At 55.8% G+C, this 113,359-nt stretch carries 114 protein-coding genes and 1 tRNA gene (1 of these 115 running past the window's edge); 72 read left to right on the forward strand and 43 right to left on the reverse strand.

Translation table 11 applies throughout. From position 1 onward, the window contains the following. Nucleotides 1-85, reverse strand: a tRNA-Ser gene (locus A1WC_RS28160). A gap of 268 nt (nt 86-353) precedes the next feature. Here A1WC_RS28160 and ghrA point away from each other — a divergent pair. The 6 genes from ghrA (at nt 354) to A1WC_RS16755 (ending at nt 4,621) form a co-directional block, all read left to right on the forward strand. Continuing rightward, nucleotides 354-1,292 (forward strand): glyoxylate/hydroxypyruvate reductase GhrA, encoded by a 939-nt coding sequence (ghrA, locus tag A1WC_RS16780; protein WP_016160610.1) that lies wholly within the window; start codon nt 354-356, stop codon nt 1,290-1,292. Nucleotides 1,293-1,380: 88 nt separating this feature from the next. Beyond that, nucleotides 1,381-2,118 carry a phosphatase gene (locus A1WC_RS16775; protein ID WP_008805956.1) on the forward strand — a complete coding sequence of 246 codons (738 nt, stop codon included), beginning with the start codon at nt 1,381-1,383 and terminating at the stop codon, nt 2,116-2,118. Nucleotides 2,119-2,140: 22 nt separating this feature from the next. After that, complete coding sequence (locus tag A1WC_RS16770) at nt 2,141-2,695, forward strand: TorD/DmsD family molecular chaperone (RefSeq protein WP_008805957.1); 555 nt, start codon at nt 2,141-2,143, stop codon at nt 2,693-2,695. A gap of 103 nt (nt 2,696-2,798) precedes the next feature. After that, complete coding sequence (locus tag A1WC_RS16765; protein WP_016160611.1) at nt 2,799-3,281, forward strand: DUF1097 domain-containing protein; 483 nt, start codon at nt 2,799-2,801, stop codon at nt 3,279-3,281. Nucleotides 3,282-3,433: 152 nt separating this feature from the next. Then, nucleotides 3,434-3,961 (forward strand): O-acetyl-ADP-ribose deacetylase, encoded by a 528-nt coding sequence (gene ymdB / locus A1WC_RS16760; RefSeq protein ID WP_008805959.1) that lies wholly within the window; start codon nt 3,434-3,436, stop codon nt 3,959-3,961. 66 nt (nt 3,962-4,027) lie between these two features. Continuing rightward, nucleotides 4,028-4,621, forward strand: coding sequence for a TetR/AcrR family transcriptional regulator (locus A1WC_RS16755; protein ID WP_012968582.1), 594 nt, complete (start codon nt 4,028-4,030; stop codon nt 4,619-4,621). A 34-nt stretch (nt 4,622-4,655) separates the two neighbouring features. Here A1WC_RS16755 and mdoC read toward each other — a convergent pair whose 3' ends face one another. Next, nucleotides 4,656-5,816 carry a glucans biosynthesis protein MdoC gene (gene mdoC / locus A1WC_RS16750; protein ID WP_012968581.1) on the reverse strand — a complete coding sequence of 387 codons (1,161 nt, stop codon included), beginning with the start codon at nt 5,814-5,816 and terminating at the stop codon, nt 4,656-4,658. A gap of 251 nt (nt 5,817-6,067) precedes the next feature. On the opposite strand from mdoC, the gene mdoG reads away from it, so the two are divergent. The 3 genes from mdoG to A1WC_RS16735 all read left to right on the forward strand — a co-directional run bounded on the left by mdoG (nt 6,068) and on the right by A1WC_RS16735 (nt 10,436). Next, the gene (mdoG, locus tag A1WC_RS16745; protein WP_012968580.1) at nt 6,068-7,621 is read left to right on the forward strand and encodes a glucans biosynthesis protein MdoG; all 1,554 of its coding nucleotides are present in this window, start codon (nt 6,068-6,070) and stop codon (nt 7,619-7,621) included. Then, the gene (gene mdoH, locus A1WC_RS16740; RefSeq protein WP_008805963.1) at nt 7,614-10,142 is read left to right on the forward strand and encodes a glucans biosynthesis glucosyltransferase MdoH; all 2,529 of its coding nucleotides are present in this window, start codon (nt 7,614-7,616) and stop codon (nt 10,140-10,142) included. Before mdoG ends, mdoH begins: the two co-directional genes overlap by 8 nt. 66 nt (nt 10,143-10,208) lie before the next feature. After that, nucleotides 10,209-10,436, forward strand: a complete 228-nt coding sequence (locus A1WC_RS16735) for a YceK/YidQ family lipoprotein (protein ID WP_008805964.1) — start codon at nt 10,209-10,211, stop codon at nt 10,434-10,436. On the opposite strand, the gene A1WC_RS16730 is transcribed toward A1WC_RS16735, so the two are convergent. The 3 genes from A1WC_RS16730 to A1WC_RS16720 all read right to left on the reverse strand — a co-directional run bounded on the left by A1WC_RS16730 (nt 10,437) and on the right by A1WC_RS16720 (nt 13,244). After that, nucleotides 10,437-10,823: a MysB family protein gene (locus A1WC_RS16730; protein WP_012542251.1), complete on the reverse strand. Its 387-nt coding sequence runs from the start codon at nt 10,821-10,823 to the stop codon at nt 10,437-10,439. It lies immediately after the preceding gene. 91 nt (nt 10,824-10,914) lie between these two features. Beyond that, a complete protein-coding gene (gene mdtG / locus A1WC_RS16725; RefSeq protein WP_008805966.1) occupies nt 10,915-12,153 on the reverse strand; it encodes a multidrug efflux MFS transporter MdtG in 1,239 nt (412 codons plus the stop codon). Nucleotides 12,154-12,323: 170 nt separating this feature from the next. Continuing rightward, entirely contained in the window at nt 12,324-13,244 is a 921-nt protein-coding gene (locus A1WC_RS16720; RefSeq protein ID WP_004140735.1) for a Kdo(2)-lipid IV(A) acyltransferase, read from the reverse strand. Between the two features lie 205 nt (nt 13,245-13,449). Here A1WC_RS16720 and A1WC_RS16715 point away from each other — a divergent pair, with 205 nt between their 5' ends. Further along, on the forward strand, nt 13,450-14,514 hold the full coding sequence (locus tag A1WC_RS16715; protein WP_008805967.1) for a rhodanese-related sulfurtransferase: 1,065 nt from the start codon (nt 13,450-13,452) through the stop codon (nt 14,512-14,514). On the opposite strand, the gene A1WC_RS25975 is transcribed toward A1WC_RS16715, so the two are convergent. The 7 genes from A1WC_RS25975 to mdtH form a co-directional block, all read right to left on the reverse strand. Then, nucleotides 14,500-14,613 carry a DUF2770 family protein gene (locus A1WC_RS25975; RefSeq protein ID WP_016160612.1) on the reverse strand — a complete coding sequence of 38 codons (114 nt, stop codon included), beginning with the start codon at nt 14,611-14,613 and terminating at the stop codon, nt 14,500-14,502. The two genes, A1WC_RS16715 and A1WC_RS25975, sit on opposite strands and share 15 nt — an antisense overlap. Before the next feature lie 72 nt (nt 14,614-14,685). After that, the gene (gene solA / locus A1WC_RS16710; protein WP_008805968.1) at nt 14,686-15,804 is read right to left on the reverse strand and encodes an N-methyl-L-tryptophan oxidase; all 1,119 of its coding nucleotides are present in this window, start codon (nt 15,802-15,804) and stop codon (nt 14,686-14,688) included. A gap of 126 nt (nt 15,805-15,930) precedes the next feature. Next, the gene (gene bssS / locus A1WC_RS16705; protein WP_008805969.1) at nt 15,931-16,185 is read right to left on the reverse strand and encodes a biofilm formation regulator BssS; all 255 of its coding nucleotides are present in this window, start codon (nt 16,183-16,185) and stop codon (nt 15,931-15,933) included. Between the two features lie 304 nt (nt 16,186-16,489). Next, the gene (gene dinI / locus A1WC_RS16700; RefSeq protein ID WP_002898994.1) at nt 16,490-16,741 is read right to left on the reverse strand and encodes a DNA damage-inducible protein I; all 252 of its coding nucleotides are present in this window, start codon (nt 16,739-16,741) and stop codon (nt 16,490-16,492) included. 73 nt (nt 16,742-16,814) lie between these two features. After that, complete coding sequence (gene pyrC, locus A1WC_RS16695; RefSeq protein WP_008805970.1) at nt 16,815-17,861, reverse strand: dihydroorotase; 1,047 nt, start codon at nt 17,859-17,861, stop codon at nt 16,815-16,817. A gap of 125 nt (nt 17,862-17,986) precedes the next feature. Further along, entirely contained in the window at nt 17,987-18,547 is a 561-nt protein-coding gene (locus A1WC_RS16690; RefSeq protein ID WP_012542249.1) for a lipoprotein, read from the reverse strand. A 115-nt stretch (nt 18,548-18,662) separates the two neighbouring features. Next, a complete protein-coding gene (gene mdtH / locus A1WC_RS16685; RefSeq protein WP_016160613.1) occupies nt 18,663-19,871 on the reverse strand; it encodes a multidrug efflux MFS transporter MdtH in 1,209 nt (402 codons plus the stop codon). Between the two features lie 228 nt (nt 19,872-20,099). On the opposite strand from mdtH, the gene rimJ reads away from it, so the two are divergent. The 4 genes from rimJ to murJ all read left to right on the forward strand — a co-directional run bounded on the left by rimJ (nt 20,100) and on the right by murJ (nt 23,920). Next, complete coding sequence (gene rimJ / locus A1WC_RS16680; protein WP_008805973.1) at nt 20,100-20,684, forward strand: ribosomal protein S5-alanine N-acetyltransferase; 585 nt, start codon at nt 20,100-20,102, stop codon at nt 20,682-20,684. A 9-nt stretch (nt 20,685-20,693) separates the two neighbouring features. After that, nucleotides 20,694-21,347, forward strand: a complete 654-nt coding sequence (locus tag A1WC_RS16675; RefSeq protein WP_012542247.1) for a YceH family protein — start codon at nt 20,694-20,696, stop codon at nt 21,345-21,347. A gap of 14 nt (nt 21,348-21,361) precedes the next feature. Next, nucleotides 21,362-22,273, forward strand: coding sequence for a Gfo/Idh/MocA family protein (locus A1WC_RS16670; RefSeq protein ID WP_155870612.1), 912 nt, complete (start codon nt 21,362-21,364; stop codon nt 22,271-22,273). 111 nt (nt 22,274-22,384) lie between these two features. Further along, the gene (gene murJ / locus A1WC_RS16665) at nt 22,385-23,920 is read left to right on the forward strand and encodes a murein biosynthesis integral membrane protein MurJ (RefSeq protein WP_008805976.1); all 1,536 of its coding nucleotides are present in this window, start codon (nt 22,385-22,387) and stop codon (nt 23,918-23,920) included. A 52-nt stretch (nt 23,921-23,972) separates the two neighbouring features. On the opposite strand, the gene A1WC_RS16660 is transcribed toward murJ, so the two are convergent. Beyond that, entirely contained in the window at nt 23,973-25,187 is a 1,215-nt protein-coding gene (locus A1WC_RS16660) for an MFS transporter (RefSeq protein ID WP_008805977.1), read from the reverse strand. A gap of 16 nt (nt 25,188-25,203) precedes the next feature. On the opposite strand from A1WC_RS16660, the gene A1WC_RS16655 reads away from it, so the two are divergent. Further along, nucleotides 25,204-26,232 (forward strand): LysR family transcriptional regulator, encoded by a 1,029-nt coding sequence (locus A1WC_RS16655; RefSeq protein WP_008805978.1) that lies wholly within the window; start codon nt 25,204-25,206, stop codon nt 26,230-26,232. Between the two features lie 38 nt (nt 26,233-26,270). Here the strand turns inward: A1WC_RS16655 and rne are convergent, their stop codons facing one another. Beyond that, nucleotides 26,271-29,498 (reverse strand): ribonuclease E, encoded by a 3,228-nt coding sequence (rne, locus tag A1WC_RS16650; protein ID WP_016160615.1) that lies wholly within the window; start codon nt 29,496-29,498, stop codon nt 26,271-26,273. 699 nt (nt 29,499-30,197) lie between these two features. Here rne and rluC point away from each other — a divergent pair. Then, nucleotides 30,198-31,151, forward strand: a complete 954-nt coding sequence (gene rluC / locus A1WC_RS16645) for a 23S rRNA pseudouridine(955/2504/2580) synthase RluC (RefSeq protein WP_012542245.1) — start codon at nt 30,198-30,200, stop codon at nt 31,149-31,151. A gap of 37 nt (nt 31,152-31,188) precedes the next feature. Here the strand turns inward: rluC and A1WC_RS16640 are convergent, their stop codons facing one another. After that, on the reverse strand, nt 31,189-31,773 hold the full coding sequence (locus tag A1WC_RS16640; protein ID WP_016160616.1) for a Maf family protein: 585 nt from the start codon (nt 31,771-31,773) through the stop codon (nt 31,189-31,191). A gap of 141 nt (nt 31,774-31,914) precedes the next feature. On the opposite strand from A1WC_RS16640, the gene yceD reads away from it, so the two are divergent. The 22 genes from yceD to A1WC_RS16530 all read left to right on the forward strand — a co-directional run bounded on the left by yceD (nt 31,915) and on the right by A1WC_RS16530 (nt 50,889). Then, nucleotides 31,915-32,436: a 23S rRNA accumulation protein YceD gene (yceD, locus tag A1WC_RS16635; protein ID WP_008805983.1), complete on the forward strand. Its 522-nt coding sequence runs from the start codon at nt 31,915-31,917 to the stop codon at nt 32,434-32,436. A gap of 16 nt (nt 32,437-32,452) precedes the next feature. After that, entirely contained in the window at nt 32,453-32,626 is a 174-nt protein-coding gene (gene rpmF / locus A1WC_RS16630; protein WP_000290724.1) for a 50S ribosomal protein L32, read from the forward strand. 203 nt (nt 32,627-32,829) lie between these two features. After that, entirely contained in the window at nt 32,830-33,927 is a 1,098-nt protein-coding gene (gene plsX / locus A1WC_RS16625) for a phosphate acyltransferase PlsX (protein WP_012542244.1), read from the forward strand. Between the two features lie 54 nt (nt 33,928-33,981). Then, nucleotides 33,982-34,935 (forward strand): beta-ketoacyl-ACP synthase III, encoded by a 954-nt coding sequence (locus A1WC_RS16620; protein WP_012968572.1) that lies wholly within the window; start codon nt 33,982-33,984, stop codon nt 34,933-34,935. A 15-nt stretch (nt 34,936-34,950) separates the two neighbouring features. Then, a complete protein-coding gene (gene fabD / locus A1WC_RS16615) occupies nt 34,951-35,880 on the forward strand; it encodes an ACP S-malonyltransferase (protein WP_012542242.1) in 930 nt (309 codons plus the stop codon). 12 nt (nt 35,881-35,892) lie between these two features. Continuing rightward, complete coding sequence (gene fabG, locus A1WC_RS16610; protein ID WP_002899294.1) at nt 35,893-36,627, forward strand: 3-oxoacyl-ACP reductase FabG; 735 nt, start codon at nt 35,893-35,895, stop codon at nt 36,625-36,627. A gap of 210 nt (nt 36,628-36,837) precedes the next feature. Beyond that, nucleotides 36,838-37,074: an acyl carrier protein gene (gene acpP, locus A1WC_RS16605; RefSeq protein ID WP_000103754.1), complete on the forward strand. Its 237-nt coding sequence runs from the start codon at nt 36,838-36,840 to the stop codon at nt 37,072-37,074. An 89-nt stretch (nt 37,075-37,163) separates the two neighbouring features. Beyond that, nucleotides 37,164-38,405, forward strand: a complete 1,242-nt coding sequence (fabF, locus tag A1WC_RS16600) for a beta-ketoacyl-ACP synthase II (RefSeq protein ID WP_012542241.1) — start codon at nt 37,164-37,166, stop codon at nt 38,403-38,405. Between the two features lie 125 nt (nt 38,406-38,530). Further along, nucleotides 38,531-39,340: an aminodeoxychorismate lyase gene (gene pabC, locus A1WC_RS16595; RefSeq protein WP_012542240.1), complete on the forward strand. Its 810-nt coding sequence runs from the start codon at nt 38,531-38,533 to the stop codon at nt 39,338-39,340. Nucleotide 39,341: 1 nt separating this feature from the next. Further along, on the forward strand, nt 39,342-40,364 hold the full coding sequence (yceG, locus tag A1WC_RS16590; RefSeq protein ID WP_016160617.1) for a cell division protein YceG: 1,023 nt from the start codon (nt 39,342-39,344) through the stop codon (nt 40,362-40,364). After that, nucleotides 40,354-40,995 carry a dTMP kinase gene (tmk, locus tag A1WC_RS16585; RefSeq protein ID WP_016160618.1) on the forward strand — a complete coding sequence of 214 codons (642 nt, stop codon included), beginning with the start codon at nt 40,354-40,356 and terminating at the stop codon, nt 40,993-40,995. The genes yceG and tmk overlap by 11 nt, the downstream gene beginning before the upstream one ends. Further along, nucleotides 40,992-41,996: a DNA polymerase III subunit delta' gene (holB, locus tag A1WC_RS16580; protein ID WP_012968571.1), complete on the forward strand. Its 1,005-nt coding sequence runs from the start codon at nt 40,992-40,994 to the stop codon at nt 41,994-41,996. The genes tmk and holB overlap by 4 nt, the downstream gene beginning before the upstream one ends. Before the next feature lie 10 nt (nt 41,997-42,006). Then, nucleotides 42,007-42,801, forward strand: a complete 795-nt coding sequence (locus tag A1WC_RS16575) for a metal-dependent hydrolase (protein WP_008805992.1) — start codon at nt 42,007-42,009, stop codon at nt 42,799-42,801. A gap of 296 nt (nt 42,802-43,097) precedes the next feature. Continuing rightward, on the forward strand, nt 43,098-44,531 hold the full coding sequence (ptsG, locus tag A1WC_RS16570) for a PTS glucose transporter subunit IIBC (protein WP_008805993.1): 1,434 nt from the start codon (nt 43,098-43,100) through the stop codon (nt 44,529-44,531). A 261-nt stretch (nt 44,532-44,792) separates the two neighbouring features. Then, nucleotides 44,793-45,149: a purine nucleoside phosphoramidase gene (hinT, locus tag A1WC_RS16565; RefSeq protein WP_004204571.1), complete on the forward strand. Its 357-nt coding sequence runs from the start codon at nt 44,793-44,795 to the stop codon at nt 45,147-45,149. 4 nt (nt 45,150-45,153) lie between these two features. Next, a complete protein-coding gene (locus tag A1WC_RS16560) occupies nt 45,154-45,528 on the forward strand; it encodes a YcfL family protein (RefSeq protein WP_002900683.1) in 375 nt (124 codons plus the stop codon). A 21-nt stretch (nt 45,529-45,549) separates the two neighbouring features. Beyond that, complete coding sequence (lpoB, locus tag A1WC_RS16555) at nt 45,550-46,188, forward strand: penicillin-binding protein activator LpoB (RefSeq protein WP_162493324.1); 639 nt, start codon at nt 45,550-45,552, stop codon at nt 46,186-46,188. Further along, nucleotides 46,169-46,996, forward strand: coding sequence for a thiamine kinase (gene thiK / locus A1WC_RS16550; RefSeq protein ID WP_016160619.1), 828 nt, complete (start codon nt 46,169-46,171; stop codon nt 46,994-46,996). Before lpoB ends, thiK begins: the two co-directional genes overlap by 20 nt. A gap of 23 nt (nt 46,997-47,019) precedes the next feature. Then, nucleotides 47,020-48,030: a beta-N-acetylhexosaminidase gene (nagZ, locus tag A1WC_RS16545; protein ID WP_162494430.1), complete on the forward strand. Its 1,011-nt coding sequence runs from the start codon at nt 47,020-47,022 to the stop codon at nt 48,028-48,030. 35 nt (nt 48,031-48,065) lie between these two features. Continuing rightward, a complete protein-coding gene (ycfP, locus tag A1WC_RS16540) occupies nt 48,066-48,608 on the forward strand; it encodes an alpha/beta hydrolase YcfP (protein ID WP_002900775.1) in 543 nt (180 codons plus the stop codon). A gap of 244 nt (nt 48,609-48,852) precedes the next feature. Then, on the forward strand, nt 48,853-50,157 hold the full coding sequence (locus A1WC_RS16535; RefSeq protein WP_008805997.1) for an NAD(P)/FAD-dependent oxidoreductase: 1,305 nt from the start codon (nt 48,853-48,855) through the stop codon (nt 50,155-50,157). Nucleotides 50,158-50,349: 192 nt separating this feature from the next. Continuing rightward, nucleotides 50,350-50,889 (forward strand): glycine zipper 2TM domain-containing protein, encoded by a 540-nt coding sequence (locus A1WC_RS16530; RefSeq protein ID WP_008805999.1) that lies wholly within the window; start codon nt 50,350-50,352, stop codon nt 50,887-50,889. 57 nt (nt 50,890-50,946) lie between these two features. Here the strand turns inward: A1WC_RS16530 and A1WC_RS16525 are convergent, their stop codons facing one another. Continuing rightward, nucleotides 50,947-53,136 carry a TonB-dependent siderophore receptor gene (locus tag A1WC_RS16525; RefSeq protein WP_012968568.1) on the reverse strand — a complete coding sequence of 730 codons (2,190 nt, stop codon included), beginning with the start codon at nt 53,134-53,136 and terminating at the stop codon, nt 50,947-50,949. A gap of 69 nt (nt 53,137-53,205) precedes the next feature. Between A1WC_RS16525 and A1WC_RS27860 the strand changes: the two genes are divergently transcribed. Further along, a complete protein-coding gene (locus A1WC_RS27860) occupies nt 53,206-53,328 on the forward strand; it encodes a hypothetical protein (RefSeq protein WP_012542233.1) in 123 nt (40 codons plus the stop codon). Between the two features lie 52 nt (nt 53,329-53,380). Here the strand turns inward: A1WC_RS27860 and A1WC_RS16520 are convergent, their stop codons facing one another. Together A1WC_RS16520 and A1WC_RS27865 are read right to left on the reverse strand one after the other, a co-directional pair. Beyond that, entirely contained in the window at nt 53,381-54,016 is a 636-nt protein-coding gene (locus tag A1WC_RS16520) for a TetR/AcrR family transcriptional regulator (RefSeq protein ID WP_008806001.1), read from the reverse strand. Beyond that, nucleotides 54,013-54,132, reverse strand: coding sequence for a hypothetical protein (locus A1WC_RS27865; protein ID WP_163613555.1), 120 nt, complete (start codon nt 54,130-54,132; stop codon nt 54,013-54,015). The genes A1WC_RS16520 and A1WC_RS27865 overlap by 4 nt, the downstream gene beginning before the upstream one ends. A gap of 133 nt (nt 54,133-54,265) precedes the next feature. Here A1WC_RS27865 and bhsA point away from each other — a divergent pair, with 133 nt between their 5' ends. Beyond that, nucleotides 54,266-54,523 carry a multiple stress resistance protein BhsA gene (gene bhsA, locus A1WC_RS16515; RefSeq protein ID WP_012542232.1) on the forward strand — a complete coding sequence of 86 codons (258 nt, stop codon included), beginning with the start codon at nt 54,266-54,268 and terminating at the stop codon, nt 54,521-54,523. A gap of 128 nt (nt 54,524-54,651) precedes the next feature. Here the strand turns inward: bhsA and ldtC are convergent, their stop codons facing one another. Together ldtC and mfd are read right to left on the reverse strand one after the other, a co-directional pair. Beyond that, nucleotides 54,652-55,611, reverse strand: coding sequence for a L,D-transpeptidase LdtC (ldtC, locus tag A1WC_RS16510; protein ID WP_012542231.1), 960 nt, complete (start codon nt 55,609-55,611; stop codon nt 54,652-54,654). A gap of 163 nt (nt 55,612-55,774) precedes the next feature. Further along, nucleotides 55,775-59,221, reverse strand: a complete 3,447-nt coding sequence (mfd, locus tag A1WC_RS16505; RefSeq protein ID WP_012542229.1) for a transcription-repair coupling factor — start codon at nt 59,219-59,221, stop codon at nt 55,775-55,777. Nucleotides 59,222-59,260: 39 nt separating this feature from the next. On the opposite strand from mfd, the gene A1WC_RS27870 reads away from it, so the two are divergent. The 7 genes from A1WC_RS27870 to A1WC_RS16475 all read left to right on the forward strand — a co-directional run bounded on the left by A1WC_RS27870 (nt 59,261) and on the right by A1WC_RS16475 (nt 64,903). Then, nucleotides 59,261-59,392 (forward strand): hypothetical protein, encoded by a 132-nt coding sequence (locus A1WC_RS27870; protein WP_172437978.1) that lies wholly within the window; start codon nt 59,261-59,263, stop codon nt 59,390-59,392. Nucleotides 59,393-59,525: 133 nt separating this feature from the next. Continuing rightward, nucleotides 59,526-60,725 (forward strand): lipoprotein-releasing ABC transporter permease subunit LolC, encoded by a 1,200-nt coding sequence (lolC, locus tag A1WC_RS16500; RefSeq protein WP_012542228.1) that lies wholly within the window; start codon nt 59,526-59,528, stop codon nt 60,723-60,725. Then, on the forward strand, nt 60,718-61,419 hold the full coding sequence (lolD, locus tag A1WC_RS16495) for a lipoprotein-releasing ABC transporter ATP-binding protein LolD (RefSeq protein WP_002900798.1): 702 nt from the start codon (nt 60,718-60,720) through the stop codon (nt 61,417-61,419). The genes lolC and lolD overlap by 8 nt, the downstream gene beginning before the upstream one ends. After that, nucleotides 61,419-62,663, forward strand: a complete 1,245-nt coding sequence (lolE, locus tag A1WC_RS16490; RefSeq protein WP_012542227.1) for a lipoprotein-releasing ABC transporter permease subunit LolE — start codon at nt 61,419-61,421, stop codon at nt 62,661-62,663. The genes lolD and lolE overlap by 1 nt, the downstream gene beginning before the upstream one ends. Before the next feature lie 48 nt (nt 62,664-62,711). Next, the gene (gene nagK, locus A1WC_RS16485; protein ID WP_008806006.1) at nt 62,712-63,623 is read left to right on the forward strand and encodes an N-acetylglucosamine kinase; all 912 of its coding nucleotides are present in this window, start codon (nt 62,712-62,714) and stop codon (nt 63,621-63,623) included. 14 nt (nt 63,624-63,637) lie between these two features. Then, the gene (cobB, locus tag A1WC_RS16480; RefSeq protein WP_008806007.1) at nt 63,638-64,468 is read left to right on the forward strand and encodes a Sir2 family NAD+-dependent deacetylase; all 831 of its coding nucleotides are present in this window, start codon (nt 63,638-63,640) and stop codon (nt 64,466-64,468) included. Between the two features lie 90 nt (nt 64,469-64,558). Then, nucleotides 64,559-64,903, forward strand: coding sequence for a hypothetical protein (locus A1WC_RS16475; RefSeq protein WP_008806008.1), 345 nt, complete (start codon nt 64,559-64,561; stop codon nt 64,901-64,903). A gap of 24 nt (nt 64,904-64,927) precedes the next feature. On the opposite strand, the gene A1WC_RS16470 is transcribed toward A1WC_RS16475, so the two are convergent. Together A1WC_RS16470 and A1WC_RS16465 are read right to left on the reverse strand one after the other, a co-directional pair. Next, nucleotides 64,928-65,890 (reverse strand): sugar-binding transcriptional regulator, encoded by a 963-nt coding sequence (locus tag A1WC_RS16470; protein WP_004140612.1) that lies wholly within the window; start codon nt 65,888-65,890, stop codon nt 64,928-64,930. A 35-nt stretch (nt 65,891-65,925) separates the two neighbouring features. Continuing rightward, the gene (locus tag A1WC_RS16465; protein ID WP_016160620.1) at nt 65,926-66,720 is read right to left on the reverse strand and encodes a triose-phosphate isomerase; all 795 of its coding nucleotides are present in this window, start codon (nt 66,718-66,720) and stop codon (nt 65,926-65,928) included. Between the two features lie 242 nt (nt 66,721-66,962). Here A1WC_RS16465 and pdxA point away from each other — a divergent pair, with 242 nt between their 5' ends. The 9 genes from pdxA (at nt 66,963) to A1WC_RS16420 (ending at nt 78,290) form a co-directional block, all read left to right on the forward strand. After that, nucleotides 66,963-67,970 (forward strand): 4-hydroxythreonine-4-phosphate dehydrogenase PdxA, encoded by a 1,008-nt coding sequence (gene pdxA, locus A1WC_RS16460; protein ID WP_016160621.1) that lies wholly within the window; start codon nt 66,963-66,965, stop codon nt 67,968-67,970. Between the two features lie 35 nt (nt 67,971-68,005). Then, nucleotides 68,006-69,724, forward strand: a complete 1,719-nt coding sequence (locus A1WC_RS16455) for a four-carbon acid sugar kinase family protein (protein ID WP_016160622.1) — start codon at nt 68,006-68,008, stop codon at nt 69,722-69,724. 92 nt (nt 69,725-69,816) lie between these two features. Then, nucleotides 69,817-70,836, forward strand: coding sequence for a 2-keto-3-deoxygluconate permease (locus A1WC_RS16450; protein WP_004204602.1), 1,020 nt, complete (start codon nt 69,817-69,819; stop codon nt 70,834-70,836). A 1-nt stretch (nt 70,837) separates the two neighbouring features. Beyond that, complete coding sequence (locus tag A1WC_RS16445) at nt 70,838-71,212, forward strand: PTS glucitol/sorbitol transporter subunit IIA (protein ID WP_016160623.1); 375 nt, start codon at nt 70,838-70,840, stop codon at nt 71,210-71,212. Between the two features lie 28 nt (nt 71,213-71,240). Beyond that, nucleotides 71,241-71,699, forward strand: coding sequence for an RpiB/LacA/LacB family sugar-phosphate isomerase (locus A1WC_RS16440; protein WP_016160624.1), 459 nt, complete (start codon nt 71,241-71,243; stop codon nt 71,697-71,699). Between the two features lie 30 nt (nt 71,700-71,729). Beyond that, nucleotides 71,730-72,680: a transaldolase gene (gene tal, locus A1WC_RS16435; protein WP_004147958.1), complete on the forward strand. Its 951-nt coding sequence runs from the start codon at nt 71,730-71,732 to the stop codon at nt 72,678-72,680. A gap of 19 nt (nt 72,681-72,699) precedes the next feature. Further along, the gene (tkt, locus tag A1WC_RS16430; RefSeq protein WP_012968561.1) at nt 72,700-74,703 is read left to right on the forward strand and encodes a transketolase; all 2,004 of its coding nucleotides are present in this window, start codon (nt 72,700-72,702) and stop codon (nt 74,701-74,703) included. Between the two features lie 237 nt (nt 74,704-74,940). Continuing rightward, the gene (locus A1WC_RS16425) at nt 74,941-76,569 is read left to right on the forward strand and encodes a long-chain fatty acid--CoA ligase (RefSeq protein WP_016160625.1); all 1,629 of its coding nucleotides are present in this window, start codon (nt 74,941-74,943) and stop codon (nt 76,567-76,569) included. Further along, the gene (locus A1WC_RS16420) at nt 76,566-78,290 is read left to right on the forward strand and encodes an aldehyde dehydrogenase family protein (protein ID WP_016160626.1); all 1,725 of its coding nucleotides are present in this window, start codon (nt 76,566-76,568) and stop codon (nt 78,288-78,290) included. Before A1WC_RS16425 ends, A1WC_RS16420 begins: the two co-directional genes overlap by 4 nt. 44 nt (nt 78,291-78,334) lie before the next feature. On the opposite strand, the gene potD is transcribed toward A1WC_RS16420, so the two are convergent. Genes potD through potA form a run of 4 tightly spaced genes read right to left on the reverse strand, consistent with a single transcriptional unit; the run spans nt 78,335 to nt 82,137 of the window. Further along, nucleotides 78,335-79,381, reverse strand: coding sequence for a spermidine/putrescine ABC transporter substrate-binding protein PotD (potD, locus tag A1WC_RS16415; RefSeq protein WP_016160627.1), 1,047 nt, complete (start codon nt 79,379-79,381; stop codon nt 78,335-78,337). Further along, entirely contained in the window at nt 79,378-80,163 is a 786-nt protein-coding gene (gene potC, locus A1WC_RS16410) for a spermidine/putrescine ABC transporter permease PotC (RefSeq protein ID WP_012542218.1), read from the reverse strand. The genes potD and potC overlap by 4 nt, the downstream gene beginning before the upstream one ends. Further along, complete coding sequence (gene potB, locus A1WC_RS16405) at nt 80,160-81,017, reverse strand: spermidine/putrescine ABC transporter permease PotB (protein ID WP_008806020.1); 858 nt, start codon at nt 81,015-81,017, stop codon at nt 80,160-80,162. Before potB ends, potC begins: the two co-directional genes overlap by 4 nt. Then, nucleotides 81,001-82,137, reverse strand: coding sequence for a spermidine/putrescine ABC transporter ATP-binding protein PotA (potA, locus tag A1WC_RS16400; protein ID WP_008806021.1), 1,137 nt, complete (start codon nt 82,135-82,137; stop codon nt 81,001-81,003). Before potA ends, potB begins: the two co-directional genes overlap by 17 nt. A 257-nt stretch (nt 82,138-82,394) precedes the next feature. Here potA and pepT point away from each other — a divergent pair, with 257 nt between their 5' ends. Continuing rightward, on the forward strand, nt 82,395-83,627 hold the full coding sequence (gene pepT / locus A1WC_RS16395; protein ID WP_016160629.1) for a peptidase T: 1,233 nt from the start codon (nt 82,395-82,397) through the stop codon (nt 83,625-83,627). Nucleotides 83,628-84,136: 509 nt separating this feature from the next. On the opposite strand, the gene A1WC_RS16390 is transcribed toward pepT, so the two are convergent. From A1WC_RS16390 to phoP, 3 genes are all read right to left on the reverse strand, one after another. Beyond that, complete coding sequence (locus A1WC_RS16390) at nt 84,137-85,258, reverse strand: cupin domain-containing protein (RefSeq protein WP_012542214.1); 1,122 nt, start codon at nt 85,256-85,258, stop codon at nt 84,137-84,139. A gap of 85 nt (nt 85,259-85,343) precedes the next feature. After that, the gene (phoQ, locus tag A1WC_RS16385) at nt 85,344-86,810 is read right to left on the reverse strand and encodes a two-component system sensor histidine kinase PhoQ (protein WP_008806025.1); all 1,467 of its coding nucleotides are present in this window, start codon (nt 86,808-86,810) and stop codon (nt 85,344-85,346) included. Then, complete coding sequence (phoP, locus tag A1WC_RS16380; RefSeq protein ID WP_004150807.1) at nt 86,810-87,481, reverse strand: two-component system response regulator PhoP; 672 nt, start codon at nt 87,479-87,481, stop codon at nt 86,810-86,812. Before phoP ends, phoQ begins: the two co-directional genes overlap by 1 nt. Nucleotides 87,482-87,764: 283 nt before the next feature. Here phoP and A1WC_RS16375 point away from each other — a divergent pair, with 283 nt between their 5' ends. Both A1WC_RS16375 and A1WC_RS16370 read left to right on the forward strand, forming a co-directional pair. Continuing rightward, nucleotides 87,765-88,571 (forward strand): AraC family transcriptional regulator, encoded by an 807-nt coding sequence (locus A1WC_RS16375; RefSeq protein ID WP_016160630.1) that lies wholly within the window; start codon nt 87,765-87,767, stop codon nt 88,569-88,571. An 83-nt stretch (nt 88,572-88,654) separates the two neighbouring features. Beyond that, complete coding sequence (locus A1WC_RS16370) at nt 88,655-89,017, forward strand: cupin domain-containing protein (protein WP_012542212.1); 363 nt, start codon at nt 88,655-88,657, stop codon at nt 89,015-89,017. A 54-nt stretch (nt 89,018-89,071) separates the two neighbouring features. Here A1WC_RS16370 and purB read toward each other — a convergent pair whose 3' ends face one another. From purB to rluE, 5 genes are read right to left on the reverse strand one after another with little or no spacing between them, the layout of a single operon-like run. Continuing rightward, nucleotides 89,072-90,442: an adenylosuccinate lyase gene (gene purB / locus A1WC_RS16365; RefSeq protein WP_012968556.1), complete on the reverse strand. Its 1,371-nt coding sequence runs from the start codon at nt 90,440-90,442 to the stop codon at nt 89,072-89,074. Nucleotides 90,443-90,445: 3 nt separating this feature from the next. Then, the gene (hflD, locus tag A1WC_RS16360) at nt 90,446-91,087 is read right to left on the reverse strand and encodes a high frequency lysogenization protein HflD (RefSeq protein WP_004140557.1); all 642 of its coding nucleotides are present in this window, start codon (nt 91,085-91,087) and stop codon (nt 90,446-90,448) included. 54 nt (nt 91,088-91,141) lie between these two features. Then, nucleotides 91,142-92,248: a tRNA 2-thiouridine(34) synthase MnmA gene (gene mnmA, locus A1WC_RS16355; protein WP_074386605.1), complete on the reverse strand. Its 1,107-nt coding sequence runs from the start codon at nt 92,246-92,248 to the stop codon at nt 91,142-91,144. A 56-nt stretch (nt 92,249-92,304) separates the two neighbouring features. Beyond that, nucleotides 92,305-92,763 carry an NUDIX hydrolase gene (locus A1WC_RS16350; protein WP_016160632.1) on the reverse strand — a complete coding sequence of 153 codons (459 nt, stop codon included), beginning with the start codon at nt 92,761-92,763 and terminating at the stop codon, nt 92,305-92,307. A gap of 16 nt (nt 92,764-92,779) precedes the next feature. Then, the gene (rluE, locus tag A1WC_RS16345) at nt 92,780-93,430 is read right to left on the reverse strand and encodes a 23S rRNA pseudouridine(2457) synthase RluE (RefSeq protein WP_016160633.1); all 651 of its coding nucleotides are present in this window, start codon (nt 93,428-93,430) and stop codon (nt 92,780-92,782) included. Between the two features lie 240 nt (nt 93,431-93,670). Here rluE and icd point away from each other — a divergent pair, with 240 nt between their 5' ends. Beyond that, nucleotides 93,671-94,921, forward strand: a complete 1,251-nt coding sequence (icd, locus tag A1WC_RS16340) for an NADP-dependent isocitrate dehydrogenase (RefSeq protein ID WP_008806032.1) — start codon at nt 93,671-93,673, stop codon at nt 94,919-94,921. Between the two features lie 117 nt (nt 94,922-95,038). Here the strand turns inward: icd and A1WC_RS16335 are convergent, their stop codons facing one another. The 7 genes from A1WC_RS16335 to A1WC_RS0124965 all read right to left on the reverse strand — a co-directional run bounded on the left by A1WC_RS16335 (nt 95,039) and on the right by A1WC_RS0124965 (nt 100,468). Next, nucleotides 95,039-96,166 (reverse strand): site-specific integrase, encoded by a 1,128-nt coding sequence (locus A1WC_RS16335; protein ID WP_014228877.1) that lies wholly within the window; start codon nt 96,164-96,166, stop codon nt 95,039-95,041. Further along, nucleotides 96,147-96,392 carry an excisionase gene (locus A1WC_RS0124960; protein WP_012542206.1) on the reverse strand — a complete coding sequence of 82 codons (246 nt, stop codon included), beginning with the start codon at nt 96,390-96,392 and terminating at the stop codon, nt 96,147-96,149. The genes A1WC_RS16335 and A1WC_RS0124960 overlap by 20 nt, the downstream gene beginning before the upstream one ends. Nucleotides 96,393-96,444: 52 nt before the next feature. Next, the gene (locus tag A1WC_RS16330) at nt 96,445-98,583 is read right to left on the reverse strand and encodes an exonuclease (protein WP_016160634.1); all 2,139 of its coding nucleotides are present in this window, start codon (nt 98,581-98,583) and stop codon (nt 96,445-96,447) included. 141 nt (nt 98,584-98,724) lie between these two features. After that, nucleotides 98,725-99,069, reverse strand: a complete 345-nt coding sequence (locus A1WC_RS16325) for an Rrf2 family transcriptional regulator (RefSeq protein WP_014228879.1) — start codon at nt 99,067-99,069, stop codon at nt 98,725-98,727. Between the two features lie 42 nt (nt 99,070-99,111). Further along, a complete protein-coding gene (locus A1WC_RS16320; RefSeq protein ID WP_016160636.1) occupies nt 99,112-99,306 on the reverse strand; it encodes a DUF1482 family protein in 195 nt (64 codons plus the stop codon). A gap of 420 nt (nt 99,307-99,726) precedes the next feature. Continuing rightward, nucleotides 99,727-99,849 carry a hypothetical protein gene (locus A1WC_RS28380; protein ID WP_016160637.1) on the reverse strand — a complete coding sequence of 41 codons (123 nt, stop codon included), beginning with the start codon at nt 99,847-99,849 and terminating at the stop codon, nt 99,727-99,729. A 274-nt stretch (nt 99,850-100,123) separates the two neighbouring features. Further along, nucleotides 100,124-100,468 carry a transcriptional regulator gene (locus A1WC_RS0124965; RefSeq protein ID WP_227550973.1) on the reverse strand — a complete coding sequence of 115 codons (345 nt, stop codon included), beginning with the start codon at nt 100,466-100,468 and terminating at the stop codon, nt 100,124-100,126. Nucleotides 100,469-100,648: 180 nt separating this feature from the next. Between A1WC_RS0124965 and A1WC_RS25995 the strand changes: the two genes are divergently transcribed. From A1WC_RS25995 to A1WC_RS16285, 12 genes are all read left to right on the forward strand, one after another. Next, nucleotides 100,649-100,870 carry a transcriptional regulator gene (locus A1WC_RS25995; RefSeq protein WP_032691151.1) on the forward strand — a complete coding sequence of 74 codons (222 nt, stop codon included), beginning with the start codon at nt 100,649-100,651 and terminating at the stop codon, nt 100,868-100,870. Nucleotides 100,871-100,872: 2 nt separating this feature from the next. Further along, a complete protein-coding gene (locus A1WC_RS16315) occupies nt 100,873-101,427 on the forward strand; it encodes a toxin YdaT family protein (protein ID WP_016160639.1) in 555 nt (184 codons plus the stop codon). Nucleotides 101,428-101,478: 51 nt separating this feature from the next. Further along, entirely contained in the window at nt 101,479-102,462 is a 984-nt protein-coding gene (locus tag A1WC_RS0124975) for a DnaT-like ssDNA-binding domain-containing protein (RefSeq protein WP_032691152.1), read from the forward strand. Continuing rightward, nucleotides 102,374-102,919 (forward strand): replication protein P, encoded by a 546-nt coding sequence (locus A1WC_RS0124980; protein ID WP_223849140.1) that lies wholly within the window; start codon nt 102,374-102,376, stop codon nt 102,917-102,919. The genes A1WC_RS0124975 and A1WC_RS0124980 overlap by 89 nt, the downstream gene beginning before the upstream one ends. 13 nt (nt 102,920-102,932) lie before the next feature. Further along, the gene (locus A1WC_RS16310; protein ID WP_016160641.1) at nt 102,933-103,373 is read left to right on the forward strand and encodes a PerC family transcriptional regulator; all 441 of its coding nucleotides are present in this window, start codon (nt 102,933-102,935) and stop codon (nt 103,371-103,373) included. Nucleotides 103,374-103,796: 423 nt separating this feature from the next. After that, nucleotides 103,797-107,267 (forward strand): hypothetical protein, encoded by a 3,471-nt coding sequence (locus tag A1WC_RS27440; RefSeq protein WP_016160642.1) that lies wholly within the window; start codon nt 103,797-103,799, stop codon nt 107,265-107,267. After that, nucleotides 107,264-108,130 carry a hypothetical protein gene (locus tag A1WC_RS16305; protein WP_016160643.1) on the forward strand — a complete coding sequence of 289 codons (867 nt, stop codon included), beginning with the start codon at nt 107,264-107,266 and terminating at the stop codon, nt 108,128-108,130. Before A1WC_RS27440 ends, A1WC_RS16305 begins: the two co-directional genes overlap by 4 nt. A 696-nt stretch (nt 108,131-108,826) precedes the next feature. Next, a complete protein-coding gene (locus A1WC_RS16300; protein WP_016160644.1) occupies nt 108,827-109,060 on the forward strand; it encodes a DinI family protein in 234 nt (77 codons plus the stop codon). 62 nt (nt 109,061-109,122) lie between these two features. After that, complete coding sequence (locus tag A1WC_RS26000; protein ID WP_071599446.1) at nt 109,123-109,362, forward strand: hypothetical protein; 240 nt, start codon at nt 109,123-109,125, stop codon at nt 109,360-109,362. Nucleotides 109,363-109,402: 40 nt separating this feature from the next. Continuing rightward, nucleotides 109,403-109,795: a hypothetical protein gene (locus tag A1WC_RS16295; protein WP_016160645.1), complete on the forward strand. Its 393-nt coding sequence runs from the start codon at nt 109,403-109,405 to the stop codon at nt 109,793-109,795. Nucleotides 109,796-109,994: 199 nt separating this feature from the next. Further along, entirely contained in the window at nt 109,995-111,026 is a 1,032-nt protein-coding gene (locus A1WC_RS16290; protein WP_016160646.1) for a DUF968 domain-containing protein, read from the forward strand. Nucleotides 111,027-111,042: 16 nt separating this feature from the next. After that, nucleotides 111,043-111,645: a hypothetical protein gene (locus A1WC_RS16285; protein ID WP_016160647.1), complete on the forward strand. Its 603-nt coding sequence runs from the start codon at nt 111,043-111,045 to the stop codon at nt 111,643-111,645. 236 nt (nt 111,646-111,881) lie between these two features. Here the strand turns inward: A1WC_RS16285 and A1WC_RS27445 are convergent, their stop codons facing one another. Together A1WC_RS27445 and A1WC_RS27450 are read right to left on the reverse strand one after the other, a co-directional pair. Then, entirely contained in the window at nt 111,882-112,091 is a 210-nt protein-coding gene (locus A1WC_RS27445; protein ID WP_142668895.1) for a hypothetical protein, read from the reverse strand. A gap of 1,125 nt (nt 112,092-113,216) precedes the next feature. Further along, nucleotides 113,217-113,359, reverse strand: the 3' end of a protein-coding gene (locus A1WC_RS27450; protein WP_064160814.1) for a hypothetical protein. 193 nt of this gene lie beyond the right edge of the window; only the last 143 of its 336 coding nucleotides appear in the window; its start codon lies beyond the right edge, outside the window; the stop codon is at nt 113,217-113,219.

Raw genomic sequence — 113,359 nt, forward strand, 5'->3', positions numbered from 1 at the left:
CGGTGAGGGGGGGATTCGAACCCCCGATACGTTGCCGTATACACACTTTCCAGGCGTGCTCCTTCAGCCACTCGGACACCTCACCATATTGTCTTTCCCGTTGTTGTCGGGAACGGGCGCTAATGTAGGGAAATACGTATCGCCCGTCAATCAACTTTTTGCAAAAAAAGCGCGTTTAGACAAACTTCGAGCAACTTGCTCCTTAAACGTGCGAAATCCGTTTTTTTTGTCGCCAGTGCCTTTTCCCTTTTCGCTCGGGGGAAATTTGTTATGCTGGCAAACCAATAGAAAACAATGAGTAAAATAAGACGCCAGCGTCAATCGGCCAAAGGCGTCTGCTATCAGGAGCCCCTATGGAGATTATTTTTTACCATCAGACCTTTGATACCCCATTCTGGATCCGTGAGCTGGAAAAACAGTTACCCGGGGCGCGGGTGCGCGAGTGGAAAGCGGGTGACAACCAGCCGGCGGACTATGCCCTGGTCTGGCATCCGCCGGTAGAGATGCTGCAGGGCCGGGCGCTGAAGGCCGTGTTTGCCCTCGGGGCGGGGGTAGATTCTATTCTCAGCAAGCTGCGTGACCATCCGGATATGCTGCCGCTGTCGATCCCGCTGTTTCGCCTCGAAGATACCGGTATGGGACGGCAGATGCAGGAGTATGCCGTGAGCCAGGTGCTGCACTGGTTCCGCCGCTTTGATGACTATCAGGCGCTGAAGCTGGCTTCCCGCTGGCAGCCGCAGCCCGAGTATCGCGCCGACGAATTCACTGTCGGGATTATGGGCGCCGGCGTGTTGGGGGCGAAGGTTGCGGAAAGTCTGCAACCCTGGGGGTTCCCGCTTCGCGTCTGGAGCCGTAGCCGCAAATCCTGGCCACAGGTACAGAGCTTCGCCGGTCAGGCCGAACTGGGCGAATTCCTGCAGGGCACTCGCGTGCTGATCAACCTGCTGCCGAATACCGCCGAAACTGCCGGTATTATTAACCAAACGCTGCTGGCGCAGTTGCCGGATGAGAGCTATGTCCTCAACCTTGCTCGCGGCGTGCATGTCGTTGAAGAGGATCTGCTGGCGGCGCTGAACAGCGGTAAGCTCAAAGGGGCGATGCTCGATGTCTTCAGTCGCGAACCGCTGCCGCAGGAGAGCCCGCTATGGGCCCATCCGCGGGTGGCCATGACCCCCCATGTGGCGGCAGTGACCCGTCCAATGGAAGCTATCACCTACATTGCGGAGACCATTAGCCGGCTTGAGCGAGGGGAACCGGTAAGCGGTCAGGTTGACCGCCAGCGCGGTTATTAAGACGAGAGAACCCCGCCACGGCGGGGTTTTTGCTAATCAATAGCCCGGTTTCCTGCTATTCTTGCGGCAAACAGAAGAGGAGAATGTGATGTATCCCGTTGACCTGCACATGCATACCGTCGCCAGCACCCACGCCTACAGCACCCTGCACGATTATATTGCGGAAGCAAAGCGTAAAGGGATCAAACTCTTCGCCATCACCGACCATGGCCCGGATATGGCAGATGCCCCGCACTACTGGCACTTCGTTAATATGCGCATCTGGCCCCGTCTGGTAGACGGGGTGGGGATCCTGCGCGGTATTGAGTCGAATATTAAAAATATCGAAGGTGAGATCGACTGCTCCGGGCCGATGTTAACCTCGCTTGATCTGATCATTGCCGGATTCCATGAGCCGGTGTTCCCGCCGCAGGATCGAGACACCCATACGCAGGCGATGATTGCCGCGATGGCCAGCGGTAAGGTGCATATGATTAGCCATCCGGGTAATCCGAAATTCCCGGTGGATATCCCGGCTATTGCCGAAGCGGCGGCCCGCTATCAGGTGGCGCTGGAGATTAATAACTCCTCTTTTATTTCATCGCGCGTGGGCAGTGAAGATAACTGTCGAGCTATCGCTGCGGCGGTGCGTGATGCCGGGGGATGGGTGGCGCTGGGCTCGGACTCTCACACTGCCTTTACCCTCGGGGAATTTACCGAATGCCGCAAGATCCTTGATGCGGTCGATTTCCCGGAGGAGAGGATCCTCAACGTTTCTCCGCGTCGCCTGCTCAACTTCCTCGAGTCGCGGGGCATGCCGGCGATCCCGGAATTTGCTGACCTTTAATTTGTATAACTGGAATAACTGAATGAACGAGTTTTCAATCCTCTGCCGCGTGCTGGGTTCGCTGTATTACCGTCAACCGCAGGACCCGCTGCTGGTGCCGCTGTTTACCCTGATCCGTGAGGGCAAACTGGCTGCCAGCTGGCCGCTTGAGCAGGATGAACTGCTGGCGCGTCTGCAGAAAAGCTGTGAGATGCAGTCCCTTGCGACGGACTATAATGCTCTGTTCGTCGGTGAAGCCTGCAGCGTGCCGCCGTACCGTAGCGCGTGGGTGGAGGGTTCCTCGGAAGCAGAAGTACGGGCTTTTATGAGTGAACACGGTATCCCGACAGGGGAAGGTCCGGCGGATCATCTCGGATCGCTGCTGTTGGCCGCCTCCTGGCTGGAGGATCATGCTACAGAAGACCAGAGCGAGACGCTGGAGCTCCTGTTTGCTGACTATATCCTGCCATGGTGCGGGACGATGCTGGGCAAAGTCGAAGCCCATGCGCACACGCCGTTCTGGCGCACCATGGCGCCATTGACCCGCGACGCCATCGCCGCGATGTGGGACGAGCTTCAGGAAGAAGATGAGCAATAATATGTGATGTTAATCACTATTTTAATGCAACTGAAATTAGGTTCATTCATATACTGTGCTTTAGATCTCATTCTTCCGGCGCGTATCTGCTAGGATACGCGCCATGAACATACTCTTCGCAATCGCATTAACGACGGGCATTCTCTCCGGAATTTGGGGATGGGTGGCGGTCGCTCTCGGCCTGCTGAGCTGGGCCGGTTTCCTCGGCTGTACGGCCTATTTCGCCTGCCCGCAGGGCGGTCTGAAAGGTCTGGCCATCTCCTCGTGCACGGTAATGAGCGGCGTGGTCTGGGCATTAGTGATTATCCACGGTAGCGCACTGGCCCCGCAGCTGCAGATCCTCAGCTATATGATGACCGGTATCGTCGCCTTCCTGATGTGCATTCAGGCGCGACAGACATTGCTGTCGTTTGTACCGGGCACCTTTATCGGCGCCTGCGCGACTTTTGCGGCAGACGGCGACTGGCGCCTGGTGGTGCCCTCCCTGGCGTTGGGTCTGGTTTTTGGCTATGCCATGAAGAATAGTGGCCTGTGGCTGGCGGCCCGCGCGGGCAAACATAAATTGTTCGCTAATGACAACGCCTGACTGGCGAAACAGCAGACTCAACAGGACCCTTAGGGTCCTGTTTTTTTTAGCTTCCCGTCGCCAGGGCTGAGGGATAATCTTGCTCCCGGGGGCGGGAATGCCCTAGTATCGGCAGAAAGCCGTATCCACGCGCTATGCCGACAGGAGGAGAAATGGCTGTTCAACCTGAGGTAATTCTCGGCGATATTACGACGCTTGAAGTCGATGTGATTGTTAATGCGGCAAACCCCTCGCTGCTGGGCGGCGGCGGGGTAGATGGCGCGATCCACCGGGCGGCCGGCCCGGCGCTGCTGGCGGCTTGCAAACAGGTATTGCAGCAGCAGGGCGAATGTCCTCCCGGTCACGCGGTGATCACTATTGCGGGCGATCTTCCCGCCAGCGCGGTGATCCACACCGTGGGCCCGGTCTGGCACGGCGGCGACCGCATGGAAGCGCAAACCCTGGCGGATGCTTACAAAAACAGTCTGCAGCTGGCCGCGGCAAACAACTATCGCTCCATTGCGTTTCCGGCGATCAGCACCGGCGTGTATGGCTATCCAAAAGAGGAAGCGGCGGAGATCGCCGTGCGCACCGTCACCGCGTTTCTCACTCGCTATAACCCCCTTGAGCGCGTCCTGTTCGTCTGTTTTGATGAGGAAACGGCGGCTATCTATCGCCGCCTGCTGGCGTCATACCCCTGATCCAGCAGAATAGGCTATGATAACCGCCGGTATTGACGGGAAAGATGGATAGCAGGAGGGAGCAGGGTGTCAGAAGGAAAAGTACAGCAGAAGCAGCAGGCGCGCCGCGCAGAGATCGTTGCCGCTGCGCAAAGGTGTTTTGCTGAAAAGGGGCTGCATGGCGCTTCCGTTGCCGATATTGCCCGCGAGGCGGGCCTGAGCGTTGGTCAGCTGTATCGTATTTTTGCCAGCAAAGAGGCGATTATCGAAGCGATTGTCAGCGAAATCGTCCACGCCAGGGTCGGGGAGATGATCGATGAGAACCACAATCTGGCGCGCAAAGCGGCGGTGCTGGCCGGCAGGATCCCGACGTCGGCAGCCACCAAAAGCGACAATTATCTGCTGATGGAGATCAACGCCGAAGCCTCGCGTAACCCACGCTTGCGCGAGATCCTGGTGCAGGCCGATCGGCGTTTGAAAGAGGAAGGAGGGCGTCTGTCGCAGCGCTACCATCCCGGGCTCAGCGATGCGCGACGCAATGCCGCATCAGAGCTCATCGCCGTTCTGACCGAGGGGGCCGCCTATCGCTGTGAGCTCAGCGCCTCGACCCCGGTCGATAAGGCAGATTTAGAAGCTCTGTATAATATGATTTTCGACCGGCTTTTTGACGAGCAGGCGTAATGCGACACGCCTGGCGTGCCGCACCCGCGGCAAATTAGCTGGCCGAAGCCGGGGTTTTGGCCGGTTTGTTCATCGGTTTACCGGAGAACAGGAAACGCAGCAGCGGAATGCGCAGATGAATTTCATACAGGATCAGCGCGATACCCACCACAAAAACCAGCCCGACAATAAAGCCTAAGGTATTGGACTTGATGGCCGGGGTGATCCACGCCCCGTACAGTAGCGTCAGCGGGTGGTGCACCAGGTAAATAAACAGCGAGGCATTGACGAAATAGGTCACGCGCGCTGACTGGAAGTTCAGCAGTCGATGGCCGAGCGAAAAGACCACATTGACCATCCACAGCCCCAACACCATAGTAATCACCGATTCGGTTTCATACATCCAGCCGTCGCCGGACCCATACTGCTGATTCAGTCGATAGGCGATAAACCCGAGCAGCGCTGCGGCGCAGCACCACGGCGATGGAGTGGTGAACATGGTCTTTAAGCGTGGGTTAATAAAGGTCTGCGCGCCCAGCACAAAGAAGGGCAGATAGAACAGCGTCTGCATCACCACAAAGTTAAACAGACCATTGCTCAGCAGGGGCGGATAGAGCAGGAACAAGGACCGGCGGATCAGCGCATAAAAGACCCCCAGCGCGAGGAAAATCATCGTCAGCTGGCCCATGGTGACAGTGTCACTGAAGGCGAGGCCGTGGCCAGCCGGACGGCGCGTCAGCCATTTAAACAGCACCACCCCCAGCGAGGTCAGCACCACCAGAACCAGTAAAAACCACAGGTGGGAAATGAGCTCCCAGGCCAGGGTATTAAATTTGTCGTACATCGAAAGGGTATGCCAGTTTTCCGCCTTGCCGTTGACGTATTGCAGCATAATAAATTGCGGCAGCGTCAGCAGTGGGATGGCGGTCAGCATCGGAATACCGACCCGTTCAACGCGCACTTTCCACCATTTTTTCAGCGGGTAGCGCAGGAACAGCATGTAGGAGAAATAGCCGGAGATGACGAAAAAGACCTGCATGCGAAAGGCATGGATGAAGTCATTAAACAGCGTCAACCACCACGAGGGTTCGGCGCTGTTGACATGCCAGCTGTGGCTGGAATAAATCAGCGAAATGTGGAAAGGGATCCCCAGCAGCATCAACCAGGCGCGGATGCTGTCGAAGAAATATTCACGCTGTACCGGAGTATTATTCATACGATTCACGACAATCTCAGATAATTCGTCTTATCACTCAAGGTGATAACGCTTACATTATCAGCAACCCTACATGAACTCGGGGTATCTGTCTCCAGGATAAGCACTCAAAGTGCAAACGGGACAGCGAACTGTTTATTCCCTGTGCCGCCAGGCTGAACAAAGCAGGGATTATGTTGTCGGATTGCCTGAGTTTCCATTAAAATAGATCGGATCGATTTAAGCACACAAAGGGGGAAGTGCTTACTTATATGAAACATAAACCACAGATGATGAAAATGCGTTGGTTAAGCGCAGCCGTAATGTTGTCCCTGTGTACTTCATCTGCATGGGCGTTTAGCATTGATGACGTTGCAAAAGAGGCCAAAACGTTAGCCGGGAAAGGCTATGAAGCGCCGAAGAGTAACCTGCCCTCCGCTTTCCGCGACATGAAATACGCGGACTACCAGCAAATTCAGTTTAATCACGATAAAGCTTACTGGAATAACCAGAAAACCCCATTCAAGCTTGAATTTTACCATCAGGGGATGTACTTCGACACGCCGGTGACCATCAATGAAGTGACGGCGACCAGCGTGCGCAAAATTAAATATAGTCCGGACTATTTCAACTTTGGTAACGTCCAGCACGATAAAGACACGGTGAAAGACCTCGGTTTCGCCGGCTTCAAAGTACTGTATCCGATCAACAGCAAAGATAAGAACGATGAAATCGTCAGCATGCTCGGTGCCAGCTACTTCCGCGTGCTGGGTCAGGGTCAGGTTTACGGTCTGTCCGCGCGTGGTCTGGCTATCGATACCGCGCTGCCGTCCGGCGAAGAGTTCCCGCGTTTTCGTGAGTTCTGGATCGAACGTCCAAAAGCCACTGACAAGCGTCTGACTATCTATGCGCTGCTGGATTCCCCACGGGCAACCGGCGCCTATCGCTTTGTCATCATGCCGGGACGCGACACCGTCGTGGACGTCCAGTCCAAAGTTTACCTGCGTGACAAAGTCGGCAAACTGGGTGTGGCGCCGCTGACCAGCATGTTCCTGTTCGGTTCCAACCAGCCTTCTCCGACGCTCAACTATCGTCCGGCGCTGCACGACTCCAATGGTCTGTCTATCCTGGCCGGTAACGGCGAGTGGATCTGGCGTCCGCTGAACAATCCGAAACACCTGGCTGTCAGCAGCTATGCGATGGAAAACCCGCAAGGGTTTGGCCTGCTGCAGCGCGGCCGTCAGTTCTCGCGCTTCGAGGATCTCGACGATCGTTATGACCTGCGTCCAAGCGCCTGGATCACCCCGAAAGGGGACTGGGGCAAAGGGAAAATCGAGCTGGTTGAAATTCCGACCAACGATGAAACGAACGATAACATCGTGACTTACTGGACGCCGGATCAGCTGCCGGAGCCGGGTAAGGAGATGAATTTCAAATACACCATCACCTTCAGCCGCGATGAAGACAAGCTGCATGCGCCAGATAACGCTTACGTTATGCAGACCCGCCGCTCTACCGGCGACGTGAAGCAGTCGAACCTGATCCGTCAGCCGGACGGTACGGTTGCCTTCATTGTCGACTTCACCGGCGCCGATATGAAGAAACTGCCAGCGGATACCCCGGTCGCTGCTCAGGCGAGCACCGGCGATAACGCGGAAATCGTTGAAAATACCGTGCGTTACAATCCAGTGACCAAAGGCTGGCGGATGATCCTGCGTTTGAAGGTCAAAGATCCGAAGAAAACGACGGAAATGCGTGCCGCACTGGTTAACGGTGATGACACGTTGAGCGAAACCTGGAGCTATCAGCTGCCTGCCAATGAATAAGATAACGAAGTACATTGACGCATTGCCGCTGTCGGACGCCGAAAAATCGGCGCTGCCGGACACCAGCCTGCAGGCCGTTCATCAGGCCCTGGATGACGAACATCAGACCTTCGCTCGCGAAGACGACTCTCCGCTGGGGTCGGTGAAGGCGCGTCTGGCGCACAGCTGGCCGGATTCGCTTTCTGGCGATCAACTGGTGAAGGATGACGAAGGTCGTACCCAGCTGCATGCTATGCCGAAAGCCAGGCGTTCCTCGATGATCCCGGACCCGTGGCGGACTAACCCGGTCGGCCGCTTCTGGGATCGTCTGCGCGGCCGCGATGTCACGCCGCGCTATCTCTCCCGCCTGACGCAAGAAGAGCGCGAGAGTGAGCAAAAATGGCGTACCGTCGGCACCATTCGTCGCTACATCCTGCTGCTGCTGACGCTGTCGCAGACCGTGGTGGCCACCTGGTATATGAAAACCATTCTGCCTTATCAGGGCTGGGCGCTGATCAACCCGGCCGACATGGTGGGGCAGAACCTGTGGATCTCGTTCATGCAGCTGCTGCCGTACGTGTTGCAGAGCGGCATTCTGATCCTCTTCGCGGTGCTGTTCTGCTGGGTTTCCGCCGGCTTCTGGACTGCGTTAATGGGCTTTCTGCAGCTGTTGATTGGCCGCGACAAGTACAGTATTTCCGCCTCGACGGTTGGTGACGAACCGTTGAACCCGGCGCACCGTACGGCGCTTATTATGCCGATCTGTAACGAAGACGTTGACCGCGTTTTCGCCGGGTTGCGGGCGACCTGGGAGTCGGTGAAAGCGACCGGTAACGCCGCTCATTTCGACGTCTATATTCTCAGCGACAGCTATAACCCCGATATCTGTGTGGCTGAGCAAAAGGCGTGGATGGAGCTGATTGCCGAAGTGCAGGGCGAAGGGCAGATTTTCTATCGTCGTCGCCGTCGTCGCGTGAAGCGTAAGAGCGGCAACATCGATGATTTCTGCCGCCGCTGGGGCAGCCAGTACAGCTATATGGTGGTGCTGGACGCAGACTCGGTGATGACCGGCGAGTGTCTGAGCAGCCTGGTGCGCCTGATGGAAGCGAACCCGAACGCCGGGATCATCCAGTCATCCCCGCGCGCTTCGGGCATGGACACGCTGTATGCGCGTTGCCAGCAGTTTGCCACCCGGGTGTACGGTCCGCTGTTTACGGCCGGTCTGCACTTCTGGCAGCTGGGGGAGTCCCACTACTGGGGACACAACGCCATTATCCGCGTGAAGCCGTTCATCGAGCACTGCGCGCTGGCGCCGCTGCCGGGCGAGGGTAACTTTGCCGGGTCGATTCTGTCGCACGACTTCGTCGAAGCCGCGCTAATGCGCCGTGCCGGCTGGGGGGTGTGGATTGCCTACGATCTGCCGGGCTCCTATGAGGAGCTGCCGCCGAACCTGCTGGACGAGCTGAAACGCGACCGTCGCTGGTGTCAGGGCAACCTGATGAACTTCCGCCTGTTCCTCGTCAGAGGGATGCACCCGGTTCACCGGGCGGTGTTCCTCACCGGCGTGATGTCGTACCTGTCGGCGCCGCTGTGGTTTATGTTCCTTGCCCTGTCGACGGCGTTGCAGGTGGTGCATGCCCTGACCGAGCCGCAGTACTTCCTGCAGCCGCGTCAGCTGTTCCCGGTGTGGCCGCAGTGGCGTCCGGAGCTGGCCATCGCGCTGTTCGCTTCGACCATGGTGCTGCTGTTCCTGCCGAAGCTGCTGAGTATTATTCTGGTGTGGTGTAAAGGGCCGAAAGAGTATGGCGGATTTATCCGCGTCACGCTTTCTCTGCTGCTGGAGGTCCTGTTCTCGGTCCTGCTGGCGCCGGTTCGCATGCTGTTCCACACCGTCTTCGTGGTCAGCGCCTTCCTCGGCTGGGAAGTGGTGTGGAATTCGCCGCAGCGTGATGATGACTCCACGCCGTGGGGAGAAGCCTTTATGCGTCACGGCTCGCAGCTGCTGCTGGGGCTGGTATGGGCAGTCGGAATGGCATGGCTGGATCTGCGCTTCCTGTTCTGGCTGGCGCCGATCGTCGTCTCGCTGATCCTGTCGCCGTTCGTGTCGGCGATCTCCAGCCGGGCGACCGTGGGCCTGCGCACCAAGCGCTGGAAGCTGTTCCTGATCCCGGAAGAGTATTCGCCGCCGCAGGTGCTCAAGGATACCGACGCGTACCTGACGCTGAACCGTCAGCGTTCACTGGACGATGGCTTTATGCACGCGGTATTCAATCCGTCGTTTAACGCCCTCGCCACGGCGATGGCCACCGCGCGCCACCGTCATGGTCATATCCTTGAGATCGCTCGCGAGCGCCACGTTGAGCAGGCGCTGAACGAAACGCCGGATAAGCTGAACCGCGATCGTCGACTGGTGCTGTTGAGCGACCCGGTGACCATGTCGCGTCTGCACTATCGCGTCTGGGCCGCGCCGGAGAAATATTCATCGTGGGTCAACGCGTATCAGCAGTTAGCGCTTAACCCGCTGGCGCTGAAAACGAAATAAGCCGTACGTAAAGGAAAATACCGGCAGCGATGCCGGTATTTTTTTATCTGAAACACGAGGTTGTGAATGCGAATATTATCGATCATTGCCATGGCGCTGCTGCTGAGCGGCTGCGGCAGCATTATCAGCCGGACGGTGCCCGGGCAGGGGCATGGCAATCAATATTACCCGGGCGTGCAGTGGGACGTTCGCGACTCGGCATGGCGCTATCTCACCGTTCTGGACCTTCCGTTCTCGCTTGTGTTCGATACGCTGCTGCTGCCGCTGGATGCCAGCCACGGGCCCTATAACTGATTAGCGCTCGTCCCACTCGTCGGCCGCCGTCTGTCCCTCTTCGGTGTCCAGCGAGGGCTCGAGCTGGAATTCGCCTTCATCCCACTCATGGAGGGTATTTTCCTCCAGCCACTCCTGGCGCAGCTCTATCTCATCATAATCCCCGTCGAAAACGCTCTGCGCAGCTTCGCCGCTGAGCATCGGTAAACATTCGCCTTGTTCGTCTTCGTCAGCAAAAAATTCGGCCTGCCAGGCGATATCGCCATCCTGCAGCACATACTTTTGAATATTAAGCTGCTCAACGTTAGCGCTCTCTTCATCGCTGTCAGGATTATTGGCGAGAAATTCTTCGCGTGCTGCATCAATAGCTTCTTCGAGCGTGGCATAGAACATCGAATCCTTTGGCATAGCGAATCTCCTGAGAAGAATATGAATTGAACACGATTCAATCTATAGAAGGCGGTAGCCAAAGCGTCAAGGGGCTGGGCCCCTCTGGACATTAATTTACTGAATGGCGGTCAGGCTGCGAGGCTTCCGCGGCAGGTCGGCGCAGGCTGAGGGTAGAATAAATGGCGTTAAAGAGCACCACGCCCGCGGTGACCAGGAATACCGCGCGGAAACCGTAGTTGGCGGACACCGAGGCGCCTATCAGGGGGCCGGTGACGTTGCCAATATCGCGGAACGACTGGTTATAGCTAAAGATACGCCCGGAGATCTGGCTGGTGGAATTATACACCAGCAGGGTTTGCACTGCCGGCAGCAGTGCCCCGTCTGCCGCGCCGAGCAGGAAACGCAGGATACCCAGCTGCAGTGGGGTCTGAACGAACGACATCGGGATCAGCAATAGCACAGAGATAATTAGCGCGACGATGAGGATCTTTTCCGGCCCGATACGATCCCCGAGCCTGCCCAGCCGCGGGGCGCTCATCAGCGCGGCTATTCCCGGCACCGAGGCGATCATCCCGCTAATAAAGGCGATGTTACTGACGTTGCCCGCGAGATCGCGCACGTAAAGCGTCAGAATCGGCGCAATGGAGCCGGTGGCCACCTGGATGATCAGCGAGGTCACAAACAGGCTGAGCACCAGCTTGGGATTCTGTAGCGAGGAGAAAACCTCTCTGGCGCTGAGCATCTCTTTTTTGGCGATCGGCACAAAATTTTCACGGATTAAAAACAGGGTAAACAGGAAGCAGATAAACAGCACCGCCGCGGTCATAAAGAAGACGGTGCGCAGGCCCCAGTGGTCGGCCAGGAAGCCACCCGCCAGCGGGCCGAGCAGGGCGCCGCTCACCGCGCCGGTTGACAGCGTGCCCAGCGCCCAGCCGCTTTTGTGGCGCGGGATCTGGGTGGCAATCAGGGCGTTGGCGTTGGGAATAAAGCCGCCCAGCAGGCCGAGCAGTGCGCGTAGCAGCAGAAACTGCCAGATATTCTGTGCCATCCCCATCAGCATCATCACTACGGACATTCCGAGGGCGGAACGCAGCAGCATAATTTTTCGTCCTTTGCGGTCAGCAAGACCGCCCCAGAACGGTGAGGCAATGGCGGAGAAGAGGAAGGTGATACTAAAGACCAGCCCGGACCACATGTTCAGCGCGCTATGCCCGGTGACCCCGAGCTGTTCGACATAGAGTGGCAGAAAGGGCATAACCAGACTGAAGGCGGCGCCCGTTAAAAAGCAGCCGAGCCAGGTCACGGTCAGATTTTGTTTCCAGTTAATAGGGGTATCAGCAGAGGACATAGGGTTCCACTGGCCTGCGCGGCAGGTCAAATTAAGAGAAAATATGAGCCTGCTAATTATGCGCCTGGGAAATAAATGCCGCAATGGAGGAGAGCTTTTAAAGCTAAAGCAGAGCCTTAAGCATGAGCGAGAAGCGCATTCCCGGCCACATGCGCGGCCGGGAAAAGGGATCAGTAGCGGGAGGGCATGCCCTCGGGGCGGGTTTTGAAGCGGCGGTGGAGCCACATATATTGTTCCGGGGCCATCATGATGCACTGCTCAACAATCTTGTTCATCCAGGCGGCCGTGGTTTCCGCGTCGTCCAGCGGCGGGGAACACTCTGGCGGCAGGATAATCAGTTCATAACCTTTACCATCCGGTTTGCGACGCGGGACGAAGGGGACGATACAGGCTTTGGACATTTTCGCCAGCATCCAGGTGCCGGAGGTGGTCGCCGCCTGGTCGACAGCGAACAGTGGGGCGAAGACGCTGGCGGTCGGACCGTAATCGTGATCCGGCGCATACCAGACCACTTCACCTTTTTTCAGCGCCCGGATCATCCCTTTCAGATCCTTACGGTCAATCATGTCCTTATTTGAGCGCAAGCGGCCCCATGTCTGCAGCCAGTCGATCACCGGGTTGTCGTTGGGGCGATAGACGCCAATTCCCGGCTCATTCATACCGAACATTCGCGCGCCCATCTCGAGGGTCAGGAAGTGAATACCGATCAGCAGAATGCCGCGCTGCTGCGCCTGCACATCGCGGATATGCTCAAAGCCGATGGTGTCGGTCCAGCGGGCGATACGACGAACCGGCCAGAACCAGGCCATCCCCGTCTCCATCAGTCCCATCCCCACCGATTCAAAGTTCATCACCACCATTCGGTGACGTTCCTGCTCGCTTTTCTCTGGGAAGCAGAGTTCAAGGTTGCGGTAGGCTATCTTCGCCCGACGCTTCATAAAGCGCATGGCCAGCCGGCCGATGGCATTTCCCAGGCGGTAAATCAGCGGATAGGGCAGTTGGACAACCAGCCACAGCAGGCCAATACCCAGCCACAGCAGCCAATAGCGCGGATGCAACAGCGCCGGAGAAAATTTAGGCAAATGAGTCATTTCATACCCGTATCAGTGAGCAACGTCTTATATTATCGCATTTTTTTACCGGCCAGCCAAAGGCGGCGACAGTCAGCTCGTTTTGTTAAGCGGGGCGCGACCGGGTGAGAGAAATGTAGCGTAAAATGTAGGGATGTAAATTAATTAGCTTTGCTATATCATGCCCGCCGTTTATTTCCTCATTTCTATGTCGAGCAGGTACACCATGCCAGTGTTACACAACCGCATTTCAAATGAGACGTTAAAGGCGCAAATGCTGGCTGAGACCGAGCCGCGCACGACGATCTCATTCTATAAATATTTCACCATTGTCGACCCACAAGCCACTCGCGATGCGTTATGGGTTGCCTTAACCCAGCTGAAGGTCTTTGGCCGTATTTATCTGGCCCGGGAAGGGATCAACGCGCAAATCAGCGTGCCGGAAAGCAACGTTGAAGCCCTGCGTGAGTTTCTGTATGGCTTCGATCCGGCGCTGGCGGGGCTGCGTTTCAATATCGCCCTTGAGGACGATGGGAAATCTTTCTGGGTTCTGCGCCTGAAAGTGCGCGACCGTATTGTCGCCGATGGCATCGACGATCCCTCTTTCGATGCCTCCAATGTTGGGGATTATCTCAAGGCGGCGGACGTCAATGCCATGCTTGACGATCCGGATGCGGTATTTATCGATATGCGTAACCACTATGAATATGAGGTGGGTCATTTCGAAAACGCGCTGGAGATCCCGGCGGATACCTTCCGCGACCAGCTGCCGAAAGCCGTGGAAATGATGCAGGACCACAAAGACAAGAAAATTGTTATGTATTGCACCGGCGGTATTCGCTGTGAAAAAGCCAGCGCCTGGATGAAGCATAACGGTTTCAATAAGGTCTGGCATATCGAGGGCGGGATTATTGAGTACGCCCGCCGCGCACGTGAGCAGGGGCTGCCGGTCCGTTTTATTGGCAAAAACTTTGTCTTTGATGAGAGGATGGGCGAGCGTATCTCCGATGACGTCATCGCGCACTGTCATCAGTGTGGCGCGCCGTGCGATACCCATACCAATTGCCTGAATGATGGCTGTCATCTGCTGTTTATTCAGTGCCCAAGCTGCGCTGAGAAGTTTGCCGGTTGCTGTAGCGAAGCGTGCATGGAAGAGCATAAGCTGCCGGAAGAGGAGCAGCGCAAACTGCGCGCCGGACGCGAAAACGGCAATAAAATCTTTAACAAATCGCGTGGCCGACTGAACACCAAACTCGGGATCCCCGAGCCGGAGTCGTCAGAAAAACCATAAACAGACGAGATCGATGATCGCCAGCAGCAACCACAGCGCAAGGTAGATCATAAAGTGCTCGCGCACGTTGTTAACCAGCATATTAAACAGGCGACGCATAACCGTTCTCAATGACTAACGGCCTCGACACAGAGGCCGTTTTTTTTCCGGCGGCAAGCGTGCCGCATTCCGTTATGAGCTAAAGCGCGCCAGTGAGAAAGGCGTCAGGTTAAAGGTCGACGTCTGTCCCTGGGCAAACTGACTGGCAATTTCTCCCAGCACCGGCGCAAACTTAAAGCCATGGCCGCTCAGACCGGTGATCAGCAGCGTGTCTGGTCTGCCAGGGAGCGTATCGATAATAAAATCTTCATCGACCGTGTTGTCATAGGTGCAGGAGGCGCCGTGCAGACAGCCGCCGATCCCGGGCAGGACGTTACGTAAAAACGGAAAGGATTCGGAACCATCGCTGGCGACAGCGCCAAACGCCGATCGCTCCTGCGGCGTGGAGACAGGCTGACCGCCGTTATGCTTGCCGATCTTCAGCTCGTTATCTTCCGCCGGGAAACCGTAGTATTGATCGCCGTTGGGTAGCTCGCCGGTGAATGCCGGGAAATGATTCTTGCTGCTGTAACGGCCATCGGCCTGGAACCAGGCAAAAACCTTACGTACCGGCTGGATGGGGAGGTCCGGAAGCAGGCGGGTGACCCAGGTACCGGCGCTAATCAGCAATTTCTTGCCGTGATATTCACCGTCAAGGGTATCAATGGTGACCCCGTCTGCATGGTGATGAATGGCTGATACCGGGCAGTTGAATAGCTGCGCGCAGCCAGCTTCCCGTGCCAGACGTATCCAGGTCTCGACAGCCAGCTCACTGCGCAGTACGCCGGACGCCGGTTCGAAAATCGCCCGATAGTCGTCGGGAAGGCGTATCTCCGGCCAGCGCTGCATGACGGCCTGAGCATCTAACTCTTCAACCTCAAGATCGAACGCCCTGGCGCTGGCGGCGACGTTGGCCAGGAAAGGAGAGCTGGCGGGGCCGAGGTTAATGACGCCGGTGCGTTCAAAAACGGCTTCGCCGCTGATTTCAGCCAGTTCATCCCACAGCTGCTGGGCGCGCAGCACCAGCGGAACATACTTTTCACCTTCGCCATAAGCGTGACGGATAAGACGGCTACTGCCATGATGGCTGCCCTCCTGATGGGGAGGTTGGTGGGCATCGGTCATCAGAACATTGAGTCCGGCACGACGCGCATAATAGCCAGCGGCAGCGCCGACCGATCCGCTGCCGATAATGATAAGATCGTATTGCATGGTGAGTTCCGGGTAATTGCCTTATTAGCAGGGTAATTAACTCCCTGCGCTTATACAAGCCCGAAAATAATTCAGGCACCCGCAGGTGCCTGTTAAGACTATTGTTTAGTCATTCCCCGTATCGCGTTAATGTCGGCGGTACTCGTTTTCCTGGTATTCGCCAGATTCAATCTTCGCAATGCCTGCTTCCAGGATTGAAATAAATTGACGTGCGACGTCCGTCGTTAGCCATAGCGTCTGGCCAATTTCAGCATCATGACTGTTTTCTTGAGTGGGGTTCTGGTAGTGCAGGCGCAACATCAGCGCATCGTAGCTATCAACGGTGCTGATGTCCCATCCAACGAGGGGATGGGTCTGAATGACTTCATTATTTTTTTCCATCATAACCCCTTATTCATATGTTAAAAGACAACAATTCTCGAGGTTTAATGCATGTTTTTTGAAGCAAGTTAATTATATCAGGGATCAAGAATAAACTCGAGAAATTAAATGAAAGGCAGCATGATTTTCTTGTTTTCGCCGCTTTTTTACGCAAGATAAGCGCGGGAAATGGCCATTTTAGCCGATATTAAACAGAATAATCAGGAATATTCTGAACAAGAGGCGGGGAGAAAAAAGCCGGGGCGACCCGGCAAAGAAAAGCACAATGAGGGAGCAAACCAGAGTAACTGGATCCCGCCATGCTTCAGGAGAGATCGTGGACAAACCAGTCGTCCGCGCTTTCCCAGGTTTCCTGCAGGATTTCGCTTATCCGGTCTTTGTCTTCTTTCAGGGCGCCGAACACCGAGAGCTGGTTGCCGGTGGCGTAGCGCACGCTCACCTGACTGTCGATGGCCGGGAATTGCTCGGCGATACGCCGGGAGAGTTCGTTATTCAGCGCTTCCAGCGCGCCGTTGGGTAAGGCGGTCGTTTTGGCGATAGACACTTCGATGCGCATAATTGCCCCCTGTGTTTGATACTGGTTATTTATACAGTATCTGATGGGCGTTGACAACAGGGGGCTAGGTTTTTTATCGCTTCATCGTCCAGCGAACGGTTTCACCCGCCAGGAACGGGACCAGGCTATCATTGGGCAGCGCAATGCTGTCAACGACCGTGGTCTCTTCACGCACCAGCTCAACATAGCTTTCATTGACCGGCAGACCGTAGAAGCGCGGGCCGTTCAGCGAGCAGAAGGCTTCAAAGTGCTGCAGAGCGTTCATTTCTTCAAACACGGTGGCGTAGCTGCCGAGGGCGGTCGGGGCGTTGAAGCAGCCGGCGCAGCCGCAGCTGGCTTCCTTACGATGGCGGGCGTGCGGCGCGGAGTCGGTGCCAAGGAAGGCGCGGCTAAAGCCGCTGGCGACCAGTTCGCGCAGCGCCTGCTGATGAATATTGCGTTTGAGTACCGGCAGGCAGTACAGGTGAGGACGAATACCGCCGACCAGCATATGGTTGCGGTTGAACATCAGGTGCTGCGGGGTAATAGTGGCCGCCAGCAGTTCATTGCCGTCACGCACATATTCGGCGGCATCTTTGGTAGTAATATGCTCAAAGACCACCTTTAGACCGGGCAGGCGCTGGCGCAGGGGCTCCATCACCGTGTCAATAAAGCGCGCTTCACGATCGAAAATATCAATCTCGGCGTGGGTGACTTCCCCATGCACCAGCAGCGGCATGCCCAGTTTTTCCATCCGCTCCAGCACCGGCATAATGGCGTCGGTGCTGGTGACACCGTGGCTGGAGTTGGTCGTGGCGTTGGCCGGGTAGAGCTTGGCGGCGGTGAACACACCTTCGTTAAAGCCGCGCTCCAGCTCCGCCGGGTCGAGGGAGTCTGTCAGATAGCAGGTCATCAACGGGGTGAAGTCGTGCCCGGCCGGGACGGCGTCCATAATGCGCTGGCGATAGGCGATAGCCGCCGCGACGGTGGTGACAGGCGGCACCAGATTCGGCATCACGATCGCCCGGCCATAAAACTCACTGGTGTAAGGCACGACGGTTTTCAGCATATCGTCATCACGCAGATGGATATGCCAGTCGTCTGGGCGGCGGATTTTCAATACCTGGGGTTGTGCTGTCATGGAAGGCTCCGGCTAATAGGTTCAGTCATCAGGGCTGTTTTTTGCCGGGCACTAAGGATAAGCGTAAACGTTTTCCTTTGCACTCATTTCCGTAAAAAATTCAGGGCGCCGTAGCGCCCTGGAGATTAATTGGTAAAGGGGATGACAATTTCGCCCGGTTTCACCTCTATGCCCTTGGCATATTTCTTCGCCAGCGCTTCGCCGGTGCTGGCGTCTTCACGCAGGACATAGGCCGGTTGCTGGCTGAAGTAGCTGCGCAGCGACTGGTTCAGATAGGGGAGCAGGGCCTGAATCACCGACTGCAGCTTCTCGGGCGCCACTTTGGCATCGACCACCTCCATTTCCTGCAGGAAGATAGCGCCTTTCTCTCTGTCAAAGGTTGGCAGCGCTTTGAGCTTCAGATCGATCGTCGCTTTCTGGGTGCCGAACAGGGAGTTCAGATCGACGTTGGCGACCCCGGTCAGCGTGACTTTGCCCGGCTCTTCACGGCCGATAGCGCTGGTCAGGTTCTGCAGCTCAATATGGGCATCGGCAACGCCTTTCAGACCGATATCTTTGGCGAAATGGTTACGCTTCTGCAGCGCCTGGTTTATCTCCTGCTCGCTTACCGTGTATTGGGTCAACTGGTTACAGCCGCTCAGCAGACCGCTGACAATCAGCGCCGCGGCGATCAATATCTTTTTCATGGGGTTCCTCAAGCTCGTACCATCATTCATCCTGACACAAAGCATCATGACCTGTCAGCATTCTTCATGCCAGCAGAATAGGCTGAAAGGCAGGAGAAACCGCGGACCTACGCGCTTAGGTGCGCGGCTCCAGCATACCGGAGGCGGAGCGTTTTGGACTGAATTGCCACCACAGGGCAAGGAAAGTGATAAACCCAATGGCGCCGAGCATCAGCCACGGCAGTTCGGGCTGGCCCACGGCTTTGCCGGCATCAAACAGCCAGCCGCCGCCCGCGTAACCCAGCGCGCCGCCGAAGGCGAGACCCAGGCGGCTGAACCCCATATAGCTGCCGCGCGCCCGGGCATCCGCCAGCGAGGCGCCCAGCGTCTCCCTGGCGGGTTCCGCGATGATCGAACCGATGTAAAACAGGCAGATCAGGGTAAATAACTGCTGCAAACTGCTGGTCATGCCAATCGGCAGCATCGCCAGCGTCATTACCAGCAGACCGGCCATCAGCCGGTGCTCAAGGCGGTAGCGTTTCTCGCTCCAGCGGGCAATGGGATAGAGCAGGGTCAGCGAAATGGTGGCTTCGATGGCGTACATCCACTTCACGGCGGCCGGCGAACCGGCAATGTCGTTCACCATGATCGGCAGCATCAGCATCACCTGCACCGCCAGCATGTAATAGCCTGTTAACGTCAGGACATAGGTGACGAAGCGCTTATCCCGCAGCACCCGTCCCAGCCCCTCGCGGACTGGCGTTTTCACCGTGGACAGTTTCCATGCTGGCAGATACCAGGCGTTAAACGCGGCGCAAGCGATAAACAGCGCGGCGCCGGCGCTGCACACCAGACGGAAGTCATACTGTAGCAGCCAACTGCCCAGCAGGGCGCCAATCACCGCGCCGGCGCAGTCCTGCATCATCAGGAGGGAGAAAAAGCGGCCGCGCTGATGCGGGCGCACCAGTTTGACCACCAGCGCGGCTCGTGGCGGATCGAACAACGTGCCGCCCAACCCGGACAAGATACAGGAGAGCCAGAGCACCCAGGGCTCATGGGCGACGGCCATCGCCGCGAAGCCGCCGGCGCGCATCAGCATGCCGGTGACAATCATGGGTTTCGCGCCGAAGCGGTCGGCAATGGCGCCGCCAAAAATGCCTAATCCCTGCTGCACCAGCTGGCGCAGGCCGAGCGCAATGCCGACCATCAGCGCTGCCCAACCCATCTGATCGACAAAGCGGATGGAAATCAGCGGAAAAACGACAAAAAAGCCCAGCACGACCAGCATGTTATCGACTAACAGGAAATATTTACCCAGGCTCCTTGCCTGCGAGACGCGGGACATTTCCCCTCCAGGGAAAAATAGAGATAAGCGAGGATATTCTGCGGGCAATCTGCTGCTTTTCCCAGCACCCTTGCGACAATATTTTTTTATCAAAAAGCAAGTTCGATTGAGCCTATTCATCGAAAAGAGGAGATGGCGCAGAAAATGGTATGTTGCTGTTTTCACACTATCGTGCAGGACAGGTATAGTGATGAGAGCAAGATTGAAGTCAGGGGGACTGAAAAGGAAATGTTTGGCTATCGCAGTAACGTGCCGAAGGTGCGTTTGACGACGGACCGGCTGGTGGTGCGCCTGGTCCACGATCGTGACGCCTGGCGTCTGGCCGATTATTACGCCGAGAATAAAGTGTTCTTAAAACCCTGGGAGCCGGTACGTGACGACAGCCACTGCTATCCCTCCGGGTGGCAGGCGCGTCTGTCAATGATCGGCGAGTTTCATAAGCAGGGGTCTGCATTTTATTTCGCGCTGCTCGATGCGGAGGAAAAAGAGATCGTTGGCGTGGCGAATTTCTCCAACGTAGTTCGCGGATCATTCCATGCCTGTTATCTCGGCTACTCCATTGGCGAGAAGTGGCAAGGGCAGGGGCTGATGTTTGAAGCGTTGACCGCCGCGATTCGCTATATGCAGCGCACGCAGCATATCCATCGCATTATGGCCAACTATATGCCGCATAATCAGCGCAGCGGCGCGCTGCTGGCGCGGTTGGGGTTCGAAAAAGAGGGTTACGCCAAAGATTATCTGCTGATTGACGGGCAGTGGCGTGACCATGTACTAACGGCGCTAACGACGCCGGACTGGTCAGCAGGGCGCTAAGGAGAGAGGATGAAATATCAGTTAACCGCGCACGAAGCGCGCGTCATTGGCTGTCTGCTGGAAAAGCAGGTTACCACGCCCGAGCAGTACCCGCTGTCGGTGAACGCCGTGGTGACCGCCTGCAATCAGAAAACCAACCGCGAACCGGTGATGTCCCTGAGCGAAGGCGAGGTCCAGACGCTGCTGGATACCCTGGTGAAGCGCCACTATTTACGCACGGTCAGCGGATTCGGCAATCGAGTGACCAAGTATGAGCAGCGCTTTTGCAACTCTGAATTTGGCGATCTGAAACTCAGCGCCGGCGAAGTAGCGGTGGTGACGACGCTGCTGCTGCGCGGCGCCCAGACGCCGGGTGAACTCCGTAGCCGCGCGCAGCGGATGCATGAGTTCAGCGATATGGCGGAAGTGGAAAGCGTGCTGGAAGGGTTAGCGACGCGCGAGGATGGTCCTTTTGTTGCCCGCCTGCCACGGGAACCGGGGAAACGGGAAAGCCGCTATATGCATCTGTTTTGCGATGACATGGACACGCTGATCACCACGGTGGAAGCACTCTCGCCGCTGGAAGACGATGACGATCTGCGTGCCCGGGTTGAAGCACTGGAAGGCGAGGTGGCGGAATTGAAAGCGCGCCTTGACTCGCTGTTACACCATCTGGGGGACTAAACGTGGGGACAAGACTGCGCATTGGGGTGGTTGGCTTAGGGGGCATCGCGCAGAAAGCGTGGCTGCCGGTGTTAGGCGCTGCGGAAAGCTGGACGCTGCAGGCAGCCTGGTCGCCGGGAAAAGAGAAGGCGTTGCGCATCTGCGAAACCTGGCGGATCCCGTATGCTGATTCGCTGGATGCCCTGGCGGCGCAGTGCGATGCGGTCTTTGTCCATACGTCGACGGCTTCACATTATGAAGTAGTGAATCACTTGTTGAATGCCGGGGTTCATGTTTGTGTGGATAAACCGCTGGCGGACAAGCTGAGCGAGGCGGAAGCGCTGGTCGAGCTGGCTGCCCGGCGTCATCTGACGCTGATGGTCGGTTTCAATCGCCGCTTTGCGCCACTCTATCGTGAACTGAAGGGGCGGCTGGGCGAGGCGGCCTCGCTGCGGATGGATAAGCATCGTAGCGACAGCGTAGGCAACGATCTGCGCTTTACCCTTCTCGATGACTATCTGCACGTGGTGGATACTGCGTTGTGGCTGGCTGATGGTCAGGCGCGCCTGCGCGGCGGCACGTTGCAGATCACTCCTCAGGGTGAAATGCTCTATGCCGAACACCAGTTCAGTTCGCCCCGGCTGCAGGTTACCACCAGCATGCACCGCCGTGCCGGAAGCCAGCGTGAGTGGGTGCAGGCCGTCACCGATGGCGGGTTATATGCGGTGAGTGAGATGCGCGAATGGCAGGAGGAGTGTGGCCTTGGCGTGGTCCAGCGCCCGGTGGCGGGCTGGCAAACCACCCTCGAGCAGCGCGGTTTTGTCGGCTGTGCGCGACATTTCATCGAATGCGTGCAAAATCAGACGGTTCCGGAAACCGCTGGCGAACAGGCGCTGCTGGCTCAGCGGGTGGTTGACAAACTCTGGCGTGACGCCATCAGCGAATAATCCGTTGTAACAACTGACAGTAGTAATTCATATTGAACCCGGTAGACTATCGCCACTTTCCAGCGCCCGCATTTGCGGGCGTTTTACTCCAGGGTTTGGAATAACAGCGTAATGAATCTTTTAAAATCACTGGCGGCCGTCAGTTCGATGACCATGTTTTCGCGCGTGCTGGGCTTTGCCCGCGATGCGATTGTGGCGCGCATTTTTGGTGCCGGGATGGCGACCGATGCCTTTTTTGTCGCCTTCAAACTGCCTAATCTGCTGCGGCGTATTTTTGCCGAAGGCGCCTTCTCGCAGGCGTTTGTGCCGATCCTTGCCGAATATAAAAGCAAGCAGGGCGAAGATGCCACCCGGGTTTTTGTCTCGTATGTCTCCGGATTACTGACCCTGGCCCTGGCGATCGTCACCGTTATCGGGATGCTGGCGGCGCCGTGGGTGATCACCATCACCGCCCCCGGGTTTGCTGATACCGCCGATAAATTTGCGCTGACCACCCAATTGCTGCGCATTACCTTCCCCTATATTTTGCTGATCTCCCTGGCCTCGCTGGTGGGGGCGATCCTCAATACCTGGAACCGTTTCTCGGTGCCGGCCTTTGCCCCGACGTTCCTCAACGTCAGCATGATTGGCTTTGCGCTGTTTGCCGCGCCGTACTTCCATCCGCCGGTGCTGGCGCTGGCCTGGGCGGTGACGGTCGGCGGCGTGCTGCAGCTGGCCTACCAGTTGCCGCACCTGAAGAAGATTGGCATGCTGGTTCTGCCCAGAATTAATCTGAAAGATGCTGGCGCGATGCGGGTAGTGAAGCAGATGGGGCCGGCGATCCTTGGCGTGTCGGTAAGCCAGATCTCCCTCATCATCAATACCATCTTCGCCTCGTTTCTCGTGTCGGGATCGGTGTCATGGATGTACTATGCCGACCGTCTGATGGAGTTTCCGTCAGGTGTCCTGGGCGTGGCCCTTGGCACCATCCTGCTGCCGTCGTTGTCGAAAAGCTTCGCCAGTGGTAACCATGACGAGTATTGCCGCCTGATGGACTGGGGCCTTCGACTCTGCTTCCTGCTGGCGCTGCCGAGCGCGGTGGCGCTGGGGATCCTCGCTAAACCGCTGACCGTGGCCCTGTTCCAGTACGGTAAATTCAGCGCCTTTGACGCGGCGATGACCCAGCGCGCGCTGGTGGCCTATTCCGTGGGACTGATGGGGCTTATCGTGGTGAAAGTGCTGGCGCCGGGCTTCTATTCCCGTCAGGACATCAAAACGCCGGTGAAAATTGCCATTGTCACCCTGATTATGACCCAGGTGATGAACCTGGCGTTTATCGGCCCGCTCAAGCACGCGGGCCTGTCACTGTCCATAGGGCTGGCGGCCTGCCTGAACGCCGCGCTGCTCTACTGGCAACTGCGTAAACAGAAAATTTTCACCCCACAGCCCGGCTGGCTGACTTTCCTGCTGCGTCTGGTCGCGGCGGTGGTGGTGATGGCCGCGGCGCTGCTGGGCGTCATGCATCTCATGCCGGAGTGGTCTCAGGGGACAATGCCGTTCCGCCTGATGCGCCTGCTGGTGGTGGTGGTCGCCGGAGTAGTGGCTTATTTCGCTACGCTGCTGGTGTTGGGCTTCCGCGTAAAAGAGTTTGCCCGTCGCACAGCGTAAGCCATTGCGACGGAAAGAGGAAACCCGCTTCGCTCAGGCGAAGCGGGTTTTTTTATGATGTGCGGCGTTCGGCTGCGATGAGGCGCGCATTCTCCAGCAGGCGGATCGCCAGGGCAATTGCCCCGCTGACGACGGCGAGGGTGACCACTCCGTTCCAGCCGGCCAGCACGTACAGCTTGCTGCCCAGCACCGACCCCAGCGACATCCCGATAAAGACCACGGTGAACAGCAGAGCGTTCAGGCGGCCACGGGCCTGCGGCTCCAGGCTGTAAACCAGGTTCTGATGTGCCACCAGGCTTGACTGCAGGCCGAGATCGAAGCCAATAGCCGAGAGAGCAATCAGCGCCAGCTGGCCATGCAGAGGGAGCAGCGGCAGCATAAACATCAGGGCGAAGGAGAGGGTGACCAGCGCCGCGCCCATCTGAGTCACTTTACCGGCGCCAAACTTATCGGCCAGTCCGCCGGCCAGCGGTGCCGCCAGCGCCCCGGCGGCACCGGCGATACCAAAGCCACCCGCTACTGCGCTCCCCATGTGATAGTGTTCTGAGAGCATCACCGCCAGCGTCGACCAGAAAGCGCTAAAGGCGACAGAGAGCGCCCCTTGAGCCAGCGCAGCGCGGCGTAACGCCGGATAACGCAGCCACAGATGCGCCATTGAGGCCATCAGCTGCGGATAGCTCAGCGTCGAGTGAATGGCGAAGCGCGGCAGGACCCGCCACATCACCAGGCCAATCAGCGCCACGCTGACTGCAGCCGCCTGATACATCACCCGCCAGCCGAATACGGCGCCCACTACGCCGCTGACCGTCCTGGAAAGCAGGATCCCCAGCAGCAGCCCGGTCATCACCGTGCCCACCATTTTTCCCTGCTTGCCTGCCGGAGCGAGGATCGCCGCCGCCGGGACGATATCCTGCGCCATGGTGGCCGCCATACCGATCAGCAGACTGACCACCAGCAGTGAGGTGAGCTGGCCGGTAAGGCTGCACAGGAACAGCAGGATCGCCAGCATTGCGCTCTTCAGCAGGATCAGCCGGCGGCGATCGTGACGGTCGCCGAGCGGGAGCAGGAAGAGAATGCCGAGCGCGTAGCCAGCCTGCGTCAGGGTAGGAACCAGCCCCATCCCTTCTACCGACAGATGGAGATTGGCGCCCATCAGCGGCAGTAGCGGCTGCGCATAATAGATAGAGGCGACGCTAAAGCCGGCGCCGAGTGCGAGAATGAAGATAATCCAGCCTGCGTCGCGGGTGGAAAGGGAAGTCGGTGTCATGATCAGTACCTCATAGATGCGATGGCGCTATTTTTCCCTGAATGCAGCTGGCGCGGTAGCCGGGCTGGTGGTAAAACGGTTATACGTAGCACGTATAGGCAAAAGAAAAATGAAAAGACAGGAGCGTATAGACCGCATTGAGCTGATGCGCACCTATATTCGTATTATAGAGGCCGGCTCACTCTCCGCCGCCGCGGGGCAGATGGATACCACCCAGGCAACCGTCAGCCGCCGCCTGCAGTCCCTGGAAGGACTGCTGGGGGTGAAGTTGATCCTGCGCACCACTCATGCGATGAAGCTCACTGACGATGGCGAACGCTGTTATCGCCATGCCCGTCAGGTCGTGGACGCCTGGCTGGCGCTGGAGGATGATCTGCGTATTGCCGACGATCAGCCCGTGGGGGTGCTGCGGGTACGGGCGCCCCATGCTTTTGGCCAGCAACAGCTGCTGGCGCCGCTGGTCGCATTTCTGCAGCGTCATCCGCAACTGTCGGTCGAGTGGATGCTGAATGATAATACCGTCGACTTTCTCAGCGATAATATCGACTGCGCCATTCGCGTTGGCGCGGAGGTGGATCCGGCCACGGTATCCGTGCTGCTGGCGGAAGTGCCGCGCTGCGTGGTGGCTTCCCCTGAACTCCTGGCGAAGTACCCGCCGTTAACCTCGCTGGAGGCGCTATCCGGCCTGCCGTGGATCGCCATTAATACCTTTTATCAGCATGAGGTACGGCTCCGGCATCTGGAAAGTGGGCAAATCGTCTCGACGGCCATCACCCCCTGCCTGAGCACTGACAGCCTGTACGTCGCGCGAAATACCGCGCTGGCGGGGCTGGGGGTGGCGATGGTGTCCAGCTGGACAGTCGTGGAGGATATTGCCGCCGGACGGCTGATTGAGCTGTTCCCGCAGTGGCGTCCCGCCTCGCTACCGGTTCATCTGGTTTATCCCTGGGCGCGCTATTATCCGACACGCCTGCGTAAGTTCCTTGACCTGATGCGGGAGATCATGCCGGATCTGGCCGGGATGCAGCGTCCGCAAAGCGCATAAAAAAACCGGCCAGAGGCCGGTTTTTTTATTAAGCACGCTTATTCGACGGGCTGTGGGCGGGTCGGTTCTGCGGTGGCTTTACGCGTCGCACTATGACCACCGGCGGCGCCTTTACCTTCAAAAGCGAACGGCGGGCGCACCCAGGTGCTGTGGCGCGGCGCTTCCGGGACATAGTCCGGAGCAGGCGCCCGGGTCATCGGCGCGGTAGCATGGCGATCGCCAGCCACAACCACGGGTTTGCTTACCGGCGTTTCAGCTTTGACCGGTTCGGCAGTGGCCGTAGGGGCGGCTTCGGTCACCGGTGCCTCCACCACGGTTTCCGTGGCCGGAACGATGGTTTCCACTGGCGCTTCAACGACAGGCGCCGTTTCCACCACTTCAGGTTCAACTGTGACCGGCTCGGCGTCGATCGTCACTGGCGCAATAGCCTGAGGCGCTTCGACAGCTGGCGCTGGCTCGACAGCGGCTGGCTCGACAATTTCCGGAGTATCAACGATAACCGGCTCGGCGGCTACGACAGGTTCGACGACCACCGGCTCAGCGGTAACGGGCTCCATGGTCGCCGGCTCGACGGTAACTGGCGCGGCAGTGACGGTTTCAACCACGGCAACCGGTGTCGCAATAGCTTCGACGGCTTCAATGGCGCTGGTGTCCTGAACCGGAACCTCTTCCGGCTGCTGGTCCTGCGGACGAACGACCGGGTAGCGGATCCAGACTTTACCGGAAGCCATCTCCGGCGAGGCGCAGGCGACGGTCAGCGGCATAGGCGACTGGGTCGGATAGCGTTCGTCACGATAGCGACGACGGCGCTGACCGCTCACGCGCAGATGACGCGGGGAACGACGAGAGCGGCGCGGCATACCGTTCGCTTCACGGGATTCGCCGTTTTCATCGTGTTCCACTACGTTTTCCACTACCGCCGGCAGTTCGGCTTTCACCGGCTCGCTGCGCGGGGTGGCGACTTCAGCCACAACGGTCTCAGGCGCGATCTCGGCAGTCTGCTCGGCAACGGCTGACTCAATGCGTACTTTCTGGGAGAGCTGACGCGGTTTACGACGCGGCAGAGTCTGCACACGCTCTTCCTGCTCAGTCTCCTGTACTTCCGGCTCTTCACGCGTCTGCACCTTGGCTTCCTGCTGCGCCTGACGTTTATCGTCATTGCGGCGGCGGGAGCGTTCGCGGCGCGGCTGCTGCTCGTCGCGGGATTTGGCTTTGTCCGCGTCATCGCCGACGGTCTGGCGAGCATCACGCGCTTCTACGTTTTGCGGCTGCTTTTCGCGACGATTGCGACGGTTTTCTTCACGCGATTCGCGCGGCTCACGACCCTCGGCATTGTCCGCACGGGTGTCGCGATTGTCACGGTTATCGCGGTTGTCACGATTGTCGCGGTTATCACGGCGATCGTTGCGGTCGTTGCGATCGCGGCGGTTGTTGCTCCGCGGTTTACGGCGCTCCTGCTGACGCTCCGGTTTTTCTTCTGCTTTCTTCTCGACCGGAACTTCAACCGGCTTGGCTTCTTCAGTGCCAGAGAAGATATTTTTCAGCGCGCTGAAGAAGCGTGAGAGTAGTCCCGGCTGGGCCGGCGCGGCGGCCGCGACCGGGGCAGCGGCGACCGCAGGGGCAGCCACAGGCTCTTCCAGCATCGGTGCCGGTGGGGCGTCAGGCATCACAAAGGCGGCCAGCGCAGGCTGCTCCGGACGTTTACGTTCTGCTGGCTCCTCGTCACCAGGCAGCGCCATCTCTTCTTCATGCAGCTTCGGCAGCAGATAGCTCAGCGTTGAGGTCTCTTCACCTTTACGCACGCGCAGGACGGAGTAGTGCGGCGTCTGCATCTCGTCGTTTGGCACGATAATGACGCGGACATCGCCCTGACGGGATTCGATTGCGCTCACTGCGGCACGTTTTTCGTTCAGCAGATAAGAGGCGATCGGTACCGGAACGATGGCGTGGACTTCTTTGGTGTTCTCTTTCAGCGCCTCTTCTTCAATCAGACGCAGAATAGAGAGCGACAGCGATTCGTTATCACGCACGGTACCGGTGCCGGAGCAGCGCGGGCAGACGTGATGGCTGGATTCGCCCAGCGACGGGCTCAGGCGCTGGCGAGACATCTCCAGCAGGCCGAAGCGCGAAATATGGCTAATCTGAATGCGCGCGCGGTCCTGACGAACGGCTTCACGCAGACGGTTTTCCACCGCACGCTGGTGGCGAACCGGGGTCATATCGATAAAGTCGATAACGATCAAGCCGCCGAGGTCGCGCAGACGCAGCTGGCGGGCAATCTCGTCAGCCGCTTCAAGGTTGGTATTGAAGGCTGTCTCTTCGATATCGCCGCCGCGAGTGGCGCGGGCGGAGTTGATATCGATCGCGGTCAGCGCTTCGGTGCTGTCGATAACGATAGACCCGCCGGAAGGCAGGCGCACTTCACGCTGGAAGGCGGACTCAATTTGCGATTCAATCTGATAATGGCTGAACAGCGGGATTTCACCGGTGTACAGTTTGATTTTGCTACTGAAATCCGGACGACCCAGTGCGGCGATATGCTGGCGCGCCAGCTCGAGCACTTTCGGGTTATCGATCAGGATTTCGCCGATGTCCTGGCGCAGATAATCGCGGAATGCGCGGACAATCACGTTGCTTTCCTGGTGGATCAGGAACGGCGCCGGACGGCTTTCCGCGGCTTTCTGAATCGCTTCCCAGTGCTTCAGGCGGAAGCTCAGGTCCCACTGCAGGGCTTCGGCAGATTTGCCGACGCCAGCGGTGCGAACGATAAGACCCATGCCGTCCGGAAGCTCCAGGCTCGCCAGCGCTTCTTTCAGTTCAGTGCGGTCGTCGCCCTCGATACGGCGGGAAATTCCCCCCGCGCGCGGGTTGTTCGGCATCAGGACCAGATAGCTGCCTGCCAGGCTGATAAAGGTGGTGAGCGCAGCGCCTTTGTTGCCGCGTTCTTCTTTATCAATCTGCACGATAACTTCCTGACCTTCACGCAGCACGTCTTTGATATTAGGACGACCGTGCGCATTGTAGTTAGCGGGGAAGTATTCGCGGGCGATTTCTTTGAGGGGGAGGAAACCATGACGCTCGGCGCCGTAATCGACAAACGCGGCTTCAAGGCTAGGTTCAATGCGGGTGATTTTGCCTTTGTAGATGTTCGCTTTTTTCTGTTCGTGCCCGGGGCTTTCGATATCCAGGTCGTACAGGCGCTGCCCATCAACAAGGGCGACGCGCAACTCTTCCTGCTGAGTTGCGTTGATTAACATTCTTTTCATCGTAACTTACTCATTATTCTTACATTGACGACTAAGCTGCGGGCAGAGTAATGCCTTTCCGGGGGAAAACCGATGGCCTCGTGTCTGGTTCACGTCGCCAACCTCACGGTTGTCGCGCGCTTAAGAGGCGCAGAGTGTCGGTCGCCTGTGTTTCAAACGGAAACACAGCGCAATTATTCAGGGGAACAGCCTGGGATGTATCACCAGAGAATATTCCATTTATACTCGTCGTCTTTCGCGTTGCAGGCATGGTGGCTTAACCTGCTCACCTCGATCAAAGGATCCAGATGAGCTCCCGGGAGTCCCGGAGTTGACGCCTTCCTGCGACTTGAAATCCATAGAGCCTGTACCGGTAAGGACTGCAACCCGCAGCCCGCTAACTGTCTGAAAGATCACAACGTCTTACGCCATTGCTGCGTGGGCGATCGGTCAGACAAAATTGGTCATTCCGCTAATGTCTTGTTCTAACAAGATGCAATACGGAAAACGGTCTCATTATTCCATTGCTAACCTTGTTATAGCAAGTTGACTTTCACCTTTTATCACCCGGTTACTCACAGTTTTATCACCTGCCCATACAGATTGTTCTAATAACAAACAAAATGGCGGTCAGGTAAACCGTGAAAACAGGATAATGATAAATATAAGCATATAAAAATGAGTGGCGCTAATGCGTCCGGCTATTTAGAATCGCGCACCATGAAAACTGAGACCCCAACCGTAAAAATGGTTGCCATTGCTGCTGATGAAGCGGGGCAACGTATCGACAACTTTTTGCGTACCCAATTGAAAGGTGTACCGAAGAGCATGATTTATCGCATCCTGCGTAAAGGCGAGGTGCGGGTAAACAAAAAGCGCGTGAAGCCGGAGTATAAGCTGGAAGCGGGTGATGAAGTCCGTATCCCGCCGGTGCGCGTGGCGGAGCGTGAAGAAGAGGCGGTATCGCCGCATCTGCAGAAAGTGGCCGCGCTCTCTGAGGTGATCCTCTATGAAGACGATCATATTCTGGTACTCAACAAACCTTCCGGTACTGCGGTACACGGCGGCAGCGGACTGAGCTTTGGCGTGATTGAAGGGCTGCGCGCCCTGCGCCCGGAGGCACGTTTCCTTGAGCTGGTGCATCGTCTCGACCGCGATACCTCCGGCGTGCTGCTGGTGGCGAAAAAGCGCTCGGCGCTGCGTTCGCTGCACGAGCAGCTGCGCGATAAAGGCATGCAGAAAGACTACCTGGCGCTGGTGCGCGGCCAGTGGCAGTCGCATACCAAAGTGGTCCAGGCCCCGCTGTTGAAGAATATTCTGCAGAGTGGGGAGCGTATCGTTCGCGTGAGTCAGGAAGGCAAGCCGTCGGAGACGCGCTTTAAAGTGGAAGAGCGTTACGAATTCGCCACGCTGGTGCGCTGCAGCCCGGTCACCGGCCGCACGCATCAGATCCGCGTTCATACCCAGTATGCCGGGCATCCTATCGCTTTTGACGATCGCTATGGCGACCGCGAGTTCGACAAGCAGCTGTCCGGTACCGGCTTAAACCGCCTGTTCCTGCACGCGGCGGCGCTGAAGTTTACCCACCCGGGGAGCGGGGAGGTGATGCGCGTTGAGGCGCCGCTGGATAACCAGCTGAAGCACTGTTTACAGGTGCTACGTAAGAGCAAATAAGCGCAACGGCGGAATCAGTTCCGCCGTTTTTTTTGCTTTAACCTAACAGCGGATTGTTATTCTCGCGGCGCAGCATCTGACAGAGCGCGATTAAGGGTAAACCGACCAGAGTGTTCGGGTCGCGGCCTTCCAGTCGTTCAAATAGCGTAATCCCTAACCCCTCGCTCTTGAAACTCCCGGCGCATTGCAGCGGGTTCTCTTTGCGGACGTAGCATTCAATCTCTTTATCGCTGAGATGGCGAAAGTGAACGTCAAAGGGCTCGCATTCGGTTTGCAGATGGCCGGTGGCGGAGTTGTATAGCGCCAGACCGGTATAAAAGGTGACGATGGTCCCGCTGGCCTTTCGCAACTGCCGGCGGGCATTTTCTTCGGTGTGCGGTTTGCCGGTGATTTCACCGTCTAATACGCAAACCTGATCGGAGCCTATAATAAGGTGGTGCGGATAGCGGGAGGCCAGGCTTTGCGCTTTGGCTTGCGCCAGTCGGGCGACAAGCTGACGCGCGGATTCTTCCGGCAACGGCGTTTCGTCAACGTCAGGCGCGGCACATTCAAACGGTAACCCCAGTTTTTCCAGCAGCATGCGCCGCCAGGGAGAGGTTGACGCGAGGATAAGTTCAGACATATTTTTTCATCCACATATAGCGCTTCGCAGAGCATCATCTTAAACTATGCGCCGCAATGTGTGCGAATAAATGGCAAAAGGCAACCTGAGGCTGCCTTTTTCTTTGACTCTATGACATTACAAAGTTAATATGCGCGCCCTATGCAAAAGGTAAAATTACCCCTGACTCTTGATCCGGTCCGCACGGCTCAAAAACGCCTTGATTACGAAGGCATCTATGCCCGCGATCAGGTTGAACGTGTAGCCGATTCTGTAGTCAGCGTGGACAGCGATGTGGAATGCAGCATGTCGTTCGCTATCGATAACCAGCGTCTCGCCGTCATTACTGGCGATGCAAAGGTAACGGTAACCCTCGAATGCCAGCGTTGCGGGAAACCGTTCCCTCATCACGTCCACACCACGTATTGTTTTAGCCCCGTCAGAAATGACGAACAGGCCGAAGCACTACCGGAAGCGTATGAGCCGATTGAGGTTAACGAATTCGGTGAAATCGACCTGCAGGCAATGGTCGAGGATGAAATTATCCTCTCCCTGCCCGTAGTTCCGGTGCATGATTCTGAACACTGTGAAGTGTCCGACGCGGACATGGTCTTTGGCGAACTGCCTGAAGAGGCACAAAAACCAAACCCATTTGCCGTATTAGCCAGCTTAAAGCGTAAGTAATTGAGGAGTAAGGTCCATGGCCGTACAACAGAATAAACCAACCCGTTCCAAACGTGGCATGCGTCGTTCCCATGACGCGCTGACCGCAGTCACCAGCCTGTCTGTAGACAAAACTTCTGGTGAGAAACACCTGCGTCACCACATCACTGCCGACGGTTTCTACCGCGGTCGCAAGGTTATCGCTAAGTAATCACGCGATACTCGCAGGATTTCCCGTTGCAGGCCATGGCGGGCGTGTGCGTCCCTGGACATTCGGTTAACCCGATCACCAGGGGCATCAATGCCCGAATTGTTGCGTCTGCAGCGTGAACATTCGCGAGTGCCAGCGTGATGAAGCTTAGTGAGGACTCCCCGGGCAACTGGGGAATCACCGAACCGGGCAGCGACGATACCTTGACACGTCTAACCCTGGCGTTAGATGTCATGGGGGGCGATTTTGGCCCATCCGTGACGGTGCCTGCAGCACTGCAGGCACTGAACTCTAATTCGCAACTCACACTTCTTTTAGTCGGCGACCCCGACGCCATCACGCCATTACTTGCCAAAGCTGACTTCGAACAACGTTCGCGTCTGCAGATTATTCCTGCGCAGTCAGTTATTGCCAGTGATGCGCGACCCGCACAGGCTATCCGCAGCAGTCGCGGAAGCTCAATGCGCGTGGCGCTGGAGCTTGTGAAAGAAGGGCGGGCGGAAGCCTGCGTCAGCGCCGGCAACACCGGCGCGCTGATGGGGCTGGCGAAACTGTTGCTCAAACCGATCGAAGGTATTGAGCGGCCGGCGCTGGTGACGGTTCTGCCGCACCAGCAGAAGGGCAAAACCGTGGTGCTGGATCTCGGCGCCAACGTCGATTGCGACAGCACGATGCTGGTGCAGTTCGCCGTCATGGGCGCGGTGCTGGCGGAGGAAGTGGTTGGCATGACCAACCCGCGCGTCGCCTTGCTGAATATCGGCGAAGAAGAGATGAAAGGCCTCAGCAGCATTCGCGATGCTGCCGCAGTGCTGAAAACGCTGCCTTCCCTCAACTACATCGGCTATCTTGAAGCCAATGAACTGTTGACCGGAAAAACCGATGTGCTGGTTTGTGATGGATTCACGGGCAACGTCACATTAAAAACCATGGAAGGTGTTGTCAGAATGTTCCTTTCACTGCTGAAATCTCAGGGAGAGGGCAAAAAACGGTCGTGGTGGCTGCTGTTATTAAAACGTTGGTTACAAAAAAGCCTGGCGAGGCGATTCAGTCACCTCAACCCCGACCAGTATAATGGCGCCTGTCTGTTAGGATTGCGCGGTTCCGTGATCAAGAGTCATGGTGCTGCCAATCAACGCGCCTTTAGCGTCGCGATAGAGCAGGCAGTGCAGGCGGTGCAGCGGCAAATTCCTCAACGGATCGCCGCGCGCCTGGAATCTTTATACCCAGCTGGTTTCGCGCTGCCGGAAAGCGACAGTGACGTGAACTCCCGACAGCAAAGCGGGACGAATGGCCACGATTGACGCCGCGGCAGGTTGAAAGAGGCGGGTATATTACCCAAGAGTGACTGAGCGTACATGTATACGAAGATTATTGGTACCGGCAGCTATCTGCCCGAGCAAGTGCGTACAAACGCCGACCTGGAAAAAATGGTAGAGACCTCTGACGAGTGGATTGTCACCCGCACAGGTATCCGTGAGCGTCGTATTGCCGCAGCGCATGAAACAGTTGCTACGATGGGCTTTGAAGCCGCAAAGCAGGCGCTGGCGATGGCGGGCGTGTCCGCGGAGCAGATTGGTCTGATTATCGTTGCGACCACCTCCGGCACGCACGCGTTTCCGAGTTCGGCATGCCAGATCCAGTCTATGCTGGGCGTTAAGGGTTGCCCGGCGTTTGATGTCGCCGCCGCCTGCGCCGGTTTCACCTATGCGCTGAGCGTCGCCGATCAGTACGTGAAGAACGGCGCGGTGGATTATGCGCTGGTGATTGGCGCCGATGTGCTGGCGCGTACCTGCGATCCGGCGGATCGCGGCACGATTATTATTTTCGGCGACGGCGCGGGCGCGGTAGTGCTTGGCGCGTCTGAAGAGCCAGGCATTATCTCGACGCATCTGCATGCTGACGGCAGCTATGGCGAACTGCTGACCCTGCCGAACGCCGATCGCGTCGATCCGGAAAACCCGATCTATCTGACGATGGCCGGCAATGAAGTCTTCAAAGTGGCGGTCACCGAGCTGGCGCACATCGTTGATGAGACGCTGGCAGCGAATAATCTTGAACGTTCAGCGCTGGACTGGCTGGTGCCGCACCAGGCAAACCTGCGTATTATCAGCGCGACGGCGAAGAAACTGGGCATGTCGATGGATAACGTCGTTGTGACCCTCGACCGCCATGGCAACACCTCCGCGGCGTCAGTCCCTTGCGCGCTGGATGAAGCCGTTCGCGATGGCCGTATCCAACGCGGTCAGTTGATTCTGCTGGAAGCCTTTGGTGGCGGTTTCACCTGGGGTTCCGCGCTGGTTCGTTTTTAGTATAAGGATTTAAACATGACGCAATTTGCTTTTGTGTTCCCGGGACAAGGTTCCCAGGCCGTAGGCATGCTGGCCGATATGGCAGCCACCTGGCCGGTGATTGAAGAGACCTTCGGTGAAGCGTCCGCAGCGTTGGGTTACGATCTGTGGGCGCTGGCTCAACAGGGCCCGGCAGAAGAACTGAATAAAACCTGGCAGACTCAGCCGGCGCTGCTGACCGCCTCCGTGGCGCTATACCGCGTCTGGCAGCAGCAGGGCGGCAAAGCGCCGACCCTGCTGGCGGGCCACAGCCTCGGCGAATACTCCGCGCTGGTTTGCGCAGGGGTTATCGGTTTCGCTGATGCCGTTCGTCTGGTTGAACTGCGCGGGAAATTCATGCAGGAAGCCGTACCGGAAGGTACCGGCGCCATGTCCGCGATTATCGGCCTGGATGACGCTTCTATCGCCAAAGCCTGTGAAGAATCGGCCGAAGGGCAGGTTGTCTCTCCGGTGAACTACAATTCCCCGGGCCAGGTGGTTATCGCCGGGCATAAAGAGGCCGTTGAACGCGCTGGCGCCGCTTGTAAAGCCGCCGGCGCCAAACGCGCGCTGCCGCTGCCGGTGAGCGTGCCGTCCCACTGCGCGCTGATGAAGCCAGCTGCAGAAAAACTGGCGCTGGAGTTGCAGAAAATTACCTTCAACGCGCCGACGATTCCGGTAGTGAATAACGTCGACGTGAAATGCGAAACCACGCCGGACGCCATTCGCGACGCGCTGGTACGCCAGCTGTACAGCCCGGTCCAGTGGACCAAAACCGTTGAGTTTATGGCGGCGCAGGGCGTAACGCATCTGTATGAAGTTGGCCCGGGTAAAGTCCTCACCGGCCTGACCAAACGTATTGTTGACACCCTGACCGCTTCCGCGCTTAACGAGCCGGCGGCGATGTCTGCGGCGCTTGAGCAATAAAAGAGGAAAACCATGAGTTTTGAAGGAAAAATCGCGCTGGTTACCGGTGCAAGCCGCGGTATTGGCCGTGCAATCGCTGAAACGCTCGTCGCTCGTGGCGCGAAAGTTATCGGTACTGCGACCAGCGAAAGCGGCGCGCAGGCCATCAGCGACTATTTAGGCGCCAACGGTAAAGGTCTGATGTTGAATGTGACCGACCCGGCATCTATTGAATCTGTTCTGGAAAATGTGCGCGCAGAGTTTGGCGAAGTGGATATCCTGGTGAATAATGCCGGGATCACTCGCGACAATCTGTTGATGCGCATGAAAGATGACGAGTGGAACGATATTATCGAAACCAACCTGTCATCGGTTTTCCGTCTGTCAAAAGCGGTAATGCGCGCTATGATGAAAAAGCGTCATGGACGTATTATCACTATCGGTTCTGTGGTTGGTACCATGGGAAATGCGGGTCAGGCCAACTACGCTGCGGCGAAAGCGGGTCTGATCGGCTTCAGTAAATCACTGGCGCGTGAAGTTGCGTCCCGCGGTATTACTGTAAACGTTGTTGCTCCGGGCTTTATTGAAACGGACATGACGCGTGCGCTGACCGATGAGCAGCGTGCGGGTACGCTGGCGGCAGTTCCTGCGGGGCGCCTTGGCACCCCAAATGAAATCGCCAGCGCGGTTGCATTTTTAGCCTCTGACGAAGCAAGTTACATCACTGGTGAAACGCTGCACGTCAACGGCGGAATGTACATGGTCTGACCGAGATTTGTGCAAAACGTTCAGGAACCGCGCACTTCGCACGGTTCCCTGTGCGGTTTTGTGCGAAAAGATTTGCGTTCTTAGGGCAAACGGCCTCAAAATAGCGCAAAATCGTGGTAAGACCTGCCGGGATTTAGTTGCAAATTTTTCAACATTTTATACACTACGAAAACCATCGCGAAAGCGAGTTTTGATAGGAAATTTAAGAGTATGAGCACTATCGAAGAACGCGTTAAGAAAATTATCGGCGAGCAGCTGGGCGTTAAGCAGGAAGAAGTTACCAACAATGCTTCCTTCGTTGAAGACCTGGGCGCTGATTCTCTTGACACCGTTGAGCTGGTAATGGCTCTGGAAGAAGAGTTTGATACTGAGATTCCGGACGAAGAAGCTGAGAAAATCACCACCGTTCAGGCTGCCATTGATTACATCAACGGCCACCAGGCGTAAGTGAACATCTCCAGGCGGTCATTCGACCGCCTGAGTTTTATCTTTTTATTGTCCCACAAGAATCTATTTTCCCTCCCTGGAGGACAAACGTGTCTAAGCGTCGTGTAGTTGTGACCGGACTGGGCATGTTGTCTCCTGTCGGCAATACCGTAGAGTCTACCTGGAAAGCTCTCCTTGCCGGTCAGAGTGGCATCAGCCTGATCGACCATTTCGATACTAGCGCCTATGCAACGAAATTTGCTGGCTTAGTAAAGGATTTTAACTGTGATGACATTATCTCGCGCAAAGAACAGCGCAAGATGGATGCCTTCATTCAATATGGAATTGTCGCTGGCGTTCAGGCCATGCAGGATTCTGGCCTTGAAGTGACGGAAGAGAATGCAACCCGTATTGGCGCCGCTATCGGCTCCGGTATTGGCGGTCTCGGCTTGATCGAAGAAAACCACAGTTCGCTGGTTAACGGCGGACCGCGTAAGATCAGCCCATTCTTCGTTCCTTCCACAATTGTTAACATGGTGGCCGGGCATCTGACCATCATGTTTGGTCTGCGTGGGCCAAGTATCTCTATCGCGACCGCGTGTACTTCAGGCGTGCACAACATCGGCCAGGCCGCGCGCATCATCGCCTATGGCGATGCCGATGCGATGGTGGCAGGCGGTGCGGAAAAAGCCAGTACCCCGCTTGGCGTGGGCGGCTTCGGCGCGGCGCGTGCGCTCTCCACGCGCAATGACAACCCGCAGGCGGCAAGCCGTCCGTGGGATAAAGATCGCGACGGCTTCGTGCTGGGCGACGGTGCGGGTATGGTGGTGCTGGAAGAGTACGAGCATGCTAAAAAACGCGGTGCCAAAATCTACGCCGAGATCGTTGGCTTCGGCATGAGCAGCGATGCTTACCACATGACGTCACCGCCGGAAGATGGTGCGGGCGCCGCGCTGGCGATGGTGAATGCCATTCGCGATGCGGGTATCGAACCGGGCCAGATTGGCTACGTCAACGCCCACGGCACCTCGACGCCGGCGGGCGATAAAGCAGAAGCGCAGGCCGTTAAGTCAGTCTTCGGTGATGCGGCGAGCCGCGTCATGGTGAGCTCCACCAAATCCATGACCGGGCACCTGCTGGGCGCGGCAGGGGCCGTAGAGTCGATCTACTCTATCCTGGCGCTGCGCGACCAGGCGGTTCCGCCGACGATCAACCTCGACAACCCGGATGAGGGCTGCGACCTCGATTTCGTGCCACACGAAGCGCGTCAGGTTTCCGGTATGGAGTACACCCTGTGCAACTCCTTCGGTTTTGGCGGCACTAACGGTTCGCTGATCTTCAAAAAAGTGTGACAGGGCTTGCCCCGGTACTGCTTTAACAAAAGGCCCGTTCGTCGGGCCTTTTTTATTCGGCTTTCTCCGCTTGTCCTCTGCTCCGTGTCCTGAGACACTCACCGACCAGTGAAAAGGAGTCCTTTATGTTCTTGATAAATGGCGTTGAACAGGACACGCTGGCGGCGAACGATCGCGCCGCCCAGTTTGGCGACGGCTGTTTTACCACCGCCCGCATCCAGCAGGGGCAGGTTGCGCTACTGGACGCCCATCTGCAGCGTTTGCAGACAACCTGTGAAAAATTACAAATACCATTTCACGACTGGCTGACGCTGAGCGAAGAGATGCAGCGTCTGGCGCGGCCGCACGCGCAGGGCGTGTTGAAGGTGATCCTCACCCGCGGCGTTGGGGGAAGGGGATACAGTACGGCGGGCTGCGTGTCGCCCACCCGCATTCTCAGTGTCTCTCCATTCCCGGCGCATTATGCGCGCTGGCGGGAGGAGGGCATTACCCTGACCCAGAGCCCGGTGCCCCTGGGGCGCAACCCATGGCTTGCCGGACTGAAGCATCTTAATCGCCTTGAGCAGGTACTGATCCGCTCTCATCTTGAGCAGACGGACGCCGATGAGGCGCTGGTCCTTGACAGTGACGGGTGGCTTACGGAATGCTGTGCCGCGAATTTATTCTGGCGTCAGGGACGGGATGTATTTACTCCGCGGCTCGATTACGCCGGGGTCAACGGCATTATGCGGCAGCGCTGTATCGCACAGCTGGCACCATCGGCGTTTCGCGTTGTCGAAGTGACAGCGCGTCCTGAGGTATTGCGTGAAGCCGATGAAGTGCTGATCTGCAATGCGCTGATGCCGCTGGTGCCGGTTCGTCGCTGGGAGGAGACCGTCTGGTCCTCGCGCGAGCTTTACCATTTTTTAGCCCCTTTGTGTGAGCTGTCTGGTTAGTATGAAGAAAATGTTACGTTTTATTCTGCTGTTAGTGGTGGTGCTGGGCATCGCCGCGGCGGCAGGCATGTGGAAAGTACGCCAGCTGGCGGACAGCAAGCTGCTGATTAAAGAAGAGACCATCTTCACCCTGGAGCCCGGTACCGGCCGTCTGGCGCTGGGCCAGGATCTTTATCGCGAGAAGGTGATCAACCGCCCGCGCGTTTTCCAGTGGCTGCTGCGGGTGGAACCTGAGCTGTCTCACTTCAAAGCCGGGACCTATCGCTTCACGCCGCAGATGACGGTGCGCGAGATGCTGCAGCTGCTGGCCAGCGGTAAAGAGGCGCAGTTTCCGCTGCGCTTTGTCGAAGGTATGCGCGTCAGCGACTACCTGCGCCAGCTGCGCGATGCCCCGTACGTGAAGCACACTCTCGAGGATGATAGCTACGCGACGGTGGCTAAGGCGTTAGGTCTTGAGCATGCCGACTGGGTGGAGGGCTGGTTCTGGCCGGATACCTGGATGTACACCGCCAATACCAGCGATATCGCCATCCTCAAGCGCGCGCATCAGAAAATGGTCGCCGAAGTGGCGAAGATCTGGGAAGGACGGATGGACAATCTGCCCTATGCCGACCAGAACCAGCTGTTGACCATGGCCTCGATTATTGAGAAAGAGACCGCGGTGGCGGAAGAGCGCGACCGCGTCGCGTCGGTATTTATCAATCGCCTGCGCATCGGTATGCGCTTACAGACCGATCCGACCGTGATCTACGGGATGGGCGAGGGGTATACTGGTAAGTTAACGCGTAAGGATCTCGAGACGCCGACCGCATACAATACCTATACCATCAGCGGCCTGCCGCCTGGTCCTATCGCAGTGCCGGGCGAGGCGTCGCTGAAGGCGGCCGCCCATCCGGCGAAAACGTCATACCTCTATTTTGTCGCCGACGGGAAAGGGGGCCATACGTTTACCACAAACCTGGTCAGTCATAACCGTGCGGTGCAGGACTATCTGAAAGTACTTAAGGAAAAAAATGCGCAGTAACTATATCGTCATCGAGGGGCTGGAGGGCGCCGGGAAGACCACCGCACGTCAGCTGGTGGTGGAGACGCTGCAGTCGGCAGGTATTCACGATATGGTGTTTACCCGTGAGCCGGGGGGCACTGTCCTTGCCGAAAAACTGCGTAGCCTGGTGCTGGATATCCAGTCCACGGGTGATGAGGTCATTAATGATAAAGCGGAAGTGCTGATGTTTTACGCGGCACGCGTCCAGCTGGTGGAGACCGTGATTAAGCCCGCGCTGGCCCGCGGCCAGTGGGTGATCGGCGATCGTCACGATCTGTCGACTCAGGCTTATCAGGGCGGCGGCCGGGGAATCGACCGTACGATGCTGGCGATGCTGCGCGACGCGGTACTCGGCGATTTCCGCCCCAATCTGACGCTGTACCTCGACGTCACGCCGGAAGTGGGGCTGCAGCGCGCCCGGGCCCGCGGAGAGCTTGATCGCATTGAGCAGGAGTCCATGAACTTCTTCAATCGCACCCGCGCGCGCTACCTTGAGCTGGCCGCTGCAGACCCGTCGATCCGCACGGTTGACGCGACCCAGCCGCTCGACGCCGTCGCTCGCGACATTCGCGCCACGATCGCCCAGTGGATGGCGGAGCAACCGGCATGAAATGGTATCCGTGGCTGCGCCCGTCGTTCGAGCAACTGGTCGGAAGCTATCAGGCCGGACGAGGCCACCACGCCTTGCTGTTACAGTCTCTGAGCGGGATGGGCGGTGAGGCGTTGATTTACGCGCTGTGCCGCTTCCTGATGTGCCGCCAGCCCGAAGGACATAAAAGCTGCGGCCGCTGCCATAGTTGCCAGCTGATGCAGGCCGGCACACATCCCGATTACTATCCGCTGATCCCCGAAAAGGGCAAGAGTGCGCTGGGCATTGATGCGGTGCGCGATGTCAATGAAAAGCTCTATGAGCGCGCGCGCCTCGGTGGGGCGAAAGTGGTGTGGATTAGCGATGCCGCTTTGCTGACCGATGCCGCCGCCAACGCGTTGCTGAAAACGCTGGAGGAGCCGCCGGAGAATACCTGGTTCTTCCTCGCCTGCCAGGAGCCGGCGCGTCTGCTGACGACTCTGCGCAGCCGTTGTCGCCTGCACCACCTGGCGCCGCCGTCGGAGTCTTATGCCCTGGCCTGGCTGGAGCGAGAGGTGAACCTGCCGCAGGAGTCACTGTTGACCGCGTTGCGTCTGTGCGCCAGCGCGCCGGCCGCGGCGCTCGAACTATTACAGGAACCGCAGTGGACGGCGCGGCAGCAGCTGTGTCAGGCCCTGGCGGCCACTCTGGCGAGCGGTGACTGGCTGGCGTTGCTGCCGATACTCAATCATGAACAGGCGGCGGTTCGCCTGCACTGGCTGGCATCGCTGCTGGTCGATGCGCAAAAACGACAGCAGGGGATTGCCCTGGTGAGTAACCCGGACGTCTGGCCGCTGCTGGAGCAGCTGGCGCACAGCCTGCCCGCCGCCCGGCTGCAGGCGATCGCCCATGACGTCTGTACCTGCCGTGAGCAATTGCTGAACGTCGTCGGCGTCAACCGCGAACTGCTGCTCACCGAGCGCCTGCTGCGCTGGGAACATTACCTGCAACCCGGGACGGTTTTACCCGTATCCCACCTCTGAGTGAGACATTATGTTTTTAGTCGACTCCCACTGCCATCTTGATGGTCTGGATTATCAAACTCTGCACAAAAACGTCGACGACGTGCTGGCAAAAGCGGCCGCGCGCGATGTGAAATTCTGCCTGGCGGTCGCCACGACCTTGCCCGGCTACCGCAGTATGCGTGAGCTGGTGGGGACGCGTGACAACGTCGTCTTCTCCTGCGGCGTGCATCCGTTAAACCAGGACGAAGCCTACGAGGTGGAGACCCTGCGCACGCTGGCGGCGGAAGAGGGCGTTGTGGCGATGGGGGAGACCGGTCTGGATTATTTTTATACCCCGGAAACCAAAGCCCAGCAGCAAACCTCGTTTCGCGACCACATACGCATTGGCCGCGAGCTGAATAAGCCGGTGATCGTCCACACCCGTGACGCGCGCGCCGATACCCTGGCCATTTTACGCGAAGAAAAGGTGACGGATTGCGGTGGCGTACTACACTGTTTCACTGAGGACAGGGAGACAGCGGGTAAATTGCTCGACATGGGGTTCTATATCTCGTTTTCCGGTATCGTCACTTTTCGTAACGCCGAGCAGCTGCGCGATGCGGCGCGCTATGTTCCGCTGGATCGCCTGCTGGTGGAGACCGATTCGCCGTACCTGGCGCCAGTCCCCCATCGCGGCAAAGAGAACCAGCCGGCGCTGGTCCGTGACGTTGCGGAATACATGGCGGTACTGAAAGGCGTGTCGCTGGAGCAACTGGCCCAGCAGACCACCGATAATTTTGCCACTCTGTTCCATATTGACCCCGCCCGCTTACAACCTGCTTGATCTGCTTATTATTTTAAGGCTCGTAATTAATAACCAAAGCGAGTAAAGTTCACCGCCACAAAAGTGGCGGTGAAGGTTTTTTGGCAACATCTGGATACAACTTATGTAAGCTGATGTAAATTTTTACCGGAAGGCTGATTGAAACGTGATAGCCGTCAAACAATCATCCCGTTAATTATTTTACTCTGTGTAATAAATAAAGGGCGCTTAGATGTCCTGTCCACGGCACGGTTCTCCCCCCGGGCCAATGCGTGAAAACGTAAAAAAGTACCAAATACTCAGGAGCACTCTCAATTATGTTTAAGAATGCATTTGCTAACCTGCAGAAGGTCGGTAAATCGCTGATGCTGCCGGTATCCGTACTGCCTATCGCAGGTATCCTGCTGGGCGTCGGTTCCGCAAACTTCAGCTGGCTGCCAGCCGTGGTCTCCCACGTTATGGCAGAAGCAGGCGGTTCAGTTTTCGCCAACATGCCGCTGATCTTCGCTATCGGTGTGGCCCTCGGCTTCACCAATAACGACGGTGTATCCGCACTGGCTGCAGTCGTGGCTTACGGCATCATGGTGAAAACCATGGCGGTGGTTGCGCCGCTGGTGCTGCATTTACCTGCTGAAGAGATTGCGGCAAAACACCTGGCTGATACCGGCGTGCTTGGCGGTATTATCTCCGGTGCTATCGCCGCGTACATGTTCAACCGCTTCTATCGTATCAAGCTGCCAGAATACCTGGGCTTCTTTGCGGGCAAGCGCTTTGTACCGATTATCTCTGGTCTGGCCGCTATCTTCACCGGCGTGATCCTCTCCTTCATTTGGCCGCCGATCGGTTCCGCGATCCAGACCTTCTCCCAGTGGGCTGCTTATCAGAACCCGGTGGTAGCGTTTGGTATCTACGGTTTCATCGAGCGTTGCCTGGTGCCGTTTGGTCTGCACCACATCTGGAACGTTCCTTTCCAGATGCAGATCGGCGAATACACCAACGCGGCTGGTCAGGTGTTCCACGGCGATATCCCGCGCTACATGGCAGGCGACCCGACCGCGGGCAAACTGTCTGGCGGCTTCCTGTTCAAAATGTACGGTCTGCCGGCAGCGGCAATCGCGATTTGGCACTCTGCTAAACCGGAAAACCGCGCCAAAGTGGGCGGTATCATGATCTCCGCCGCGCTGACCTCGTTCCTGACCGGTATCACCGAGCCGATCGAGTTCTCCTTCATGTTCGTGGCGCCGATCCTGTACGTTATCCATGCCATTCTGGCGGGTCTGGCGTTCCCGATCTGTATCCTGCTGGGTATGCGTGACGGTACCTCGTTCTCTCACGGCCTGATCGACTTTATCGTCCTGTCCGGTAACAGCAGCAAGCTGTGGCTGTTCCCGATTGTCGGTATCTGCTATGCGATCGTGTACTACGTCATTTTCCGCGTGCTGATTAAAGCCCTGGATCTGAAAACACCGGGTCGTGAAGATACCACCGAAGAGAGCAAAGCTGGCGCAACCAGCGAGATGGCTCCGGCTCTGATCGCCGCTTTCGGCGGTAAAGAGAACATCACCAACCTCGACGCATGTATTACTCGTCTGCGTGTTAGCGTGGCGGATGTAGCGAAAGTTGACCAGGCTGGCCTGAAAAAACTGGGCGCCGCTGGCGTGGTAGTGGCAGGTTCTGGCGTACAGGCCATCTTCGGTACCAAGTCCGATAACCTGAAAACTGAAATGGATGAGTACATCCGTAACAGTTAAGACGTAGTATCGGGGAGACTAAGGCAGCCTATTGGCTGCCTTTTTTACGTTACGAGGTGAGGTTTTCTGAGGCGATAACCCTGAAGAGTATCCGGCAAATGCTTAATCCCTCAGCAGCTAAGTCTATAGTTGAATAAGAAAAACTGCTTTCAGGTTGAAAGAGAGGGAGGATGTCGCTCATACTCTTATCTGAACCTGTGCGTCCGCGTTTATCTGCAGAAGCAGGCCAGCGTATGGGATAAAACTAATAAGGAATCAGTCATGGCAGAAGAAACGATTTTCAGCAAAATCATTCGCCGGGAGATCCCGTCGGATATTGTCTATCAGGATGAGCTTGTGACCGCTTTTCGCGACATCTCCCCGCAGGCACCCACCCACATTCTGATTGTCCCGAATGTTCTGATTCCTACCGTGAATGACGTCACCACCGAACATGAGCTGGCGCTGGGCCGGATGATGACCGTCGCGGCGAAGATCGCCCGCGATGAAGGTCTTGCCGACGATGGCTACCGTTTGATCGTTAATTGCAACCGCCACGGCGGCCAGGAAGTTTACCATATCCACATGCATCTGCTGGGCGGTCGTCCGCTGGGCCCGATGCTGGCGCATAAAGGCTAACGCCATGCTCAGGACCCTTTTGGGCGCTTGCCTGGCGGCGGGACTGCTGGCCGGGTGTAGTTCACATCCGGAGATCCCGGTTTCTGACCAGCAGGCGCTGGTGATGGAGTCGAGCGTGCTGGCGGCCGGGATCAGCGCCAGCGAGCCTGCCGTGGTGGCGACGGAGATTCAGGCTACCGCCTCCTCAACGCTGTATAACGAGCGCCAGCAGCCGGTCACCGTGCACTATCGTTTTTTCTGGTATGACGCCCGAGGGCTGGAGATGCATCCGCTGGACGCGCCGCGCACCATCGTGGTTCCGGCACGCTCTTCGGTGACATTGTATGGTAGCGCCAATATCCTGGGGGCGCATAAGGCCCGCCTTTATCTTTATCTGTAAGGGGTAATTATAATGATGAAAATGTGTCGCTATGCGTTAATCACAGCACTGGCGATATTCCTCGCAGGCTGTGCGGGGTTACGTGAGCAGCCTGCGCCGGTCGAAGAGGCCAAACCGCAGCCGCAGCAGCCTGCGCAGCCGCAGCCCACGGTGCCGACGGTACCGGCGGTTCCTGCCGTACCGTCGCAGCCGGGGCCCATTGAGCATCAGGATCAGCAGTCTGGTCAGCCGGCGCCGCGCGTGCGTCATTATGACTGGAACGGCGCGGTCCAGCCGCTGGTGGGGCAGATGCTGCAGGCCAGCGGCGTCAATGCGGGCAGTATTCTGCTGGTTGACAGCGTGAACAACCGCACCAATGGTACGCTGAATGCGGGAGAAGCCACTACCGCGCTGCGTAATGCGCTGGCCGGCAACGGTAAGTTTACGCTGGTCTCGGCGCAGCAGCTTGGGGTCGCCAAACAGCAGCTGGGCCTGTCGCCGCAGGACAGCCTCGGCAGCCGCAGCAAAGCCATGGGGATCGCCCGCAACGTGGGCGCGCAGTATGTGCTTTACTCCAATGCCACCGGCAACGTCAACGCGCCTGAACTGAAGATGCAGTTGATGCTGGTGCAAACCGGCGAGATTATCTGGTCAGGTAAAGGTGCTGTTCAGCAACAATAAGCTGACGCGCGATGAGCTCTTGTCGCGCTTCTTCCCCCGCTATCATCCTGTCGCCTCGCTGAGCCAGAATGGCCTCAGCGGCGGCAGTGTGATTATCAGCGACGGCGACCAGCGGCACGTGCTACGTCAGCCGCACGACCCGTCAGCCGCTTCCTGTTATTTCCGCCGTCAGTATCGCGCGCTCCGCCGACTGCCTGCCAGGCTGGCGCCAGCCCCGCTGTTTTACTCACCCTGCTGGATGGTGGTGGAATATTGCGCAGGGGAGGTGAAAAGCGAGTTACCGGCCTGCCCTATGCTGTCAGACTTATTGTATGACGTGCATCAGCAACCGCGATTCGGCTGGCGTGTTACCCTCGCACCGCTGCTGGCCCAGTACTGGCAGACGTGCGATCCGGCACGGCGCACGCCGCGCTGGCTGCGCTGGCATCAGCGGCTGCGCCGCCGGGGCGAGCCCCGTCCTCTGCGGCTGGCGCCGCTGCATATGGACGTCCATGCCGGCAATATTATCCACAGCGAGTCCGGCCTGAGGCTGATCGACTGGGAATATGCCGGCGATGGCGATATCGCGCTGGAGCTGGCCGCGGTGTGGATTTCCCCTCACCAGCGCCGCCAGCTGGTGGCGGCGTATGCCCGGCGGGCGGCCATCGACGCGCAGCAGCTTTGGCGGCAGGTTGTACTTTGGCGCCCGTGGGTATTGCTGCTGATGGCGGGATGGTATGAAATGCGCTGGCAGCAGAGCGGCGATCGGCAATTTATCACGCTGGCAGATGAAATATGGTGTCAGTTAGACAACGAACGTAAAGGATAAGAGAGGTCAGTGTGGGCCCAGTCATGTTGGATGTCGAAGGGTATGAACTGGATGCGGAAGAGCGAGAGATTCTGGCGCATCCGCTGGTGGGAGGGTTGATCCTCTTTACCCGTAATTATCACGATCCGGCGCAGCTGCGGGAGCTGGTGCGCCAGATCCGCGATGCCTCCCGGAACCATCTGGTGGTGGCGGTCGATCAGGAAGGGGGGCGCGTTCAGCGTTTCCGCGAAGGCTTTACCCGTTTACCGGCGGCCCAGTCTTTCGCCGCGCTGCTGGGGATGGAAGAGGGGGGCAAACTGGCCGCCGAGGCCGGCTGGCTGATGGCCAGCGAAATGATCGCCATGGATATTGATATCAGCTTTGCGCCTGTGCTGGACGTCGGCCATATCAGCGCCGCGATCGGCGAACGTTCTTATCATGAAGATCCGCAGAAAGCGCTGACGATGGCGCGTCACTTTATTGACGGGATGCACGCCGCGGGTATGAAAACCACCGGTAAACACTTCCCGGGGCACGGGGCGGTGACTGCCGATTCGCACAAAGAGACCCCGTTCGATCCGCGGCCGGCATCGGTGATTCGCGACCACGATATGGCGGTATTCAAAAGCCTCATCGCCGAACAGCGTCTGGATGCCATCATGCCCGCGCATGTGATTTACCCGGAGCTCGACCCGCGTCCGGCCAGCGGCTCAGCGTACTGGTTAAAAACGGTGCTGCGCGGCGAGCTGGGCTTCGACGGGGTGATTTTCTCCGACGATCTGTCGATGGAAGGGGCGGCGATCATGGGCAGCTATGCCGAACGCGGTCAGGCGTCGCTTGACGCCGGTTGCGATATGATACTGGTCTGCAATAATCGTAAAGGCGCGGTCAGTGTGCTGGATAACCTGTCGCCGATCAAAGCAGAGCGTGTTACGAAATTGTATCATAAAGGTTCCTTTTCCCGTCAGGAGTTAAGGGATTCAGCCCGTTGGAAAACGGTGAGTGCCCAGCTGGAGCAGCTTCATGCGCGCTGGCAAGAGGCGAAGTCCGCGTAACGCTCTGCGGGGCGTTGTTGTCTGGTGAGGATGCGATGATTATCTATTTACACGGTTTTGACTCGAACAGCCCCGGTAACCATGAGAAGGTGATGCAGCTGCAGTTTATCGACCCGGACGTGCGGTTGATTAGCTACAGCACGCGCCACCCCAAGCACGACATGCAGCATCTGCTGAAAGAGGTCGATAAAATGCTGCAGCTTACCGCCGATGACCGGCCGCTGATCTGCGGCGTCGGCCTTGGCGGCTACTGGGCGGAGCGGATTGGTTTTCTGTGCGATATCCGCCAGGCGGTGTTCAATCCAAACCTGTTTCCGCATGAGAACATGGAAGGCAAAATCGACCGCCCGGAAGAGTATGCTGACATCGCCACCAAGTGTGTAACCAACTTCCGTGAGAAGAATCGCGATCGCTGTCTGGTGGTGCTTTCCCGGCAGGACGAAGCGCTGGACAGCCAGCGTTCCGCCGATCTTCTGCACCACTATTATGAAATTATCTGGGATGAAGAGCAGACCCATAAATTTAAAAACATCTCGCCGCACCTGCAGCGGCTGAAAGCGTTTAAAACCCTCGGTTAAGCCTTTTCCCCTGTCGCCAAACCCGCGCCGTGTTCACCGCGCGGGTTTTTTTATGCCTACACTTATTGGTTTCGCTGAAAAAATACGCGACAAAACTTGATGCATATCAATTTTGGTATGACCAATGCACCGTTCATGGTATTCTCGACGGTGCTGAATGGTTTCATTGACGTAACTTGTTGTTAAATAAAGGCTATTATCATAACTTTTATTTAACAATTGGTTAATAATTTTAGGGGTACACATGACTACGCCATTGAAAAAAATCGTAATTGTGGGTGGCGGCGCTGGCGGACTGGAACTGGCAACTCAGCTGGGGAAAAAGTTAGGGCGCCATAAAAAAGCGAAAATCACCCTGGTGGACCGTAACCACAGCCATCTGTGGAAGCCGCTGCTGCATGAAGTGGCGACCGGTTCTCTGGATGAAGGTGTCGATGCGCTGAGCTATCTGGCCCATGCCCGCAACCACGGTTTCCAGTTCCAGCTGGGCTCGGTGGTGGATATCAACCGCGAAGGGAAGACCATCACCCTCGGCGAGCTGCGTAATGAAAAAGGCGAGCTGCTGGTGGCTGAGCGTAAACTGCCGTACGACACGCTGGTGATGGCGTTGGGCAGTACCTCGAATGACTTCAACACCCCTGGCGTGAAAGAGAACTGCATTTTCCTCGACAACCCGCATCAGGCGCGTCGTTTCCATCAGGAAATGCTCAACCTGTTCCTCAAATACTCCGCCAACCTGGGTGCCAACGGTAAAGTGAACATCGCCATTGTCGGCGGCGGCGCCACCGGCGTGGAACTCTCCGCTGAACTGCATAATGCGGTGAAACAGCTGCACAGCTACGGCTACAAAGGGCTGACTAACGAAGCGCTGAACGTCACGCTGGTCGAGGCGGGCGAGCGTATTCTGCCCGCACTGCCGCCGCGCATTTCCGGGGCGGCGCATAATGAGCTGACCAAGCTGGGCGTACGGGTGCTGACGCAGACCATGGTCACCAGCGCGGATGCAGGCGGTCTGCACACCAAAGATGGCGAATATATTGAAGCGGATCTGATGGTCTGGGCGGCCGGGATCAAAGCGCCAGATTTCATGAAAGAGATCGGCGGCCTCGAAACCAACCGTATCAATCAGCTGGTGGTCGAGCCGACGCTGCAGACCACCCGCGATGCGGATATTTTCGCCATCGGCGACTGCGCCTCCTGTGCGCGTCCGGAAGGCGGCTTTGTCCCTCCGCGGGCCCAGGCGGCGCACCAGATGGCTACCTGCGCGCTGAACAACATCCTGGCGCAGATGAAAGGCAAACCGCTGAAGGCGTATACCTATAAAGACCATGGCTCGCTGGTGTCGCTGTCCAATTACTCCACCGTCGGCAGCCTGATGGGTAACCTGATGCGCGGCTCGATGATGGTGGAAGGGCGTATTGCGCGCTTCGTGTACATCTCCCTGTACCGTATGCACCAGATCGCCCTGCACGGCTATTTCAAAACCGGCCTGATGATGCTGGTCGGGCGCATCAACCGCATCATTCGCCCGCGTCTTAAGCTGCACTAATACGCTGTCTTTACCCGGAGCCGCCCTGACGGCGCTCCGGGCTCTTCTGCTGAAACCGCGGCGATCCCGCTCGGAATCCTCTGAATCCCCTTGATTTGCTGCGAATTCTCGCACTTTTCATCCGCTATCTGATTTGCGCCCTCCCGGCTCCGGTTGCAAAATTGTATCAACAGCAACAAAGGAGGATCTCCCGTGAATAAATCTATGTTGGCGGGTATAGGGATAGGCGTGGCTGCCGCGCTGGGCGTTGCAGCTGTCGCTGGTCTCAACGTGTTAGATCGCGGCCCGCAGTATGCGCAAGTGGTCTCCAGTACACCGATTAAAGAAACCGTGAAAACGCCGCGTCAGGAATGCCGCAATGTCACGGTGACCCATCGTCGTCCGGTCCAGGATGAAAACCGTATCGCCGGTTCGGTACTCGGCGCGGTGGCCGGTGGGGTGATTGGCCACCAGTTTGGCGGCGGTCGCGGACGTAGTGTAGCGACGGTGGTGGGTGCGCTGGGCGGCGGCTATGCCGGCAACCAGCTGCAGGGGGCGATGCAGGACAACGATACCTACACTACCACCCAGCAGCGTTGTAAAACGGTGTATGACAAATCCGATAAAATGCTGGGCTACGATGTGACCTATAAAATAGGCGATCAGCAGGGGAAAATCCGTATGGATCACAATCCTGGCAGCCAGATCCCGCTGGACAACAACGGCCAGCTGGTCCTGAACAACAAAATCTAAAAACAGATTTGTGTAGTGATTAGCCCCTCAATCGCTCAGGCTGAGGGGCTTTTTTTATCAGAAGGTTAACGCGTAATTCAGACCGAAGGTACGGCCACGGCCTTTGTATTCGTACAGAGATGAACTGCCGTAGGTCGGGCTGTAGAGCAGCGGCGCCCGCTGGCCCCAGATGGTGACATAGTCTTCGTTAAGCAGGTTTTCGATACTGAAGGTCAGTTTCCCCACCGGCAGCGCGTAACTGCCAATAAAATCAACGGTGTTATAGCCTTCCAGCTTGTTACCGGCGGCGTCGCTGAGGTCAAACACCTGCTGGCTCTGCACGCGCAGGCTCCACGGATCCGGCGCCCAACCCACCCAGGCGGTGGCTTTGGACGGTGAGGCGAGGGTGACATCCCATTTTTGCCAGCGGCCGTCGGTCTGCACCTGTGATTTCAGCACGTTGAAGTTACCGCCGACGCTCCAGTCGCTGTCCGGAATAAAGAAATCGACCGCTCCCTCAACGCCGTAAATACGCCGTTTGTCGGACTGAACGTCGATGGTCATGTCGGTGCGGTTGACGACGATGGTCTTATCCGAAGTCGAGTAATACGCCGCCAGCTGGGTGCGCAGGTTATCGCCGGTGTAGCGCCAGCCCAGCTCATACGAGTTAACTTTGATCCCCTGCAGCGGCGAGTCATCGACATTGACGCTGGAGATCAGCGGCAGATGGCCATTGACCGCCGCGCCGTATTTACCGATGCCGTAGTATTTACCGGGGTCCGGCAGCTCGACGCCCTGCGAGAAGTTAAACCAGGTCTGCTGACGCTCGGTCAGATGCGCCACGATCCCGGCGTTAAACAGGAAGTTATCGTAATCGGTTTTGCCGCCTTTGATGGCGTCGGCGGAGCGCGCTTTGCCGTTGGCGATATCCTGTTGCTGGGCGTAGCCGACAAAGTCGTCAACCCGGTTTTCGGTCCACTGGTAGCGTACCCCACCGCTGACGGTAAAGATCTCGTTCAGATCGTAGCTGGACTGCAGGAACGGCGCGACGTTGGAGATGCTGTATCCCGGATAGCGGCCGGTGGTGTAGATCGATTCGTTATGCAGCCCGCCGGACGCCAGCGATTGCTGCAGATCGAAGAACATCTGGTTGGCATTGAAGGTCTCATGATCGGCGTCGAGACCCCAGGTAAGATCCCATCCCGCCAGCGGCTGGCTGTTGAGGGTCAGCTTTGCGCCATACTGATCGGTATCCTGCTGCGACGAGGAGAAGCTACTGACCTGGCCTTTCGTAAGCGTCGGGAACGGATAGAAGGTGAGGGACTCATCGCGATAGTACACCTGGCTCACCAGATTCTGGCCGAAGAAGTCAGCATCGGAGTACTGGAGGCTGATCAGGTGGCGCTCAGTGCCGGGGATACGGTCGGAATTGAGCCCGTCGGTGGTGTACGCTTTGCCGCCGCTGGTGACCGCGGACATGTTCTTCCCGAGCCACAGGCCGTAGTCATCATCGCCCTGGCTTTTATAATACTGGGTGACAAGCTGCAACTGGCGATTGTCATCGATCTCAATCGTCCCCGTCCCCATCACGTCGAGGCGGTCAGAGTGCTGGAGCCCCGTTTGGGTGTTATCGAGGATCAGCGCATCGTTATTGCCATCGTACCAGCCGCCGAAACGCTGATAGGCTACCGATAAGCGCCCGGATGCATGGTCTGTCCCGCCGCTGACGGCCGCCGCGATGCGCTCATCGTGATCGTTACTGTTCGCAAACCCGCTCTTGCTGCCCACCTCGAGATCGACCTGGCGATCCTGCTGCCCTTTCTTGGTGACGATGTTGATAAGCCCGCCGGTACTGCCTCCGCCGTACAGCGAGGTCGCCCCGGAGATCACTTCGATATGTTCGATGTTAAAGGGGTCGATGGCGTCGAGCTGGCGACTGTCGGTGCGTGAGGAATTGAGCCGGACGCCGTCGATCAGCACGACGATGGCGCGCCCGCGCATGTTCATCCCGTAATTGGTGCGCCCCTGGCTGCTGACATCGATGCCCGGGATCAGCTGCGCCAGCACGTCTTTGAACTCTTTCCCGCCCTGGACCTGCTGCTCAATCTCCTGGCCCTCAATGACCCAGGTGGTTTGGGCCATTTCGGCCACGGTGCGATGGGTGCGGTTTGCACTAACGATGATGCTGTCTTCATCAGACTGAGCCGCCAGCGCAGGCAGCGAGCTGACCAGCAGCAGGGGGTGGAGCACCCAGAGGCGCTTTTTCATATCCATTCCTTTTATGAGCAAGTTGCTTTGTCGTTGTTATAGGCCGACGCCGGGTCGGCATTAGTTACAATGCGAAACATCTGGAAAAACTCAAAAAAGGATTTTGCACATAATGAATATCGCAATCAATATCATTTGCGTTTATCTTGCACGAGAAAAGGTAATAAAAATCAATCTATTTTGTGGGGATAAAGCCAACAGGAGAGTGGATCCGGCGGCAGAATACCGCCGGAGGCAGGGCACATCAGGACTCGAGGATCTGCGGCCAGAGACGGAGAGTGGTGTCGGTGATTTGCATCAGCTTGTCGAAATCCGCGCCTTCCCGCGCGCTAATCGACATCCCCTGCAGGACACAGTTGAGAAACTGCGCCAGCGGCGCGACGTCGCGGCCCGCGGGGAGTTCGCCCTGCGCTTGCCGCTGCTGCAGAAACTGAGTGAGCGCCTGCTCCTGCATCGCATGGCGGGATTTGATGGTATTGGCGATATCCGTCGAGGAGGCGGCCAGCGCGGCGGAGGTATTGATAATAAAGCAGCCGGCCGGCGTCTCTTTGCTGGTAAAGCAGGTGGCGACCGCCGTGAAGTAGTCGCGCAACGCCTGATCGACGGATTTCCCTTCGGCCAACAGCACGGCTTCGTGCTTCGCGGCAAAGCGCGAAATGTAACGATCCAACACTGCGCGGAACAGGCCTTCTTTATTCACAAATTCCGCATACAGGGTGGGGGCTTTTGCTCCTGTCGCCTCGACCAGATCGGCGAGCGAGGTCGCCTCATAGCCGTGCTGCCAGAAGAGTGTCATGGCTTTGTCCAGCGCCGCATCCCTGTCGAACACCTTCGGTCGGCCACGGCTTTTTTTGGCGCAACTTTGAACGTCAGTTGTCATGGTGCCGTTGTACCTATGTTGGTTTGGTGAAAGGCCATTATAAAAATAAACGATCGCCGGGGCCAGTGCTGTTGGTTTAAAAATAAATAAATCATATGCGTATGAAATTTAAGCATTTTATAAATAGTTAAACGATCGTTATAAAAATGCGTTGACGTGTGATGTAGATCACATTACTATTTACCTATCGATCGTTAAATTAATACTTACGACCCTACTAAAAAATTCATCTGCACAGGTATAATAATCATGAAAACCGTTAATACTCTGGCTATTGCCGCCGTTCTTAGCTCACTCTCTTTCGCCAGCTTTGCCGCTGTTGAGGTGCAGTCCACCCCAGCGGGTCAGCATAAAGTAGGCACCATCTCTGCTTCTGCCGGGACTAACCTGGGCTCGCTGGAAGATCAGCTGGCGCAGAAAGCGGATGAGATGGGCGCCACCTCATTCCGTATTACTTCGGTAACCGGTCCGAATACCCTTCACGGCACCGCTGTTATCTACAAGTAAGCCCGATGCGTCGTTGGCCGGCCCCCTTCACCGGACAGCGATGAGTAAGACCCTGTTGTACCCCTGTTTGACCCTTGCCAACAAAAAACCCGCCATCAGGCGGGTTTTTTGTTTTGTGCAGCGTAAGACTACAACGACTGCGGTCCAGGGGCAGCATGACGCGTGACGTCAATGGGCATGCCCGAGCGGTAATTCATCGCGCGCTCCATCACCGTCCCGTCGGTTTGCGGCGCCTGTTTGAACTCCGTCATGGTCGCGTTAAGCGTAATGGGCAAGGTCTGCGGGTCGTCATCGATATGCTCAGACAGCGGCTGATGGACTTCAACCAGACGGCGGCCATCCGGCTCTACCGATACCTTGATCGGCGTGTTAATGATATTCACCTTAGTGCCTGGCGAAATGGCGTTGTACAGCGCCTTGATATCGTTGTCGCGCAGACGAATGCAGCCGGAGCTGACGCGCATGCCAATGCCGAAATCGGCATTGGTGCCGTGCAGGAGATAGACTCCGCCATAGGCGGCGAGGCGGATGGCGTGATGGCCCATCGGGTTGTCAGGACCGGCAGGCACCACCGCCGGCAGCTCAATCCCCATTGCCTTATAGCGGGCGCGAATGTTAGCGGTGGGCGTCCAGGTCGGATTGGCCCGCTTGTCGGACACGGTCGTGACCATCGTCGGCGTGATGGTGGTTCCGCCCAGCTGGCCGATGCCGATCGGGTAGACGGTCACTTCATTTTTACCCGGCGGGTAATAGTAGAGGCGCAGCTCGGCAAGGTTAATCACCAGCCCTTCGCGCGGCGCATCGGGCAGCAGCGTCTGCAGGGGGATGGTCAGCACGCTGCCGGCGCGGGGAACATAGGGGTCAACCCCGGGATTGGCCTGCAGCAGGGCCAGAAAACCGACATTGTACTTTTTGGCAATCGCCTCCAGCGAACCGCCGTTATCCTGCACCACGTGGAACGTATTCTGACCTACCAGCCGGCTGCCCGGCGGGGGAAGGGGCCAGGTGTTGGCGCGCGCGGGCAGAGCCAGCGCGGCGACCAGCGCGACCAGCGCCAGCCAGAGCGTAACGGGGAAACGGTTTCTCATTACCATAACTCCAAAATATATAAGTGGTTATTTTTATATGAAAAGCAGATGAGATTATGGCGTGAGTCTGTGTGGGGAAATCCAGGCGGATTGCAAAATGTTTGTAAAGATTGCCAGGTATGTAAGAAGGGAGATACGGCCAGGGGGCCGTATCTCCTGCCAGTCAGGCGACGGCGTTCTCTTCCAGCTGACGCATAAACTGGCGAACCCAGTCCATCCGCGTTTTACGCTCTTCCAGGTCCTGCATGAATTTCAGGCGCGTCGGCCCGTCCAGCCGGAAGTGCTGGGGCTGCTTCTGCAGCAGGCCGATCAACCACACCGGATTGACGTTGTTTTTCTCGTTAAATTCAATCACGCCGCCTTTTTCGTTGCTTTCCAGTTTGCGGATCCCCAGTTTCTGCGCCTGCTGACGCAGACGGGCAATATCCAGCAGGTTGCGGGCGGCATCGGGCAGGCGGCCAAAACGATCGATCAGCTCGACTTTGATCTCCTCCAGATCGAGTTCGTTTTTGGCGCTGGCAATGCGCTTATAGAATGACAGTCGCGTATTGACGTCAGGGATGAAATCGTCAGGCAGCAGGGAAGGCATGCGCAGTTCGACCTCCGTCTGCTGGCTGGTGAGATCTTCCAGCGAGGGTTCGCGTCCGGCTTTCAGCGCATCGACTGCGTTCTCCAGCAGCTCCATATACAGAGAGAAACCGATGGTTTCCATCTGACCGCTCTGATCTTCGCCGAGCAGTTCCCCGGCCCCGCGAATCTCCAGATCGTGGGTCGCCAGCGCAAAGCCGGCGCCGAGATCTTCCAGCGACGCAATGGCTTCAAGGCGCTTTTGCGCATCGGTGGTCATCGCTTTCGGATGCGGCGTCAGCAGCCAGGCATAGGCCTGATGATGCGAACGGCCAACGCGGCCGCGCAGCTGGTGCAGCTGGGCGAGGCCAAAATGGTCGGCGCGTTCGATGATGATGGTGTTGGCGGTGGGAATATCGATCCCGGTTTCGATGATGGTGGTGCACACCAGCACATTGAAGCGCTGGTGATGGAAGTCATTCATCACCCGCTCCAGTTCGCGCTCCCGCATCTGGCCGTGGCCGATGGCTATCCGCGCCTCCGGCACCAGCTCCGCCAGCTTGTCGGCGGCTTTCTGGATGTTTTCGACGTCATTAAATAGATAGTAGACCTGGCCTCCGCGCAGCGTTTCGCGCAGGATCGCCTCGCGCACCACCAGGGCGTCGTATTCGCGAACGAAGGTCTTCACCGCCAGACGGCGCGCCGGCGGCGTGGCGATGATCGACAGGTCCCGCATCCCGCTCATCGCCATGTTCAGCGTCCGCGGGATCGGCGTGGCGGTGAGGGTCAGGATATCGACATCGGCGCGCATTGCTTTGATGCGTTCTTTGTGACGAACGCCAAAGCGGTGCTCTTCGTCGACGATCAGCAGCCCCAGATCGCGCAGCTTCACCTCGCTCTGCAACAGCTTATGGGTGCCGATTAAGATATCGATTTTGCCTTCCGCGGCCTGCTCGAGGATCTGCGCCTGCTCTTTAGCGCTGCGGAAGCGGGAGAGCATTTCGATGCGTACCGGCCAGTTGGCGAAACGATCGCGGAAGTTGTCATAGTGTTGCTGAGCCAGCAGGGTGGTCGGCACCAGCACCGCCACCTGCTTGTGGTTCTCCACGGCGAGGAAGGCGGCGCGCATAGCCACTTCGGTCTTACCGAAGCCCACATCGCCGCACACCAGGCGGTCCATGGCCAGCGGCTGGCACATATCGCTGAGGACGGCGTTAATCGCCTGCGCCTGATCCGGCGTGGTTTCAAACGGGAAGCCGTCGCAGAACAGCTGATACTGTTCGCGGTCGTGTTTAAAGGCAAAGCCCGCCTTCGCCGCGCGCTGGGCGTAGATATCCAGCAGCTCTGCCGCCACGTCGCGTACTTTCTCAGCCGCTTTTTGTCGCGCCCGGGTCCAGGCATCGCCGCCCAGCTTGTGCAGGGGCGCGTTCTCTTCCGCCCCGCCGGCGTAACGGCTGATAAGATGCAGGGAGGATACCGGAACGTATAGCTTGGCATCGTTGGCGTAAGTCAGCATCAGGTATTCGCCGGTGATGCCGCCGGCTTCCAGGGTGGTCATTCCCGCATAGCGGCCCACGCCGTGCTCCAGATGGACAACCGGCTGGCCGATATGCAGTTCGGCAAGGTTGCGAATGAGGATGTCAGGGTTGATTGTGCGACGTGAATCCTGCCGGCGGCGCGCCACGCGCTCGCCGAGCAGGTCGCTTTCGCAAATCAGCGCCAGGCCGCGCTGACTGTCAATAAACCCGTGTTCGGCGGCGCCAATCATCAGATAGCGGCCATTGCCGGTGGCTTCTTCCAGACGCAGCACGTGTTTTGGCGCAATTTTAATCCGCGCCAGCATTTCGCTCAGCGCTTCACGGCGACCCTCGCTTTCCACGGAGAAGATCACCGGGCCGGTAAAGGACTCGAGGAAGCGGCGCAGATTATCCAGCGGCGCTTTGTTTTGCGCCTGCACCGCGAGATCAGGCAGCGTCTGGTAGCCCAGATTGGTATTCGCCGCTTTGTCCGCCAGGCGCTCGGTTTTCAGCTGTACGCGCGGCCATTTTTTCAGTTCGCCGAACAGCTCATCGCTGCGCAGCCACAGCAGTTCCGGCGGCAGGAGCGGGCGCATCGGATCGACGCCGCGGTTTTCGAAGCGGGCGCGGGCTTCATTCTGGAAACGTTCCGCGCTGGCCTCGAGATCGCCGGTGTTGACGATCAGGGTGCTGGCCGGGAAATAGCTAAATAACGGCGGCAGCGGCTCGCTGAAGAACAGCGGCTGCCAGTATTCGATACCGGCAGGCAGTGTCCCTTTACTGACCTGCTGATAGATATGCTCGGCATCGCGCTTCACCTCAAAACGGTCGCGCCACTGACTGCGGAACAGCTCGATGGCGGTCTGGTCGGTGGGAAACTCGTGCGCCGGCAGCAGGTTAATGGCCGCCACTTCCTCCAGCGTGCGCTGGCTGTCGACGTCGAACAGACGCAGGCTGTCGATTTCATCGTCAAAGAAATCGAGGCGGTAGGGCTGGTCGCTGCCCATCGGGAACAGGTCGAGCAGCGCGCCGCGGGTGGCATATTCGCCGTGCTCCATCACCTGATCGACATGGCGATAGCCGGCGCCCTCCAGCTGATCGCGCAGCGCATCGCGCGACAGGCGCTGGCCCTTTTTCATCACCAGCGCGTGCCCGTGAAGGAAGCTGTGCGGACAGACGCGCTGCATCAGGGTGCTGACCGGGACGATCAGTACGCCGCGCTGCATGGTGGGTAACTGGTAAAGGGTGGCAAGACGGGAGGAGATGATATCCTGGTGCGGCGAGAAGCTGTCGTAGGGGAGCGTTTCCCAGTCAGCCAGCCCCATCACCATGCTGTCGGTGAACTGCCTGATCTCGTCATTCAGACGCAGCGCGTTTTGCATGTCAGGTGCCACCAGCACCACCGGGCCTTTGTGGCGTTCGGCCATCTCTGCCACCAGGGTAGCGCAGGCCGCGCCGGTCAACTCGCCAAGCTGGCGCAGATCACCGGCTTTGGCCGGCAATGAGTATCGATATTGTTCAGGCATAGACGGTTTCATGGTCTCTTGGGGATTCGCTCTGCCGATATGGAGGGCAACTCGCTGATATTCAATAGTGAGATTATCCGCGATTGGTCTGGATTCGCCAACCCGAATTGCCATCAGGTGTTGGGTGAAGAAACGTCAGCGCCGTGGATAAGCGTAAAGATAAATAAGTAAGTACTTATCTATCCGTTTGTATTTGCTTGGTTTTTAGGATTATTGCTAATAAAGTCGTCAGGTATCAGTCATTTACGCTGCTCGTATTCGCTTATATACTCGGGCATCGGCTATCAGCAACCAGATGGATGACATGTACCAACCTGCCGCACTCTTTATCGGCCTGCGCTATATGCGCGGGCGCGCAGCCGACCGCTTCGGTCGATTCGTCTCCTGGCTCTCAACCATCGGCATTACGCTTGGCGTAATGGCGCTGGTGACGGTCCTGTCGGTGATGAACGGCTTTGAACGCGAGCTGCAAAACAACATCCTGGGGCTGATGCCGCAGGCCATTCTTAGCGCCAAACAGGGTTCGGTGAATCCACAGCAACTGCCGGAGCGCGAGGCGAAACTCCAGGGGGTGACCCGCGTGGCGCCGATCACCACCGGTGACGTCGTCCTGCAGAGCGCGCGCAGCGTGGCGGTCGGGGTCATGCTGGGCATTGATCCGGCGCAAAACGATCCCCTGACTCCGTACCTGGTGAACGTCAAACAGAGCGATCTGCAGGCGGGCAAATATAACGTTATTCTCGGCGAACAGCTGGCGGGCCAGCTGGGGGTTAATCGTGGCGATCAAATTCGTGTGATGGTTCCTTCCGCCAGTCAGTTTACGCCAATGGGCCGCGTGCCGAGCCAGCGTCTGTTCACGGTTATCGGCACCTTCGCCGCCAACAGCGAAGTCGATGGTTATCAGATGCTGACCAACATCGACGACGCCTCTCGTTTAATGCGTTATCCGCTGGGGAATATCACCGGCTGGCGCCTGTGGCTGGATAAACCGCTGCAAGTGGATACCCTGAGTCAGCAGACGCTGCCGCCAGGTACCCAGTGGCAGGACTGGCGCGAGCGCAAGGGCGAACTGTTCCAGGCGGTGCGCATGGAGAAAAACATGATGGGCCTGCTGCTGAGCCTGATCGTCGCCGTCGCGGCCTTCAACATTATTACCTCGCTGGGGATGATGGTGATGGAGAAGCAGGGCGAAGTGGCTATCCTGCAAACTCAAGGGCTGACGCCGCGGCAGATCATGGCCGTCTTTATGGTGCAGGGCGCCAGCGCCGGGATCGTCGGCGCGCTGTTGGGAGCCGTGCTTGGCGCGCTGCTCGCCAGCCAGTTGAATAATTTAATGCCAATTATCGGCGCCTTCCTTGACGGCGCGGCGCTGCCGGTGGCGATTGAGCCGCTGCAGGTTATTGTTATCGCCCTGGTGGCGATGGTGCTGGCCTTGTTGTCTACGTTGTACCCTTCCTGGCGCGCTGCCGCCACCCAACCCGCTGAGGCTTTACGTTATGAATAAGATCCTGCTGCAATGCGACAACCTGTGCAAACGCTATCAGGAAGGCAATGTGCAAACCGATGTCCTGCACAATGTCAGCTTCAGCATTGGTGAAGGCGAGATGATGGCCATTGTCGGCACCTCCGGCTCTGGCAAAAGTACGTTGCTGCATCTGCTCGGCGGCCTGGATACGCCCACCTCTGGCGACGTGATTTTCTCCGGCCAGCCGATGAGTAAACTCTCCACCGCCGCGCGCGCCGACCTGCGTAACCGCGAGCTGGGCTTTATCTATCAGTTCCACCATTTGCTGCCGGACTTTAGCGCGCTGGAAAACGTGGCGATGCCGCTGCTGATTGGCAAAAAGAAGCCAGCGGATATTGAACGCCAGGCGAAAGCGATGCTGCAGGCAGTCGGGCTTGAACACCGCAGCCATCACCGTCCGTCGGAGCTCTCCGGCGGTGAACGCCAGCGGGTGGCGATTGCCCGCGCGCTGGTGAATAAACCGCGGCTGGTGCTGGCGGATGAACCGACCGGTAACCTTGATGCTCGCAACGCCGACAGCATCTTTCAGCTGCTGGGCGAACTGAACGTCGCGCAGCGCACCGCGTTTCTGGTGGTGACCCACGACCTGCAGCTGGCGAAACGCATGAGCCGCCAGCTGGAGATGCGTGATGGCCGTCTGACCGCCGACCTGACCCTGATGGGGGCCGAGTAATGGCGTCTCCGTTATCGTTACTGATTGCATTACGTTTCAGCCGTGGACGGCGGCGCGGCGGCATGGTGTCGCTGATCTCGGTGATCTCCACCATCGGCATTGCGCTGGGGGTGGCGGTGCTGATCGTCGGCCTCAGCGCGATGAACGGTTTTGAACGCGAGCTGAACAACCGCGTGCTGGCGGTGGTGCCGCACGGCGAAATCGAACCCGTGAACCAGCCGTGGAATAACTGGCAGGAGGCGCTGGCGAAGGTGCAGAAGGTGAAGGGGATTGTCGCGGCAGCGCCCTATATTAACTTCACCGGCCTGGTGGAGAGCGGCAGCAATATGCGCGCCATCCAGGTGAAAGGGGTCGACCCGCAGCAGGAAACCCGGCTCAGCGCGCTGCCCACCTTTGTGCAGAATAACGCGTGGGCCGGATTCAAGGCCGGCGAACAGCAGGTGATTCTGGGGAAAGGGGTCGCCGATGCGCTGCACGTGAAGCAGGGGGACTGGGTGTCGATCATGATCCCTAACGCCGACGCCGACCATCAACTGCTGCAGCCAAAACGCGTCAGGCTGCATGTGACCGGAATTTTACAGCTGAGCGGCCAGCTCGATCATAGTTTTGCCATGATCCCGATGCAGGATGCGCAGCAGTACCTGGAGATGGGCAGCAGCGTGACCGGCATCGCCATCAAGGTCACCGACGTTTTCCACGCGAACAAGCTGGTGCGCGACGCCGGCGAGGTGACCAACAGCTACGTCTACATCAAGAGCTGGATCGGCACCTATGGCTATATGTATCGCGATATCCAGATGATCCGCGCCATTATGTACCTGGCGATGGTGCTGGTGATCGGCGTGGCCTGCTTTAACATCGTCTCGACGCTGGTGATGGCGGTCAAAGACAAAAGCGGCGATATTGCGGTGCTGCGCACGCTTGGCGCAAAAGACGGCTTAATTCGCGCGATTTTCGTGTGGTATGGTTTATTAGCCGGATCGGTAGGCAGCCTGTTCGGGGTAGTGATCGGCGTGATCTGCGCGTTGAACCTGACGTCAATCATCAACGGTATCGAATACCTGATTGGGCATAAATTCCTCTCCGGCGACATCTATTTTATTGACTTCCTGCCGTCAGAACTGCACTGGCTGGACGTCTTTTATGTGCTGGTGACAGCACTGTTGCTGAGTTTGCTGGCCAGCTGGTATCCCGCCCGCCGCGCCAGCCGCATCGACCCGGCGAGGGTGCTGAGTGGCCAGTAATTTATCGTCATCGTCGGCTTTGCTGACGACACAAGAGGAATTGCTGAAATGTATTATGGATTTGACATTGGCGGCAGCAAGATAGCGCTGGGCGTATTTAATCAGGAGCGGCGACTGCAGTGGGAAAAACGCGTCGCCACGCCGAAAAGCAGTTATGAGGATTTTCTCCAGGCGGTGGAGGCGCTGGTCCGCGAGGCCGATGAGCGCTTCGACCAGCAGGGGTCGGTCGGGATCGGTATTCCGGGGATGCCGGAAACGGCAGACGGCACGCTGTATGCCGCTAACGTGCCAGCCGCCAGCGGCCGGCCGCTGCGCACCGACCTCAGCGCGCGGCTGGGGCGCGATGTGCGCCTCGATAATGACGCCAACTGTTTCGCGCTGTCTGAAGCGTGGGACGATGAGTTTACGCAATACCCGCTGGTGATGGGGCTGATCCTCGGCACCGGCGTGGGCGGCGGCCTGGTGTTGAACGGTAAATCGATTACCGGACATAGCTATATCACCGGCGAGTTCGGCCATATTCGCCTGCCGGTGGATGCCCTGGAGGTGGTCGGGCGCGATTTTCCGCTGCTGCGCTGCGGCTGCGGCCAGCTGGGCTGCATTGAAAATTATCTCTCCGGCCGCGGTTTCGCCTGGCTGTACGAACATTTTTACCAGCAACCGCTCTCCTCGCCGGAGATAGTGGCGCAGTGGCAGCAGCACGATCCGCGCGCCCAGGCGCACGTTGAGCGCTATCTCGATCTGCTGGCGGTGTGTCTGGGGAATATACTGACCATTGTCGACCCGGATTTACTGGTGCTCGGCGGTGGATTATCTAACTTTACGGCCATTAGCGAAGGGCTGGCGCAACGATTGCCGCGCCATCTTCTGCCGGTCGCCAGGGTTCCGCGCATTGAGCGCGCACGCCACGGCGATGCCGGGGGAATGCGCGGTGCGGCCTTCCTTCACCTGACCCATTAATCACAGAGGTAGCTATGCAGTCGCGCCGTTTACATCGATTGAGCCGTTTTCGTCGCAATAAACGTCGGTTGCGTGACCGTCTGCGTCAGCGGATTTTCTTTAGGGAGGACAGGATGAAACCTGAAGCGATGGCAAAACCGAGAGTGGTGGTGTTAACCGGCGCGGGCATCTCGGCAGAGTCGGGGATCAAAACCTTCCGCGCGGCGGATGGCCTGTGGGAAGAGCATCGGGTGGAAGATGTGGCGACGCCGGAAGGCTTCGCCCGCGATCCGGCGCTGGTGCAGGCGTTCTACAACGCCCGTCGTCGCCAGCTGCAGAGCCCGGAGATCGCGCCGAACGCGGCGCATCTGGCGCTGGCGCGTCTGGAAGATCTACTGGGCGACCATTTCCTGCTGGTCACCCAGAATATTGATAATCTGCACGAGCGCGCCGGCAACCGCCGGGTGATCCATATGCACGGCGAGCTGCTAAAGGTGCGCTGTTCGTGGAGCGGCCAGGTGCTGGAGTGGACCGGCGACGTCACCGCTGAGGACAAATGCCACTGTTGCCAGTTCCCGGCGGCGCTGCGTCCGCACGTAGTCTGGTTTGGCGAGATGCCGCTGGGGATGGATGAGATCTACAGCGCGCTGGCCGACGCGGATATTTTTATCGCCATCGGTACCTCCGGCCATGTCTATCCGGCGGCTGGCTTTGTGCACGAGGCGAGGCTGCACGGCGCCCATACCGTTGAACTGAACCTGGAACCCAGCCAGGTGGGCAGCGAGTTTGCCGAGAAGCACTACGGGCTGGCAAGCGAAGTGGTGCCTGCCTTTATCGATAAGCTGCTGCAGGAAAACCCGCTATAAACTGAAGCCGCCTGCCGGTAGCCAGGGCCCTGGCCACTGCTTCCGGCAGCGCTGCTGACAAGGATGAAACGTCATGACAGGAGTCAGACCATGCATAATCCGCTGGTTATCGAAGCGATCATGTTGATCGCGGCCATTATCGTTGGCGTCTGGAGCCAGCGCGCTTTACCACTACACGCCGATAGCCGACCGATCCTCTTCCTGCTGTGTCTGTTCGTCGGCACTGGCAGCGCATTGTGCCTGCTGCTGGATGGCTTAGCCCTGCTGTTCACCGGTCAGGTCGCGACGGGCGGTGTGCGAATATACGGCCCGTTGCTGCTGCTGGTAGTGCTGTGGAAACCTCTCAACGGGATCTCCGGCATCATTGAAGATTTTGTGCAGCGGCGAGCCGAAAAAGGGAAGGGCAAAGGCCAGCGCGACGGTGGACGACGCTGATCCGCCGCCTGCGCCGTGGCTTATTTATAGCGCCTTTTGCATATTAATGACCGAACGGGCGTTCGAGGCGCTGGTAGCCAGCACATCTATAACCCCGGTGCGTAATGCCCCCAGGATCGCCGTCGCTTTCGTACTTTCGGAGGCGATAGCGATGACGCAGGGAATGGCCCGCAGCTGTTCGAGACTTAAGCCAATGACCCGGTCATTCATCACCGTATCGACGGGTTTGCCCTGAATATTGAAAAAGCTGTACCCCGCCAGATCGCCCACCACCCCCTGTTCCTGACGCGCGGTGGCAATTTCCTGCGGCGTAAACCAGCCGAGCTGGACCATAAAGCTGTTTTCATTCATATCGCCGAGGCCAATGATCGCCACGTCAGCTTTGCTGGCCTGTTCGAGCGTGGCCTTAATCAGGCGGTTTTGCATAAAGGCGGCGCGCAGCTCCGGGGTTTCCACATAGGCCGGGGCGTAAAGCGTTTCGCTGAAGCCGTTAAATTTGCGCGCCAGATTCCGGCTGATGTGGTCGGCGTCGATCAGCTGATTGTCGCGCTTGGTTCCGCCGATGCCGCAGATAAAGCGGCAGTGGCGCTCAGGAAACACACCGACGTGATTCGCCACCGCGGCCACATTGCGCCCCTGACCAACGGTGACGGTCATATCGTTTTTTAACACCCCAGCCAGGTAGTTACTGACCAGGGCCGCCACCTGCTGGCGCTGTTCATCTTCATCATGGTGATCCAGGGCAATCAGCGCGCGCTTAATGCCAAAGTGCGAAATAAACTGCTGCTCAATCTGGGAGCTGAAGACCGGATGGTATTTGACGCTGATCTCAACAATCCCTTCCTGGCGCGCTTTTTTCAGCAGGCGCCCGACTTTGATACGCGAAATGCCGAATCGTTTGGCGATCTCTTCCTGCGTTTGTTCCTGATCGTAATAAGCCACCGCAATTTCAGTGAGCAGGGCGTAATCTGAGTCTTGTTCAATCATGGCCTGGAATTTCCATCTCTGGTGTCCCTCTTATATTACTGCGCCTGCAAAATAAATTCCTGTGTAACGCGTTGAACAATGTCGCAATAGCCTTGTGCGTCCCAGGCCGCGCGGCCGATAAACAAGCCATTGATCTCCGGCTGGCGCAGCAGTTCCACCGCGTTTTGCAGTGTAACGCTGCCGCCATAGAGCAGTGGGATACGGATTCCTGTCTCATGACCAAACCGCTCGCAAAGCGCCTCACGCAACGCCTGATGAATGACGCCCGCCTCCTGCGGTGAGGCGGGCGTACCATGTTCGCCAATGGCCCACACCGGTTCATACGCAATCAGGATCTGCAGCGCTTGCTGGTGGCTCAGGCCATACAGGGCGATCTTCATCTGCCGCACCACGCTTTCACGCGACACCTGCCAGCGTTTCTCCTCGGCGCTATCGCCAATACAGATCAGTGGGCGCAGGCCATGACCTAAGGCGCTATGTACTTTTCGATTAATCGCGGCATCGCTTTCATTAAAGGCGGCGCGTCGTTCTGAATGTCCCAGCTCAACAAGCGTGGCGCCGGTTTCTGCCAACATGGCCGCCGAGATTTCCCCGGTCCAGGCGCCCTGATCCGCTTCATGCATATTCTGCGCGCCGGTCAAAAGTGGTAACTGATGCATTTGCAGAAAATGGCTGACGGGGTGGATCGCGGTGAAGGGGGGAATGACGAAGGGCTGAATAGCAGGGTGACAGCCCTCTGGCATCCGCGCTGCCAGCGTTTCGCACCAGGCCATGGCCTGCGACAGCGGCTTATTCATTTTCCAGCTGGTTCCTAACCATATCGGGGTCATCTTTGCTTCTCCTGTTAATAAAATCAAACGCTTGCAAAATGTGGGTGTCATACCCTGTATTGAGGTTGAACTTTTTATCAGTACATGAACATATGTTAGATCACATTTTTCGATGAAAAAAATCTATGAATTTTTTTATGTGATCCTCATCACTAATGGCGGCTCATTCATCAGGTAATGTTTTGAGCATATGATTTGACTATGAACATATGAACAATCAACTCAGACAAGAGAGGCGCATGATGTCAGCAGAGAAAAAACCCGTTGTGGCGATTACCATCGGCGATCCGGCAGGGATCGGCCCAGAGATCACAGTGGCCACCATGATGGACAAAAGCGTGTATGACGAGTGCAAACCGTTCCTGATCGGCTCGGTACCGATTATCAGCCGGGCGATGAAAATCATGGGCTGCGATTTTGTTATCCATAAAATTGCTCATCCTCAGGAGGCCCGTTTCAGCTGGGGGACGCTGGATGTCCTGGAAACCGGCGACTACGACTGCGACAGCATCGAATGGGGCAAGGTGCAGAAGCTGGCGGGGCAAATGTCGCTGGACTATGTGATGAAGTCGATCGAACTGGGCAAAGCGGGGCTGATCGACGTGGTCTCTACTGCACCTATTCATAAGGAAGCCATCAAGCTGGCGGGATGTAAGCTCCCGGGCCATACCGAAATCTATCAGGTGGAAACCCAATCTGATTATGGCTTGACTATGTTCCACGTCCACAACCTGCGCGTCTTCTTCGTGAGCCGCCATATGGCGCTAAAAGCTGCCTGTGACTATGCCAATAAAGCGCGGGTGCTGGCCTGCGTTCAGCAGATCCATCATGAATTTACTGCCCTGAACATCAACAATCCGCGTATTGCCGTGGCCGCCCTGAACCCGCATGGTTCCGACAACGGTCTTTTTGGTCACGAAGAGGCAGACAATCTGATCCCGGCGGTGAAAGCGGCCCAGGAGATGGGGATCAACGCTATCGGGCCGGTACCGGCCGATTCCGTGTTCCATCTCGGCAAACAGGGGCGCTACGACGCCATTCTCTCGCTGTATCACGATCAGGGGCATATCGCCTGTAAAACCCTCGACTTTGAACGTTCAATCACCATTACCTTCGGCCTGCCGTTTATGCGCAGCTCCGTTGACCATGGGACGGCGTTTGATATCGCCGGTACCGGTAAGGCGGGTACTGTCAGTATGCTGGAGTCGACGCTGGTGGCGGCCCGTTACTGGAAAATGAAGCATCAATAATCGCTGAGGTTCATGCGAATCACGAGGACAGAGAAATGGAAAAACATCTGTTGATTAGCAAGGGCTGTAAGGGCTGGGGTGGGCCTCTGACTATCACGCTGGGTCAGGGAAAAAAGATTGCGTACATTACCGGGGGGATCCGTCCCCCGGTCGTGGACCGCCTGAGCGAACTGACCGGCTGGCCCTCCATTGATGTATTCAAAAATGGCGAACCGCCGGCAGAAGAGATTGGTTTAATGGTCATCGACTGCGGCGGCACGCTGCGCTGCGGACTCTATCCGAAGCGGGGAATTCCCACCATTAACCTGCATCCCACCGGCAAAAGCGGCCCGCTGGCGGAATTTATACACGAAGGGATCTACGTCTCCGGGGTGACGCCTGCCTGCATTGAGATGGTCTGGCCACAAGGGGAAGGCGGAAAGCTTGGGATCGTGGCTGACGATTTGACCGGGGCGACCACCGTCGGGGTGCTGCTGGCACGTAGCGGTTTAAAAACCGCCGCGTTTTTCGATACCGAATCCTTCTCCCGCAATGAGGTCGAGTATCCGGCGATGGTCGTCAGCAGCGACAGCCGCCCATTGCCGAAAGCGGAGGCCCAGCACAAAGTGAGCGCTGCGGTGAAACAGCTGCAGGCTCGCGGCGCGCACTACTTCACCAAGCGGATTGATACCACGCTGCGCGGCGGCATCGGATTTGAAATCGATGCCATGCTGGAACAACTGCCGCAGGAGACGGTGGCGGTTGTGGTGCCGGCGATGCCGCAGTCACGGCGTATTCTCGTCGGCGGTTATTCGGTGATTGATTCGGTAGCCCTGTCGCGGACCGATGTGGCTCGCGATGTACGTACCCCGGTCACCGAGTCGTGGGTGCCGGGACTGTTGGCGGCGCAGACCCATCATCAGGTCGGGCATATCGCGCTGACGTCGGTGATGAAAGGCGAAGGGCAAATCCAGCAGGATTTGCAGGAGCAACAGCAACGCGGCGTGCGGGTGATAGTGGTCGATGCGATAACCGTCGACGATGTCGATGCCATCGCCGGGGCGGTAGTGGCCCTGGACTGGAACGTGCTGGCCGTCGATCCGGGGCCCTTTACCGAACGGCTGGCGGTTCGTCGCGGCCTGATGCGCGAAGCGCGGAGCAGCGCGCCCGCGAGCCTGACAGCGGACGGCCAGCGCGGCTCGATTTTGATCGTTGCCGGCAGCGCAACGCCAGTAACCAAAAAACAGCTCCAGTATTTGATCGCCAGGGATGACCGGGTCTGCCATATCCCGGTTGATGCCGAGCTGTTGATTGACAGGAAAAACGCCGCTGAGATTGAAGTCAATCGCGTGGTACAGCATGCCCGACAGTGCGTTCCGGCGCAGCACAACGCGCTCTTTGTTTTTGAATCCGCCTTGACCGGGCGGTTGCTAAACCTTCAGGAAGAGGAGCAGAGATTTGGTCTGGCCCACGGTGAGGCTGCGCAAAATATTAACCACGGATTGGGCAGTATTGTACGCGAGGTGCTTAACTGTGCGTCGGGTGAAATTAAAGGATTGTATATGACCGGCGGTGACACCATGGTCAATGTCCTAAAAGAGCTGGGCGCGACCGGAATAGAAATGATTGACTATGTCATCCCGCAAACCGATATGGTGCGGATTATTGGTGGTGATTATGCCGGCTTAATTTGTGTCGGAAAAGGAGGGTTAACCGGACCGGAAGATATTATTGGCATCATTGTTGACCGAATTTATCAAGAAGCACAGCAATAACCCAGTCATCTAATAAAAAATAAACGACGTAATGGTCGTCAGGGTAGTATTGCGTCGTTATCTCTGTTAAATCTTAATTTAAGAGTCACCCTATGAATATTAATATACTTGAGAAAATGAATAAGGTGCCCGGTGGGCTAATCATTATTCCACTGCTGGTGGCAATATTGATTAATACCTTTGCTCCCCAGGTGCTCAGTATTGGCGGCCCGACCACCGCTTTATTTAAAGTCGGTTCCAGCGCCATGATGGGCATATTTTTGCTCATTTGCGGAACCTCAATCAATATCCGTCAGGCCGGTTTGCCGCTCTATAAAGGCGCCGTGCTGCTGTTTCTCAAATGTCTGGCCGGGGCCCTGGCGGTATGGGCCGCGGGAACGTTGTTTGGCCCGAGCGGATTTCTCGGGATATCGACCCTGGCGCTGATTGCCTGCCTGACCAGCTCGAACAGCTCCCTCTATATCGCATTGTGCAGCAACTATGGCGATGCCAGTGATGCCGGGGCGATCTCCGTGTTCTGCATCAAGGATGGTCCGTTTGTCACCATGATGGTGCTGGGCGTCAGCGGCCTGGCCAATATTCCCTTCGCCGCGCTGCTGTCGATGCTTATCCCGCTGCTGATTGGCATGCTGTGGGGCAATCTGGACGAACGTTTTAAACAGTTATGCGCCGCGGCGCAGCCGCTGGTGATCATTATTATGTCGTTCGCCATCGGCGCCAACTCCAGCATCAATACGGTGTTTACCGCCGGCCTGTCCGGGATCCTGTTGGGGATTATCTCCGCGCTCACCGGGATTGTGTTCTACTTTATCTACAACCTGTTTTTGAAGAAGAAAAGCGCGCTGGGCGCCGCGCTGGGAACCACCGCCGCCAGCTCAGCGCTGACGCCGGCGATGGTTGCCCAGGCGGATCCTTCGCTGGCGATGTACGTGGATGCTGCCACCGCACAGCTGGCGACGGCGAGCATTATCACCATGATCACCGCGCCGATACTGGTCGCCTGGTTTGATAAACGGCTGAAAAAGCGGGCGCCAGCCGCTGAACCTTTGAAAGACGCGAAAAGTGAAGAGAGTGTGACATTATCTTCCCCTGCCGCCAAAGGACACAAATAGTATGAGCGTGCCGTTGTATTCATTACGAATTACCGCCGTCGGGGAATATGTTGAGTGCTCTTTGCGGGAGCAGCGGCTTATTTTATTCTCCGATGTCGTTCCCGACGATATTGTGAGTTATTGCGCCGTACACCAGGCTAGCGAACTGACCGCCGAGTTAGCGCCAGGTCAGCGAATGAAATTAAATGATAAAAATTATCGGGTGACCGCGGTAGGTAGTGTGGCAACGGCAAATTTACGACAGCTTGGCCATATCACGCTAAATTTTGATGGCGCAGATATCGCTGAATTACCCGGGACGGTACACCTTTACGGCGAACCACCACAAATTATTCAGCCCGGCGACCGAATTTCGTTTTACCCGAATTGTCATTAAGACGTACTGTTAAATTAAGGAAATAACCATGAAAACAATCGCTATTGGTGCGGATGATGCCGCCTATGCTTTTCGCGATGCCATCGTCGCTTATATGAATGGGCTGGGAATAAACGTCGCGGATTACAGCAGCGATAAACGCCAGGGGAGTACCGTTTATCCGGATGTTGCCCATGCGGTGGCGATGTCGATTAAACAGGGCGAACACGAGCGCGGCATTCTGATCTGCGGTACCGGCATTGGGATGAGTATTGTGGCCAATAAAGTCCCCGGGGTCCGCGCCGCACAGTGTCACGATACCTTCTCTGCTGAGCGAGCGCGTAAAAGTAACAACGCGCAGATTATTACCCTCGGCGCGCGGGTAATTGGCACTGAGCTGGGCAAAAAAATTATTCAGGCGTGGCTTGAATCCGAATATGAAGGCGGCGGATCCGCGCCCAAAGTGGAACGTATTGATTATTACGAACACCAGCATGCCAGAGATTAACCTCCGCAGTCGTAAGATAAGGAACAGATGATGAGCCAGCTAGACGAACTGAAAAAATACACCACGGTTGTTGCTGATACCGGCGATATTGAATCGATTAAAAAGTTTGCACCCCAGGATGCGACCACCAACCCCTCGCTGGTGCTGAAGGCCGCGCAGCTGCCGCAGTATCAGCCGTTGATTGCCGATGCGATTGGCAAGGCACGCCGCCAGGGAGGCAGCGCAGAAACACAATTGATTAACGCCTGCGATCAGGTGGCAGTGGATATCGGCAGCGAGGTGCTGCGCCATGTGCCCGGGCGTATCTCCACCGAAGTGGATGCCCGCTTTGCCTGGGATCGCGGGATGTGCGTCGCGAAGGCGCGCAAGCTCATCCAGTTATATGAAAAAAATGGCATTGGTCCCGAGCGGATTCTAATTAAGCTCGCCGCCACCTGGGAGGGCATTCGCGCTGCCGAAGAGCTGGAGCAGAGCGGTATAAACTGCAACCTGACGCTGCTGTTCTCTTTCGCTCAGGCCCGGGCATGCGCCGAAGCGGGCGTCTTTCTCATCTCGCCCTTTGTGGGCCGCATCTACGACTGGTATCAGAAGCACCAGCCGCAGTCAGCCTATCAGGTGGACAGCGATCCGGGCGTGGTCTCTGTGCGCCAGATTTATCAGTATTACAAATCCCATGGCTATGACACGGTGGTAATGGGCGCCAGCTTCCGTCGTATTGAGCAGATCCAGGCGCTGGCGGGCTGCGATCGCCTGACTATCTCTCCGGCACTGCTGGACGAGCTGGCGGCCAGCGAAGGAGTGTTGACCCGCCAGTTGACCCCCGGCTGCGTGACGGAAACCCGTCCCAGCCCGATGACGCAGGCGGAGTTTCTCTGGCAGCATCATCAGGATCCCATGGCAGTGGAAAAACTAGCGGAAGGGATCCGACTGTTTGCTGTCGATCAGGTGAAACTGGAACAACAGATTCAGCAGATGCTGTAAGCCGCAGGGATAAAGACTGATGAAGACGACAAAAACCATTCGCTGCCAATGCGCCAACGCGCTGCGCGCCCTGAGCATGGACGCTGTACAGAAAGCCAAATCCGGCCACCCGGGGGCCCCGATGGGTATGGCTGACATTGCCGAAGTGCTGTGGCGTGATTTCCTGAACCATAACCCGAACAATCCGGCCTGGGCTGACCGTGACCGTTTTGTGTTGTCAAATGGCCATGGTTCGATGCTGATTTACAGCCTGCTGCACCTCACTGGCTACGATCTGCCGATTGAAGAGCTGAAAAACTTCCGCCAGCTGCACTCCAAAACCCCGGGTCACCCGGAAGTCGGCTACACTGCGGGCGTGGAAACCACCACCGGTCCGCTGGGCCAGGGTATCGCTAACGCGGTCGGGATGGCTATTGCCGAGAAAACTCTGGCGGCGCAGTTCAACCGTCCGGGCCACGATATCGTCGACCACTACACCTACGCCTTCATGGGCGACGGCTGCATGATGGAAGGCATTTCTCATGAAGTGTGCTCCCTGGCCGGTACTCTGAAACTGGGCAAACTGGTGGCCTTCTATGATGACAACGGCATCTCCATCGACGGCCACGTTGAAGGCTGGTTCACCGACGATACCGCGAAACGCTTTGAAGCCTACGGCTGGCACGTGGTACGCGGCGTTGACGGTCACGACGCTGACGCCATCAAACGCGCAGTAGAAGAAGCGCGTGCAGTTACCGACAAACCGTCCCTGCTGATGTGCAAAACCATCATTGGTTTTGGTTCGCCGAACAAAGCCGGTACCCACGACTCCCACGGCGCACCGCTGGGCGACGCAGAAATCGCGCTGACCCGCGAAGCGCTGGGCTGGAAACACGCGCCGTTTGACATCCCGTCTGACATCTATGCGCAGTGGGATGCCAAAGAAGCCGGCCAGGCGAAAGAAGCGGCGTGGAATGAGAAGTTTGCTGCCTACGCGAAAGCCTTCCCGCAGGAAGCGGCCGAATTCACCCGTCGTATGAAAGGTGAAATGCCGTCTGACTTCGACGCCAAAGCTAACGAGTTCATCGCGAAGCTGCAGGCTAACCCGGCGAAAATCGCCAGCCGTAAAGCGTCGCAGAATGCTATCGAAGCCTTCGGCCCGCTGCTGCCGGAATTCCTCGGCGGCTCCGCTGACCTGGCGCCGTCTAACCTGACCCTGTGGTCTGGTTCTAAGCCGATCAACGAAGACACCGCGGGTAACTACATTCATTACGGCGTGCGTGAATTCGGTATGACCGCTATCGCCAACGGTATCGCGCTGCACGGCGGTTTCCTGCCGTACACCTCCACCTTCCTGATGTTCGTGGAATACGCGCGTAATGCGGTACGTATGGCCGCGCTGATGAAACAGCGTCAGGTGATGGTCTACACCCACGACTCCATCGGTCTGGGTGAAGACGGCCCGACTCACCAGCCGGTAGAGCAGGTGGCTTCCCTGCGCGTGACGCCGAACATGTCCACCTGGCGTCCGTGTGACCAGGTTGAATCCGCGATTGCGTGGAAATATGGCGTAGAGCGTCAGGACGGCCCGACCGCGCTGATCCTCTCCCGTCAGAACCTGGCGCAGCAGGAGCGTACCGCAGAGCAGCTGGCAAACGTCGCTCGCGGCGGTTACGTGCTGAAAGATTGTGCCGGCCAGCCGGAGCTGATCTTCATCGCCACCGGTTCCGAAGTGGAGCTGGCGGTTGCCGCGTGGGACAAACTGACTGCCGAAGGCGTGAAGGCGCGCGTGGTCTCCATGCCGTCCACCGACGCGTTCGACAAGCAGGATGCCGCTTATCGTGAATCCGTACTGCCGAAAGCCGTTTCTGCCCGCGTCGCGGTAGAAGCCGGTATCGCGGACTACTGGTTCAAATACGTTGGCCTGAACGGCGCTATCGTTGGCATGACCACCTTCGGTGAGTCTGCGCCGGCTGAGCAGCTGTTCGAAGAGTTCGGCTTCACCGTCGACAACGTGGTCGCTAAAGCGAAAGCGCTGCTGTAAATCCCCACTGCTATCGCCCGGCCCGCTGCCGGGCGATAGCCGCCCTGAGCAATGACCTGCCTGTTATGATTTCGTCTTTTTCCTCCTGAATCATTTCTTACTCTATTTTGTGCGTGACCGCTGATTTCTGTACGTTTTTTTGTGCAGACCGGCAAATGTAGACCAGATTCAATAGGCGCCCGCACGATCGCGCCGCGACCCTGTTCCCTGCCGGAAGTCTGTAAAGGAGACCCCGTAATGCCGTCACCGATGATTTATCAGGATCTCACCACTGCCGCGCTGCTCGGCCATGCGGCGCAATATCACAGCGAGACCGAGATTGTCTCGGTGAGTACTGGCGGTGAGCAGGAGCGCAGCAGCTGGGGGGAGGTGGCCAGCCGCGCTCAGCGGCTGGCGTCGGCGCTGGCGTCGCTGGGGCTGCCGCCAGGCGCCCGCTGCGCTACCCTGGCATGGAACAATCGCCGCCACCTGGAGATCTATTTTGCCGTCGCCTCCGGCGGCTGGGTGACGCACACTGTCAACCCGCGGCTGTCGGTTGACCATCTGCGGTATATCCTCAACGACGCTGCCGACGAAGTACTGTTTTTTGACCAGACCTTTCTGCCACTGGTGGCGCAGCTGCTGCCGCAGCTGCCGACGGTGAAACACATCGTGCTGATGGAACCCCGCAGCGAAGCGGCGCTCAGCCAGTTGCCCTCATTGCTGTTTTTTGACGATCTGTTGCAGCAGGGGACAGTAGACTATCGCTGGCCGCAGCTCAATGAACTGACCCCAGCTTCGCTCTGCTACACCTCGGGAACTACCGGCCGGCCGAAAGGGGTGTTGAATACCCATCGTTCGCTGGTCCTGCACGCCCTGAGCGGTAACCAGCCGGACGCCGCCGGCATATCGGCGAAGGACAGCCTGTTGCCGGTGGTGCCGATGTTCCATGTCAACGCGTGGGGGACGCCGTTTATCGCCGCTATGGTCGGCGCGCGGCTGGTGCTGCCGGGGCCGCACCTCGATGGCGACAGCCTGCTGCAGCTGCTGGCCGCCGAGAAGGTAACGGTGGGGTTTGGCGTGCCGGTGATCTGGGCCGGCTTGCTGGCGGCGATGCGCCGGACAGACGTCCGGCTGCCTGAATTTAAACGTGCGCTGGTTGGCGGCTCCGCGCTGCCGCCGTCGATGGCCGAGGCCTTTCAGCGTGATTACGGCATTGAACTGACCCACGCCTGGGGAATGACCGAAACATCGCCTATCGGCACCATCAACACGCCGTTGAGCAAACATGACGCGCTCCCGGCACAGGAGCAGCAAAAGCAGCGCGCCGGTCAGGGGCGGCCCATATTCGGCATCGAACTGCAGGTAGTGGACGTGGATGGCGAACCGTTGCCCCGGGATGGTCAAAGTCAGGGGTATCTGCAGGTCAGAGGGCACTGGGTGGTGGAGCAGTACTATGGTCAGGACGCGAGCGCCCTGACCGCGGGAGGCTGGTTTGATACCGGCGATATCGGTACGCTCGACGCCAATGGTTATCTGGTGATCTGCGATCGGGCAAAGGATATTATCAAGTCCGGTGGCGAGTGGATCTCCACCGTTGAGCTGGAGAATATCGCCATCGCGCATCCGGCGGTGCGCAGCGCGGCGGCCATCGCCGCCCGTCATCCGCGCTGGGACGAGCGGCCGGTGCTGCTGTGCGTTCGCGCGGAAGGGGGCGAAGTGGAAGAGACCGATCTGCTGACCTGGTTTGAGACGCGGGTGCCAAAGTGGCAGATCCCGGACCGGGTGATATTTGTCGACGCGCTACCGGTCAGCGCCACGGGTAAGGTGCTCAAAAATCAACTGCGCCAGGCCTACGGAGAGATTTTAATGAGTGAGGGAAAATGAGCCATGCGCGACCCGGTCTGACGACCTGCTCTCAGTATGATGCTGCCCTGTACGCCTTGTCGGCGGCGCGCCAGCGTTGGGCGGAAACCTCAGTGAACCGTCGTCTGGCGCTGCTGCGCCAGATCAAGGATGCCCTGGCCGGTATTGCCCCGGCGTGGGTGGCCGCGGCGGCGGCGGCCAAAGGGCTGCCGGCGGGCGATCCGCTGGTGGGGGAGGAGTGGCTGGCGGGCCCCTGCGCGCTAATGGTCGGCTGCAACGGGCTTATCGCCACCCTGGAGCAGCTGGAAGAGAAGACCTTTCTGCGGCGGATCCCGCTGCGGACGCTGGCGGACGGCCGCCTGGCGCTGCGGGTGGTGCCCGGCACGCTCTGGGATCGACTGTTGCTGTCTGGTGTTCGCGCTGAGATATGGATGCAGCCAGGCGTCACCCGGGCCCATCTCGACCGCTATGCGGCGCGGGCATACGACATCCCGCCGGCCGCGCGGCAGGGCAAGCTGGCGCTGGTGCTTGGCGCCGGCAATGTGGCCTCGATTGCGCCACTGGATGTGCTACACAAGCTGTTTATTGAAAATCAGGTCTGCCTGCTGAAGCTCAACCCGGTGAATGATTATCTGCACGATCTGCTGGCCCAGGCCCTGGCACCGCTGATTGCCATGGATGCGCTCCGCATCGTCACCGGCGACGCCCAGGCGGGAGCATGGCTGACCAGCCATCCCGCTGTCGATGAGATCCATATCACCGGCTCTCGCGAGACCCATGACGTCATCGTCTGGGGCGACGGTGAAGCGGCTCGCCAGCGTCGGGCCGCCAGGACGCCGCTGAACCCGCGTCGGGTGACTTCGGAGCTGGGCGGCGTCAGCCCTACCATTATCGTACCCGGGCCGTGGAGCGAGGCGGATATCGCGTTTCAGGCGCAGCAGCTGGCGACGCAGAAGATGAACAACGGCGGGTTTAACTGCGTGGCCAGCCAGGTGCTGATCCTGCAGCAGGGCTGGGAGCCAGCGACGGGTTTGCTGAATCAGCTGTACCGACTGATCGCCGCGAATACCCGCCCGGACTACTACCCCGGCGCTGAAAAACGGCTGACCGACTTTCGCCTGCGCGCCCGCCAGCCGCTGGAGATAGCGCGCGGCGACGCGCTGCCGTTGATTGTGGCGAACACCGACGATGACCCGGCGCTCTGTCAGCAGGAGGTCTTTGGCCCGGGGCTGTCGGTCACTCGTCTTGAGGCCGACAGTGCGGAAAGTTTTCTGCGCCAGGCGATCGGCTATGCGAATCAGCGGCTGCAGGGCACGCTGGGGGCCAATATTGTGATCCATCCGCGCACCCGCAAAGCGATTGGACGTAAGCGTTTTAACGCGTTAATCGCTGAGCTGCGCTACGGCACGGTGGCGATCAACTGCTGGAGCGGGGTGGCTTTCCTGTTGGCCCCTTGCCCGTGGGGCGCGTTTCCCGGCCACTCGCTCGACGATATTCAGAGCGGGCGGGGCAAGGTGCATAACAGCTTTATGCTGGAGAAAACCGAGCGCACGGTGATTGAGGCGCCGTTTCGGCCGTTTCCGCGCAGTCTGTGGCATGGCGAACTGACGCTGATGCCCCTGCCGCCCTGGTTTATTACCCACCGGGGGCAGGAAGCGGTGGCGCAGAAGCTGGTGGATTTTTATCATCGGCCGCGCTGGCGCAAGCTGCCGGCGATCCTCTGGCGCGCGCTGAGGGGCTAAGGTGAGAGCAAAAAAAGGCGGAACCGCGGTTCCGCCCTGCGGGATTAGCGGCCCGCTTTCAGCTTCTGGTAATACTCTTCATAAATGGCGCTGGCGCTGCCGACGTCATTCTGCCATTCGCCTTTCTCAATGGTCGCAGCGTCCGGATAGAGCGATTTATCGTTGGCCACTGCCGGGCTGAGCATTTTGCGTGCCGCCAGGTTTGGCGTGGGGTAGCCGATGGTTTCCGCGACCTGTTTGGCGACATCCGGGCGCAGCAGGAAGTTAATCAGCTTCAGCGCGCCGTCGACGTTTTTGGCATTCGCCGGGATCGACAGGCTGTCCATCCAGAAGATGCCGCCTTCTTTCGGCCAGATCACCTCCAGCGGGGTACCGGCCTGGCGTGCGACGTAAGCCGAGCCGTTCCATACCATCCCGAGGTTCACTTCGCCTTCCATATACGGGTTCGCCGGGTTATCGGAGTTAAACGCCGCGACGTTAGGCATCAGCTTTTTCAGCTCGTTATAGGCGGCTTCAATCTCTTTCGGGTCGGTGGTGTTGCCGGAATAGCCCAGCTTACGCAGCGCCATCTGGAACACTTCGCGCGCGTCGTCGGTCAGCAGCAGGCTGCTTTTGTATTCCGGCTTCCACAGGTCGGCCCAGCTGGTGATGGTTTTCGGATCAATCGCATCGCTGTTGACGCCGATAGCCGTCGCCCCCCAGATATAGGGAATGGAGTAGTCGTTATTCGGATCGAACGGTTTGTTCAGCATCTGCGGATCGAGGTTGCTGAAGTTAGTCAGCTTACTCTTATCGATCTTCTGCAGCATCCCTTCTTTACGCATCTTGTCGACGAAGTAGGTCGACGGGACGACCAGGTCGTACGCGCCGTCTTTATAGGTCTTGAGCTTGGCATACATGGTTTCGTTCGACTCGTAGGTCGAATAGATGACCTTGATGCCGGTCTCTTTGGTGAACTGCTCCAGCAGGCCCGGCGGTACGTATTCGGTCCAGTTATAAAAATAGAGCGTTTTGCTATCGTCCGCGTGCGCGGCGCCCATGCCGATTGCCAGAGCGCCGGCTGCGAGCAGGTGGCGTGACCATTTTTTCATTTTAACGTCCCCTGAGTTTTATCACGTGCAATTAACTGACTGGCGATGACCATCACCAGCGACAGAACCAACAGAATCGTGGCCAGGGCGTTCACCTCAGGCGAAACGCCAACCTTGACCATCGAATAGATCTTCAGCGGCAGAATTTCATATCCCGGACCGGTCACGAACGAAGAGACCACCACGTCATCCATCGACAACGTGAAGCTCAGCAACCACCCGGCGGCGACCGCCGGCAGGGCCAGCGGCAGGATGATTTTGCGCAGGATGGTCATCTCGCTGGCGCCCAGATCTTTCGCCGCCTCCAGCATCCGCACATCAAAGCCTTTCAGCCGGGAGTAAACGGTGACCACCACAAACGGCAGGCAGAAGGTGATATGCGAAAACAGCAGCGACCAGAAACCAAGCTGAATACCGATCAGCATAAACAGCACCAGCAGGGAGATGGCCATGACAATATCGGGCGACATCATCACCACAAACAGCATGCCGCTAACGAACGGCTTGCCGCGAAAGCGGTAGCGGTACAGCGCCACGGCGGTCAGCGAGCCGATAAGGGTGGCGAAGGTCGCCGACAGCACCGCCATGGTCAGCGAGTGCTGTGCGGCCTGCAGCAGGCTATCGTTGTTCATCAGCAGGCTATACCAGTCGGTGGTGAACCCCTGCCAGTTGATACCGAAGCGCGACCGGTTAAACGAGTTAACGATCAGAATAATAATAGGGATGTAGAGATAAGCGTAGATGGCGGTCATAAAGCCGCCGCGCAGCAGTCGACCGATCATTCCAGCTCCACCTTTTTATTCAGCAGGCGCGCCGCGCGCCAGTAAATCAACAGCATCAGGCCCATCACCAGGGTTAAGGTAATGCTGGTTGCCGCGCCGAACGGCCAGTCGCGAATATTCAGGAACTGACTCTTGATCACGTTGCCGATCAGCAGGTTCTTGGCGCCGCCCATCAGGTCGGAAACGTAGAACAGCCCCATCGCCGGCAACATCACCAGCAGACAGCCGGCGATGATCCCCGGCATGGTCAGCGGGATGATAATGCGGATAAAGGTCTGCAGCTTGCTGGCACCGAGATCTTTCGCCGCTTCCAGCAGCGGGCGATCCAGTTTCTCAATGCTGGAGTAGAGCGGCATCACCATAAACGGCAGCAGGATATACACCAGGCCGATAATCACCGCCGAGGGGGTGAACATAATGCGTATCGGCGTGTCGATCACCCCTAACCACAGCAGGAACTCGTTCAGATAGCCTTTGGTACTGAGGAAAATCTTCAGCCCGTAAATACGGATCAACGAGTTGGTCCAGAAGGGGACGATCAGCAGAAACAGCAGCAGGGGGCGCACCTTCTGCGGCAGCCGGGCGAGGAACCACGCAAACGGGTAGCCCAGCGCCAGGCAGGCGAGGGTCGCCAGCAGCGCCATGTTCAGTGAATGCAGCAGCACGTCGTAGTAGAGCGGATCCAGCAGCCGCGAGTAGTTGTCCAGCGTGAAGACCAGCTTGACGAAGTTGGCGTCGTCGCGGGTCAGAAAGCTGGTGGCGATGATCATCAGGTTGGGCAGGAAGACAAACAGCACCAGCCAACCGACGATGGTGGCGATCACCACATTCTGGAATTTACTGGAGTTCTTCATCGGCCAGCACCACCTCCCAGCTCTCCACCCAATTGATAGACATTTTCTGGTCAAGAGAGTGGTCGAAATCCGGGTCGTCTTCGTTAAAGAACTCGCTGACCATCACCATTTTGCCGTTTTCCAGCTCGACCACCGACTCAAGGGTCATCCCCTTATAGTTACGCTCTCGCACATAGCCGATCAGGCCGTCGGCGTCGCTGTTGTGGTGGATCTCATCGACGCGCAGATCTTCCGGGCGCAGCAGGACGTGCAGACGCTGGCCGGCCTCCACGGCAAAATTGACGGTGATGTTGCACTCCCGTCCTTCGACACTGGCACGCACGCGCTGCTCGTCGAGGCGCTCGATCACGGTGGCGTCGAAGATATTGATCTCGCCGATAAAGCTGGCGACGAACAGGTTTTTCGGCTCTTCGTAGATCTCTCGCGGGGTGCCGTCCTGTTCGATTTTGCCATCGCGCATGACCACGATGCGATCGGACATGGTCAGGGCCTCTTCCTGATCGTGGGTCACGAAGACGAAGGTGATCCCGAGCTTACGCTGCAGCGCTTTCAGTTCGTTCTGCATCTGCTTGCGCAACTTGTAATCCAGCGCCGAAAGGGATTCATCGAGCAGCAGCAGGCGCGGTTTGTTAACCACCGCGCGGGCGATGGCCACGCGCTGCTGCTGGCCGCCGGAGAGCTGGTGCGGTTTGCGCTGGGCAAAGTCTTCCAGCTGTACCATCTTTAAGGCATCCAGAACCCGCGGGGTGATTTCCGCCGCCGGGGTTTTCTGCATCCGCAGGCCAAAGGCGACGTTCTCGAATACCGTCATATGCGGAAACAGGGCGTAGCTTTGAAAGACGGTATTGACGTGGCGGTTTTCCGCCGGGACATGGGTGATATCGTGATCTTCGAGATGGATCCGTCCGCTGTCGACGTTTTCCAGGCCGGCGATAAGGCGCAGAACGGTGGTTTTACCGCAGCCAGAGGGGCCAAGCAGGGTGAGAAACTCACCATTGTTGATGGTCAGGTTAAGGTTATCGATGACCGTTTTACCATCAAAGCTCTTGCGAATTCCCGCCAGTTGCACCAGCGGCGAACGCGAACGCGGTTGTATATTCAATTTTTGACTCTGTCCCATGTAGACGCAACGGAAACTTCCGACCGCTGCGGGGTTTGTGATTAACCACCTTTGGGGTTGCACGTTTTTAATAAGGGCCAGCATTCTACGGCAAACGAGGGTAATCGCCAATCCTTGATACGCCTGCATAGTCTACCTTTACACCATAACGTCGGTTCCGTTATTAAATTTCGCTTTACGGGCTAAGAATGACCTGACGCAATATTTGTCTTTTCTGGCTTATGAATAATGTTGTCACAAAAGAAGAGGGTGGCTACATGGATAAATTGCTTGAGCGTTTTTTGCAGTACGTTTCTTTGGACACGCAGTCGAAGCCTGGCGTTCGTCAGGTCCCCAGCACGGAAGGGCAGTGGAAGCTGTTACGCCTGTTGCAGGCGCAGCTGGAAGAAATGGGACTGATCAAGGTAACGCTGAGTGAAAAAGGGACGGTAATGGGAACCCTGCCCGCCAACGTGGAGGGCGATATCCCGGCCATCGGCTTTATCTCTCACGTCGATACTTCCCCGGATTTCAGCGGTAAAAACGTTAATCCGCAGATTGTCGAAAACTATCGCGGCGGCGATATCGCGCTGGGCATCGGCGATGAGGTGCTCTCCCCGGTGATGTTCCCGGTTCTGCATCAGCTTTTGGGGCAGACGCTGATCACCACCGACGGGAAAACGCTGCTGGGGGCGGACGACAAGGCCGGCATCGCCGAGATCATGACCGCGCTGGCGACCCTGCAGGCGAAAAACATCCCTCATGGCGATATCCGCGTGGCCTTCACCCCCGATGAAGAGGTCGGAAAAGGGGCGAAGCATTTCGATGTCGAGGCCTTTGATGCCCGCTGGGCCTATACCGTCGACGGCGGTGGCGTGGGGGAACTGGAGTTTGAAAACTTCAACGCCGCCTCGGTGACCATTAAGATTGTCGGCAATAACGTGCATCCCGGCACCGCAAAAGGGGTGATGGTCAACGCGCTGTCGCTGGCCGCGCGCATTCATGCTGAAGTGCCAGCCGACGAGGCGCCGGAGACCACCGAAGGTTATGAAGGCTTTTATCACCTCACCAGCATCAAAGGCAGCGTGGATCGGGCCGAGATGCACTACATCATCCGCGATTTTGACCGCAAGCACTTTGAGGCGCGTAAACGCAAGATGATGGAGATCGCCAAAAAGGTCGGCAAGGGGCTGCACCCGGACTGCTATATCGAGCTGGTGATCGAGGATAGTTATTACAATATGCATGAGCAGGTGATCGCCCATCCGCACGTGGTCGATATTGCCCGCCAGGCGATGGTGGACTGCGATATTGAACCGCAGATGAAGCCGATCCGCGGCGGCACCGACGGCGCGCAGCTCTCGTTTATGGGACTGCCGTGCCCGAACCTGTTTACCGGCGGCTACAACTATCACGGCAAACATGAGTTTGTCACCCTGGAAGGGATGGAGAAGGCGGTGCAGGTGATCGTGCGTATCGCCGAGCTGACGGCAACACGAAAAGGGAAATAGCCTTCGCAACCAGGCCGCTCATTCTGCTTGTCGCACAAGATGCCGGATGGCGGCTAACGCCTTATCCGGCCTACGACTCGTGCGATCTGATGCTAATTTACCCACTTGCGCGACTGAAACTGCCGGTGTTGGCGGCCTCAAAATCGCTGAGACGTTCCCGGAAGGCAGGGGCAGCCCGCATGGATGCGGGCTGAGGGCCGTGTTTTGCACGGACGCTGCCTCGGCCCGACCCGAAGCCTGCAGGGATAAGTCGAAGGCACCACGAAGTGGCGATTTTGCTGGCCGGAGCCCGGGGGTACAGGGGGCGGCGGCGACTGGCCGCCCCCTGTGCGCTCCCTACTTCATGAGTAACATAACGCAGAATACATATTGGGAGCGCAATCTGCTCGGAAATAACACAGAACAAACGTTTTTCCCGGGTCGAAACCGTTGCAAACCGATACAGGAGCTACGGAAATCGTGCTGTTTGTAGGCCCGGCAAGCGCAGCGCCGCCGGGCAGGATGATGGCTCAGTCGCCAAAGAACCAGTAGCCGCTGTTGACCAGCGCTGCCAGCATGGCGAGAAATGACGGATCCTCCAGCGCATCGCCAAAATGGTCGGCGCGCAGCGTCAGATGGGTGGCTAAGGCGTCCAGCGCCGGGCGGTGCGGGGAGTTGATCTTCTCGCCATTGACGAACACCTCGCCGTCAATGCGCAGCACCCGCAGGCCGCCCAGGCGTTCCAGCGTGTCGCCCTGCTGCAGAGCATCGTAAATTTCATCTGGCTGATACGGCGGCTCCGGCGGTGCGACGTCGAGCTCATGACGCGACTGGGTGATAAACTCGCCAAACCACTGTTTAAAGTGCTCTGGTTGATTAATCAGCCCCAGCATCATCTCGCGCAGGCGGTCGAGTTCGACGGGTAAAATATCCGCCGGATGGTCGCGGGACGGCACGTCCGGATCGGCGTAGCGCTGGCTGCCCAGTTCGCGCTGGAGAACGTAGTCGGCAAAGCCGCTGAACAGCTCGCGGGCATTCGGCGCGCGATAGCCGACCGAATAGTTGAGCGAATTTTCCAGTGAGTACCCCTCATGCGGGAATCCTGGCGGAATATAGAGAATATCCCCCGGCTCCATCTCTTCATCGATGATCGCCTCAAAGGGGTCAACCTGCAGCAGGTCCGGATGCGGGCAGTGCTGTTTCATCGGCACCTTTTCCCCGACGCGCCAGCGCCGACGGCCGGTGCCCTGAATGATAAACACATCATACTGATCCAGATGCGGACCGACGCCGCCCCCGGGTACCGAGAAGGAGATCATCAGATCGTCGATACGCCAGTCCGGCAGAGCGCGGAACGGATGCATCAGCGCCGCTGAGGGTTCATGCCAGTGGTTAACCGCCTGCACCAGCAGGGACCAGTTGTTTTCACTCAGGTGATCGTAGCTTTCGAAGGGACCGTGACTGACCTGCCATTTTCCATCCTGATGGCTGACAAGGCGGCTATCGACCTCGCTCTCCATGGCCAGTCCAGCCAGTTCGTCCGGGCTTAGGGGGTCGATAAAATTGGCGAAGCCGCGCTTCAGTACCACCGGCCGTTTTTGCCAGTAGCGTTCGATAAAGTCGGGCCAGTTAAGCGTTAATTGATAATCCATATTGATATTCCACTGCAGGTGTCTGACAGGGATTATAACGGATGCGGCGCCCCGGCGATGCAGGCGCCGTTAAAAAACTCAATGATTAACCCTGTTTATCTTCCATCAGCTGGCGGCCAAACACCACCTCCATGCAGGCGCCGCCGAGCAGGCTTTCGCTGGCGATAATCTCCCCGTCATATTGCTCGACGATTTCGCGGGCGACGGAGAGCCCCACACCCTGGCCGGGGCGCAGCGTATCTGCCCGCTGGCCGCGGTCGAAGACGGCGCGGCGCTGGCTCTGCGGGATCCCCGGGCCATCGTCTTCCACCAGAATATGCAGATGGCTGTCGGTGGTTTGGCGCACGGAAACCTCCACGAACTCCAGACAGTACTTACAGGCGTTATCGAGAACGTTACCCATCACTTCCATAAAATCGTTCTGCTCGCCGACAAAAGTGATCTCCGGCGAGATGTCGAGCGAGATATTGACCCCTTTACGCTGATAGACCTTGTTGAGGGCGGAGGTCAGGCTGTCGAGCAGGGGGGCGATCGGGTGCAGTTCCCGGCTCAGCAGGGTACCGCCGCTGCGCATGCTGGCGCGATGCAGATAGTAACCAATCTGCTGCGAGATGCGGCTTATCTGCTCCAGCATCACCGGCTCCGCCTCGTCGACGCTAATCTTCTCGCCGCGCAGCGAGCGCAGGGTGCTCTGCATCACCGCCAGCGGCGTTTTCAGGCTGTGGGTGAGATCGGTGAGGGTGGTGCGGTATTTGTCATAGCGTTCACGCTCGCTGCGAACCAGCCGGTTAAGGTTGCTGACCAGCCGGGTCAGCTCGCGGGTGGTGTTGGGATTGAGCTTTTCGCGGTGGTGCTCCTCCAGCTCACGTACCTCTTTCGCCAGCGACTCGATAGGCCGCAGGCTCCACCATGCGGCGACCCACAGCAGGGGGATCACCAGCAGCAGGTTGGCGGCCAGCACGTAGATAAACCAGCTCCACACCATATAGCTGCGCTTGAGCTCCACCGGAATGGTATCGACCACCACAATGCTGAGCTGGGGCATTTTGCTGGTGGCCGGGTAGAGGTTGATAGCCACCGAGTGGGTCATCTCCGAATCATCGCCCTGCTCGCGGATGGCGTCCAGCTGTTCCTGAATCTCGTGGTTGTTGCGCAGCAGCATGCTGCTGCTGTCGACATCGGCTTCGATCTCATGGAAACCATTGCGCTTCAGCCATTCCGGTTGAATGCGTTTCGCCAGCCAGGGGACATCGCGCTGCGCCCACAGCAGTTTACCCCTCTCATCGTAGATAAGGGTCACCGTCGGGCTTTCCATATTCAGGTTTTCCGGGATATCGACGTCAATAGCGCCGTTCTCCCATTTCGCCAGCATATAAAAGAGATTGCTCTCGCCGCGCAGCAGGCGGAAGGTGGTTTTATCGAAGCTGACACTGTAGCCCACCAGCGCCACCATGCCATAGGCCAGGGAGAGCACCAGTACGACCCCGGCGGTCGCCAGCAGGAAGCGAACCCGTAATGACAGGGGGAAGATATGCCGCAACAGTCCCTTCATCAGCGCAGTTCGAACAGATAGCCCTGGCCGCGCACCGTGGTGATGACGTCCTGCGGGTATTCAGCCTGAATTTTCTTGCGCAGCCGGCCCATCAGTACGTCGATGGTATGGCTCTCACGCAGTTCGGCATCCGGGTAAAGCTGGAGCATCAGGGAATCTTTGCTGACCACTTTGCCGCGGTTGCGGATCAGGGTTTCCATAATGGTGTACTCAAAGGCGGTCAGCTTGATCGGCTGATCGTTGACTGACAGCTCGCGCCGGGAGAGGTCGACCTGGAACGGCGGCAGGGAGATCACCTGTGAGGCCAGGCCGCTGTTGCGGCGCAGCAGCGCCTGCATGCGGGCGGCAACCTCTTCAATATGGAAAGGCTTGGTGACGTAATCATCCGCCCCGGCGCTCAGCACTTCCACTTTATCCTGCCACCCTTCGCGGGCGGTCAGCACCAGCACCGGCAGCGACACATCGTGGCTGCGCCAGCGGCGGATCAGCGATAGTCCGTCTTCATCCGGCAGGCCGAGGTCGACGATGGCGATATCCGGGAGATGTTCGCCCAGATAGTAGTCCGCTTCCCTGGCATCTTCCGCCGCATCGACCTGATGGCCCAGCTCCTGCAGCTGAACTTTGAGGTGGTGACGCAGCAGGGCGTTATCCTCAACCACGAGTACGCGCATGACTGTTCTCCCTTCCTGTGTTGATAGTAATCTGACGCTCATTATATACGCAAAATATAAACAGCTGTTAAATAAAGCTTTTTATACCAACGGCGCATAACACCGCCAGGCAGGTCAGCCTTCGGCGATGCCCTTTGCGCATAATGCATGGAACTCCTTCATTCTATGCGTAATTTCAGCAAACGCCCAGCGGCAGAGCGCGGGCAGTGCGCGGGTTGGTGATGTTAATTTTTTGTGTAATAGTGCTGGGATCACCCCTCAATGACGCCGCAGGTTATCCATTATGTCTCAGCAGAAAAGTGCGGACTGGGTCAGGCTGGCGCAGTCGCCCAGTCAGACGGAACGCATCGAAGCCTTCTTCGGCGGCCACGGCTATGAGCCCCACCGGCATGATACCTATGCTATCGGCCAGACGATCGCCGGCGTGCAGAGCTTTCACTATCGCGGCGGACTCCAGCACAGCCTGCCCGGCGGAACGATGGTGCTTCACCCGGACGAAATACACGACGGCGAGGCGGGCACCGAGGCGGGGTTTCACTACCGCATGGTCTATATCGAACCGGCGCTGATCCAGAAGATACTCGGCGGCAGGCCATTGCCGTTTATCCCCGGCGGCCTGTCGGCGGATCCGCGCCTGCGTTGCGCCGCGCAGCCGTTGTTAAAAGCGGTCACGGACACCTTCGAGCCGCTGGAGGAAGAGGATGCTCTGTACGACCTGGCGCAGACCCTGGCTGTGGTCGGCGGGCAGCGTTCCCGTCGCCAGGCATTTGACTATCAGGCGGCGGAGAGGGCCCGGGAGTATATCCATGCCTGTTTTATGCAGGATATGACCCTCGACACTTTATCGCAGGTGAGCGGCCGGGACCGCTGGAGCCTGAGTCGTGATTTCAGAACGCTGTACGGCACCAGCCCGTGGCGTTACGTCATGATGCGCCGGCTCGATTTTTGCCGCCAGCGGATGCGCGCCGGGGATCGTCTGGTGGATATTGCCGCCGACGCGGGCTTTGCCGATCAGAGCCACATGACGCGCCAGTTTATCAGCCGCTTTGGTCTCTCTCCGGGCCGCTGGCTGCGGGCGATCCGCGGCTAGCGCGGTTCAGGTTGCACAATCGTTCAAGCGTGACCGCGGCGAGGCGAACTATGCTGACTGCCTTTATCACAAGGAGACAGCCCATGTATCAACTCGTTAATCTTGCACAGAAATTTTCCCTGTTCAGCGAACAATGGCAGCCCAAAGTGGTGGCTGAGATGAACGACTATCAGTTCAAGATCGTGCGCATCGCCGGCGATTTTATCTGGCACAGCCACCCGGAAACCGATGAGACATTGATGGTGGTGGAGGGGGTATTACGCGTGGACTTCCGCGACGGACATGTGCTGGTGAAGGCCGGGGAGATGATCGTCGTGCCGCGCGGGGTGGAACATAAGACCTCGGCGGAGACGGAAGCGAAGCTCATGCTGATTGAGCCGCGCGGCGTACTGAATACCGGCCATGAGGGCGGCGAGCGGACGGCGGTGAACGACGTCTGGATCTGATTGCTTTCCGGCGACAAAACGCCCCTCTTTCCGGCGGAAAGAGGGGCAGGGCGATTATTTCAGCTCGTCAACCATGGTGGTTGCCCGACCAATATAGTTGGCCGGAGTCATCGCTTTGAGGCGCACTTTTTCGTCTTCCGGCAGGGCGAGGCTGTCAATAAACTGCTTCATCCCTTCCGCGTCAACGCGTTTGCCGCGGGTCAGCTCTTTCAGCTTCTCGTACGGTTTTTCGATACCGTAACGGCGCATCACGGTCTGGATCGGCTCAGCCAGTACTTCCCAGTTGTGATCCAGTTCGTCCAGCAGGCGATCCTGGTTCAGCTCCAGCTTGCTGATCCCTTTGAGGGTGGACTGATAGGCGATCAGCGCATAGCCGATGCCCACGCCGAGGTTACGCAGGACGGTGGAGTCGGTCAGGTCGCGCTGCCAGCGGGAAACCGGCAGTTTGCTGGCCAGGTGCTGCATGACCGCATTGGCCAGGCCGAGGTTGCCTTCGGAGTTTTCGAAGTCAATCGGGTTCACCTTGTGCGGCATGGTGGAGGAGCCGATTTCCCCGGCGATGGTCTTCTGTTTGAAGTGGTTGAGCGCGATGTAGCCCCACACATCGCGATCGAAATCGATCAGAATGGTGTTGAAGCGCGCGATGCAGTCAAACAGCTCAGCGATGTAGTCATGCGGCTCGATCTGGGTGGTGTACGGGTTCCACTGAATGCCCAGCGAGGTGACGAACTCTTCGCTGAACTGATGCCAGTCGACTTCCGGGTAGGCGGCGATGTGGGCGTTGTAGTTACCCACCGCGCCGTTGATTTTACCGAGGATTTCCACCTGGTTCAGCTGACGGTACTGGCGCTCCATACGGTAGGCGACGTTCGCCATCTCTTTACCCATGGTGGACGGCGTTGCCGGCTGACCGTGGGTACGGGAGAGCAGCGGCACATCGCGGTACTGGGTTGCCAGATCTTTTACCGCGTCAATCAGCTTGCGCCAGTAAGGCAGAACCACTTCGTCGCGGGCGGTTTTCAGCATCAGCGCGTGGGAGAGGTTATTGATGTCTTCAGACGTACAGGCGAAGTGAATAAACTCTGATACCGCGTGCAGCTCGGCGACGTCAGCGACTTTCTCTTTCAGAAAATACTCTACCGCTTTCACGTCGTGGTTGGTGGTGCGCTCGATGGTTTTGATGCGCTCAGCGTCTTCGACGCTGAAATCGGCGACGATTTTGTCAAGGAAACCGTTTGCGTCGGCAGCAAAAGCAGGAACTTCCTTGATCGCTGCGTGGGCGGCCAGTTTTTGCAGCCAACGTACTTCCACCTGAACGCGGAATTTCAGCAAACCGAATTCGCTGAAGATACCGCGCAGCGCGCTGACTTTATCGCCGTAGCGGCCGTCTACAGGGGAAACGGCGGTCAGTGAGGATAATTCCATAGATCACAACTCCGGGGTTAAATGAGCAAGAATTTGCTTTGCCTGGTTAACCAGACGATTACGGGAAAACATTAGCTGCAGACGTCCGCCGCCCACCTGATGCCAGAGCACCGCGGCGCGAATACCCGCCAGCAGCGCTGAGCGAACTTTCGCCTGCACCTGCGGGCTTTGCAGCACGGCAGGGGAGCCGGTCACCTGAATACGCGGCCCCAGCGGGCTTATCACGTCAACATAGATGCCTGCCATGGCGCTGAGCAGCGTTTCGGACTGCAGGTCAAAATGTTCCAGTTGACGGTGCAGGCCAGCGATGCGGTTGCCGAGCGTGTCCATCGCCCCTTTACTGGCGGCGAGCTTGCGCTCCAGCACCATCAGGCTCAGGGTATAGCGCGTCAGTTCAGCATTGAGGCCCTGACGGCTGCTGGTATTGAGCACCCCGAGCAGCGTTTCAAGGCCGAGGCGAAGATTGGCTTCACTGCCACCGAACACCGCCAGCGTCGACTCGGGATCGAGGTCGATGATGCTGTTCAGCGACACATGCAGGGCATCGCTGTCGCAATGTCCCTGATGCGCCAGTTGCTGAACCAGTCGTGCCGCCTGGCAAACGCCAGCCAGCGCCAGCGTGATGTCATAGTAATTCTTCGCCACACATACTCCTTGTCAGCCGTCGGGGCGGTTCGTCCCGACGGAAATAACGCGCGTTCAGGACTGCAGAGGCAGTCGCTGTTCAATAATACCGCCGCCGAGGCATACTTCACCTAAATAGAACACCGCGGACTGGCCCGGGGTGACCGCCGCGACCGGCTCATCGAAGCGGACTTCGATACGGTCTTCATCCAGCGCGGTGACGGTGCAGGGGATATCGGTCTGGCGATAGCGGGTTTTCACCGTGCAGCGCAGGGTGCCCCGCAGCGGTTCACGGTCAACCCAGTGCAGCTGTTGGGCAATCAGGCCGACGGACATCAGGCGCGGGTGGTCATGGCCCTGGGCGACGACAAGAATATTGTTCTCAACGTCTTTATCCACCACGTACCACGGATCTTCGCTACCCTCTTTGGTGCCGCCGATGCCCAGCCCTTTACGCTGGCCCAGCGTATGGTACATCAGCCCCTGATGGGTACCGATCTCCTCGCCGTCGACGGTGAGGATTTTGCCCGGCTGCGCCGGCAGATAGCGGCCAAGGAAATCGCGGAATTTACGCTCGCCGATAAAGCAGATGCCGGTGGAATCTTTTTTCTTCGCGGTGATCAGATCCAGCTCTTCGGCGATCTTACGCACCTGCGGTTTTTCCAGCTCACCCACCGGGAACAGGCTCTGGGCAATCTGCTCGTGGCTAAGGGTATAGAGGAAGTAGCTCTGATCTTTGTTACCGTCGAGGCCGCGCAGCAGCTGGCTTTTGCCGTCGACATCGGCGCGGCGCACATAGTGCCCGGTGGCGATGTAGTCGGCGCCGAGGTCTTCGGCGGCAAACTCGAGGAAGGCTTTAAACTTGATCTCTTTATTGCACAGAATATCCGGGTTCGGCGTGCGGCCGGCTTTGTACTCTTCCAGGAAGAGCTCAAAGACGTTGTCCCAATATTCGGCGGCAAAGTTAACGGTGTGCAGTTCAATGCCCAGCTTATCGCAGACCGCTTGCGCATCGGCAAGGTCGGCGGCGGCGGTGCAGTATTCCTCGCCGTCGTCTTCCTCCCAGTTCTTCATGAACAGGCCTTCCACCTTATACCCTTGCTGCAGCAGCAGGTACGCGGAGACCGAGGAGTCGACGCCGCCGGACATGCCGACGATCACTTTTTTCTGGCTTTCTGACATGGAAATACTCGCTACATTGAACTTCGAGGCGGCGTATTCTAGCACGCGCTCACCGTTCATTCACCCCCTGTGAACGGCCAGTTAAATGCGCCAATCAGCGACAGCGGCTGGCGCGGGTCCTGCAGGTAGCAGCGAATGCTTTCGGCAACCAGCGGCGAGCGCAGGTTCGGCGCGTTAAGAATTTCCTCAGCACTGAGCCACAGGCAGCGATCGATATCGCTGTCATGCGGTTCGGTGGCGCACAGATCGCTAAGTTCGATGGCGAACAGGAAGCGCAGAAACGGCGTGTTATCGGGAGCGACCCACTGGTGCATGCGGATGACGTGCTGCGGCGTGGCGCGAATGCCGGTCTCTTCCCACAGTTCGCGTTCGGCGGCCTGCAGCAGCGTCTCATTGGCTTCCAGATGGCCCGCCGGCTGGTTCCACAGCGCCTTGCCGTTAATGGTCTCTTCGACAATGAGAAATTTATCCTCGGCGTGAACCACGCAGGCAACGGTGACATGAGGTTTAAACATCGCTTTTCCTTGTTAGTTATTCGGCTTTGCGCCATTCGCCGTTGGCCAGCCCGTCCAGCGTATAGCCGCCCATGGCGTAGCGGATCAGGCGCAGGGTGGGAAAGCCGACGTGGGCGGTCATCCGCCGCACCTGGCGGTTACGTCCCTCATAGAGGGTGATTTTCAGCCAGCGGGTGGGGATCGATTTGCGCTCGCGAATAGGCGGGTTGCGCGGCCACAACCACCCGGGCTCGTCGACAAGTTCGACGCCGGCGGGCAGGGTGGGGCCATCGTTGAGGGTGACGCCATCGCGTAGCGCAGCCAGCGCCTCGGGCGTGGGTTCTCCCTCCACCTGGACGTAGTAAATCTTGCCGGTGCGTTTACCCGGCTGGGTCAGCTTCGCCTGCAGCGCGCCGTCGTTGGTCAGCACCAGCAGGCCTTCGCTGTCGCGGTCAAGACGACCGGCAGCGTAGACGCCCGCCACGGGGATAAAATCTTTCAGCGTGCTGCGCCCGGCCTCGTCGGTAAATTGCGGCAACACATCATAGGGTTTATTGAACAAGATCACAGTTTTTGGCTGGTGTTCTTTACGTTGTCTGGTGACTTGTTGTGTGCTGAATCGCTCAACGCGATGTTTTCTAAATGAAGTTTTCTGCATGGTATTTTCAGGCTCTATCAATTGCCGCATTATAGCCTAATTACGAATGCCTTTCATGGACGCAAACATTCAGGTAGTATTGACATGCTCATTACAAATTATTAACAAAAAATTGCTCAAACCGATTCGCACTACAGGCAGGAAGGCGACACGGACGCGATAGCTCCGCTTAGCGGGAAAACCCGGTACGCTGGAGCTGGCCGACTCAGCCAACACCAGGCTCGCGTGAAGAGGGAAGAGCAGAACCAGAAGCGCTCGAAGGAGAGGTTAATGGAAAGCAAAGTAGTAGTTCCGGCGGAAGGTCAAAAAATCACCCTGCAAAACGGCAAACTGAACGTCCCTCACAATCCGATTATCCCGTTCATTGAAGGCGACGGTATCGGCGTTGACGTTACCCCAGCGATGCTGAAAGTGGTTGATGCCGCCGTTGAGAAAGCCTATAAGGGCGAGCGTAAAATTTCCTGGATGGAAGTTTACACCGGTGAAAAATCGACCCAAGTCTATGGCCAGGATGTCTGGCTGCCAGCTGAAACCCTCGATCTGATTCGTGACTACCGCGTTGCTATCAAAGGTCCTCTGACCACCCCAGTCGGCGGCGGCATCCGTTCTCTGAACGTGGCGCTGCGCCAGGAACTGGACCTCTACGTCTGCCTGCGTCCGGTACGTTACTACCAGGGCACCCCGAGCCCGGTTAAGCACCCTGAACTGACCGATATGGTTATCTTCCGTGAAAACTCAGAAGATATCTATGCCGGTATCGAGTGGAAAGCCGACTCTGCTGAAGCAGACAAAGTCATCAAATTCCTGCGCGATGAGATGGGCGTGAAGAAAATTCGCTTCCCGGAACATTGCGGTATCGGCATCAAGCCGTGCTCTGAAGAAGGCACCAAACGCCTGGTTCGCGCCGCGATTGAATACGCGATCACCAACGATCGTGATTCCCTCACCCTGGTGCACAAAGGCAACATCATGAAGTTCACCGAAGGCGCGTTCAAAGACTGGGGCTACCAGCTGGCTCGCGAAGAGTTCGGCGGCGAGCTGATCGACGGCGGCCCGTGGGTGAAAATCAAGAACCCGAACACCGGCAAAGAGATCGTAGTAAAAGACGTGATCGCCGATGCCTTCCTGCAGCAGATCCTGCTGCGTCCGGCGGAATACGACGTTATCGCCTGTATGAACCTGAACGGCGACTACATCTCTGACGCCCTGGCAGCGCAGGTTGGCGGTATCGGTATCGCCCCGGGCGCCAACATCGGTGACGAGTGCGCGCTGTTCGAAGCGACTCACGGTACTGCGCCGAAGTATGCCGGCCAGGACAAAGTGAACCCGGGCTCCATCATCCTGTCCGCAGAAATGATGCTGCGCCACATGCAGTGGTTCGAAGCCGCAGACCTGATCGTCAAAGGCATGGAAGGCGCTATCGCCGCCAAGACCGTGACCTATGACTTCGAACGTCTGATGGAAGGCGCTAAACTGCTGAAATGTAGCGAGTTTGGCGACGCGATTATCGCGAACATGTAATCTGGCCCCCAGATTATGTCAGAACGGGAACCTGGTGGTTCCCGTTTTTATTATTAGTTTTCGAACGGTTATCAAAATTTTATCAAAACAAGTTATCAAAACCCCTCCCGAAAAACCTCATAAGGCCACCGTTGTCCACCCCTTCCCTCGATCATCATGGTACCTATCCGTTTGTTGTTGAGTTTTATGTCCAAGTAAATCTTTCGTGTTTATACCCTGGGCTTTATATAACCGCTCGGAAAGGGATCTTTGTTCATGGAAAGTTGCCGGTGTACCTTGTCCCCAGTCAATATCTGCACTGTCTCTTGCCTTGCTGAAATTCATGGTCAGTGTTCTGGGTTTCACCTGTGCTCCTCGCTCAGCCTGTGAGGTGGTTCTAAAGAAATGAACCAAATAAGGGCTTACTGCATAATCCCGGCAACGACTGATTACATCTCGGAGGCTCCAGTTGATTGCGTTGCAACGCAGAGCTAATGGTATAGCGATTTTGCTTCCGGTTTTCTCTTGCTCAACGTGTAGATGATCGTCCCAGATGTCCGAGAATTTCATACGGGATATATCACCTAGTCGCTGTCCTGTTACTATGGCTAAAAGCATGGCGTTCCCCATGTATTTGTGATTTTCATCGGCTATATCAAAAATCTTTTGCCATTCCTCAAGAGTGAGGCGCTGGCGAGTGATCTTTCTACGAGGTTGTTTAGTTGCTAGTGCAGGGTTATAACCAGGAGGTACTTCTCCCGCATGCTGAGCTTCTTTAAAAACATCTATTAGGACAGAGCGAATGACCTGAGCCATTCTGGGTTGTCCCTCCGCTAAATATTCATCAAGAATTTGCGCAACATCTCGAACATTGACAGCGGATATTAATTTCATTCCTACCCGTTCCTTAAGCAGAGATACTGGTTTTGCTTTTTGTTTGATAGTGTTTTCTTTAATATCTCCGGACTTCAATCTTTCCTGCTGAATCTTCCAGTAACGTTCAAGCCAGGTGTTAGTTGATATTGATTTTCCTGAGCTGGTGGAAATTCTGTCAGTGATTGCCATTATCTGGCGGGTTTGTTGTTCCGCCAGTCTTTTATTTGCTTCAATAGCTATTGCCGTGGCCTCTGCTTCGTCTGTTCCTAGACTATGAAACTTACCAGTTATCGGGTGCTTATAACGCCAGTATACTTTATTAACCTTTCTGCTGAAGAGCGGGTATAAATTTGGAATAGATATATTATTTTTACGTGGTCTGGCAGCCATCGTTCAAAATCCTCTGCAAAAGAACAGGGTCGCTTTTCTTTACTACAGGAGTGGTCAATGTACCGACCAACTCAGCATCCTCCCTGACGCGCCAGAATCGACCTTCTTTTTTGGCTGGGGGAGAAAACATATTCTGTTTAGCATAATTCCTGAGAGTGGAAACACTTGGAGGATTGCTTCTGTATTTCTCGTTTGCCCACTCTTCAAGGGTTAACATCTGGAGCATATGTTTTACCTCATCATGGCCCATTGCTGGGCCAGTATCTGAAAATACAAAATCAGTTTTGCATCAATTTTTGCAGCACCTGATTGCCGGCAATTATTCGCTGCCAGACCGCTGATACATAGCGGGCCTGATGAATAGCATCAGCGAGGGCATTGTGACGAGACCCTTCAAACGGGATCGTTGTTTTGGGGTCGAAGCTAATGGCCTGGCCGAGCTCTACCATTGTTCGTACGTCCCGATCGTTCCAGTATTCCCACGGATAATCTTCAGCAATGCAATCGTAAGAAGAACGCAGAATAGAGTTGTCGAATGACGCACCGTTACCCCATACCTGCGCCTTTTTGCTCCCACCAGCGACATTATCAGAAACAAATTCTCTGAACTGGAGTAATGCATCCTGCAACGGGATAGCATCATCATTTACGATCGCAGAGCGTGCTTCGGAGGACTGCTTAAGCCACCAGATAACAGTAGATGGATCGATTACGGCGCCCCAGTTCACGGAGGATTCAAGGCATACGACTTTATAGAAACTTTCTCCAATAGAGCCGGTTGCCGGGTCAAAAACAACCGCACCAATAGCGACGATAGGGGCGTTATGTTTTTTACCCATGGTTTCCAGATCAACCATAACGTGAACATAATCAATTGGCTGATCTTCCTCCTTATTATGATGACCGGATTCAATATCTACAGAATCCGTTTGATGAACAACTTCATCTGTTTTTTCTTTTTGGTTAACCTTGCCCGTAACGTCAACAAGACCTTCAATGGAAAATACTCCGTCCCCAATTTTTGAAACTTCAGGCTGCCTGGTCTTGGTAAGGTCTTCGGTTACCCACTTCGGATCCGTAGGGTCGCTAACCCCTTCAACATATTCGCCGCGCTCGGCGGCCAGAACCTGATTAGCGTCCGGACGTTGCTTTTGAGCCTCTTTTACCAGTTCGGCACCAACTGCTTTAATGTCGGAGGAGAGTGTTTCCAGTTTTGCGCTGCTATCCTCTCCGGCGATTACTTGGTTTGTTGCATCCAGAGTGACTGCAGCAGATGGAATATGTCCCGCCTTGGTAAGCGTCTCAGCGCTCGGGGTATCATGCTTATGTTCAGTCAGATTCGCGTTGATGTAGCCACGCAACCGATCTGGAAAAGGAGTTATTCCACTGGATGCTTCCCTGATCAGTGCAAAAATCGCTGCACGGGAATAATCAAGGATGCCTGGTGTGCTCCGTAATGCTGCAGACCATTCTTTAAATGGACTTTCTTTCTTCTGTACTATTTCCTTCGCGCGGCGGTGGACTGATGCCGGAAAATTATAGATGTCAAAATCCATAGGCATCGTTGCAAGAGCGATCTCTATATCCAGAGTATCCAGCGAATGCTGATAATCCGGATTGCGGTCAGTTTTGTTACCGCCGCCAGCATTGGCGCCGGCATCGGTTTTGTTTATTGAGGTGATATAGTTTCCAGCAGCCCATTCCTTTGTAAGGATCCCGCGGTCAATGTGCGACGTTTCAAGCCACAATTTGGCGAACTGAATTTGCTTGCCGAGCTCATGGCGTTTCCCCACAGGAAATACGCTCTTAAATGCACTGGTAAATTTCCACAGGCCAGGCATATCATATTTTTTAAGCTCCGGAATATTTTCTGCCGTCAGCAGCAGATTCTGCACACCGTGATTATCCGTATCCATTTCCATCGCTGAAAGGCGGTTACGATGAGGAATGCTAATGTGATACACGTGGCGCTCGTCGGCCATATACTGGGCAAGCAGCTGCGTGCGGAATGACATTTCCGCCAGGTTGAAGAGTGCTTCTTCATTGTTCGAATAGTCCTCTTCATCGCTATTTGCAGGAGAGATATCGTTTTCTGGTTTACTGGAGGGCTGTGGTTCAGCAGCCGCTGGCGCAACGATTTTTTGCCATGTCAGCCCGTCTTCACCACCAAGCTCGTAGCGATCGCACCAGGTGTCATCCAGTACACCTTCTTCCGGTAAGTCATCAACGATGAGCCAGTTGGTGCGGATCGGCAGCTGATGGCTGGCGCCGCGGCCAACGTTAATTTCAGCGTCTTCCAGGATGTCCAGGATTTTGCGCTCGGCGCGAGAATCGGATTTAGCAGAGAACCAGCAGAAGAGACTTTTCGCTTCGTTTGCTTTTGCCTTCGCTTTAATGAGATACGGGTAGTTGTTCATTGCGTTTGGGCTCCTTTGGATTGTAAGATACCCGGCAGCTGATGGCAGCCGCCCTGGTGGTGGTCATTGGTCAAAACTCGATTCCGGAAAGCTTTGGTCGGCTGACCGGGTACTTAACCCGCCTTGCGCGGGTTTTGTGCTTTATGGGGCTGGCGAATCGCCCCGCAGCAGCTGTGATACGCGAACGTCGTCAAGCGCTCGCAGGATAGGCTCAAAAGTTTTATGGGCTGGCAGTTTAGATACCGCAGTGATCACTTCTGTAACGGTGATGTCATCGCCGCGGGGGCTATAACCACCACCTGGGCCACGCTGTGAAATTACCAGGTTACCCGCCCGCAGCTTTTTGAAGATCTGCTCAAGGTATGAAGTAGACAGCTTTGACTCTTTACTGATGGCCGTCAGTGAAACGGGCGAGCCGTCATAGAGCTTATTCAAAGTGGCGGCGGCCTGGACAGATGCCAGAACGCGTTTCATTCCAAATTCCATAATCACTTCTCCGGCCGTAACGGCCATTGGTCAAAACTCGATTCAAAAACTCACTGCAGGCTGTTGGTCGTCAGCCATGTTTTGTGCATTTCGGTAGGGGAGGCACTGGCCCTGTACTTTTTGTTCATCGGCGTTGCTGTTGCAACTGGCCTCTGATGGATAAACACCGATCAGAACATCAGAGCATTCACCAGTGAGAGCACAAACGCTGATGACAAGGGCAAACAGGGTATTCATGCCTCAGCCTCAGGGTTTCCTTTCTGCGCCAGCAAGTAACACAGCTGGCGTAGTCTCACCTCGAACCAGTTCAGGCGGGTCGCCTGGTTCCCGGTAGGTACTCGGGCAAAATCCTTCATAGTTATCTCCAGTTAACTCAGTATTAGGATGTGGTTTTGCAATGCGGCGCCGGGTGCCTCCCGGTGACGGCAGCCAGTTAACAACTACCGCCGACAACTTTTTCCCCACAATGTGTGAATAACCGCCATGTTTACTTTTTTAACTGTGTCGCGTGCGCATAGCCGCATTCACCGCATTGCAAACCCTGATTTTTTATTTTCACTACTTCGACGCGCTTCGTCGGTGGTGTCGTGACGCTGATCTTCACGATTGAGCTTTTTCACCCTGCAATTCACCACCACGAAGCGCGCAGGATTTCCATTACATTTCAGGAGAGGCGCAGTCTGCCGGCTTACCTGAAAGCGCCGCGGTAAACTCGCTGAAACTCAGCGCCTCCTCACCTTCAGAGAGGCTTTCAAAATAGTCTTCATATGCTTTATCCATACTCATTTCCTTCCCTTAAGGCCGGGCAGCCGAACGTTGAACCTGCTGCGATTGATATTGCTGTCATCTCATCCGGTGTTTCGTATGCCGCCGGCAGCTACTTCGTGGGCTTCCTGCCTCGATGACGTCATAGGACGGAGATAGTATTATCGATATAAACTACAGCTGTCAATTAAAACTGATGATTTAAATTTCAGAATTGGATGTGAGGTGGGGAGCAGGCACAAAAAAACCGCCCGAAGGCGGCGCTTATGAAGGGGCGGGTAAGGCTGTTCTAGTCTTTCTTTCGTTTCATTAAATATTCGTTCATGAAAGCATCGAGTTCTTCCAGCCTTAACTGCATTAACCCGACGAATCGTTCTTGCTCCATTTGAGGAAGCTGATCGTAAATTTCTATGAGCTTTTTGGTCTCCGGGGTAAGGACATAGATATCTTCCGATCTTGGCGGCTGCAGCGTCTCTTCGTCTTCATCTGTCATGAAAAACCAATACAAAGGTTTTCCTGTTATATCAGGAAGTTGCTCAAGCATTTCTTTCCTGGGAAGGATTCCAGCCTGACACCAGCCATTCACTGATTGGGATGTCGCACCGATCCTCCGCCCCAGTTCTGATTGAGACATTCCTATCTCATCTAAGACTCGTTGCAGTCGAACACCAAAGTTCATCTTCATCCACCCAAACAAACACATGAGAAAGATTATACAGATTTTTTCTTCAGGCCTCATATCGAATGATTTGACACTATCGAAATAAACTGATTAAACTGTAATTCAAATTTACAGTTCTTAGTGGAGCAGCGCATGAAGCCATCACTTCAAAAAAAATTACTTGCCGTGTGTAGCCAATCGGAAATCGGACGGCGGCTTAATCGGCGAGCACAAACAGTAAATGGTTGGTTCAAACATAAAGTTCCCGGCGAGTTGGCTCTGAAAGTCAGTAAGGCATTGGAGTGGAAAGTTACTCCGCATGAACTCAGACCAGATCTCTACCCAAACCCAACGGATGGATTACCGAAGGAGTAAGTATGCAAACCATCTCTTTTAAAAAACATAACCCGGTAATGGGCCTGCAACTGAACTCAGAAAATCAGTTTTCCGGTCTACGCCGGGCTCGGATGAAGAGTAGAGCAATTTTTGCTGCCGTTCAGGAATGGGAGTCGACTTTACCTGGACGTGCACAGGACCACATCGCGCAGCTGGTGGATGAGCAATGGAGAAAACAAAACGGTCGCGGAATAAACGTCAATAAACAGAATCTGTACCGCTACCTGAAAAACGAATCCGGATCAGAGAAGTACACCAGCTACGTCATGCAGCTTTCAGGAGCGATCGCTGATGCGATGCCTATTGAGATTGCGCGCAAACACGGATTGAAACGTGGATTGACTGAAAGCGAGCTGGTGGCTCAAGCAATCAAAGAGTGTAGCGAAGCGCACCAGGCAAAATTGCTTGGTGCTCCGTTGCAGAAGTTAGAGCGTGAAATTCGGGAGGCAGCAATTGCACTTTTTAACATGCTTCCTGCAGATGCGGCGGGACCACTTCTGGCGAGCATCAGCGCCGTAGCGCCGCAGTTTTTCTAATCGAGTTTTGACAATGACCACCAGCACCAGCTGGCTAATAAGAGGTTTCAGATGGCCCGCATCAGAACAGTTAAACCTGAATTCTGGACAGATGAGAAGGTGGTGGAATGTTCAATTCCAGCGCGTCTCCTGTTTATCGGGTTGTTCAACTTCGCCAACGACATGGGATGCCTTGAGCGTTCGCCAAAACGGTTGAAGATGCAAATCTTCCCTGCGGACGCGCTCGATTGCGAACCACTAATACAGGAACTGATTACTCATGGATTACTCACTGAGTATTCAGTGAATGATGTCTGGTATTTGCAGATTAAAGGTTTCCTTAAGCATCAAAAAATAAACAGGCCTTCAGCTTCAAAAATACCTCTTCCGCCAGAACTCACTGAGGATAGGGCAGGAGAGGAAGAAAAGAGAGTGACTAATCAAGGAGGACTCAATGAGGACTCAGTGAATCCTCAAGGAGGGCTCACTGACGGAAAAGGAAGGGAAGGGAAGGGAAAAGGATCAAACCCCACTCTCTATGCGCAGGAGAGAAATTTTCCCCAGCAACCTAAGTATCTGCCTGGAGTGGATATTCCGATCGGAAAATTCACCATGCACGACCTTTGGCTGCCGTCACAAGACTGGCCGCGACTGGCTGCTACCTGGGGTATAGCGCTTCCCGAACCGGCATACCTGCCGACAGAGTTGGCAGAGTTCACCGCGTACTGGAAATCCGAGGGGAAAGTGTTCACTCAGATTCAGTGGGAGCAGAAATTTGCCCGCAGCGTGATAAGTGCCAGAGCCAAATCTAAACCACAACCAGCAACCGGAGGTAAAGGCCATGCAGGAATTCAACCAGTTAACACCGCATCCCGGGCAGTTCAGGAAATTCAGGCAGCCAGAGAACGCTGGGAAAAGCAAAACGGACTTGCTGGCGGCGGATACGGCATGGCGGCTATGGACGGTCATGGGGGAAATATTTTCGAACCGGTGGACCCAGAAGAACGGGGCGGCGCCCTCGGATATGTGGATTGCCCAGATTGGATCGATGAGTGAAGCCCAGATTACCCTGGTCTGCAGTCAGTGCATGGAGCGCTGCGCCGCGGGCAGCACATGGCCGCCGGATCTTGCTGAGTTCGTTGCGCTGGTGTCTTCCAGCGGTGCTAACCCGTTCAATCTGACATCTGAAGCTGTAATGGCGGAATACAAGCGCTGGAGGAATGAGTCTTACCGATACTCGGGCAGCGACAAATACCCATGGAAACAGGATGTTCTGTATCACATTTGCATTGAGATGCGCAGAACCGGAGTTGAGAGGAACCTGACTGAGGGGGAGCTGAAAAAACTGGCAGAAAACTTACTCACGAAATGGAGCAAACACCTGGATAACGGGTTTTCGATTCCCCCGATTCGTCGGCAGTTGGCAGCACCGAGGCATGCAGCAGGACCGACACCAGCGCAGATTCTGATGGAAGAGTACAAACGCCGCAAGGCGGCAGGTTTAACCAAGTAAACGAGTTTTGACCATGACCAAACAATCAAAAGCCAAAGTAACCAAAGCACAGATGGTGCTTGCCATCGTTAGCCGGACGCCAGAATGCGTCCTGCAGGATGTCTGCGATGCGCTGGACTTGCAAGCCAGTACAGCAGGTAACTTGCTGCGGCAGCTCCATGCCGCGGGAAAACTCCATCGTACCCATAACGGCTACCAGTATGTCTATCGAGTGGTTGCAGGCGTTGAGGTTCCCGATGTTGCCCTGCCGCAGACTGCAACACCATTATCTGAAGAGGATGTGAAAAAAGTCCAAAACGCACTGTCTCTGGCGAAGACGCTGGAAGACAAAAAGCTGTGGCGCCGGGCTGCGACTGTTTACACATCGATGCTTGGGATGACTACAACAGCAAACGAACTCTGGTTGCTTGCCAAAATGCGTAACCGCTGCCTGCGCAATGCGACGAGGTGCTGATTATGCCTAAAATGGAATCAACAGCATCTGGTACGGGATGTCAAAGCTAAGTTCAAATATTCCGGGATGAGGCAAAGCTGAGATGTCCGCTGAGTGCCAAAAGCAGACGTTATTACCATGCTAATAATTGAAAATACAAGTAGATGGCTAAAGACCTGATAAAATAAAATATCCATAAATTTCAATGTATTGCTTTAAAATCAAGTTCGTATAATACTCATTGAGTGATGATAGCAATTTAAACACTGCTCATATGGTAAGCATGACATAAACGAAATTTGGTCCAAGAAGTCACCCAGGACCATTTAATTTTTTAAACATATGATTTAAAACAGATAGATAGAGAAAAATATCTTGTAAATCAAAAGAAAAATTAGTATCGTTTTTGAACAGGTGTATTTATGTTATTCAGAGGGAATGTGTATGAATGATAAAAAAGATGGAAATATAAAGACAGAAAATATCATTAAGGATGTTATTAGTAAAAATAAGCCACTGGTGCTTTTTTTGGGTCAAGACTATGCTTATACTAATAAAGGAGATCCGGTACTAGCTAAAGTTATTAGCCATCTCAATATTGAAAATGAAGGAAATGAAAGTTGGTTAAGCCTACTAAAAAGCAATAAAGTAACTAAAGAAACTTACGAGTGGCTAGCTGAGCGATTTGAACGAACTACGCAAACTGACTTCATAGATAATATATTTCAACTATCATGGAGTGCGGTATTCACTACGTCTATTGACCCACAAATAGCAAAAAAAATAGAGAGTAGAGGAAGAGTTCCAGAATCAATATTATCTAAAGACCACTATGCTAAGGTAGCAAGGAGTCGTTCAAGGCCTCCCATATATTATTTGTTTGGCAAGTGCAATGAGATCGATAATAGTTATAGTGTTCCATCTAATATTTTTCAGTTAATGCAAAGGAAAAACACTCACACGGGCGCGTTGCTAAACAGAGTTCCTGATACAGTTACATCTTTAGGTTTATTGGTTGTTGATGGCTTTAGAGAAAATAGAGATTGGTTGTCTATTGATGATATGTTGGCTCCATTATCAGTGAATCCAGAAATAGCCGTTATTTGGCTGGGTGAAGCACCAATTAACTCTATTTTCTTTGATGCCATGATAAGTAATGGTCAGATTTTATATGATGAGCGCTCGTTAAGTGAAATAGTATTATCGATGCTTGTTCACTCAGACTCCTTTTCTGATGAACAATTAGGAGTAATCGAACAAAGAGGAACGGAGACAATAACATTAAATGACGGGAAGTTTTTTTCAGTCCCATCATATCTTCGGTTAAGGGTTGAGTCAACAGCTAATATTATTGATGACTCCTGGTTAGAGCAGTATCCAATAATAACTGGTGTCGAACTCGAAGAAGATTTCAGACGCTTTCATGGAGGTTTTGGTGGTATTAGAAATCAATTTGAAGGTATTAGGAAGGGATATGCAGTAAAAAGAGAATTCGAAAAAACTTTAGAAAAAAAATGTAGGGATAATTTAAATAACATAGGAAAATCAAATGGTTATATTGTGGTACATGGTCAATCCGGAACGGGAAAATCAGTTTCTTTGGCAAGAGTGGCATACTTTTTAAGAAACGAATTCAAACTCCCAATATTATATTCAAAAAATAGACTTCCATCAGCAAGTGATATTGAGGACTTTATTGCAGAAGCTGAAAAGAGTGGTGCTATATGTGTTGTGCTCGTGTGCGATGCTAACCAATCCCCAGATAAATACCGAGACTTAGCAATTAGTCTGAAAAGTCGTGGTAGAAAATGCCTTATCATTGGGTCAGCCTATAAAATTGAAGGTATTAGAAAGAAAAATATTAACTTTATAGAAGCAAGCTCTACAACAACTGAAGAGGAAATTAGTAAACTTTACATATTACTAGAGCAATTTGCACCAAGGTATGGTCGTGTGGCTAAGTTAACTCCTCAAGATAAAAATGTATTTTCGCTTTTCTATCGTCATTTAACCATGGGACGTGCGAGAATAATAGATGGAATTACTGATGAAGCAAGGTATACGGAACAAGTTATAAGAATAAAAGCTAGAACTATGCCACAGAGTTATCAGCCACAATTCGTTTTAGCTCAACAATTAATAAAGCTTGGTATCGGAAGCCCAACAGTCAAATTGTTTGAAGATGAAAGTGAAGAGCATACAGAAGCAGGTATAGATGCAGCAGGTAAGTTGATAGATCTCGTTATGGTTGCCGGGAGGTTAGATTGCCCTGTACCCTTAAATCTCCTATTAAGAACATTGAGCAGCGATAAAAATTCTCTAGACTATATCCAAATAGCATATCTTTTTGAAGAGTTAGACCTTTTTAGATGGGATACTTCTGACGCTGAGGGGCATGAATATTTTATTCATCCTAGACTTCGCCTTGAAGCTGAACTTATTTGTCGGAGAAGATTATCAGAGCGTAGCAAGGAGATTGGTTATCTTTTACAATTAATAAAGTCAGTAAGATATTCGAGCACTGATCGAAGATCAGAAATAACTTTCATTTTAGACTTGCTAATAAAAATGCAGAAAGAAGGTCCAAGGAAAAATGCTTATCAAGACGGTTATCTTGACGTAGCCAATGCCTTAACTGAACTCAGAACTAAGCATAACATCATAGATGCAAGCTTAATGCTCCAAGAGTCAGTTTTCCGACGCTCTGCAGTACATGCATCTGATAAAAAAGAGAATGCAGATATAAGAGTATTAACTATAGAGCAACGTGATCTAATATTAAACGAAGCTCGAGCTATTGTCGAAAATGCTAGAAATCAAATATCAGAACGTACATTACGAGCAAGTAAAAAGACTCAGCAAAGTTTAGCTGTTGAACATGCATCGATTTATGGATATCTTGCCGTCGGTTTGGCTAGACAAGATGCTGGTGAAGATGTTGTCTGGTCCCACTATCTTGCAGCTAAAACAGCGATTACAACCGCTATTTCTGTAGCTAATAACCATTATCCATTTGATATTGCCTTATGGACTCCAATTGACGTGCTAAAATATAAAGAATTTAGCCTAGCACATAAGATGGAGCTTCTATCAGATGTTTTATCTATTTTTGATCAAGCAGATACAGTAAGTTTTAATGATTTTTCTGCAAGTAAATTTGAAAGTAGAAAGTTAAAAGCTGCTATGGAGCTTGGCTTCGAAAAGATAGAAGAAGAAAGCTATTTAAGTTTAGAAAAAACCAACCCATCTATAGCGTACTATATTAAAGCTAGGAGTATGTGTGCTGGAATATTTAATGGGAGGTTTGAAACCATACCAGACAATCTAATGAAGTGTGTTTCAGAAGCTGTATCCTTCTTAATGAGCAAGCTAAATATTGTCTTGACTGATATAAGACCATTGCAGTTATTGATTCAGTTAATTTGGATCCAAAAAACACATTCCTTTATATTTAAAAAGGAAAAGCTCATTATCCCACAAGACAACAAGTTTCAAGATGAAATTCTATTACTCGTCCGCAATCTTAACCAACTTGCCGGAGAAAATAAACGTAATAACTTTAGGCTATTAGAAGCAGTATTTGAATGGGTAAGAGGTAGCGCTGAGCATTCAAGAGAATTGTTTAGAGAGTTATCTTCTGACACTGAATTTGAAGATTCCAGCCGTGTAACAAGACGCTTTATTCTAGAAAACAATGATGTTGTTCGAGGATTTAAAGGTCGAGTAATTCGTGATAGAGGTGATGGGCATTGGACAGTTTCTGTCTTTGACCTATCAAGAAATATTGATTTGTTAGGTCGTGATTTCAATGGTGACGATATATCCATTGGACGTGAGATATCAAGATTTAATATAGCTTTTAATTACTTAGGACCGATTGCTGAGCCATTGTCTCGATATGGAGTAAGATCATGAATTTCAGCGAACTACATCATCTTCATTTAGATTTTAAGCGCAGGCTGACCTCTATTCTGGGTAAAGAAGTTTTTCCTGAAATAACTTTAAATCCGCCGACCGGTGACAGTGACGAACTCTCATTCATCCGATTAGTATCGTGGGGATATGTTTTTGTTTACGAGGCTGGAAGAGCCCCTTTAAATTTTTTAAAGAAACTACCTCCATTAGATGGCTACACCGGCAAGGTATTACCAAGTTTGCATGCCCTGAGAACATGGGCAAACCATAATTTGGAGTTCGAGAAATCCAGTGATGTAAAAACTGTTCGTGTGGCAACAACATGGTTGATTGAAAAATGTCAGACTGGATCGCCTTCAAAGCCAGAACATTGGAAAAAATGTTTTGATGCAATGGGCTCTGATTTAAAAAAACTATTAGAAGACTGTTTATTAGCTTGTGACTGTTTTGACCTACATGAAGATAGAGCAGGGTTGATCTCCTCATTTGAACAAAGTCTCGATAGGAATTGGAGTGCTTACCTTTTTGATGGATATGCTGAAAAAGCTCTTCAAAAATTTGGATATGAGGGGTTAAGTGCTCAACAGATCAGAATCAGTAATTTAGATGCTTGGCGAAAAATAGTTTTATCATCAATAGATGATGAGTCTATTAATAGGAATCTAACAATACGAGTGGAGAATGACATACTTAAATTAATGGCATCATCATTCCCTATGACATCTACTGAGATAAGTAAGATCATTAATAGGGATGAAAAAGCTATTGTAATAGCAGCCATGATTTACTTGAGGGAATTTTCAGGAGATAAAATGCAAAATGCTGGTGAAGTCTTAGAAGCTCTCCGAGAGTTAAATTCGTAATAATGTAATTTTCGAGAACATCTATTCTTAGCCCGAATGGATGTTTCTCTCTTTCATCTAATTCAAGAATATAAGGTTTAATTTGTGAAGTATAAGGATGTAATATATACTACATGTAGTTTAAGTAAAAAAGTATTAAACCTATATTAACGACATCGAAACTAACAGACTTTAATTTCAATGGTTCTTAATACGAGAAATTGATAACCACCTCTTTCATATATATTTTTGAACGAATTAATCACTTATGCTTTTCGCTCAAGGCTGTCCGTCAACTATGTGCTGTAAGCAGAGGTTGCAAACCTTAGCCTGTGTTAGTCAATGGGGGCATGTCACAGATAATATTCTGACCCGCTCTCCGTTCGTTAACACATAGCAACGTTAGTAATGCATCCTACGCTGCAATAAAAATTGCGAGCTTCCGCTCCTCGCTCGAAGCAGACCTTCATCCCATTCAGATTGTCCGCTCTGTGCCAAGAGCGGAATCTGGAACGCCAAAGGTAGCAACGTTTCTTATCAAAGGTGTTGATCACCACAAAAATGACTGTATCCCTGTGATAGCGGATTTCGTCCTTTGTGGAGAAAAGATCAATCTAAACATGAGCATGGGTTAGCGAAAAGTAGCATTAAACGCTTGAACATTTTACCTAACAAGTATACTGTTTATTTATACAGTACTTGCGTGAGGAGCTAGTTATGAAAGTGGAAATCACAATTGATCGCCAAAAAAAATTGCCGGATGGCGCTGTGCCTGCTCTGGAGAAGGAGCTACTGCGGCGATTGGATCAAAACTTTAATAACTGCAGTCTTGTGATTCGTCGGGCCAGCTCTGATGGGTTGACCGTGCTTGGTGGAATGGACGGAGATAAAAAACGTGTAGAGGAAATCCTGCAAGACACCAGGGAAAGCGCTGATGACTGGTTCTGTTAAGTTAAGGTCCAGTGGCTTGCCTGGTTTATTTTGAGGATTTTGCTGTGAGTAAAAAACAAGAAATGCCGAACACCGGCTATGCAATTATCAGATGCGACGATGGGGTGATCGTTGCCCGTCTGACATCCTTTCCTGTATGTGAGCGCGCTTTGATGTACCGGCGTGGCGATACTGTTTCGTTTATGCCTCTGCAGCCGGATGAGATCGTGGGGACTCTCTCTCTCTTTTCACAGATGATTGAAAAGGCTAGGTCTGGAGTTGGTTACCAGGTTCCTCCTGGTTCTGTTACAATCCCGTCATAGGCCTGAACAACCTATACCTGCTGCGTCGCGGAGAGAAACCATGACGCAAACCCCCGAAGTATCAAAATCCCATCAGACTGGTGCTCCTTCATCGAGCGCCGGTTTGCTTTCGTCTTCAAAACTAACTTTTCGCCAGCAGGAAGTTTTCGATCTGCTGGTGGCCTACATCAATCAGCATGGCTACCCACCTACGCTATCTGAGCTGGCCGATATGCTCGGCGTTAGCTCGTCTAATGCTGTCCTGTTGCATCTGCGTGCGTTAGAGAGAAAAAATTTTATAAAACTCTCTCGCCGTGTCTCCAGAGGAATTTCCATCGTCGGGCGAAAGGAGCCTATGCTCGCCGTGCAGCTGCTGCAGGAAATGATCGCTGAAGAACCCGGAGCGCGGGAAAGAGCGATTGAGTTTTTGCGACTGTTCGGTGATCAGCCATGAAGAAAAGTTGGTTTTTACACGAGCAGCTTTCAGAGGCTGAGGCTACAGAGCTGGTGGAGCGATACCGTAAAAATAACTGTGTGGTTGAGAAGAGCTTATCCAGAGACTTTGCATCGTGGGAGATCCGCGTGTTGTTGCCGGAATCGAAGAAGCCGCCACGGATTGACAGGACCTACATACAGAAGATGTGGAGGGACTGATGCGAGCTTTGCTTAACGTGGATATTGCACGCCATCTTGGAATTGTGCTGCTTAAGCCGGGTAGTGAATTAATGCCGTTATTCGGTGCCGGCCGAGTTCTTGTTGAAATGCCGCCGGCAAGCATGAAAAAGATACCCAGTGGACGTCTTCCTGATGCCCGGCAGCCGTTGCGGGATGATATGGAGATCAGACCTTTTTTCATGAAGAAGGCAGTTATCACTGCAGCTGGTGGGGTTAGTGCCCTCGAGTCATGGTTGCGTAGGCAGGTTAAAAACTGTCAGTGGACACATTCCGATTACCATCACCATGAGCTCGTCCCGTTTCGCCATTCGACGGGTGTAATAATCGCATGCTGGCACTGTGATAATGAGCTGAAAAACCAAACGGAACAAACCCTCGATCAACTGTTAGGTGTTAATAACGCTGACTGGGTAATCGACACTGCCCGCATCGCGCTTGGTCTGGACGCGCAGCGATCATTGTCACTGGCGGAGCTATGCTGGTGGGCGGTAGGCGCCGGGATTGGCGATGAAATTACAGAAGAAATGGCGCGCCGATCCCTGCGTATTAAAGACGATGGCATTAAATCTGTTTACAGGGAGAGTGAGATCGTTCCGTCGGTACCGGCCACCCGCATTCTTTCTCCCCGTCTCGAAAAAGCAATCAAGCCAACGGCAATAACAACGCCGGGCAAACCTCTGGTTCCTGTGAACGTCGATCCTGTTGCACCGGCGACACTATTCGCGAGACCTAAGCGGAGCCGATGGTTATCAGCTGACTTTATCTCATGGGTTAAAAAACAGCCGTGTATGTGCTGCGGGCAGCCTGCAGATGATGCACACCATCTTATTGGCTGGGGGCAGGGCGGCGTAGGCACCAAGGCCCACGATATTTTTACGATCCCATTATGCCGCAAGCACCACCGTGCTTTGCACCATGACCCTGCTGCTTTTGAGCGTGAATACGGCACCCAGCCGGTATTGATTATTAAATTGCTGGACCGGGCATACGCGCTCGGCGTTCTGGCGTAGTAAGGAGAAGAACAGAATGACACCACGTCAACGCCGTCTGCACCGTGCAGGATTAGAAACAGTGGCCGCCGCCCCGCGCAAAAGCTGGCTGGGCCGATTCACTCCCCTTAGTGGCATTCAGTCCGCCTGGATAAAATCTCTGCTTACTGTTTGGGGGGAAGGGATGAGAGGAGGTGCTGCCCCGCGTAAACCATCAGGATATTCATGCTGGCGAGGAATGAAGGGTGATCACTGGTCAGATAAAGCATTAGAACGCTTTACGGCAGCAATCGAGCAGGCAAGAAGTGAAGGGTATCGCGGGCGACAGGCATTAAGCAGGGCGCATGCCATTTTGTGGCCGAAGCCTGCAACGGTCGCCATTGACGCTGCGATCACTGAGGATGATGTTGAATTTGTTGAACGATGTGTACTGGCGATATTTGAAACGGGTGATCCGGTTTATCTCGTTGGCGTTAACTATTACACCACCCGCAAAAAAATCTCAGACATAACACGGGAAATACAGCTGGTGGCGCCATGGTTAACAGACAGTGAGGCCCGGAAAAGAGTGCGCTGGTGCCTTGAAATATTCAGAGCAAAAGCTTTCCTTTCCGTTCACAAGGCGATTCATGCGGATTAGCAAAAAGTGCTATGTTTCCTGTTTGGTATTGAAAACGGGCCAGAAAGTTAGATAATCCCTTCATGCTTGGCAGAGCTGCGCCACTCGGCAGCGACAAAAAGCGACAATCTGAATATAACGAAGACCCCGCCCGTGCGGGGTTTTTGCTTTCCGGCGATACGACAGGGGTATTCGCGAGATGCGCTGCATCAATACCCCTGTCATATCGTCGTGTTGCATACGTAATCTCACAGGCTTCAGCGTTCACCGGGGATTTTTAGTAATATTTTGAAGATCTTCAGGGCTTCGGTTGTTAACTGATCATGTTCGCGAAAGTAACTGTCACACGCTACCTGCTTTTGAGCAGGGGATAGATTGGGATTACTTGTTAATTCGGAAGTTTTAGCTGCTATTTCTGCCAAACGTTCAAAAATCTCTGAAATTCTTTGGTTATCAGTAGATAGCATTTTACTTACCTCGTATTTACCTGATATTAGTGGGTGCTGCATTGAGTCAGGGCTTTGCAATAGCTTCAAGTATTAGAATGCATACAATTTAAGTGGGCTGTTGCTGGCTTATATTATGGCAGAGGCGCTGGCGGTATGGTCAGATATTGACACTTTGAATGTTTGCATCCTAAATTATTGATGTGGTGAATCCCCCTATGCGGAGGGGCGACCAGTCAGTTACAGAAACCTGTAAATGCAGCGCGGGCCATGCCGACTGGGGCATGCTCACCGGGAGGCACCCGGCACCACACTGATGCCTTAACATAGTGACTGTAATGACAAAAACTTAGCTCTTTATGTCTGTCAGTCTATGATTAACGAACGTAACGGTAAAAACGAAGGCTTTCTTGGTAAATCGGTAGCTCGGACTATTAGGTACACCTTCCTTTCGTTACTGCCTTGGTGGCCGACTTTCCTCCAGGTTCTCTAAGTGGTTTTTTTGTTCATAATCTGCTCGAATTTGTGGCGAGCTTCCACAGATTGATTTTCAGTGTGGTTATACTGTGAACTTATCTCCTTAGTTGATAACGATTATTGTTATCACTCCTTGCTTCGTTAAAGAGCTAACACCGCGTTATATGCGTATTCCGGGGATAAGCGCCGGAAAGGGGATGTGACTAAATGTATCGAGACCCAACTCCTGCGGGGTTTTCTTTTCCAGGGCCCCTTCAATAGTTGCAGAACCTTTACATTTTTATTGATCGGGTTCTTAATCCACCCTGAGGAACACAGAATAAGAAGGTGGAGTAGTGGATCTCATTGAGTTGGCAGAGGGCGTAATCTGGCTATTGCTTGTAGTTCTCGCAACGTTTTTAATTGACCTTTGGTTCAGGCGTAAATGATTTCGTTATTAATGAGTTGAAGTAAGCATAATTCTCAAAAGGCTCGCATTCGCGGGCCTTTTACGTAACTGCAATCCCGTCAGGGCTATTGGATAGAGCTGTGCTGCGCGACACGTCAATGCCATTCCGCGCAGAGTCCTGAATCAGATTGGAAGATGCCACTCAGTGGTGGCAGCACCGACGGCGCGTTAAAGAGCACCGCCGGGGCCCTGGTGGGCTATGACCAATTTGTGTGAACTGACTAACCTTTGTCATTGTGTATATCGGAATTACCATCAGGAGGTGCTCGGTCTGTCTCATAGTCATTTGCGGAGTAACAGCGGACGGGAGCGGAATTGGATGGCCTATCGTCGTCGTCGATAGTGGCTATTTTGCATAGCTCAC

Origin of the sequence: Klebsiella sp. KTE92 (genome assembly GCF_000398905.1) — a bacterium.
In the GTDB taxonomy this organism is placed as follows: domain Bacteria; phylum Pseudomonadota; class Gammaproteobacteria; order Enterobacterales; family Enterobacteriaceae; genus Klebsiella; species Klebsiella variicola.

Coding starts and splice junctions, on each gene's coding strand:
- A1WC_RS16370 (WP_012542212.1), top strand. CDS start 88,655: ATGTATCAACTCGTTAATCTTGCACAGAAATTTTCCCTGTTCAGCGAA.
- A1WC_RS16560 (WP_002900683.1), top strand. CDS start 45,154: ATGCTCAGGACCCTTTTGGGCGCTTGCCTGGCGGCGGGACTGCTGGCC.
- yceD (WP_008805983.1), top strand. CDS start 31,915: ATGCAAAAGGTAAAATTACCCCTGACTCTTGATCCGGTCCGCACGGCT.
- icd (WP_008806032.1), top strand. CDS start 93,671: ATGGAAAGCAAAGTAGTAGTTCCGGCGGAAGGTCAAAAAATCACCCTG.
- A1WC_RS16350 (WP_016160632.1), bottom strand. CDS start 92,763: ATGTTTAAACCTCATGTCACCGTTGCCTGCGTGGTTCACGCCGAGGAT.
- A1WC_RS16465 (WP_016160620.1), bottom strand. CDS start 66,720: ATGACCCCGATATGGTTAGGAACCAGCTGGAAAATGAATAAGCCGCTG.
- mfd (WP_012542229.1), bottom strand. CDS start 59,221: ATGCCTGAACAATATCGATACTCATTGCCGGCCAAAGCCGGTGATCTG.
- A1WC_RS0124975 (WP_032691152.1), top strand. CDS start 101,479: ATGGCCCGCATCAGAACAGTTAAACCTGAATTCTGGACAGATGAGAAG.
- A1WC_RS16305 (WP_016160643.1), top strand. CDS start 107,264: ATGAATTTCAGCGAACTACATCATCTTCATTTAGATTTTAAGCGCAGG.
- A1WC_RS16735 (WP_008805964.1), top strand. CDS start 10,209: ATGCGAATATTATCGATCATTGCCATGGCGCTGCTGCTGAGCGGCTGC.
- A1WC_RS27860 (WP_012542233.1), top strand. CDS start 53,206: ATGCGAAACATCTGGAAAAACTCAAAAAAGGATTTTGCACATAATGAA.
- dinI (WP_002898994.1), bottom strand. CDS start 16,741: ATGCGCATCGAAGTGTCTATCGCCAAAACGACCGCCTTACCCAACGGC.
- A1WC_RS16425 (WP_016160625.1), top strand. CDS start 74,941: ATGCCGTCACCGATGATTTATCAGGATCTCACCACTGCCGCGCTGCTC.
- A1WC_RS16690 (WP_012542249.1), bottom strand. CDS start 18,547: ATGAAAAAGATATTGATCGCCGCGGCGCTGATTGTCAGCGGTCTGCTG.
- A1WC_RS16770 (WP_008805957.1), top strand. CDS start 2,141: ATGAACGAGTTTTCAATCCTCTGCCGCGTGCTGGGTTCGCTGTATTAC.
- potB (WP_008806020.1), bottom strand. CDS start 81,017: ATGAAGAACTCCAGTAAATTCCAGAATGTGGTGATCGCCACCATCGTC.
- mdoC (WP_012968581.1), bottom strand. CDS start 5,816: ATGAATAATACTCCGGTACAGCGTGAATATTTCTTCGACAGCATCCGC.
- A1WC_RS27865 (WP_163613555.1), bottom strand. CDS start 54,132: ATGCTTAAATTTCATACGCATATGATTTATTTATTTTTAAACCAACAG.
- potD (WP_016160627.1), bottom strand. CDS start 79,381: ATGAAAAAATGGTCACGCCACCTGCTCGCAGCCGGCGCTCTGGCAATC.
- A1WC_RS16640 (WP_016160616.1), bottom strand. CDS start 31,773: ATGTCTGAACTTATCCTCGCGTCAACCTCTCCCTGGCGGCGCATGCTG.
- A1WC_RS16320 (WP_016160636.1), bottom strand. CDS start 99,306: ATGAATACCCTGTTTGCCCTTGTCATCAGCGTTTGTGCTCTCACTGGT.
- solA (WP_008805968.1), bottom strand. CDS start 15,804: ATGCAATACGATCTTATCATTATCGGCAGCGGATCGGTCGGCGCTGCC.
- pabC (WP_012542240.1), top strand. CDS start 38,531: ATGTTCTTGATAAATGGCGTTGAACAGGACACGCTGGCGGCGAACGAT.
- A1WC_RS16300 (WP_016160644.1), top strand. CDS start 108,827: ATGAAAGTGGAAATCACAATTGATCGCCAAAAAAAATTGCCGGATGGC.
- rpmF (WP_000290724.1), top strand. CDS start 32,453: ATGGCCGTACAACAGAATAAACCAACCCGTTCCAAACGTGGCATGCGT.
- ldtC (WP_012542231.1), bottom strand. CDS start 55,611: ATGAGAAACCGTTTCCCCGTTACGCTCTGGCTGGCGCTGGTCGCGCTG.
- bssS (WP_008805969.1), bottom strand. CDS start 16,185: ATGGAAAAAAATAATGAAGTCATTCAGACCCATCCCCTCGTTGGATGG.
- A1WC_RS16295 (WP_016160645.1), top strand. CDS start 109,403: ATGACGCAAACCCCCGAAGTATCAAAATCCCATCAGACTGGTGCTCCT.
- A1WC_RS16325 (WP_014228879.1), bottom strand. CDS start 99,069: ATGGAATTTGGAATGAAACGCGTTCTGGCATCTGTCCAGGCCGCCGCC.
- A1WC_RS16535 (WP_008805997.1), top strand. CDS start 48,853: ATGACTACGCCATTGAAAAAAATCGTAATTGTGGGTGGCGGCGCTGGC.
- ptsG (WP_008805993.1), top strand. CDS start 43,098: ATGTTTAAGAATGCATTTGCTAACCTGCAGAAGGTCGGTAAATCGCTG.
- cobB (WP_008806007.1), top strand. CDS start 63,638: ATGCAGTCGCGCCGTTTACATCGATTGAGCCGTTTTCGTCGCAATAAA.
- A1WC_RS16455 (WP_016160622.1), top strand. CDS start 68,006: ATGGAAAAACATCTGTTGATTAGCAAGGGCTGTAAGGGCTGGGGTGGG.
- A1WC_RS16330 (WP_016160634.1), bottom strand. CDS start 98,583: ATGAACAACTACCCGTATCTCATTAAAGCGAAGGCAAAAGCAAACGAA.
- fabG (WP_002899294.1), top strand. CDS start 35,893: ATGAGTTTTGAAGGAAAAATCGCGCTGGTTACCGGTGCAAGCCGCGGT.
- yceG (WP_016160617.1), top strand. CDS start 39,342: ATGAAGAAAATGTTACGTTTTATTCTGCTGTTAGTGGTGGTGCTGGGC.
- ycfP (WP_002900775.1), top strand. CDS start 48,066: ATGATTATCTATTTACACGGTTTTGACTCGAACAGCCCCGGTAACCAT.
- A1WC_RS16765 (WP_016160611.1), top strand. CDS start 2,799: ATGAACATACTCTTCGCAATCGCATTAACGACGGGCATTCTCTCCGGA.
- A1WC_RS16375 (WP_016160630.1), top strand. CDS start 87,765: ATGTCTCAGCAGAAAAGTGCGGACTGGGTCAGGCTGGCGCAGTCGCCC.
- pepT (WP_016160629.1), top strand. CDS start 82,395: ATGGATAAATTGCTTGAGCGTTTTTTGCAGTACGTTTCTTTGGACACG.
- A1WC_RS16390 (WP_012542214.1), bottom strand. CDS start 85,258: ATGGATTATCAATTAACGCTTAACTGGCCCGACTTTATCGAACGCTAC.
- A1WC_RS25995 (WP_032691151.1), top strand. CDS start 100,649: ATGAAGCCATCACTTCAAAAAAAATTACTTGCCGTGTGTAGCCAATCG.
- ghrA (WP_016160610.1), top strand. CDS start 354: ATGGAGATTATTTTTTACCATCAGACCTTTGATACCCCATTCTGGATC.
- purB (WP_012968556.1), bottom strand. CDS start 90,442: ATGGAATTATCCTCACTGACCGCCGTTTCCCCTGTAGACGGCCGCTAC.
- A1WC_RS0124960 (WP_012542206.1), bottom strand. CDS start 96,392: ATGCTCCAGATGTTAACCCTTGAAGAGTGGGCAAACGAGAAATACAGA.
- tmk (WP_016160618.1), top strand. CDS start 40,354: ATGCGCAGTAACTATATCGTCATCGAGGGGCTGGAGGGCGCCGGGAAG.
- ymdB (WP_008805959.1), top strand. CDS start 3,434: ATGGCTGTTCAACCTGAGGTAATTCTCGGCGATATTACGACGCTTGAA.
- A1WC_RS16335 (WP_014228877.1), bottom strand. CDS start 96,166: ATGGCTGCCAGACCACGTAAAAATAATATATCTATTCCAAATTTATAC.
- mdtG (WP_008805966.1), bottom strand. CDS start 12,153: ATGTCCTCTGCTGATACCCCTATTAACTGGAAACAAAATCTGACCGTG.
- tal (WP_004147958.1), top strand. CDS start 71,730: ATGAGCCAGCTAGACGAACTGAAAAAATACACCACGGTTGTTGCTGAT.
- acpP (WP_000103754.1), top strand. CDS start 36,838: ATGAGCACTATCGAAGAACGCGTTAAGAAAATTATCGGCGAGCAGCTG.
- A1WC_RS0124980 (WP_223849140.1), top strand. CDS start 102,374: ATGGGGGAAATATTTTCGAACCGGTGGACCCAGAAGAACGGGGCGGCG.
- A1WC_RS16720 (WP_004140735.1), bottom strand. CDS start 13,244: ATGACTCATTTGCCTAAATTTTCTCCGGCGCTGTTGCATCCGCGCTAT.
- lpoB (WP_162493324.1), top strand. CDS start 45,550: ATGTGTCGCTATGCGTTAATCACAGCACTGGCGATATTCCTCGCAGGC.
- pdxA (WP_016160621.1), top strand. CDS start 66,963: ATGTCAGCAGAGAAAAAACCCGTTGTGGCGATTACCATCGGCGATCCG.
- pyrC (WP_008805970.1), bottom strand. CDS start 17,861: ATGACAGCACAACCCCAGGTATTGAAAATCCGCCGCCCAGACGACTGG.
- A1WC_RS27440 (WP_016160642.1), top strand. CDS start 103,797: ATGAATGATAAAAAAGATGGAAATATAAAGACAGAAAATATCATTAAG.
- lolC (WP_012542228.1), top strand. CDS start 59,526: ATGTACCAACCTGCCGCACTCTTTATCGGCCTGCGCTATATGCGCGGG.
- mdoG (WP_012968580.1), top strand. CDS start 6,068: ATGAAACATAAACCACAGATGATGAAAATGCGTTGGTTAAGCGCAGCC.
- A1WC_RS16660 (WP_008805977.1), bottom strand. CDS start 25,187: ATGACACCGACTTCCCTTTCCACCCGCGACGCAGGCTGGATTATCTTC.
- A1WC_RS16290 (WP_016160646.1), top strand. CDS start 109,995: ATGCGAGCTTTGCTTAACGTGGATATTGCACGCCATCTTGGAATTGTG.
- mdoH (WP_008805963.1), top strand. CDS start 7,614: ATGAATAAGATAACGAAGTACATTGACGCATTGCCGCTGTCGGACGCC.
- mnmA (WP_074386605.1), bottom strand. CDS start 92,248: ATGTCAGAAAGCCAGAAAAAAGTGATCGTCGGCATGTCCGGCGGCGTC.
- A1WC_RS28380 (WP_016160637.1), bottom strand. CDS start 99,849: ATGGATAAAGCATATGAAGACTATTTTGAAAGCCTCTCTGAAGGTGAG.
- A1WC_RS16470 (WP_004140612.1), bottom strand. CDS start 65,890: ATGATTGAACAAGACTCAGATTACGCCCTGCTCACTGAAATTGCGGTG.
- tkt (WP_012968561.1), top strand. CDS start 72,700: ATGAAGACGACAAAAACCATTCGCTGCCAATGCGCCAACGCGCTGCGC.
- phoP (WP_004150807.1), bottom strand. CDS start 87,481: ATGCGCGTACTCGTGGTTGAGGATAACGCCCTGCTGCGTCACCACCTC.
- fabD (WP_012542242.1), top strand. CDS start 34,951: ATGACGCAATTTGCTTTTGTGTTCCCGGGACAAGGTTCCCAGGCCGTA.
- rluE (WP_016160633.1), bottom strand. CDS start 93,430: ATGCGGCAATTGATAGAGCCTGAAAATACCATGCAGAAAACTTCATTT.
- rluC (WP_012542245.1), top strand. CDS start 30,198: ATGAAAACTGAGACCCCAACCGTAAAAATGGTTGCCATTGCTGCTGAT.
- rimJ (WP_008805973.1), top strand. CDS start 20,100: ATGTTTGGCTATCGCAGTAACGTGCCGAAGGTGCGTTTGACGACGGAC.
- A1WC_RS16575 (WP_008805992.1), top strand. CDS start 42,007: ATGTTTTTAGTCGACTCCCACTGCCATCTTGATGGTCTGGATTATCAA.
- A1WC_RS25975 (WP_016160612.1), bottom strand. CDS start 14,613: ATGCGTCGCCTGTTTAATATGCTGGTTAACAACGTGCGCGAGCACTTT.
- A1WC_RS16525 (WP_012968568.1), bottom strand. CDS start 53,136: ATGAAAAAGCGCCTCTGGGTGCTCCACCCCCTGCTGCTGGTCAGCTCG.
- A1WC_RS16315 (WP_016160639.1), top strand. CDS start 100,873: ATGCAAACCATCTCTTTTAAAAAACATAACCCGGTAATGGGCCTGCAA.
- phoQ (WP_008806025.1), bottom strand. CDS start 86,810: ATGAAGGGACTGTTGCGGCATATCTTCCCCCTGTCATTACGGGTTCGC.
- nagZ (WP_162494430.1), top strand. CDS start 47,020: ATGTTGGATGTCGAAGGGTATGAACTGGATGCGGAAGAGCGAGAGATT.
- A1WC_RS16715 (WP_008805967.1), top strand. CDS start 13,450: ATGCCAGTGTTACACAACCGCATTTCAAATGAGACGTTAAAGGCGCAA.
- lolE (WP_012542227.1), top strand. CDS start 61,419: ATGGCGTCTCCGTTATCGTTACTGATTGCATTACGTTTCAGCCGTGGA.
- potA (WP_008806021.1), bottom strand. CDS start 82,137: ATGGGACAGAGTCAAAAATTGAATATACAACCGCGTTCGCGTTCGCCG.
- A1WC_RS16440 (WP_016160624.1), top strand. CDS start 71,241: ATGAAAACAATCGCTATTGGTGCGGATGATGCCGCCTATGCTTTTCGC.
- A1WC_RS27445 (WP_142668895.1), bottom strand. CDS start 112,091: ATGCTATCTACTGATAACCAAAGAATTTCAGAGATTTTTGAACGTTTG.
- bhsA (WP_012542232.1), top strand. CDS start 54,266: ATGAAAACCGTTAATACTCTGGCTATTGCCGCCGTTCTTAGCTCACTC.
- holB (WP_012968571.1), top strand. CDS start 40,992: ATGAAATGGTATCCGTGGCTGCGCCCGTCGTTCGAGCAACTGGTCGGA.
- A1WC_RS16730 (WP_012542251.1), bottom strand. CDS start 10,823: ATGCCAAAGGATTCGATGTTCTATGCCACGCTCGAAGAAGCTATTGAT.
- hinT (WP_004204571.1), top strand. CDS start 44,793: ATGGCAGAAGAAACGATTTTCAGCAAAATCATTCGCCGGGAGATCCCG.
- A1WC_RS16285 (WP_016160647.1), top strand. CDS start 111,043: ATGACACCACGTCAACGCCGTCTGCACCGTGCAGGATTAGAAACAGTG.
- A1WC_RS16520 (WP_008806001.1), bottom strand. CDS start 54,016: ATGACAACTGACGTTCAAAGTTGCGCCAAAAAAAGCCGTGGCCGACCG.
- rne (WP_016160615.1), bottom strand. CDS start 29,498: ATGAAAAGAATGTTAATCAACGCAACTCAGCAGGAAGAGTTGCGCGTC.
- A1WC_RS16445 (WP_016160623.1), top strand. CDS start 70,838: ATGAGCGTGCCGTTGTATTCATTACGAATTACCGCCGTCGGGGAATAT.
- mdtH (WP_016160613.1), bottom strand. CDS start 19,871: ATGTCCCGCGTCTCGCAGGCAAGGAGCCTGGGTAAATATTTCCTGTTA.
- A1WC_RS16475 (WP_008806008.1), top strand. CDS start 64,559: ATGCATAATCCGCTGGTTATCGAAGCGATCATGTTGATCGCGGCCATT.
- potC (WP_012542218.1), bottom strand. CDS start 80,163: ATGATCGGTCGACTGCTGCGCGGCGGCTTTATGACCGCCATCTACGCT.
- A1WC_RS16310 (WP_016160641.1), top strand. CDS start 102,933: ATGACCAAACAATCAAAAGCCAAAGTAACCAAAGCACAGATGGTGCTT.
- A1WC_RS16675 (WP_012542247.1), top strand. CDS start 20,694: ATGAAATATCAGTTAACCGCGCACGAAGCGCGCGTCATTGGCTGTCTG.
- murJ (WP_008805976.1), top strand. CDS start 22,385: ATGAATCTTTTAAAATCACTGGCGGCCGTCAGTTCGATGACCATGTTT.
- A1WC_RS16655 (WP_008805978.1), top strand. CDS start 25,204: ATGCGATGGCGCTATTTTTCCCTGAATGCAGCTGGCGCGGTAGCCGGG.
- lolD (WP_002900798.1), top strand. CDS start 60,718: ATGAATAAGATCCTGCTGCAATGCGACAACCTGTGCAAACGCTATCAG.
- A1WC_RS16450 (WP_004204602.1), top strand. CDS start 69,817: ATGAATATTAATATACTTGAGAAAATGAATAAGGTGCCCGGTGGGCTA.
- nagK (WP_008806006.1), top strand. CDS start 62,712: ATGTATTATGGATTTGACATTGGCGGCAGCAAGATAGCGCTGGGCGTA.
- A1WC_RS16420 (WP_016160626.1), top strand. CDS start 76,566: ATGAGCCATGCGCGACCCGGTCTGACGACCTGCTCTCAGTATGATGCT.
- A1WC_RS16620 (WP_012968572.1), top strand. CDS start 33,982: ATGTATACGAAGATTATTGGTACCGGCAGCTATCTGCCCGAGCAAGTG.
- A1WC_RS0124965 (WP_227550973.1), bottom strand. CDS start 100,468: ATGTCTCAATCAGAACTGGGGCGGAGGATCGGTGCGACATCCCAATCA.
- A1WC_RS27870 (WP_172437978.1), top strand. CDS start 59,261: ATGGAGGGCAACTCGCTGATATTCAATAGTGAGATTATCCGCGATTGG.
- A1WC_RS26000 (WP_071599446.1), top strand. CDS start 109,123: ATGCCGAACACCGGCTATGCAATTATCAGATGCGACGATGGGGTGATC.
- A1WC_RS16775 (WP_008805956.1), top strand. CDS start 1,381: ATGTATCCCGTTGACCTGCACATGCATACCGTCGCCAGCACCCACGCC.